96 protein-coding genes and 14 pseudogenes (2 of these 110 only partly in view) are annotated in these 115,343 nt (G+C 55.1%); 64 read left to right on the top strand and 46 right to left on the bottom strand.

Annotated elements, in window-relative coordinates; all coding sequences use genetic code 11:
• The 12 genes from CFBP4996_RS28810 to CFBP4996_RS28755 all read left to right on the top strand — a co-directional run.
• A protein-coding gene (locus CFBP4996_RS28810; protein ID WP_080855321.1) for a MarR family winged helix-turn-helix transcriptional regulator crosses the window boundary here: on the top strand, positions 1-56 show its 3' portion. 424 nt of this gene lie to the left of the window's left edge; 56 of the gene's 480 nt are visible here — the last part of the coding sequence; its start codon lies beyond the left edge, outside the window; it ends in the stop codon at positions 54-56.
• A 492-nt stretch (positions 57-548) separates the two neighbouring features.
• Complete coding sequence (locus CFBP4996_RS28805) at positions 549-1,565, top strand: ABC transporter substrate-binding protein (protein WP_121490370.1); 1,017 nt, start codon at positions 549-551, stop codon at positions 1,563-1,565.
• A 64-nt stretch (positions 1,566-1,629) separates the two neighbouring features.
• Positions 1,630-4,077: an ATP-binding cassette domain-containing protein gene (locus CFBP4996_RS28800; RefSeq protein ID WP_080855319.1), complete on the top strand. Its 2,448-nt coding sequence runs from the start codon at positions 1,630-1,632 to the stop codon at positions 4,075-4,077.
• Positions 4,074-5,018 (top strand): ABC transporter permease, encoded by a 945-nt coding sequence (locus CFBP4996_RS28795; protein WP_080855318.1) that lies wholly within the window; start codon positions 4,074-4,076, stop codon positions 5,016-5,018. The genes CFBP4996_RS28800 and CFBP4996_RS28795 overlap by 4 nt, the downstream gene beginning before the upstream one ends.
• Positions 5,011-5,907 carry an MBL fold metallo-hydrolase gene (locus CFBP4996_RS28790; protein WP_080855317.1) on the top strand — a complete coding sequence of 299 codons (897 nt, stop codon included), beginning with the start codon at positions 5,011-5,013 and terminating at the stop codon, positions 5,905-5,907. The genes CFBP4996_RS28795 and CFBP4996_RS28790 overlap by 8 nt, the downstream gene beginning before the upstream one ends.
• Positions 5,908-6,200: 293 nt before the next feature.
• Positions 6,201-7,175 (top strand): DctP family TRAP transporter solute-binding subunit, encoded by a 975-nt coding sequence (locus CFBP4996_RS28785; RefSeq protein ID WP_080855316.1) that lies wholly within the window; start codon positions 6,201-6,203, stop codon positions 7,173-7,175.
• 69 nt (positions 7,176-7,244) lie between these two features.
• Positions 7,245-7,703 carry a VOC family protein gene (locus CFBP4996_RS28780; protein WP_080855315.1) on the top strand — a complete coding sequence of 153 codons (459 nt, stop codon included), beginning with the start codon at positions 7,245-7,247 and terminating at the stop codon, positions 7,701-7,703.
• A gap of 72 nt (positions 7,704-7,775) precedes the next feature.
• Positions 7,776-8,249: a nuclear transport factor 2 family protein gene (locus tag CFBP4996_RS28775; protein ID WP_080855314.1), complete on the top strand. Its 474-nt coding sequence runs from the start codon at positions 7,776-7,778 to the stop codon at positions 8,247-8,249.
• A gap of 125 nt (positions 8,250-8,374) precedes the next feature.
• The gene (locus tag CFBP4996_RS28770) at positions 8,375-8,965 is read left to right on the top strand and encodes a TRAP transporter small permease (RefSeq protein ID WP_080855428.1); all 591 of its coding nucleotides are present in this window, start codon (positions 8,375-8,377) and stop codon (positions 8,963-8,965) included.
• Entirely contained in the window at positions 8,962-10,242 is a 1,281-nt protein-coding gene (locus tag CFBP4996_RS28765) for a TRAP transporter large permease (RefSeq protein ID WP_080855313.1), read from the top strand. Before CFBP4996_RS28770 ends, CFBP4996_RS28765 begins: the two co-directional genes overlap by 4 nt.
• A gap of 44 nt (positions 10,243-10,286) precedes the next feature.
• The gene (locus tag CFBP4996_RS28760) at positions 10,287-11,180 is read left to right on the top strand and encodes an NAD-dependent epimerase/dehydratase family protein (RefSeq protein WP_080855312.1); all 894 of its coding nucleotides are present in this window, start codon (positions 10,287-10,289) and stop codon (positions 11,178-11,180) included.
• Positions 11,181-11,220: 40 nt separating this feature from the next.
• On the top strand, positions 11,221-12,183 hold the full coding sequence (locus tag CFBP4996_RS28755) for a PHP domain-containing protein (protein ID WP_080855311.1): 963 nt from the start codon (positions 11,221-11,223) through the stop codon (positions 12,181-12,183).
• 57 nt (positions 12,184-12,240) lie between these two features.
• Here CFBP4996_RS28755 and CFBP4996_RS28750 read toward each other — a convergent pair whose 3' ends face one another.
• The 4 genes and pseudogenes from CFBP4996_RS28750 to CFBP4996_RS29605 form a co-directional block, all read right to left on the bottom strand.
• On the bottom strand, positions 12,241-12,723 hold the full coding sequence (locus CFBP4996_RS28750; protein ID WP_121490369.1) for a type II 3-dehydroquinate dehydratase: 483 nt from the start codon (positions 12,721-12,723) through the stop codon (positions 12,241-12,243).
• An 18-nt stretch (positions 12,724-12,741) separates the two neighbouring features.
• Entirely contained in the window at positions 12,742-13,779 is a 1,038-nt protein-coding gene (locus CFBP4996_RS28745; RefSeq protein WP_080855310.1) for a Gfo/Idh/MocA family protein, read from the bottom strand.
• A complete protein-coding gene (locus CFBP4996_RS28740) occupies positions 13,770-14,486 on the bottom strand; it encodes an MFS transporter (protein ID WP_137396189.1) in 717 nt (238 codons plus the stop codon). Before CFBP4996_RS28740 ends, CFBP4996_RS28745 begins: the two co-directional genes overlap by 10 nt.
• A 727-nt stretch (positions 14,487-15,213) precedes the next feature.
• Positions 15,214-15,540: pseudogene (locus CFBP4996_RS29605) on the bottom strand (Tn3 family transposase); the annotation flags it as partial.
• Positions 15,541-15,784: 244 nt separating this feature from the next.
• Between CFBP4996_RS29605 and CFBP4996_RS28730 the strand changes: the two are divergent.
• On the top strand, positions 15,785-15,958 hold the full coding sequence (locus CFBP4996_RS28730) for a hypothetical protein (RefSeq protein ID WP_162936163.1): 174 nt from the start codon (positions 15,785-15,787) through the stop codon (positions 15,956-15,958).
• Between the two features lie 60 nt (positions 15,959-16,018).
• Here the strand turns inward: CFBP4996_RS28730 and CFBP4996_RS28725 are convergent.
• The 5 genes and pseudogenes from CFBP4996_RS28725 to CFBP4996_RS28705 form a co-directional block, all read right to left on the bottom strand.
• A pseudogene (locus tag CFBP4996_RS28725) lies at positions 16,019-16,162 on the bottom strand (HU family DNA-binding protein); the annotation flags it as partial.
• 70 nt (positions 16,163-16,232) lie between these two features.
• Entirely contained in the window at positions 16,233-16,772 is a 540-nt protein-coding gene (locus CFBP4996_RS29515; RefSeq protein ID WP_341715521.1) for an HNH endonuclease, read from the bottom strand.
• A gap of 335 nt (positions 16,773-17,107) precedes the next feature.
• Positions 17,108-18,103 carry a reverse transcriptase domain-containing protein gene (locus CFBP4996_RS28715; protein WP_080855305.1) on the bottom strand — a complete coding sequence of 332 codons (996 nt, stop codon included), beginning with the start codon at positions 18,101-18,103 and terminating at the stop codon, positions 17,108-17,110.
• Between the two features lie 608 nt (positions 18,104-18,711).
• A pseudogene (locus CFBP4996_RS28710) lies at positions 18,712-18,867 on the bottom strand (HU family DNA-binding protein); the annotation flags it as partial.
• A 13-nt stretch (positions 18,868-18,880) separates the two neighbouring features.
• Positions 18,881-19,156 carry a WGR domain-containing protein gene (locus CFBP4996_RS28705; RefSeq protein WP_245311010.1) on the bottom strand — a complete coding sequence of 92 codons (276 nt, stop codon included), beginning with the start codon at positions 19,154-19,156 and terminating at the stop codon, positions 18,881-18,883.
• A 41-nt stretch (positions 19,157-19,197) separates the two neighbouring features.
• On the opposite strand from CFBP4996_RS28705, the gene CFBP4996_RS28700 reads away from it, so the two are divergent.
• Together CFBP4996_RS28700 and CFBP4996_RS28695 are read left to right on the top strand one after the other, a co-directional pair.
• Positions 19,198-19,665, top strand: coding sequence for a hypothetical protein (locus CFBP4996_RS28700; protein ID WP_162936136.1), 468 nt, complete (start codon positions 19,198-19,200; stop codon positions 19,663-19,665).
• Positions 19,666-19,720: 55 nt separating this feature from the next.
• Complete coding sequence (locus tag CFBP4996_RS28695) at positions 19,721-20,122, top strand: hypothetical protein (protein WP_080855303.1); 402 nt, start codon at positions 19,721-19,723, stop codon at positions 20,120-20,122.
• 734 nt (positions 20,123-20,856) lie between these two features.
• Here the strand turns inward: CFBP4996_RS28695 and CFBP4996_RS28690 are convergent.
• The 18 genes and pseudogenes from CFBP4996_RS28690 to CFBP4996_RS28605 form a co-directional block, all read right to left on the bottom strand.
• Positions 20,857-21,252 (bottom strand): hypothetical protein, encoded by a 396-nt coding sequence (locus CFBP4996_RS28690; protein WP_080855302.1) that lies wholly within the window; start codon positions 21,250-21,252, stop codon positions 20,857-20,859.
• 71 nt (positions 21,253-21,323) lie between these two features.
• Positions 21,324-21,776: pseudogene (locus CFBP4996_RS28685) on the bottom strand (type IV secretory system conjugative DNA transfer family protein); the annotation flags it as partial.
• Positions 21,777-21,790: 14 nt separating this feature from the next.
• Positions 21,791-22,171, bottom strand: coding sequence for an ATP-binding cassette domain-containing protein (locus tag CFBP4996_RS28680; protein ID WP_080855301.1), 381 nt, complete (start codon positions 22,169-22,171; stop codon positions 21,791-21,793).
• Positions 22,119-23,354 (bottom strand): ABC transporter ATP-binding protein, encoded by a 1,236-nt coding sequence (locus CFBP4996_RS28675; protein WP_080855300.1) that lies wholly within the window; start codon positions 23,352-23,354, stop codon positions 22,119-22,121. Before CFBP4996_RS28675 ends, CFBP4996_RS28680 begins: the two co-directional genes overlap by 53 nt.
• A complete protein-coding gene (locus tag CFBP4996_RS28670; RefSeq protein WP_080855426.1) occupies positions 23,351-24,100 on the bottom strand; it encodes an ABC transporter permease in 750 nt (249 codons plus the stop codon). The genes CFBP4996_RS28675 and CFBP4996_RS28670 overlap by 4 nt, the downstream gene beginning before the upstream one ends.
• Positions 24,101-24,162: 62 nt before the next feature.
• A complete protein-coding gene (locus CFBP4996_RS28665; protein ID WP_080855299.1) occupies positions 24,163-25,173 on the bottom strand; it encodes an ABC transporter permease in 1,011 nt (336 codons plus the stop codon).
• A gap of 57 nt (positions 25,174-25,230) precedes the next feature.
• Entirely contained in the window at positions 25,231-26,787 is a 1,557-nt protein-coding gene (locus tag CFBP4996_RS28660; RefSeq protein ID WP_080855298.1) for an ABC transporter substrate-binding protein, read from the bottom strand.
• Positions 26,788-26,813: 26 nt separating this feature from the next.
• A complete protein-coding gene (locus CFBP4996_RS28655; protein WP_233283490.1) occupies positions 26,814-27,746 on the bottom strand; it encodes a homocysteine S-methyltransferase family protein in 933 nt (310 codons plus the stop codon).
• Positions 27,747-28,079: 333 nt separating this feature from the next.
• On the bottom strand, positions 28,080-29,147 hold the full coding sequence (locus tag CFBP4996_RS28650) for an ornithine cyclodeaminase (RefSeq protein WP_080855296.1): 1,068 nt from the start codon (positions 29,145-29,147) through the stop codon (positions 28,080-28,082).
• A gap of 28 nt (positions 29,148-29,175) precedes the next feature.
• Positions 29,176-30,098 (bottom strand): annotated as a pseudogene (gene rocF / locus CFBP4996_RS28645) (arginase).
• A gap of 55 nt (positions 30,099-30,153) precedes the next feature.
• On the bottom strand, positions 30,154-30,498 hold the full coding sequence (locus tag CFBP4996_RS28640; protein WP_080855295.1) for a RidA family protein: 345 nt from the start codon (positions 30,496-30,498) through the stop codon (positions 30,154-30,156).
• Positions 30,495-32,003 carry an opine oxidase subunit OoxA gene (gene ooxA / locus CFBP4996_RS28635; RefSeq protein WP_080855294.1) on the bottom strand — a complete coding sequence of 503 codons (1,509 nt, stop codon included), beginning with the start codon at positions 32,001-32,003 and terminating at the stop codon, positions 30,495-30,497. Before ooxA ends, CFBP4996_RS28640 begins: the two co-directional genes overlap by 4 nt.
• Positions 32,000-32,323 carry a (2Fe-2S)-binding protein gene (locus tag CFBP4996_RS28630; protein WP_080855293.1) on the bottom strand — a complete coding sequence of 108 codons (324 nt, stop codon included), beginning with the start codon at positions 32,321-32,323 and terminating at the stop codon, positions 32,000-32,002. The genes ooxA and CFBP4996_RS28630 overlap by 4 nt, the downstream gene beginning before the upstream one ends.
• Positions 32,304-33,419 (bottom strand): opine oxidase subunit OoxB, encoded by a 1,116-nt coding sequence (gene ooxB, locus CFBP4996_RS28625; RefSeq protein WP_080855292.1) that lies wholly within the window; start codon positions 33,417-33,419, stop codon positions 32,304-32,306. The genes CFBP4996_RS28630 and ooxB overlap by 20 nt, the downstream gene beginning before the upstream one ends.
• 73 nt (positions 33,420-33,492) lie before the next feature.
• On the bottom strand, positions 33,493-34,323 hold the full coding sequence (gene occT, locus CFBP4996_RS28620; RefSeq protein WP_080855425.1) for an octopine ABC transporter substrate-binding protein OccT: 831 nt from the start codon (positions 34,321-34,323) through the stop codon (positions 33,493-33,495).
• Between the two features lie 55 nt (positions 34,324-34,378).
• Positions 34,379-35,167 carry an octopine ABC transporter ATP-binding protein OccP gene (gene occP, locus CFBP4996_RS28615; protein WP_080855291.1) on the bottom strand — a complete coding sequence of 263 codons (789 nt, stop codon included), beginning with the start codon at positions 35,165-35,167 and terminating at the stop codon, positions 34,379-34,381.
• Positions 35,160-35,897, bottom strand: a complete 738-nt coding sequence (locus CFBP4996_RS28610; RefSeq protein WP_080855290.1) for an ABC transporter permease — start codon at positions 35,895-35,897, stop codon at positions 35,160-35,162. Before CFBP4996_RS28610 ends, occP begins: the two co-directional genes overlap by 8 nt.
• The gene (locus CFBP4996_RS28605; protein ID WP_080855289.1) at positions 35,897-36,610 is read right to left on the bottom strand and encodes an ABC transporter permease; all 714 of its coding nucleotides are present in this window, start codon (positions 36,608-36,610) and stop codon (positions 35,897-35,899) included. Before CFBP4996_RS28605 ends, CFBP4996_RS28610 begins: the two co-directional genes overlap by 1 nt.
• Positions 36,611-36,758: 148 nt before the next feature.
• On the opposite strand from CFBP4996_RS28605, the pseudogene CFBP4996_RS28600 reads away from it, so the two are divergent.
• A pseudogene (locus CFBP4996_RS28600) lies at positions 36,759-37,649 on the top strand (LysR family transcriptional regulator); the annotation flags it as partial.
• A 385-nt stretch (positions 37,650-38,034) separates the two neighbouring features.
• Here CFBP4996_RS28600 and CFBP4996_RS28595 read toward each other — a convergent pair.
• A pseudogene (locus tag CFBP4996_RS28595) lies at positions 38,035-38,151 on the bottom strand (transcriptional regulator TraR); the annotation flags it as partial.
• 1,226 nt (positions 38,152-39,377) lie between these two features.
• Complete coding sequence (locus tag CFBP4996_RS28590) at positions 39,378-40,460, bottom strand: NAD/NADP-dependent octopine/nopaline dehydrogenase family protein (protein WP_080855286.1); 1,083 nt, start codon at positions 40,458-40,460, stop codon at positions 39,378-39,380.
• 1,984 nt (positions 40,461-42,444) lie between these two features.
• On the opposite strand from CFBP4996_RS28590, the pseudogene CFBP4996_RS28585 reads away from it, so the two are divergent.
• Positions 42,445-42,649 (top strand): annotated as a pseudogene (locus CFBP4996_RS28585) (transposase); the annotation flags it as partial.
• Positions 42,650-42,832: 183 nt separating this feature from the next.
• Here the strand turns inward: CFBP4996_RS28585 and CFBP4996_RS28580 are convergent.
• Positions 42,833-44,396 (bottom strand): annotated as a pseudogene (locus CFBP4996_RS28580) (Na/Pi cotransporter family protein).
• Between CFBP4996_RS28580 and CFBP4996_RS28575 the strand changes: the two are divergent.
• The 11 genes from CFBP4996_RS28575 (at position 44,377) to CFBP4996_RS28525 (ending at position 54,170) form a co-directional block, all read left to right on the top strand.
• Positions 44,377-44,664 carry a hypothetical protein gene (locus tag CFBP4996_RS28575; RefSeq protein WP_137396190.1) on the top strand — a complete coding sequence of 96 codons (288 nt, stop codon included), beginning with the start codon at positions 44,377-44,379 and terminating at the stop codon, positions 44,662-44,664. The pseudogene CFBP4996_RS28580 and the gene CFBP4996_RS28575 sit on opposite strands and share 20 nt — an antisense overlap.
• A gap of 190 nt (positions 44,665-44,854) precedes the next feature.
• Positions 44,855-45,628 (top strand): DeoR/GlpR family DNA-binding transcription regulator, encoded by a 774-nt coding sequence (locus CFBP4996_RS28570; RefSeq protein WP_080855284.1) that lies wholly within the window; start codon positions 44,855-44,857, stop codon positions 45,626-45,628.
• 60 nt (positions 45,629-45,688) lie between these two features.
• Positions 45,689-47,254, top strand: a complete 1,566-nt coding sequence (locus tag CFBP4996_RS28565) for an ABC transporter substrate-binding protein (protein WP_080855283.1) — start codon at positions 45,689-45,691, stop codon at positions 47,252-47,254.
• A 53-nt stretch (positions 47,255-47,307) separates the two neighbouring features.
• On the top strand, positions 47,308-48,255 hold the full coding sequence (locus tag CFBP4996_RS28560) for an ABC transporter ATP-binding protein (RefSeq protein ID WP_162936161.1): 948 nt from the start codon (positions 47,308-47,310) through the stop codon (positions 48,253-48,255).
• Positions 48,252-49,268, top strand: a complete 1,017-nt coding sequence (locus CFBP4996_RS28555) for an oligopeptide/dipeptide ABC transporter ATP-binding protein (RefSeq protein WP_080855282.1) — start codon at positions 48,252-48,254, stop codon at positions 49,266-49,268. The genes CFBP4996_RS28560 and CFBP4996_RS28555 overlap by 4 nt, the downstream gene beginning before the upstream one ends.
• The gene (locus CFBP4996_RS28550) at positions 49,268-50,185 is read left to right on the top strand and encodes an ABC transporter permease (RefSeq protein ID WP_080855281.1); all 918 of its coding nucleotides are present in this window, start codon (positions 49,268-49,270) and stop codon (positions 50,183-50,185) included. The genes CFBP4996_RS28555 and CFBP4996_RS28550 overlap by 1 nt, the downstream gene beginning before the upstream one ends.
• Position 50,186: 1 nt before the next feature.
• Positions 50,187-51,053: an ABC transporter permease gene (locus CFBP4996_RS28545; protein ID WP_080855280.1), complete on the top strand. Its 867-nt coding sequence runs from the start codon at positions 50,187-50,189 to the stop codon at positions 51,051-51,053.
• A gap of 14 nt (positions 51,054-51,067) precedes the next feature.
• On the top strand, positions 51,068-51,871 hold the full coding sequence (locus CFBP4996_RS28540) for a glycerophosphodiester phosphodiesterase (RefSeq protein WP_080855279.1): 804 nt from the start codon (positions 51,068-51,070) through the stop codon (positions 51,869-51,871).
• Positions 51,864-52,670, top strand: a complete 807-nt coding sequence (locus CFBP4996_RS28535; RefSeq protein ID WP_080855278.1) for an inositol monophosphatase family protein — start codon at positions 51,864-51,866, stop codon at positions 52,668-52,670. The genes CFBP4996_RS28540 and CFBP4996_RS28535 overlap by 8 nt, the downstream gene beginning before the upstream one ends.
• Positions 52,670-53,140: an NUDIX hydrolase gene (locus tag CFBP4996_RS28530; RefSeq protein ID WP_121490363.1), complete on the top strand. Its 471-nt coding sequence runs from the start codon at positions 52,670-52,672 to the stop codon at positions 53,138-53,140. The genes CFBP4996_RS28535 and CFBP4996_RS28530 overlap by 1 nt, the downstream gene beginning before the upstream one ends.
• A gap of 58 nt (positions 53,141-53,198) precedes the next feature.
• Complete coding sequence (locus CFBP4996_RS28525; protein WP_080855277.1) at positions 53,199-54,170, top strand: DUF4432 family protein; 972 nt, start codon at positions 53,199-53,201, stop codon at positions 54,168-54,170.
• An 886-nt stretch (positions 54,171-55,056) separates the two neighbouring features.
• On the opposite strand, the gene CFBP4996_RS28520 is transcribed toward CFBP4996_RS28525, so the two are convergent.
• Positions 55,057-56,265 carry a glycerophosphodiester phosphodiesterase family protein gene (locus tag CFBP4996_RS28520; protein WP_162936160.1) on the bottom strand — a complete coding sequence of 403 codons (1,209 nt, stop codon included), beginning with the start codon at positions 56,263-56,265 and terminating at the stop codon, positions 55,057-55,059.
• A gap of 818 nt (positions 56,266-57,083) precedes the next feature.
• Here CFBP4996_RS28520 and CFBP4996_RS28515 point away from each other — a divergent pair.
• Positions 57,084-57,449: a hypothetical protein gene (locus CFBP4996_RS28515; RefSeq protein ID WP_080855275.1), complete on the top strand. Its 366-nt coding sequence runs from the start codon at positions 57,084-57,086 to the stop codon at positions 57,447-57,449.
• A 993-nt stretch (positions 57,450-58,442) separates the two neighbouring features.
• On the opposite strand, the gene CFBP4996_RS28510 is transcribed toward CFBP4996_RS28515, so the two are convergent.
• Positions 58,443-59,492: an NAD/NADP octopine/nopaline dehydrogenase family protein gene (locus tag CFBP4996_RS28510; protein ID WP_080855422.1), complete on the bottom strand. Its 1,050-nt coding sequence runs from the start codon at positions 59,490-59,492 to the stop codon at positions 58,443-58,445.
• Positions 59,493-60,462: 970 nt separating this feature from the next.
• On the opposite strand from CFBP4996_RS28510, the gene CFBP4996_RS28500 reads away from it, so the two are divergent.
• From CFBP4996_RS28500 to CFBP4996_RS29510, 5 genes and pseudogenes are all read left to right on the top strand, one after another.
• The gene (locus tag CFBP4996_RS28500; protein ID WP_080855274.1) at positions 60,463-61,095 is read left to right on the top strand and encodes a RolB family protein; all 633 of its coding nucleotides are present in this window, start codon (positions 60,463-60,465) and stop codon (positions 61,093-61,095) included.
• Between the two features lie 1,224 nt (positions 61,096-62,319).
• Complete coding sequence (gene tnpA, locus CFBP4996_RS28495; protein WP_080855273.1) at positions 62,320-62,682, top strand: IS66-like element accessory protein TnpA; 363 nt, start codon at positions 62,320-62,322, stop codon at positions 62,680-62,682.
• Positions 62,683-62,755: 73 nt separating this feature from the next.
• A pseudogene (tnpB, locus tag CFBP4996_RS28490) lies at positions 62,756-63,024 on the top strand (IS66 family insertion sequence element accessory protein TnpB).
• Positions 63,025-63,096: 72 nt separating this feature from the next.
• A pseudogene (gene tnpC, locus CFBP4996_RS28485) lies at positions 63,097-64,655 on the top strand (IS66 family transposase).
• Complete coding sequence (locus CFBP4996_RS29510; RefSeq protein WP_080855421.1) at positions 64,655-64,960, top strand: hypothetical protein; 306 nt, start codon at positions 64,655-64,657, stop codon at positions 64,958-64,960. Before tnpC ends, CFBP4996_RS29510 begins: the two are co-directional and overlap by 1 nt.
• Positions 64,961-65,102: 142 nt before the next feature.
• Here the strand turns inward: CFBP4996_RS29510 and CFBP4996_RS28475 are convergent, their stop codons facing one another.
• The 8 genes from CFBP4996_RS28475 to CFBP4996_RS28440 form a co-directional block, all read right to left on the bottom strand.
• On the bottom strand, positions 65,103-66,197 hold the full coding sequence (locus tag CFBP4996_RS28475) for an NAD/NADP octopine/nopaline dehydrogenase family protein (RefSeq protein WP_080855272.1): 1,095 nt from the start codon (positions 66,195-66,197) through the stop codon (positions 65,103-65,105).
• Between the two features lie 106 nt (positions 66,198-66,303).
• Positions 66,304-68,166, bottom strand: a complete 1,863-nt coding sequence (locus CFBP4996_RS28470; RefSeq protein ID WP_137396191.1) for an ABC transporter ATP-binding protein — start codon at positions 68,164-68,166, stop codon at positions 66,304-66,306.
• The gene (locus CFBP4996_RS28465; RefSeq protein WP_080855271.1) at positions 68,163-69,041 is read right to left on the bottom strand and encodes an ABC transporter permease; all 879 of its coding nucleotides are present in this window, start codon (positions 69,039-69,041) and stop codon (positions 68,163-68,165) included. The genes CFBP4996_RS28470 and CFBP4996_RS28465 overlap by 4 nt, the downstream gene beginning before the upstream one ends.
• Positions 69,038-69,979 (bottom strand): ABC transporter permease, encoded by a 942-nt coding sequence (locus CFBP4996_RS28460; RefSeq protein WP_080855270.1) that lies wholly within the window; start codon positions 69,977-69,979, stop codon positions 69,038-69,040. The genes CFBP4996_RS28465 and CFBP4996_RS28460 overlap by 4 nt, the downstream gene beginning before the upstream one ends.
• Positions 69,976-71,097, bottom strand: a complete 1,122-nt coding sequence (locus CFBP4996_RS28455; RefSeq protein ID WP_080855269.1) for an NAD(P)/FAD-dependent oxidoreductase — start codon at positions 71,095-71,097, stop codon at positions 69,976-69,978. The genes CFBP4996_RS28460 and CFBP4996_RS28455 overlap by 4 nt, the downstream gene beginning before the upstream one ends.
• Entirely contained in the window at positions 71,094-72,473 is a 1,380-nt protein-coding gene (locus CFBP4996_RS28450; RefSeq protein ID WP_080855268.1) for an NAD(P)/FAD-dependent oxidoreductase, read from the bottom strand. The genes CFBP4996_RS28455 and CFBP4996_RS28450 overlap by 4 nt, the downstream gene beginning before the upstream one ends.
• Positions 72,470-72,769 carry a (2Fe-2S)-binding protein gene (locus tag CFBP4996_RS28445; RefSeq protein WP_080855267.1) on the bottom strand — a complete coding sequence of 100 codons (300 nt, stop codon included), beginning with the start codon at positions 72,767-72,769 and terminating at the stop codon, positions 72,470-72,472. Before CFBP4996_RS28445 ends, CFBP4996_RS28450 begins: the two co-directional genes overlap by 4 nt.
• Positions 72,750-73,871, bottom strand: a complete 1,122-nt coding sequence (locus tag CFBP4996_RS28440; protein WP_080855266.1) for an NAD(P)/FAD-dependent oxidoreductase — start codon at positions 73,869-73,871, stop codon at positions 72,750-72,752. The genes CFBP4996_RS28445 and CFBP4996_RS28440 overlap by 20 nt, the downstream gene beginning before the upstream one ends.
• A 118-nt stretch (positions 73,872-73,989) precedes the next feature.
• On the opposite strand from CFBP4996_RS28440, the gene CFBP4996_RS28435 reads away from it, so the two are divergent.
• Positions 73,990-74,856: a LysR substrate-binding domain-containing protein gene (locus tag CFBP4996_RS28435; protein ID WP_233283492.1), complete on the top strand. Its 867-nt coding sequence runs from the start codon at positions 73,990-73,992 to the stop codon at positions 74,854-74,856.
• Between the two features lie 63 nt (positions 74,857-74,919).
• Here the strand turns inward: CFBP4996_RS28435 and CFBP4996_RS28430 are convergent, their stop codons facing one another.
• A complete protein-coding gene (locus CFBP4996_RS28430; RefSeq protein ID WP_080855420.1) occupies positions 74,920-76,479 on the bottom strand; it encodes an ABC transporter substrate-binding protein in 1,560 nt (519 codons plus the stop codon).
• 618 nt (positions 76,480-77,097) lie between these two features.
• On the opposite strand from CFBP4996_RS28430, the gene CFBP4996_RS28425 reads away from it, so the two are divergent.
• The 3 genes from CFBP4996_RS28425 to CFBP4996_RS28415 all read left to right on the top strand — a co-directional run bounded on the left by CFBP4996_RS28425 (position 77,098) and on the right by CFBP4996_RS28415 (position 82,506).
• Entirely contained in the window at positions 77,098-79,215 is a 2,118-nt protein-coding gene (locus tag CFBP4996_RS28425; protein WP_080855264.1) for a hydantoinase/oxoprolinase family protein, read from the top strand.
• Positions 79,216-79,243: 28 nt separating this feature from the next.
• Complete coding sequence (locus tag CFBP4996_RS28420) at positions 79,244-81,205, top strand: hydantoinase B/oxoprolinase family protein (protein WP_233283493.1); 1,962 nt, start codon at positions 79,244-79,246, stop codon at positions 81,203-81,205.
• 296 nt (positions 81,206-81,501) lie between these two features.
• Positions 81,502-82,506, top strand: a complete 1,005-nt coding sequence (locus tag CFBP4996_RS28415) for an asparaginase (protein ID WP_233283494.1) — start codon at positions 81,502-81,504, stop codon at positions 82,504-82,506.
• Between the two features lie 80 nt (positions 82,507-82,586).
• Here the strand turns inward: CFBP4996_RS28415 and CFBP4996_RS28410 are convergent, their stop codons facing one another.
• On the bottom strand, positions 82,587-83,543 hold the full coding sequence (locus CFBP4996_RS28410) for a LysR family transcriptional regulator (protein ID WP_080855419.1): 957 nt from the start codon (positions 83,541-83,543) through the stop codon (positions 82,587-82,589).
• 295 nt (positions 83,544-83,838) lie between these two features.
• On the opposite strand from CFBP4996_RS28410, the gene CFBP4996_RS28405 reads away from it, so the two are divergent.
• The 6 genes from CFBP4996_RS28405 to CFBP4996_RS28380 all read left to right on the top strand — a co-directional run bounded on the left by CFBP4996_RS28405 (position 83,839) and on the right by CFBP4996_RS28380 (position 89,874).
• The gene (locus tag CFBP4996_RS28405) at positions 83,839-84,882 is read left to right on the top strand and encodes an ABC transporter substrate-binding protein (protein WP_080855261.1); all 1,044 of its coding nucleotides are present in this window, start codon (positions 83,839-83,841) and stop codon (positions 84,880-84,882) included.
• An 11-nt stretch (positions 84,883-84,893) separates the two neighbouring features.
• Complete coding sequence (locus CFBP4996_RS28400; protein WP_080855260.1) at positions 84,894-85,778, top strand: ABC transporter permease; 885 nt, start codon at positions 84,894-84,896, stop codon at positions 85,776-85,778.
• A gap of 4 nt (positions 85,779-85,782) precedes the next feature.
• Positions 85,783-86,589: an ABC transporter permease gene (locus tag CFBP4996_RS28395; protein ID WP_080855418.1), complete on the top strand. Its 807-nt coding sequence runs from the start codon at positions 85,783-85,785 to the stop codon at positions 86,587-86,589.
• A complete protein-coding gene (locus CFBP4996_RS28390; protein ID WP_080855259.1) occupies positions 86,586-87,671 on the top strand; it encodes an ABC transporter ATP-binding protein in 1,086 nt (361 codons plus the stop codon). The genes CFBP4996_RS28395 and CFBP4996_RS28390 overlap by 4 nt, the downstream gene beginning before the upstream one ends.
• A gap of 90 nt (positions 87,672-87,761) precedes the next feature.
• Positions 87,762-89,081 carry an MmgE/PrpD family protein gene (locus CFBP4996_RS28385; protein ID WP_080855258.1) on the top strand — a complete coding sequence of 440 codons (1,320 nt, stop codon included), beginning with the start codon at positions 87,762-87,764 and terminating at the stop codon, positions 89,079-89,081.
• Between the two features lie 373 nt (positions 89,082-89,454).
• A complete protein-coding gene (locus CFBP4996_RS28380) occupies positions 89,455-89,874 on the top strand; it encodes a cupin domain-containing protein (protein ID WP_080855257.1) in 420 nt (139 codons plus the stop codon).
• 267 nt (positions 89,875-90,141) lie between these two features.
• Here the strand turns inward: CFBP4996_RS28380 and CFBP4996_RS28375 are convergent.
• Together CFBP4996_RS28375 and CFBP4996_RS28370 are read right to left on the bottom strand one after the other, a co-directional pair.
• Positions 90,142-90,321, bottom strand: a pseudogene (locus tag CFBP4996_RS28375) (helix-turn-helix domain-containing protein); the annotation flags it as partial.
• 413 nt (positions 90,322-90,734) lie between these two features.
• Positions 90,735-91,760: pseudogene (locus tag CFBP4996_RS28370) on the bottom strand (IS110 family RNA-guided transposase).
• 177 nt (positions 91,761-91,937) lie between these two features.
• On the opposite strand from CFBP4996_RS28370, the pseudogene CFBP4996_RS28365 reads away from it, so the two are divergent.
• The 14 genes and pseudogenes from CFBP4996_RS28365 to virG all read left to right on the top strand — a co-directional run bounded on the left by CFBP4996_RS28365 (position 91,938) and on the right by virG (position 105,506).
• Positions 91,938-92,210 (top strand): annotated as a pseudogene (locus CFBP4996_RS28365) (hypothetical protein).
• Positions 92,211-92,516: 306 nt separating this feature from the next.
• Entirely contained in the window at positions 92,517-95,009 is a 2,493-nt protein-coding gene (locus CFBP4996_RS28360; protein ID WP_080855256.1) for a two-component system VirA-like sensor kinase, read from the top strand.
• 202 nt (positions 95,010-95,211) lie between these two features.
• The gene (locus tag CFBP4996_RS28355) at positions 95,212-95,937 is read left to right on the top strand and encodes a type IV secretion system lytic transglycosylase VirB1 (protein ID WP_080855255.1); all 726 of its coding nucleotides are present in this window, start codon (positions 95,212-95,214) and stop codon (positions 95,935-95,937) included.
• On the top strand, positions 95,934-96,305 hold the full coding sequence (gene virB2 / locus CFBP4996_RS28350) for a pilin major subunit VirB2 (protein WP_080855254.1): 372 nt from the start codon (positions 95,934-95,936) through the stop codon (positions 96,303-96,305). The genes CFBP4996_RS28355 and virB2 overlap by 4 nt, the downstream gene beginning before the upstream one ends.
• Entirely contained in the window at positions 96,302-96,628 is a 327-nt protein-coding gene (locus CFBP4996_RS28345; RefSeq protein WP_080855253.1) for a type IV secretion system protein VirB3, read from the top strand. Before virB2 ends, CFBP4996_RS28345 begins: the two co-directional genes overlap by 4 nt.
• Positions 96,628-98,988, top strand: coding sequence for a type IV secretion/conjugal transfer ATPase VirB4 (gene virB4, locus CFBP4996_RS28340; protein ID WP_080855417.1), 2,361 nt, complete (start codon positions 96,628-96,630; stop codon positions 98,986-98,988). The genes CFBP4996_RS28345 and virB4 overlap by 1 nt, the downstream gene beginning before the upstream one ends.
• Positions 98,989-99,004: 16 nt before the next feature.
• Entirely contained in the window at positions 99,005-99,664 is a 660-nt protein-coding gene (virB5, locus tag CFBP4996_RS28335; protein WP_080855252.1) for a pilin minor subunit VirB5, read from the top strand.
• Positions 99,665-99,718: 54 nt separating this feature from the next.
• Positions 99,719-100,606, top strand: coding sequence for a type IV secretion system protein (locus tag CFBP4996_RS28330; RefSeq protein ID WP_080855251.1), 888 nt, complete (start codon positions 99,719-99,721; stop codon positions 100,604-100,606).
• Positions 100,607-100,623: 17 nt separating this feature from the next.
• On the top strand, positions 100,624-100,791 hold the full coding sequence (locus CFBP4996_RS28325) for a type IV secretion system lipoprotein VirB7 (RefSeq protein WP_080855250.1): 168 nt from the start codon (positions 100,624-100,626) through the stop codon (positions 100,789-100,791).
• Positions 100,778-101,491: a type IV secretion system protein VirB8 gene (locus CFBP4996_RS28320; RefSeq protein WP_080855249.1), complete on the top strand. Its 714-nt coding sequence runs from the start codon at positions 100,778-100,780 to the stop codon at positions 101,489-101,491. The genes CFBP4996_RS28325 and CFBP4996_RS28320 overlap by 14 nt, the downstream gene beginning before the upstream one ends.
• Complete coding sequence (locus CFBP4996_RS28315; protein ID WP_080855248.1) at positions 101,488-102,363, top strand: P-type conjugative transfer protein VirB9; 876 nt, start codon at positions 101,488-101,490, stop codon at positions 102,361-102,363. Before CFBP4996_RS28320 ends, CFBP4996_RS28315 begins: the two co-directional genes overlap by 4 nt.
• Positions 102,360-103,478, top strand: coding sequence for a type IV secretion system protein VirB10 (gene virB10, locus CFBP4996_RS28310; RefSeq protein ID WP_080855247.1), 1,119 nt, complete (start codon positions 102,360-102,362; stop codon positions 103,476-103,478). The genes CFBP4996_RS28315 and virB10 overlap by 4 nt, the downstream gene beginning before the upstream one ends.
• Before the next feature lie 42 nt (positions 103,479-103,520).
• A complete protein-coding gene (gene virB11, locus CFBP4996_RS28305; protein ID WP_080855246.1) occupies positions 103,521-104,561 on the top strand; it encodes a P-type DNA transfer ATPase VirB11 in 1,041 nt (346 codons plus the stop codon).
• Positions 104,562-104,780: 219 nt separating this feature from the next.
• Positions 104,781-105,506, top strand: coding sequence for a two-component system response regulator VirG (gene virG / locus CFBP4996_RS28300; protein WP_080855245.1), 726 nt, complete (start codon positions 104,781-104,783; stop codon positions 105,504-105,506).
• A 79-nt stretch (positions 105,507-105,585) separates the two neighbouring features.
• Here the strand turns inward: virG and CFBP4996_RS28295 are convergent, their stop codons facing one another.
• Complete coding sequence (locus CFBP4996_RS28295; RefSeq protein WP_080855244.1) at positions 105,586-106,191, bottom strand: conjugal transfer protein VirC2; 606 nt, start codon at positions 106,189-106,191, stop codon at positions 105,586-105,588.
• Positions 106,192-106,193: 2 nt separating this feature from the next.
• The gene (locus tag CFBP4996_RS28290; protein ID WP_080855243.1) at positions 106,194-106,889 is read right to left on the bottom strand and encodes a conjugal transfer ATPase VirC1; all 696 of its coding nucleotides are present in this window, start codon (positions 106,887-106,889) and stop codon (positions 106,194-106,196) included.
• A gap of 252 nt (positions 106,890-107,141) precedes the next feature.
• Here CFBP4996_RS28290 and virD1 point away from each other — a divergent pair, with 252 nt between their 5' ends.
• From virD1 to CFBP4996_RS28260, 6 genes are all read left to right on the top strand, one after another.
• A complete protein-coding gene (virD1, locus tag CFBP4996_RS28285) occupies positions 107,142-107,585 on the top strand; it encodes a T-DNA border endonuclease subunit VirD1 (RefSeq protein WP_080855242.1) in 444 nt (147 codons plus the stop codon).
• Positions 107,586-107,610: 25 nt separating this feature from the next.
• Positions 107,611-108,813, top strand: a complete 1,203-nt coding sequence (locus tag CFBP4996_RS28280) for a relaxase/mobilization nuclease domain-containing protein (protein WP_080855241.1) — start codon at positions 107,611-107,613, stop codon at positions 108,811-108,813.
• Positions 108,814-109,227: 414 nt separating this feature from the next.
• Positions 109,228-111,228: a type IV secretion system ATPase VirD4 gene (gene virD4, locus CFBP4996_RS28275; RefSeq protein ID WP_080855240.1), complete on the top strand. Its 2,001-nt coding sequence runs from the start codon at positions 109,228-109,230 to the stop codon at positions 111,226-111,228.
• A 439-nt stretch (positions 111,229-111,667) separates the two neighbouring features.
• Positions 111,668-111,859 (top strand): hypothetical protein, encoded by a 192-nt coding sequence (locus tag CFBP4996_RS28270; protein ID WP_080855239.1) that lies wholly within the window; start codon positions 111,668-111,670, stop codon positions 111,857-111,859.
• An 11-nt stretch (positions 111,860-111,870) separates the two neighbouring features.
• Positions 111,871-113,478, top strand: a complete 1,608-nt coding sequence (locus tag CFBP4996_RS28265; RefSeq protein WP_080855238.1) for a VirE2 family protein — start codon at positions 111,871-111,873, stop codon at positions 113,476-113,478.
• Positions 113,479-113,533: 55 nt separating this feature from the next.
• Positions 113,534-115,343: the 5' portion of a hypothetical protein gene (locus CFBP4996_RS28260; protein WP_080855237.1), read on the top strand. 182 nt of this gene lie beyond the right edge of the window; the window shows 1,810 of its 1,992 coding nt (coding positions 1-1,810); the start codon lies at positions 113,534-113,536; the stop codon falls past the right edge of the window.

Below are 115,343 nucleotides of genomic sequence, written 5' to 3'. Positions count from 1 at the left end.
AAGTTACGGAAGGAGTGAACGACCGAAGCCGCGCGCCACTTCGAACTGCCGACTAGAAAAGTTGCACAAGCTGCGATGACCGAGTGGCCACGACGGCCAGCCTCTTCAACGAGCTCATGGCCGATACAACCTATTGCCCCGAGTCGGAGCCAACCCGCCAGCGAACTCAGACGAGGCCATACTCAGAGACTATGGACGGCGGTTATTCCCAAGTGAACCGCCAGCCTCCAAGAATCAGTTTCCCGAAGACTGACAAAATCTGTCCATTTGGGGCGGCACCGACCTCAGGTTATTGTCTGCCGAAGCAAGTCGCGTCGGGCGCGAAATAGCTCAATGAGGCAGCTAGTTTACTTCACTTGCTTGCATCGCTATTCGCTCGCGCCGAGCAGGCTCTATTTTCCCGGTATTCGCAAAAGTAATTCCCGTCAAAGCGCCTTGTTTGATTAACCGTGAAGTTAGACCTTCGACGAAGGCAGTCACTCGTTGGGAGGCGAGGGCACCTGTTAGCCGCGGAGGCGGCGCTGATGCACAATGGAGGAGGATGCGTCATGAAAATTATCATGCTTCAACGATCGATCGTCGGCCTTGCCGCGGTGTTAAGCGCCGGTACGGCAGCGCTCGCTGCGGACAAGCCGGTCATTGCCTTTGCCAACTCCTACTACGGTAACACCAATCGTCATCAGCAGGTGGACGCTTTCACGGCGGCCGCCGAAGAGGCGAAAAAAGCCGGTCGCATCTCGGACTATGTGGTTCTGAACGGCGATGGGAGCGTCAACACCCAGGTGACCCACTTTAACGATCTCACTCTTCGCCACGTCGACGCGATCGTGACGATCTTGGCGTCGGAAGCCGCCTTGAATGGTTCGATCAACAAGGCCTGCAAGGCGGGCATCAAGGTGGTCACGGTCGAAGTTCCGCCAACGACCGATTGCCCGTATAAGCTCAACATCGACTTCGTCGGCAATAGCGAGAAGACGGTAGAGCAGGCGATGCAGGCCGCAGGCGGTAAAGGTAACGTGCTTGTCGTCCGCGGCGTCAAGGGCAATGGCAACGACAAGAAGGCCTACGATGGCCAGATGGCAGGATTGAAGAAGTTCCCAGATGGAAAGGTCGTGGGCGAGGTCTATGGCAACTGGTCCGGGCCCGAGGCGCAGGCCGCTGTGACTGCCGCTCTTCCCAATCTTCCCCACGTTGACGTTGTTCTCGCCCAAGGTGGCGGTGACGGCTACGGCGTTCTTCAGGCCTTCCAGCAGACGCCGGCCTACAAGGACAAGATGCCCGTCATCATTGGCGGCAACGAGACTGACTTCGTCACCTGGTGGCAGGCCGAGAAGGCCAAGAACGGGTACAATACGGTTTCCGTTTCCACCAACCCTAGTCAGGCGGGCGCCGCCTTCTGGTTCGCGCTCAACGTAGTTGAAGGCGCTTCGCCTAAGAAAGAGATCACCGTTCCTGAGACCATCATCACGAATGACAACGTGGACTCGTTCAAGGACTTGGAGCCGAACAAGATCGTCAGCGCCCACTGGGACGAAGCTTGGACGAAGGACAACCTCCTGAAGTGACCTCGCGCCGAGTGGGTGAACACGCTCGCTCGGCTCCTCAATTCGCCGGAGGCCCCAGAACCGAATGAGAGAAGCAGCGAATACAATCGTGTCGCTAACGCGTGGCGCGGCAAAAGCAATTGAAGAGGCGCCGATGCTTTCACTGCAGCATGTTTCAAAAGCCTATGGGCCTACCAAGGCGACTCGAGACGTGTCTGTCGAGATTCCGAGCGGTGAGATCGTCGGCCTCTTAGGCGCTAACGGCGCTGGAAAGAGCACGCTGATCAAGATCTTGTCCGGCATCGTTCGTCCTGACGAGGGTGCCATCCAGTTCGAGGGCAACGAGGTCGCAGGCCCGCATTGGGGGCCGTCGGCGGCGCGAAATGCGGGGATACGGGTCGTTCATCAAGAGCTCTCTCTTTGCACTAATCTCACCGTGTATGAGAACTTCTTCCTGGAATCTCCGCAGCTCGGATCAAATCCTCTGTTGCTGGCCAAGCGCTACGTACCGATGGCGAAAGAGGCTCTCGACAAGATTTTTCCCGGTCATGGAATAGATTGCCGCAGCTCGGTTCAGAAGCTCACCATCGCCGAACGCCAAATGGTCGAGATAGCTCGTGCCGCCAGCGATCCCAACCTTCGCCTGCTTATTCTCGACGAGCCATCCTCGTCGCTGGACCGAGACCGCTCCGCGCAGCTTTCGGCCTACCTGCAAAGTTTGGCGCAGCAGGGCATTCTCAGCTTTTACATCAGTCACAAGCTGGCCGAAGTCGTCGCCCTTGTGACCCACGTGCTGGTTCTGCGCAATGGGGAGCTCGTCTGGAACGGACCGGCTTCGGAGATCACGACGCAGTCCATCATCGCTCACATGGGCGGCAAGGACTCCGTCACAGCTCCTTCTACACCGAGTAAAGTGGGGGCCGCACGGGACAGGGCCGTGCTCCTGACGATCGGTCGGGACGATCCCCTCAATGCGACAGGATCGGAGATAACGTTTCGCGACTCGGAAGTCATCGGGTTCGCGGGCCTTGAAGGAAATGGGCAGCGCGAGGCGCTCTGGCGTGTCAAGAAGATGCACGGCAAGGCGTCTTACGTCTCGGGAGACAGGCGGACCGACGGCGTGTTTCCAATTTCGTCTGTCCTGGACAACGCTACAATCTCCGCAACGGCCGTCAGGGGCATGTTCCGAACCGTGAGCCGCTCGCAAGATGAAAGCGCGGTACTTGAATATTTCGACCGTCTCAGACTGCCCAGGGATCGGGCGGACAATAACATCCTCACCCTGAGCGGTGGGAACCAACAGAAGGCGCTCATGGTTCGAGCGCTCGCGACGGGTAATCCCGTTACGCTGCTCGACGATCCAACCCGTGGCGTGGATATTGGCGTGAAGCAGGAGTTTTATGCAATTATTCGCCAGTCCGCCGATCAAGGCTGCCGGCTGATCATCTGGAACAGTTCGGAGGACACCGAATTCGCGATGTGCGACCGGGTGTGTGTGTTCAGTGGCGGCCGGATCCAAAAGGTCATTTCCGGCGCCGACGCCACCAAAAGCGAACTGGTGGCGGCCGCGTTCGAAAGCAATTCCGGCCAACAAGCAGCGGGGCTGCACGGGAAAGATCGATCCTACCTGCTTTCCTATCTCGCACCGGCTTCCATGATGGCTCTGCTTGTCTGGGCCGCATCGTTGAACCCAAATATCGCCAGCTACAACGGGATAGATCTCGTTCTCGGGGGAGCAATTCCGCTGGTCCTTGCGGCACTCGCTCAGATGTTCATGGTCGGGGGGAGCCAGATCGATCTCGGCGTCGGCAATTTTGTCTCGCTCGCAAGCGTGCTGGTGGCCGTGTACTTCGCGGAGATGCCACTGTGCGGCGCCATCGGGATGCTGCTGCTGATCCTGTCCTACGGTCTGACAGCATTCGTGGTGGAACTGGGCCGTGTTCCTTCGATTATTGCGACGTTGGGACTTTCGTTCATATGGCTCGGGATCGGATACGTGGTCCAGGATACTCCTGGTGGCATGAGCCCGGACTGGCTGACGAACCTGGTGGGCTGGCAGCCGCCTCTTGTGCCGGTTTCTGTGATCATTCTGGTAGCGGCCGCGGCGGGCGCGTATGTGATCAACATGTCTGGGTTGGGCGTCGTCATGCGCGGGTTTGGAAACAACCCACATGCCATGAAAGATGTCGGCTGGTCTCCGCCTAGGTATCAATTCTATCGCTTCCTTGTGGCAGCGTGCTTCGCAGCCATCGGCGGCCTGTTCCTGACCGGCATCTATACGGCGTCGGATATCAACGCCGGTGCGCCACTCACTCTTCTCAGCGTAGCCGCGCTTGTCATGGGCGGCTGCTCGTTAACCGGAGGCATCATCAGTCCTGTGGGGACGGTCTGTGGCGCGATCACCTTGACCCTCGTGGCCATGCTGCTCGGCCAACTGCGGCTGCCGCCGGATTATACCCCGATGGTTCAAGGCGGAATGTTGTTGCTGGTGCTCTTCATCCGTTCGATCGCCACGGGAGGGAAACGCGCATGAACCTCTATCTTCGAGTGCCCTGGATCTGGTCCCTGCTGGGGATTGCGCTTCTGTGGGCTATCATGGCCGCGACCAGGGGCAACTTTGGTCCGCAACTGATCACCGCGGCTTTGATGCCAGCCTCCTTCCTTGTACTCGTCGCGGTAGGGCAGAGCTTCGCCATGATGACGGGCGCCGGCAACGTGGACCTCTCCATATCCAGCACGATTACCCTCAGCGCATTCATCACCATCAACCTCATCGGTGGCTCCGACGGCATGGTGGCGGTGGGAATACTCGTCGGCGTGCTTATCGGCGCCTGTGTGGGCATATCGAACGCGATGTTGATACTCTGGCTCAAAATTCCAGCGATCATCGCAACACTTGCCTCAGGCTATGTCGTATACTCGCTGTCGCTGCTGCAAAACCACGGATTGGCGACAAACCTTGTTGCACCGTCATTGCTCGCATTGACAAAGGGCTGGACTGCATTCCTGCCGAACATCGTCATCTTCGCAATGGTCATCGCAGGCTTTGCCGCGTTCATCTACCAGCGAACAGGCTACGGAAGGATGCTGCTTGCGACCGGCCAGAATCGGCTTGCCGCGATGCGGGCCTCCATTCCAACAACATTTATCATCGCAGGGGCCTTCATGGTCAGCGGTGTCCTGGCCGGAGTGACCGGAGTATTGCTCGCGGCAAACGCCGGTGGCGCGTTTCTCGACATGGGGAGCTCCTACTTGCTCCTGTCTGTGGGCGCGGTCGTAGTCGGCGGAACTCCGATTTTCGGGGGGCGGGTCACCATTGTGGGCACCGTCCTGGGCGCACTGTTCCTGACGATCCTCGGGACGGCAATCAGGTTGATTGGTGTCCCCGGCGGAGGGCAGGAAATCCTCCAAGGCGCGATCATCATCGGAGTTCTGCTAATGGCGGGCATCAGCGAGAGGCGTGCGCATGCGTGAGCAGGTTACAACACTCGCCGACCGCGAAGCGGGTGTCTACAGGTTCGCCCTTGGCGACTGGAGGTGCGCGGTCATCCTGGACGGCTGGCTCAATCATCCACTACACGGGTTCATTGGCGGACCCGAGGCGGATATCGAGTCTCTTCATCTTCGGGATTTCGCGAGAGTCGACCATTGGCCGATGGACGAGAACGTCGTCTTTGTAGATACCGGAACCAACAAGGTGCTGGTCGACGCCGGTCTTGGTCCGCTCGATTGGTACGGGGAGGAGACAGGCCGACTTCCAGGCCGGCTCCTTAGCGCAGGTATCGAGCTGAGTTCGATAGACACGATCATATTGACCCATGCCGACCCAGATCACTGCTTCGGGCTCGTCAACAGTCGCGGCGAGAAGGTGTTTCCAAACGCCGACGTGTTCGTCTCCTCGGTCGAGTACACGTGGGCGCGAGGCGGCGCGGTGGGCGGAAAGGTACTGAAGGAAAACTGGCCTGAAACGGCCCGAAAGGTTTTCGCGCGATACGAGGATCGATTGAAGTTCTTCGACGGCGACGCAGAAATCCTTCCGGGGATCTCCGTTCTGCTCTGCGCGGGGCACACTCCAGGACATCACGTCGTATCTCTGACGTCGAACGGCGATCGAATGATAGTCGGAGGAGACGCCGCACATCATCATCTCATCGAGCTTAAGCATTCAAAGTGGAAATTCCTGGGCGACTTTGATCCAGCAGCGGCTGTCGACAGCAAGCGGCGGCTGCTGAATTCGATCGCGGACGATGGCAGCCGCTACGTCGGCTACCATTTCCCATGGCCTGGCATCGGCCGAGTCGTCCGGATCGGTGATGATTTCCAGTTTGATCCTGAAGCGGTCGCATCTCGTCTCGACCGGTAGCCCGAACGCGAACCGCGGGCTGAAATATCCAAAGGCGGAGAAAAGGTTTCGTCTTCGAAAACCACTCGGTCGCGACGGCCATCCGGGAATACTTTCGCACGTCCGTTCGAAGCCCTCAGATACTTGCAGCAGGCGGGAAACTATTTTCCGAAAGTAGCCATTTATCCATTTGGCAATAGGGACTTAAGTTGTCGTCGTGCCGTTGGAGAAGCCCTGGGGAGGGGGCATCCGCGGACATCAGATTTGGAGAGGCGTCGTGCAAATCCACGACTGCCAGAAACGGGGAGGTTCTGATGAAGTTGAAGGTATCCGTCGCGCTCGCGCTCTTGCTTGGATTGTCGGGCGCAGCTCACGCACAGTCTGTCACGCTGCGATATGGTCATGTCTTCGCACCTGACAACACGAACCATCAGCTTGCTTTGAAGTTCGCTGAGATCGTGAAGGAGAAGTCGAATGGTGACATCGCCGTAAAGGTATTCCCTTCGAGCTCGCTCGGGACCGACCAGCAGCTTATCAATCTGGCCCAAGCGGGCAGCATCGACTTTGCCGCGGCCGGCGCCGCAAGCTTTTCCGGTCTGGTACCTGATCTGAACGCTCTGGAAGTTCCCTTCAGCTTCCAGAACTCGGAGCATGCGCACCATGTCCTCGACGGTGAGATCGGCAAGGGGCTGCTGGCTCAATTTGACGGCCACCAGCTACGTGGCATGACTTTCAGCGACATCGGCTGGCGCGCGCTCTCGAACAGCGTGAAGCCGATCAATACTCCCGAGGACGTAAAGGGCCTGAAGGTTCGAACCAATAACAGCCCCTACGTCATCAAGACCTTCGAAGTGCTCGGCGCGAACCCCACTCCGATGGCCATCGCGGAAGTTTATACCGCACTCGAATCCAGGGCGATCGACGCCCAGGAAAACCCGCTCCCGATCTACGTATCGCTGAAGTTCGAGGAGGTGCAGAAGTATCTGACACTGACGAACCATGCCTTCACGGCCGGTGTCGTGGTGATGAGCAAGAAGAGTTTTGAAAAGCTTTCGCCCGAACAGCAGAAGATCGTATCCGACTCTATGGCCGAGGCGGCCACTTATCAGCGGCAGGCATTTGCGGAGCAGGAAAAGTCGATACTCGAGGCGGTCCGGAACGCAGGCGTCGAGGTGAACGAGAAACCCGACATGGAGGCGTTCCGGAAACTCGTGAAGCCCGCCGTGGATGAAGCTTTTGCCGCAAAGAACGGCAAAGAACTCCTGGAGGCGATCGAAGCTGCGAAGTAGCTCGCCCAGGAGACGTCAGCGCCCAAAAACTGGGGCGCTTAAACATCGACTACCAACAAGGACACGACGATGAGTGATATTGTAGAGGCTGTAAACCATACGAGCTTTACGGCCAGTGGCCCGGACTTCGAGCGACTGATTTCGTTTTTCACCAACGGACTGGCGTTTCGCCTTCTTTCGCGCGGCCCTCGGGACGCCGACGGCGTTCAGAAGACGACCGGCGTCGAAGGGGCTGACATCGAGATCGCCTTCATTCAGGCACCGGGTCACAAGATCGAACTCATCAACTATCTGAGCCCGGACGATCGCAAGCGCCACAATGTCCGCCCGTGCGACCATGGCTTCGCACACTTGGCTTTTGATGTGTTCGACATCGATGCTGCTCTTGGCGTGAACGAGACCTATGAATTCAAGCGCGTCTACGATCCGATCGAGGTCAGTGGCGGTCCCAACAAAGGGAAGTTCTGCGCGTACACTCGGGATCCGAACGGCATCACCATCGAGCTCATCGGTCCGCGCAAGAAGTAAACTTCGAATGCTTGGCCGGCGAATGCCGGCCAAGCGCGATCGGCGCTTGGCGCCTAGAAGGAGTTCCTCGAAATGCAGGAAGACAGACTTCAATATCTCGCGGATCGGCTGGCTATTTCCGATGTTCTCGCCGCATGCGCGCGTTACCTCGACGAGTACGACATCGATGCGGTCGGTGAAAGGTTCACCGATGACTGCATGATGGACCAGGGGCCGGGCAGAGGCGGGCCAATTCGCGGACGAGAAGCTGTCGTCGCCGGTATGAAGACGAGACAGGCGAGGTTTCGCCGGACCAACCATCACCTTGGTCAATCGATCGTGGAGATCTCCGGCGATACAGCCGACGCCACGACATACGTCCATGCCTGGCACGAAACCTGGGATGGTCTCAAGCAAGAGGCCAAGCTGCGATATCGAGACAAGCTCAAGCGTTCCGCGGACGGTCGGTGGCGCATTTCCGAGCGAACGTCCCAAGCGATGGGCGTCGACGGCTTCGAGGAAGCTATGTGGCACTGGGTAGAGCGGCTTCCGCCTGTGACGGAATAGACGGGAGCGTTGCTGCTGCTGCTTGAATAGGTCGCACAGACCGCGGGGCCGCAGCGTTGTTCCGGAATAATGCATACGGCAAGGTCGACTTGGATCGACTTTGCTTCAAGCGCGGGGAGGCGTGTTTGAAGAAAGTATTCGAAGCCTACCTGAAACTGCTGAAGCTCATCATGGCGTTGTTCATGATCGCAATGGTCGCCATGGTGTTTGGCAACGTTGTGCTTCGCTACGGTTTTAATAGCGGAATTGCGGTTTCTGAGGAACTGTCTCGGTGGCTTTTTGTCTGGATCGTGTTCCTGGGCGCGATCGTGGCTCTCTACGAGCACGGCCACCTCGGCGTGAACATGCTCGTGAAGAGATTGCCAACCAGTGGCAAGCGAGCCTGCGTCATCGCGAGCCACGTCCTGATGATCTATGCAACTTGGCTGATTTTAAGAGGGAGCTGGGATCAGACCATGCTCTCCCTCGACGTGCCTGCGCCGGTGTCCGGCCTTTCAACCGCATGGTTCTACAGCGTCGGCGTGGTGTTCGGTGCCTCAGCGGGGGTGATCCTTCTCAGCGATCTCTTCAAAGTCCTGACCGGGCGCATAACCGACGGCGACCTCGTGCTCGTGAAGGAGTCGGAGGAGGAAGAGGAGTGGGATGCGCTTCAAGCCGAGATCGCCGCCAGAGATCGGGGCGACGTACTGAAGACGGCTGAAGGAAGCAGGACATGACAATCGCAGTCTTCACTTTTTCGCTCCTTGGAGCGATGGCAATCGGCATGCCGATCGCATTCGCGCTCCTGATATGCGGTATCGCGCTTATGTTCACGATGGGCATGCTTGATCCGCAGATCGTCGCCCAGAACGTTATCAACGGAGCTGACAGCTTCCCGTTGCTCGCAGTTCCTTTCTTCATGCTTGCCGGCGAGGTGATGAACACGGGCGGGCTGTCCAAGCGTATCGTCGACTTCGCACTCGCACTGGTGGGCCATGTCAAGGGCGGTCTCGGCTACGTGGCGATCCTTGCTGGATGCATTCTTTCTGCTCTGTCGGGATCGGCCGTTGCCGATGCTGCCGCTCTGTCGGCGCTCTTGGTGCCGCTGATGGTAAAGGCAGGGCACAACAAGGCGACCTCCGGCGGACTCGTGGCCGCAGCGGGCGTCATCGGGCCGATCATCCCGCCAAGCATCGGTTTCGTAATTTTTGGGGTGGTGGGCGGCGTCTCCATCACGAAGCTGTTTCTGGCCGGTATCGTGCCTGGCATTTTGATCGGTTTGGGAATGGCTGTCGCCTGGTGGCTGCATGTTCGCAAGGAAACGATTGCAAGCCCACCGAAGAAATCGATGCGCGAGATCCTTCATGCTCTCCGAGAGGGCATCTGGGCGCTGGTGCTTCCGCTGATCATCATCTTTGGCCTCAAACTCGGCATCTTCACGCCGACCGAGGCTGCAGTTGTCGCTGCCGTCTACTCCCTGGTCGTGGCGCTCTTCGTCTATCGCGAACTCAAGTTCGCGGACGTCTTCGGCGTCCTTGTCACCTCTGCGAAGACGACGGCAGTCGTGATGTTCCTTGTCGCCGCGGCACTCGTGTCCTCCTGGCTGATCACCGTCTCAGAGATATCGACCTCTGTCGTCGAACTTCTCGAGCCGTTCCATGATAATCCCACCCTGCTGCTGTTTGCCATCATGATGCTCGTGGTCATCGTCGGAACCGCCATGGACATGACGCCAACGATCCTGATCCTGACGCCAATCCTGATGCCAATCATCAAAGCCGCCGGCATCGATCCGGTTTACTTCGGCGTCCTGTTCATCGTGAACAACTCCATCGGCCTCATCACGCCGCCGGTGGGGACGGTCTTGAATGTCGTGGCCGGCGTCTCCCGGATCAGTATGGAAGATCTGATGAAGGGAGTGTGGCCATTCCTCATCGCCCAGCTTGTCGTGCTCTTCCTGATGGTTCTCTTTCCGCAATTGGTGCTTTGGCCGGCAAAAATGATCGGCGGCTAACGGCCGCACCGAAATCCCAAGAGTGCAAATTTGTAGAGGTTGAAATGAAAGTTCTTCTAACGGGTGGCGGCGGGTTTCTCGGTGCCTGGATCATCAAGCGCCTCCTCAACAAGGGCATTTCCGTTCGCGTCTTTGACGCCAGCGACAGCCGACGCTTTTTAGATGCGATCGTCGGAAGCGATGGGAAGCGGGTCGAGTGGCTGGTTGGCGACATCGTGAATACGGAACAGGTCATCTCGGCAGCCGAAGGATGCGATACCATCCTCCATCTGGCCGGCGTGCAGACGCCGTTCTGCATGGAATATCCTATTCAGGGCGCCCGGATCAACGTCCTCGGGACGTTGAACGTTTTCGAGGCCGCCAAGCTGCATGGCATCAAGCGTGTCGTCTATACGAGCAGCGGGGGCGTCTTCGGTCTTGTCGACGACGTGGTTCCCGAACCGAACACCCACTACGGTGCCTTTAAATTGGCGAACGAGGGCTCAGCCCGCGCCTACTGGTACGAGAATGGGATATCCAGCATCGGAATGCGTCCCTTCGTTCTTTACGGTCCGGGTCGCGACGCCGGTCTCACAGCCACCATCACGCAGGCCTGCAGGGCGGTCGCAAAAAGCGAACGCTTCACGATCAAGCTCGTTGGAACGGTGCCGCTCGTCTACGTCGAGGATGTGGCTGCGGCATACGAGGCCGCAGTGGAAGTCGACTACTCCGGCGTCCATGTGCTGAACCTGAGCGGGATCCCCGTCACCATCGAGCATATCATCGAGGTCATCAGACGAATCGTCCCGGATGCACAGATCGTATCGGACGGTCCCTCGCTTCCGAGCATCTCGACTGTCAAAAACCAGCACGAGAACGAGCTTCTTCGCCTTCCGCCGGAAACGACGCTAGAGGAAGGACTACTGCGCACGATCGATTTCTATCGGACAAATCCGTAGGGCCGACGCTGATGATGACTATCTCGCCGGAGCTGCGCACATGACGGCCAAGTACTATAATCCCTACAACAATGTGGGAGACGATGGGAGATGGCTGAAAGCCCAGTTCCATTGCCACAACTGGCGACTGCCGTCGACCGAGGAAAAGGAAGAGGGGTTCGCTGACATCCTGATCGAATACAAGGCGGCGGGCTACGATCTCGTGATGCATTCCGGTCAGCAGGGCTGGTATGACACCTCGACGGCTTCCGCCGAGGTGGGCGTCGCGACCGTCAACGGCCAGGAATACATCGATTACGACGGGATTTTACTGGTCGGCTCGACAAGCTTCTTCTCCGGCGAGCCACAAACTGCAGTAGACGCTTGCCGGGCGCAGGGGGGCTTTGCTATTCACTGTCATCCGAACCAGGCTCCCAGGTACGACGCGACGGGTCGTCAGCTGCACCTGTCGCAAGACCAGGCACGAGCGCTTCGTGGGCTCGCCGGCGTCGAGGTCTTCAACGGGTTTTTCGAGCGCCGGCCATCTTCCGCGGTGAGCTACGGCGGTGGGCTTGCGACCGACTACTGGGACGAAATGCTTTCCAAAGGCCATAAGCTCTGGGGCTTTGGTGGTGACGACTCGCATTTCCGATCGGAGATCAATGTCGGCTGGACATATATCTTTGCCAGGGACACCGGGCTGGCTGCAGTGAAATCGGCTGTATCCGAGGGCGCGCTTTATGCGTCCACTGGACTGACTCTCTACGATTTCTTCTTTGACGGGAAGATGTTACGCGTTGAAGCGGACCTAGCTCACCGCAGGACAGGCGACGTCCGATATCAGGTCATCGGCCCGAATGGCAGACTTTTGCACGAGCAGCGGGGAGCGATGCTCGAATACCCGTTGCCGGCTTCGGATCCGGATTATGTTCGGGTGGAAGCCTGCAGTGCCGATGGTGCGATGCTGTGGTCCCAGCCGCTTCTGCGCGAGGACATCTTCGGCCCGGAATCGTTAGAGCTTTAAACGAGTCCGACCGCTCTGCGAGAAGCGGTCGGCTTTACTTGCTGGTTGGGAAGCGGCCTACCTTTCGACCGCGCCAAGCGAGAACGTATTCATCTTCCCGGTGATGAGCTCGACCAGTCGAAGCAGGGTCGCATTGTAGCCGTGAATGCCCAGGCCGCACACGTAGATATCCGCCATAGCCTTCCAATAATCGTGGGTTTCTGGCCCATAGATATCACCGATCTTGTACAACTGAGCGATATGCACCACGCCGATCGGCTTTTTCAGGTCGCCGATGGCATCGAGCAGCGGCCGACCGTAGAGGGTCAGGCCGGCTGGGTTGACCAGGACGCCATCGGCATCCATGTTGGCGTGCATGAAGTCGATGAGGTCTCCCTCGTGGTTCGACTGCTTGTGAACTATCTCGACCTCGAGCTCTCGTCCAAGCTTCGTCAATCCGTCGATGACGTCCTGCAAGGTCGCCGTTCCGTAGCGCTCCGGGCGACGCTGTCCAAGCCGATTTAGGTTAGGACCGTTGATCACGACTATCTTCATTGCCATTTTGTCTTCCTTCGTTCTTCAGAGATTTCCGCGCACGGTTTCGATCAGCTCGTCGATCGCTATTCTCACCCCATCGGCGCCTGAGAGCAGGACAGCTTCCAGGCCGGCCTGGGTGTACATGGCTTCCCGAATGCCGACGATCGGTCGAGCCTTGCCCTCCATGATCTCTTTGAAGTGGGTGAGCTGGTTCACGTAGGCGCTTTCACCGGTGATATTGAGCTTCGAATGGATCAGAGGCTGATGCCAGGACTCGCCATCGCCATGATGATAGAAATGGAGATCAGGTATCGAAATCGATCCCTTTGTGCCGAGCAGCGAATATGTTGTCCCGCGTTCGTCGTAAGGAATGGACGGCAGCTCATGGGTCGACTGGTCCCATCCCCACGGAGAAGGAGCGCTGTCGGTTGCGACCATAGTTCCGACGGCGCCACCCTCGAATTCCATCGTCGCGGCGATGGTGTCTTCTTCGACAGCCCCGCGGCCTTCGTGCGATACCGCGGCCGTAACTGCCTTCAGACGGCCGCAGTAGAACTGCAGCAGATCGAAATCATGGACGAGGTTGGTGAGCACCACGCCTCGTGGCCGCTCGACAAAATAGTTGTCATCCTTACGGAGAGCGAAAACTCCGCCGACGCCGATGATCTTGCCAAGTTCGCCCTTCGAGATGATGTCCATGACCAACTTGCTCACCGGGTGGTGACGCCGCTGATGGGCGACAAGAAGTCGGGACTCGATATCGGTTGTGGCCTGGGAGAGTTCGATCACTTCTGCCAAGCTTCGGGCAGCCGGCTTTTCCAGCATCACCGCAAGACCGCGCATGAGGCAATCTGATGCGACGGGAACGTGGAACTCGTCCGGTACCGAAACGACGACCCCGTCGATCCCTTCCTTCATCAGGGCGTCGACGTCGTCGAAGCTCCGCAGACCGCTAAGGTCTGGATGCTCCTTCTTTGCCAGCGGATCGACGTAGCCCACAACGTCCAGGCCGGGAACGGAACGAGCAGCTTTGATGTGGGTTCGGCCGATAAAGCCGGCGCCGATGACGCCTATTCGCATCTTTCATACTCCAATGATTGTGTTTGATCTGGTCGCGGTCTGGAAGACCCACGCCGTCGAAGCTGGTGCGACAAACCGTGCTTGATTTCCTGGTGAATGGTTTGCGGGCTGGCGATAATGGCGATCAACGCGCACGCGACCACGAACGTGGCGAAGCAGGTCACGACGAAGGTGCCGCCTTCCGAATTCTGGGCCAGCCAGGCCATGACCAGAGACGGGGACCGCCGATCAATACGCCACACAATATAGGAGGTTGCCGAACCCGAATAACGCTCCTTCGTGGGGACCGGCTCGCCTAGCGCAATCCCTTGGAACAAACGAAGGAGCACAAGGCCAAGGGGTGCCGCAAAACCTATGGAGTTGCGTTTGGGAAGACAGGGTTGGTGGCAAGACCCATCAGTCCGAGGGTAAATGAGGAGGACGTTCTTGCGACCGACCCTGTCTTCAAACGTACGGAAGATAAGGCTGCCAAGTGGCCGGGTGGAGAACGCCACGCCGAATGTCCCGAAAGTTGCGAGGATTGCCGTGTTGGAATTCATCGCCGAGAAGAATATCGTGGTAAAGACTGTAGCCGCCGCTGCGCCAGACGCTTTGACGTCCTCAGTTTTCAAAATTGAGCCGATGTCGCTTGCAATTGTGGCGCGCTTAGGCACGGAATCCCTCGGAGCGACGAAGTCCTCGTTAGCCAAAAGGTTGACCATGCTCAATGGCTTCTCCACTGAGACCCCCCTAATATTGTTTCGGTCCAGGCCTCACGAAGTGGAGATAATAAGAGACCTCGGATTAGGAGTGCTGGGGCACGCTGCTGCAGCCTCCCGGTTGCGTCCACATCCAATCTGAACTTACCTTGTTGATACTGACGGAAAAGCTTTCATATCGGAAAAGCATTTCCCGTAAGATGGGAAAATCACGCCAGAACTACCACCGTCATCAGCGTGGTCTGCGTCGTCCAGCGCCCTCACACGATTTCCCGTTGGCCACCTTCCGCTCGGTATATGAGTGAGCACGTGAAATCGGGATCTGACAGGTTCGCCATCAGCCTCCAGTTCCTAAAATGACATCTCTATGAAGAAGTCAGCGGTTTCGACGCTGTCGGTGGTAAAAAAAGATGCGGGCTCGGGACCAGCAGGTTCAAGGGTCCTGTCGAGACGAAAAGCCGTAGTTGAAGCGTGACCCGTGTCAACTACTAGCGGTCCGGCCCGGTGCTTCAGAGGGCGCTTTTGTCTCATGCCTGATGGTCGCAGTGACGAGCGTGTCGCGAAACTTTGAGGAGGAGATCACGGCGCTACGGACCGATGTGATACCACCTCGAACTCGGAGCCGATGATCTCCCTAAAGAGGAAAAACCGGCACCGGCATGAAAGACCGTGGTCACGACGCGATTGATCCTTTGAAGGATGCGGGCCTTATGAGCTGCGGTGAAGGAGAACTACAAAAGGGGAGCGCATCGATGATTGTTGCAAGGGCGGCCGCATAGGTATCGTCCCGAATGTAGGCGTCCTTGGTTCATATTAATTGATCTCGGGTGATGCCTTCGCTTGCGCGGGCCATGCGGGAAAGGCCAAGATTGGTGGCGTCGGCGAGGATTGCGGCCAGCAACTCGGTGATCCGTATGCGCGGCATCATTGCCTCGATCTGGCTGACTAGATTTTCCGCGCTCGCGAGAGGGGCGGCCTTGACTGGGGTAATAGCCAGGCGGTTTCCATCGAAGTTGACGCCTTCGACCTGATCTTTCTGGATACGTCTGGAGAACCGCTTCAGCCCCCCGCATGATGGCGGGACGTTTCATCCCCCTTGTCGAGGACGGTCATCGACTATCGGGCATCCCGCGCGGTTATGCCGCAACCTTTCGCCACCGGAATGTTCCCCGCCGCAAGCGGCTCCTCGTGGTGCAAAATTCCGGTGTCGAAAAGGTCCTCCACTCTCGTTCGGGCCAGCCGGTGCGGCCTGCCTTTCCGGTCTGCATCCTCTCCCCGGGATAACCGCATCGACAAGGAGAAACCGTATGAAACGCCTCGCTCAATTCCTCAGCGCCACCGGCCGCCGGCTCCGCATTCTCAGCGAGGTGATCTGTCACTTCTTCCGGGAGGGCAAGTTCGCCACGAAGTTCGCAATCAAAATCCCGTTCTTCGTCGAGATCGAGATCAGTTTCGAGAGTGACGGTAAGCGGCGCCAATGACGCTCGGCAGGGAGCCGCTCCGGCGGCTCTTCGTCGCTATTCCGCCCACCCTGGCGCGGATCACTTGTTCAGTGCATCCTTCAGGGCTTTCGCAGGCTGGAAGGTCAACTTCTTCGCAGTGGCCACGTTGATGGTGGCGCCTGTCGCCGGATTGCGAGCCTCGCGCTCCGGCGTGTCCTTGATTTTGAAGTCGGGTAGGGAGGAGGTCAGTCGTTGACGCGGCCCTCTCTCCCTCCCACGGAACCGGACTTGATAGTTTCCCATCATCCGGCTCCTATGCTGACAATACCCCAATTCTGTCGAGCCGTTGCTGAAGACGACCGGCATGGATCGCGTGATGGTAAGGTTCGCATGCAATGGTACGTTTGCGCATGCGAGCTGCTCTGGTTCGAGCAAGCCATGAGACGCCATTCATGTCCGCCATCCGTCGAACGTGATGAATATCGACGGGCACATCGGATATCCCGCAATACTCGCAGGAGCGAGCGCGCAGCCGATCAACAAGATCAGTCTGCCCCCAGAACCAGAACGAAGGCTGGTCCTGATCTATGCGTGAATCTTCCGTGACTTTCTTCGATGCAACGTGCCTGAGTTGGAATACCGCGACGAACCTGCGCCCGTCTTTGGTTTCCACCCATAGCCCATGATCCCCTTGGTGCCGCTGCAAATGGATGCTGAAGATCTTCGCGATACTGCATTTGTGCTTTCTCGCCAAAGTCTTCATGAAACTGAACCACCACACCCGTTGGAGTGGGGCCATCTCACTCTTCCAGTTATTGCCTAACTGGTAGTACCCGACCAAACCTCGCAGCATTGCATTATAGGCGACGATGATGGCGACATCCGAACTCAGTGTCATTTCGGGCCGCATCTCTCCCCATATCGCATGGTAGCTGCCAAGACGATTGCGCTTTGCGAATGCAGCCAGCTTCTCCCGCGGAATATGCAGGCGGATTCCACGCATCGTCGTGCGCCTGACGAATACCCTTCGCCCTTTGCTCTGGACGCGTTTTTCACGTCCGGCGCGCCGGGGGGATCGAACGGTATAGCCAAGGAAGGTTACCCCACCGTCGTCTGCCTTTGTGATGCCGCTCTTTTCAGGAGCGACATCAAGCTGAAGCTTGTACTTGAGGAACGACGTGACAGCGTTCAGAATATTGACAGCTTCCTTTTTGGTGCCAATGACAGAAATAAGAAAGTCATCGGCATACCGGATATATTGGAGCCGTCGAAAGAACGTATCCGTGCAGTCCTTGCTGGGCAGCTTCCGAGCAGCCACGGCCAAAGGTTGCAGTTGTTTTCGAAGTTGCTCGGCTTCAACCGGCCGGCAGAGCTTCGCAACGTCGCGATATGCTGACGATAATGGGCGACTTTGCTCTGAAGTTTCTGGTATTCTCGTTTGACGGGCCTGTCTTTTCCTCGGTCGAAACCAACTTTGAGACTTTCCATGAACTCATCGAGCTCATGGAGGTACACGTTCGCGAGAAGGGGCGAGATCACTCCACCCTGAGGCGTGCCGCTATAGGAGGCATGCCACTTCCAGTCTTCCAGATAGCCTGCCTTCAACATCCTTTTGATAAGCTTGAGGAAACGTTCATCATCGATCCGCTTCCGCAGCAAGGCCATCAGGGTGTTGTGGTCAATATTGTCGAAAAAGCCGGCAATATCAGCCTCGACCAGCCATACTGTTCCGCCCCACGTTTTCTGAATCGAAGCCAGAGCCGTGTGACAGGAGCGCCGGGGTCGGAACCCGTGCGAGCGGCTAGAGAAGACCGGTTCGTAGATTTGTTCGAGAACCAGCTTCACGGCTGCTTGCACGAGTTTGTCGTCAGCATCGGGAATGCCCAGAGGGCGTAGCTTCCCTTTTGCCTTGGGGATGTAGTGCCTGCGGACAGGCTTGAAGCGGTACGTGCCCTCCTTGACCCGGCTCATAATCTCGCTCAGCCTGTCAAGCGAGAAGCCATCGAGCGTATTGCGAGGATCGATGCCGGGGGTAAGCGCACCGGCGTTTTGGGCGATCGCCTCATAGGTTTGTGCCCGAATCCTCGGGCAGTCCAAGAGACGATAAAGACCGTTAATCCGCTTTCCCTGCTGTAACAGGGCAGGTAGTGAGAGCAGTCGTCTTTCCACGGCATCGACGTGCATCAGCTTGTCTCAATTGTCGTCATAAGAAGCCTACTCTCGTGTCAACATGCCACCCTTCACCCGGTCAGCGGGGATTCCCGTCCGGCCACCCGGCTCGTTTCACCCATAACCGTCCGCCGTTGAACGGCTGTCTCGGGCGTTACCCCGAGCGTTTGGCTAGTATGGTGGCTCCGTCGCCATGCGGGTCTGGACTAGCAGTTACGCGATGAAAGAGATGCGGCGCGGACAGGTGTCCCGTTTGACCGTTCGGTCCCCGGCAGGGGATGGAGAGCGTGACTGGGGCAGAGCCAACGGGAAAATTTCGTCGCTCCCGGGAATGATATTCTCATCCACTACGCTCGATGACGCATCGGCTATCGTTGCGCGTCACCGCTTCGCCTCTAGTTCCTCGGTCTAGGATTCAGGCAGTCTAGCTTTCACCATACGCGCTTTGCCCTGACCGATCAGGTCGCGATAGCTGCGACGGCTTCGGCCTTTTCCTGACATGCTATTGTCCCCTGCCGGGTTTCCCCCGTTGCAGTCGTTACCGGCCAAGGTAAGTCGGTGGGCATGGGTATTTCCCAGTTAACCCAGCAGCAACAGCTGCACTCTTACATCGCGCCGACGCGGCGCACCTTTCCGAAGCCGGGGATCGACGTTTCCGCGCCAGAGGTGGCTGCCGCCGTGATGGATGCGAAGACGGTCTCGACGATCGTCTTGGCCTGTGCCTTGGTCAGGCCCTGCTCGGTTGCGATCTTGTCGGCGATTTCATTGGTTGTGATCATGATGGTTTCCTCGTTAAAGACGGAAAACCTTCTCAGCCGATTTGGATATTTTCATGGGGCGATGTCCGCGGAATGGCGCTGCTGTTGGGGTTCCACAGCTTCTTGCTGGTCTGTACCCCCTTTTTCGCTTCTGCAGCACCAGTTCGAGAAAGCGCAAGACAGCATCCTTCTCCGCACTGAAGACCTCGGTCATCTCCCCGCCCACCTTGCCGATATGTCCCGATGCCCGCACCACGGCTGTTTCCCCGAAGAGAGTGGGCTGGATCGCAAGCATGTAGTAGCGCGCCATGTTCCTGTTGGCGTCAATCCTCTGGCAATAGAACTGGTAGTGTGATTTCCCAAGCCGCATCGTCGCCGATGTTCATTATATGGTCCAACGACACTTATGAATCGAAGGGCCACTTCCGATTCATTTCTGTGATGGGTATCAGTGACTGGCCGAGGGATGTGCGGGCGAGACGGCTTCCCCGCACGGCTCTATGCGCAAGCGCATCGAACCCGCTGATCGCGGTTTCGTTCCAGTCGGATGACGATCCTCTCGCTGGTGTTGGGCAGACCCCGCACGCGAGCGCACGAAGCGCGGGGGACGGAAAGGGCGACAGGGCCGGCTGGTCGCTGGTCACGGTGCCTGGCGGCACCGTGGTTTCCTTCTCTCTCTACCTCTTATTTTGCCCCCGCCACTCCGTCGCCAAGGACAGCGCGGCCTCCCCCAATTTTTCCGCCGTCGCGCTGCGCTCCACGTCGAAAAATCGGTTCCTCCGCTTGCCGCCTCTGGCGGTCGCGTTCCGCGATCCCTGACCCCTCGCGGCTACGGCGCAGCCTCCTTTCGTCAGAGAGCGAAAGGAGACATCTTATGACACAGCGCAAGATCAAGTACATCGACGGTGGCAGCCCCGAATACTGGCGGCAGCGGACAGAAGGGTTTCGTCTCATCCGTGAAGCCGAGCGCGCCCATGAGTGCGTCATGAAAGCACCGATGTACATCTCTGGCGGTTATGACGAGGATGGCGATATCATCCCCGTCGAGAACCTTGGCGCATGGGATGCGATGGACGAGGCCATCCGCGCCATCGAGGCCCACGAGACCGCCATCGACATTCTGGTCGCGCAACGCCGCACGGAAATCGGCGCATGGCGTCTCAACGCCGTGATCCGCGAGCTCAACCGGGGCGATGATGACCATGACTTCGGTTACGGCTTCATCGATGGACCCGAGGATGACGATCAGCAGTCCGCCGGTGCCGACGCCGGTTAATGCCCGAGACGAGAGGCGGCGTCGGTCGCCTCTCGTCTTCGTCTCGATGTCCGAGCCATGCCAGCCGGATCGACCGGCCGGCATGGCTGATGAAAGAGGGCGAGCCCCTCTCAACGCTCACCCCATGAGGAGTCAGGGCAAAAGCCCCGCCCCCTCAAACACCCCCACCCATGAGGAAAGGGGACGGTTCCCTCCTCCCTTTCCCCAAACCCCTATCCCTCTCCCGGCTGAGATATTGACCGGTGTTGCTTAATCGAGTGAACACCAGTCGCGCTCTGGTCCATACTAGCGTCAGGCAAGGCCGTCTTCAACGAGCATTTCACCGAGAGAGCGATGATTGCGCTCGACGATGTGCAGCTTGCGGCCATAACAGTCCTCGTCGCGTGTGCCTCTCTGCAAAGAAAGCGTGCCTCCGTTGAGGAGTGTGAGCAAACGTTGCCTTGCAATATCCCCTGTACGGTGTTCGGCGCACAGGCCGGCTACAGATTTCCGGGGCGTCGACAGCGGCGTCCCGGATATTGATGCCTTCGAGTCAGAACGTGTACCCATCGACAACACAATTTATCCCCACAGCCCTGGTGTGGATGTCGAAAGTTGCCGACTGGTGATCTTGCGCTTTCGCCATATTGAAGAATATGGCGGTGACGCCATGATCCTAGTTTGTGTTGTCAGTGCGTAGAAGAATGTCACTACAAGGACACGGGCGAGGCCAGCAGCAATCTGATACCCGTGGTTCACGTACTGACCGTCGCGCTGGCAGGAGAAGCATCGTTCCCTTCTTCCCGTCGCCTGCGCTTGCCGGTCGTCGAGCGAATCCGGTTCAGGACCGGCGGTAGAAACGGGACATCCTCCCACACGACGTCTCCTTCGAAGAGCATTTCGGCATTGCGGTTGCGCCAGCGCACTTCCTCTCTGGTCACGAATGGTGGTGCGATTTCAGCAAGGGTCGCTAAGGGTACAAACGCGGCTGTACAGATCAAAGCAACGATCCTCAGTATCAAATCCGCATGCTGCGGGAATACCTCGAGGCTGATGATTGCTTCGACAACGATGATCGGCGTAAGGGCCATGAACGCTGCCCAAATGATCAGCGGTCCCATCAGGGAATACCAGTCTTTTTTCCAATGCATTCGTATTGTTCCTTCCGACTTTGTGAGTGGCGGGAGAGGTTTGAAGCGTTCCCAATGCCACGTTACGTCTATTATTCTTTCCGATAAAACCTGTTTTGGCCCACACAGGCCTTCATGTCATCACGCCGGCACCAGATGGCGCGCCCGCATCTGAGTGGCGGGTTGCCAGAGGTGAAGACGATTTGCTCGTCGGCGCGCATGCGCAGCACTTCGTGCGGCATGATCAGCGGCCGGCCGCTGAGCTGCTTCGATCGCGATCGAGACGATCCCTTCATTCCGGTCGAACGGTTGGTCTGATCCACCTCGACCGTCGTGTCGCCGCAGCGCTTCGAGATATAGTTGGCGGTATCGGGATCGTTGATGGCCGCGAAGGAAATCCAGCTAGCACTTTCGAACCATTTGCTGATCGCGTCGCGGCCGCCATAGGCCTCACGCATCTGTCCAAGCGACTGGAAGATCATCGTCAGCGTGATGCCGTACTTGCGGCCCGCGTCGCGCGCGGTTTCGAGAATGCGCAGGTATCCTCACAGTCTTCGGCTCAAGAGAACCAAGGTATGGGCTCGACGAGAGCCGTTGGATGTGGATCAGAGAGCTGCCGCAGCACTTCTTCTGTCACCCCTGACCGCACGATTTGGCCGTTGTGAAGGACGGCTGTACGACCGGCAATGGAGCTGACAATATTCAAGTCATGGGTGATAAAGAGGCACGCGATGCCCTCGGCCGCCTGCAAGCGCATGAGAAGTCCGAGTACCTCGCGGGCCACCAGCGCATCCAGCGACGAGGTGGGCTCGTCGCAGACAAGCATCAGAGGGCGGGTGGCAAGCGCACGCGCGATGACGATGCGCTGTTTCTGCCCGCCGGATAGCTCAGCTGGGAAGCGCCGCGCCAGATCGCGGCCAAGCTCTACCTGATCGAGCATTTCCTCGACGCGACGTTCCCGCTCCCGGCCACGCAGGCCCTCGTAGAGCGCAAACGGTCGGCCGATGATATCTCCCTATGCGGTGCCTCGGATTAAGTGCGGTGTCGGGCGTCTGGTGAATGGTCTGGATGGCCCTGCGGTGGGCGAGGGGGCGGTCGTGAATAGAGGCGGCGAGGGGTTTTCCTTCGAACAATATCTGGCCGGAGGTTGGAAGGAGCAGCCCGTTTACGATCCGGCCGAGCGTCGACTTTCCTGATCCCGATTTCCCGACGAGCGCAAGCGTTTCTCCCCGGCGAACACTGAGTGAAACGTCGTTTACGACCGGCCGCGTTCTCTCGTAGCCGGCGGTCACGCCCAGCACTGCCAGAACCAGCTCGCTTTTTTTGGCTGGCGCGGTGAACTTGGGATTTCCTGCCGAAAGCAAAGCCCTGGTGTAAGGGTCAACCGGGTTGCGGATGAGGGTCGTAACCTTGCCTGCCTCAACAGTTCGTCCCCGGCGTAGGACATGCACGCTGTCGGCAATTTGTGCGACGAGTGGTAGGTCGTGGCTGATATAGATGGCCGATGTCGATTCCAGCGCGATCGCTTTGCTGATCGCACCCAGCACCTCACGTTGCGTCGTGACATCGAGGGCGGTGGTGGGTTCATCGAACACGATGAGATCCGGCCCGGCGCAAAGTGCCATTGCCGTCATGGCACGCTGCAACTGGCCTCCTGAGACTTCATGAGGAAACCTCACCGCAATTGTCTTTGCATCGAGGCCGAGCACATCGAGCAGAGCAAGGGCGCGTTCGGTCGCCGCCGCCTTGCTGAACCGGCCGCTACGCAGGCTTGATTCTATGATCTGGTCGATGAGCCTGAAGGCTGGGTTGAACGACGCCGCGGCCGATTGCGCGACATAGGCGATCCGCTGGCCGCGCAGCGCCTGGCGCTGCGGCTCGGGCAGGCTAAACAGGTCGATTCCATCGAATTGCACCGATCCACCGATGCGTTCGGTTCCGGGCCTCACATATCCGAGGGCGGCAAGGCCTATGGTGGACTTTCCCGCACCGGATTCACCTATCAGGCCGAGAACGCTACCGCGGTCGATGCTGAGCGAGACATCGTCCACGGTCAACGCCGATGCTCTGCTGCCGTTGGGCCGAATGCTGAGGTTGCGAATGTCGAGAAGGGTGGGGTTCATGTTTTCGGCCCACCACCGCGCCCGGCCGAGACCCAATCGACCAATGAGGTGACGGCAATGGCAAGCACTGCGATTGCCGCTCCCGGTACCAGGGCTGCCGTGATCCCGAACAGCAGCCCGTCCTTGTTCTCTTTGATCAGGCTTCCCCAGTCGGTCACCGGCGGTTGCACGCCCAGCCCCAAAAAGGACAGGGTGGACAGGAAGAGAACCGAGAAGACGAAGCGCAGGCCAAGCTCGGCGAGAAGCGGCGCCATGCCGTTGGGAAGGATCTCGCGCAGGATAATCCAGCTCGTTGTCTCGCCACGGAGATACGCTGCCTCGACATAGTCGAGAGCCGCTGTATCAGCCGCAATCAACCGTGCCAGGCGAAAGAAACGGGTCGCCTCCACAAGTGCTATGATCGCCACGATGAAGAAAACCGAGCGCGGCAGGATGGTGAGAAGCACCATTGCCAGAATGAGCGTCGGCATCGCCATGACGAGGTCGACGAAACGCGACAGAACCATGTCGAGCCAACCCTTGCGCAGCCCCGCGAGAACACCGAGGCCGGCGCCCGCCGCGAAGGCGATGAGGACGGCGGCAGCAGCCGTCAGTATGGTGACGCGAGCGCCCCAGACGAAACGTGACAAGAGGTCTCGGCCGATCATGTCGGTGCCGAGCAGATGGGATGCGGACGGCGGTTCCCAGCCGGGTCCGACGATCTCGTTCACGCCATGAGGCGCGATGATGGGCGCGGCGAGGGTCATGAGCAGGCAAACCCCGATCACTAGCAGCGACAGTATGACGGAAAATGGAAGCTTGACGGCGCTCACGATTGAAACCCCAGACGGGGATTGGCGAGCACGGAGAGCACATCGGCGCAGATATTGAGCCCGATATAGACACTGGCGAACAAAAGTGCGGTGGCTTGGACAACAGGCACGTCGCGATTGACGACGCTGTCGACCATGAACTGGCCCATGCCCGGATAGACGAATACGATTTCCACCACGACGACGCCGGCGATGAGATAGGCGAGATTGACCAGCACGACGTTGATGATTGGCGAAAGGGCGTTCGGTAACGCATGGCGCCAGACTACTGTGCCGTGCGGCACCCCCTTCAGCGCCGCCATTTCGATGAATGGCTTTCGAAGGACATCCAGCACTGATGCGCGCACCATTGTGGCGATGTGGCCCGTGACCACGAGGACGAGCGTCAGGCTGGGCAGCGTAATCGCGGCGATGCGGTTGCCAATGCTCATGTTCGCGAACACTGTGCTGCTGCTTGCGAACCATCCGAGCGAGATCGAAAGCACATAAATCAGCAGGTATCCGACAAAAAATTCCGGGAGCGCCACGAATGCGCGCGTCAGGAGCAGGATCGTCCTGTCGATGATGCTGCCACGATAACGAACAGACAGAAGCCCGAGAAGCACGGCAAGGGGCAGGGCCACGAGAGCTGCGGCCCCGGCAAGGAACAGCGTGTTACCCAGCCTTGCCGCGATGCTTGCAGCGACGCTCCTCCCATTCAGGAGGCTTGTGCCGAGATTGCCGTGAAGGAACGCGTGGAGCCAGGAGAGATAGCGGATGGGAAGAGGCTGATCGAGGCCAAGCCTTTGGCGCAGTTCTGCGAGCGCTGCAGGCGTGGCCGAGCGTCCGAGAAGTGCGGTTGCCGCGTCGCCAGGCAGAAGTTGGCTGCCGACGAACACCATGCTCGACAGCGCGAGCAACAGGCCGATCCCCGCGGCGAGGCGTCGCAAGATATAGCCGGCCAGCCCGCGTCGCCTTCCGTTTGTCTGCTCGGTCGTCAAGCCGTCGTTGGGCTCGGCAATGGTCATCAATACGTCTCCATGAGGCGAGCCGGCCGGAAAACCAGCCGGCCCGGAAGCCTTTGCTTATTCGTCGAACCACACCTTTTCGGCGGTGCGCGGGCCGATCTGGCCCGGGATTGCCTTGAAGCCCTGGAGGTTGGAGACGGAGGCGCTGATCTGTGCGGCATAGGCCGGGATGACCGAGCTATTTTCCTCAACGATCAGCACCTGGGCGTCGTGGTAGAGCTTCTTGCGCTTGTCCTCATCAAGTTCGCCGCGGGCCGCAAGAACCAACTCGTCGAAAGCCTTGCTCTTCCAGCCGGACTCGTTCCATGGGGCGTCGGAGAGATAGATCAGTGACAGCATGGCGTCCGCGGTCGGCCGCGCGGCCCAGCCGGTAGCGACGAAGGGATGCTTCAGCCACACGTCATTCCAGTAGCCGCCGGCTGGTACGCGGTTGACCTCGAAGGGGATGCCGGCCTTCTCTGCCGACTGCTGATAGAGCTGGGCTGCATCGACTGCGCCGGAGAAAGCCGCACCGTCGGCGGACGACAAGACGATCTTTCCGTCAAAACCCGCTTTCTTCCAGTGGAAAGCTGCCTGTTCCGGATCGTAGGCGTGCTTTGGCACGTCATTCGTAAAATAGCGATTGGAGGGGAAGATCGGATTGTCGTTTGAGACAGTCCCGGCTCCATTGAGAATGGAAGATACGATCTGCTCGCGGTCGATGGCATATTTCAGAGCCAGTCTGACGTCGACATTCTTGAAGGGGTCGGCGTCGGCACGGCCGACAAACAGGATGATCGAAGAATCCGCTTCCGTATGGAGTGTTATTCCCTGCTGTCCCTTCAGGCGCTGGGCGACGCGGGACTCGACATTGTTCACCACGTGCACCGATTTGCTGAGCAGTGCGGTGACGCGTGCGGATTTGTCGTTGTAGGCGACTGTCTCAACCGAATCGACGTGTCCGCGTTCCGGATCCCAGTAGTTCGGATTGCGCTTGGCGAGCGTGCGCACTCCGGGCTGGAAGTCCTCCAGAATGAAGGCGCCAGTCCCAATGCCTTTGTCGAAATTCTCACCATCCGGAGTGATGCCGAAATGGACGTCTCCCAACAGATAGGGGAAGTCGGCGTTCGCGCCGTTGAGCTTGAAGGTGACTTCATTCGGCACCGATTTCACGATGTCGGTCACGCTCAAAAGATAGCCTTTGCCAGCCGATTCCGATTTCTCGCCGCGGTGATGATTGAGCGAGTAGATGACGTCTTCTGGCGTCAGTCCCTTGCCGTTGTGGAACTGCACCCCCTTGCGGAGCCGGAAGATCCATTCGCTACCACCCTTCGCGGGCTCCCAGCTTTCGGCAAGACCAGCGCGCAGGCTGCCATCGTCGTTGAGGTCGGTTAGCGTGTTGAAGAGCTGGAGACCCACGTTGTAGGTGTAGGCTTCGAAATAATAGGCCGGGTCGAGGCGGTCGGAGGTCGAGGCGTTGTCGATCCCCAGAATCAGGTGTCCGCCTTTCTTCGGCCCGGCAGCGCGCGCCATGCTGGGAAGGAGCAATGTGCTTGCAGCGACGGCGGCGCTTGCCTTGAGAAAACGGCGGCGGTCCAGGTCGAGGGAGGTAGTGAGATGCGGATGTCGTATCATGGTAGACTTCCGAAGAGGGGGGAAGATCAGGCGGCGACCGGCCGCGGATCGAAGGTTTGACGGAGTTCTGCGATATGTTCCGGGCCGATGCCGCAGCACCCGCCGACGATCGTTGCGCCGGCATCGACCCAGCGACGAGCAAAGAGCAGGTAGCCGGGAGGATCGAGATCGTCGCGGAGGCCGCTCAGGCCAGCATTGGCAGGCAACGCCGCGTCTGGTTCCGGTTTCGGGACGAAGGCGTTGGCATAGACGCCGATCGGCGTTGAGAAGCCGCGTTTATCGAGCGCCTGGCGCGCGGTTCTGACTGCCGACTCCATGATTTCCGCCTGGCTGCAGTTGAACAGCAACGCGCCGGCGCCAAGTTCGGCTGCCTTTACCGCCGCATCGGCGACGGCTTCGCCAGATCGAAGCGTCGGTAGACTGCGCCCGGAAACTATATCCTCAACCCCCTTGCCATCTTCGAGGGTGAACGACAGCCAGAACGGACGGGTGTCGCTGCCCAGAACCGCGCGGATCGTTTCGACCTCACGGAGTGAACCCTGGGTCTCCGCCAGCCAGAAATCCACGTGCGGGCCTAGCCCCTGGAAGAGGACGCTGAGAATCTCTGGAGCCTTGCCCAGGTCGAACAGATCGGGACGATAGGAGCCAAAGACCGGGGGCAGCGATCCGGCGACACGAACATGGCCACCAGCCTTGGCGGAAGCGGCGCGCGCCAGCTCTCCAGAGAGTTTCGCAAGCGCGAGGCCATCTTCGGTGAAGCGTTTGTCACCGATGTGCAAGGGCCCCACGGCATAGCTGTTCGTGGTGATGACATCCGCGCCCGCGGCGACGAATGCGTCATGGGCTTTTTCGACGAAGCCCGGGGCTTCAATCAGCGCAAGTGCGGACCATTCGGGCTGTCGAAACGGCGCACCGCTTCTAAGCAATTCGCGGCCGATGCCGCCGTCGAGTATCGTCACTTTCTTCGGTATACTTATCCGTCCCAGATATTGAGCGCCAGAATTTTGAGCGCTGTCGAGTGTACGTGGGGATTTTGATAACTGAACACACCGCCCCGAATAAGTATATTTATTCCACATATTTTGGCATTTATAGAATAAATGCCTGTTTGATCTACTAAATAGACTGGTCGTTATGAGGGTATACTCATAAAAATGGACAAGCGGCGGCGACCGTCAAATTGACAGTGCCGCCGCCGTCCATGCTGCGAGAAGCTTTCCCTCGTTCTTCTGCGCAACATGACCGTTATATTTCTAATTGCCCGGACGTCGGTGCTCTTTCGACTGCGCCAACTACACGCCGGACAGCTGCAGCTTCTTTTCGCAGCGCAGCAACATTCCGTAGAGATCCCTGGGCTCGTCAGGATCTGCCAGCAAATCCAGTTCGGTAAACATCGCGAATTCAGCAATCTTGCCGCGGGCATAGCGCAAGGCCGAAAAGTCCTCGATTGCGAAGCCGACGCTATCGAACAGGGTGATCTGCTTGTCATTACTTCGGCCGATCGCATCGCCGGTCATAACCTGCCAAAGCTCAGTAACGGGATGCGACGCAGGAAGCTGCTGAATGTCGCCTTCGATCCAGGTCTGCGGTGGATACTCGACGAAGATGTCGGAGCGCAGCAGGACCTCTTTGCTGATCTCCGTCTTGCCCGGGCAATCGCCGCCTACCGCGTTGATATGAATACCCGGTCCGACATGATTGTCGGACACGATCGTGGCGTACTGTTTGTCGGCGGTGACAGTGGTGATGATGTCGGCGCCCTCAACGGCGTCGGCGACCGATTTGCATTCAACGATATTGAAGCCAAGCCCGGTTAGATTTCGTGTGCATTTCCGCGTCGCCGCTGGGTCAATGTCGTAGAGACGCAGTTCCTTGATTCCGAGGAGTGCTCTGAAGGCACGAGCCTGGAATTCACTCTGGGCGCCATTACCGATGATGGCCATCGTTCGTGAATTCGGTCGCGCCAGATATTTCGCGGCAAGAGCGGATGTCGCGGCGGTGCGGAGTGCCGTCAGGATCGTCATCTCCGAGAAAAGCAACGGATAGCCGTTTCCGACATCGGCAAGGACACCGAAAGCAGTGACCGTTTGACGGCCATCCCGGGTGTTCATCGGGTGGCCATTCACATATTTGAAGCCGTAGAGTGTGCCATCGCTGGTCGGCATCAGCTCGATGACGCCGTCGTTGGAGTGGGAGCCAACCCTGGGTGTCTTGTCAAAAATGGGCCAACGGCGAAAGTCCTCCTCGATCGCCACCGCGAGTTCTTTGAGGAATGTATCGATACCCACTTTGAGCACCAGTTTCATCATATGATCCACGCTTACGAACGGAACCACGTTTAGCTTGCGATCGACGGTCATTATTCCTCCGGTCATTCGACGGCAGATTTCAGGCAGCGCGGGTTGGCCGGTCCATGACCCGCTTTCCCATCAGACTTGCAACAAGATCGACTATGAGAGCCTTGCGGTTTTCCCGCGCTCATCGAGAAAGGGATTCAATTCGACCAGATCCAGGCTGGTGATGAGGCCGCTGTCGTGAAGCATTTCCATGATCAGGTGCGCTTCGCGAAACGTCGCGCCGCCGGGGACAGTCGTTCCAACGGCGGGTACGATTTCAGGATCGAGAAAGTCGACGTCGAAGCTGACATGCAACATCCCGTTCGCGGCGCGGACGCGCTCGAGGAACGTCTGGGTCACACTGGCGACCCCGTGTTCATCGATGGCACGCATGTCATGGACGGTTATCGATGAAGACCGCAGTGCATCCCGCTCCGCAGGGTCAACGCTCCTGATCCCAATCATGCAGAGGTTTTCCGGCGGGACAGCGTGATTCAGCGCTGGATAGAAGCCCTCGAATCCGCTCCGGCCAGTGTAATAGGCTACGGGAGTACCATGCAGATTTCCGCTGACGGTGGTTTCCAGCGTATGGAAATCGGTGTGCGCATCAAGCCAGAGAACAAATAGCGGGCGACCGTTCTCCGAGGCGCGCCGCGCTATTCCCGGGACCGTTCCTGCCGAGATCGTATGATCGCCGCCAAGGAAGATTGGCACGCTGTTGTTGCTGTGCTCATAAGCTGCCGCCGAAAGCAGCTTGATCCATGCCACCGTTTCACCGAGATGATGGACTGAAGCGTTCGGATGGGCGATCGCCGGAACAGACTTGGGACCGAGATTGCCGACGTCCCGAACTCTGTGCCCTAATTCTTCAAGTGCGGAGGCAAGACCCGCGATCCTGAGCGCGCTTGGACCCATCTCGCATCCGAGATGTCCTGCCCCAATTTGCAGCGGTGCTCCGACCAGTATGCATTCCATAACAATCTCCGGCAATGACCGCGATCTTGCAGCCGTCTCCAAGGCTTCGCCAGGTTCAGTAGTGAGCGGTGGCGATGAGCTCGATGAGCGTCGTGTCGCCGAGATCAGCGACGCCGATGGTCGCGCGCGCGGGCAACTCCTCTGGCGCGAACCACTCCTTCCACACCGCATCCATTTGCGGCTTCACGTTCATGTCGGTGATAAAGATCGTGGCGGAGAGCAGGTTTGAGCGCTTTGAGCCTGCTTCTTTGAGATATGCATCGAGCTTGATCAGGACCTGACGGGTCTGCCCTTCCATGTCGAGGCTTTCATCGTCAGCGACGATCCCGCCGACATAGGCGATGCCGTTGTGCTTCACGATGCGATGCAATGTCGGCATCCGGATAAGTCGCTCTGTCATGAGAAATTCCCTGCTTCGTTGGTGTCGTGATCGACAGGATCCCTGCCGGTTACCGCTTTCAGCGCGCGGGGCGTGTGCGGGAGATGTGCAAGTTCGGCAAGCCGAACGGGCTTGACTGGCGAACGAAGGCGATAGGTTCCCACGTCGCCGGGGCTGACCTTTCTTTCCTCCGCCATGATTTCTGTGACGGTCGCTGCACAAAGACGGCCCTGGCATTGCCCCATTCCGCAGCGAACAAATGTCTTCAACTGGTTTGGACCGGGCGGCCCAAGCGCAATCGCCTCCCGCAGCTTGCGGGCTGTGATTTCTTCACAGCGGCAGACGATCGTTTCGGGATCCGCCGGTGCGAGGAAGCCCGAACGGGGTGCGTAGAGAGCATCCAGAAACGCTCGTCCGCGCAGAAAGCGGCGGGCTTGCTTGTGCAGGGATTTGATCGACGTAGGCATTGCCGTCCTAGTGCCAAGACCCAAGTCAGAAAGCGCCGCCAGTGCGGCTATACGCCCGCTGACCTCGGCGGCTTGAGCCCCTGCGATCCCGGCTCCGTCGCCGGCGATATAAATGCCGGCGCTGGTGGTCCGACCTTCATGGTCTGCGACAGGCTCGAATGCACGCTGTTCGTCATTCCATTTCAACTCGCAGCCCGCCGCATTGGTCAGGCTCGTCGACGGAATTACCCCCTGGTGCAAGAGCACGGAGCTGGCCGGAACGACTTGTTCGTTACCGGTCGTGATGAAGCGCACGCCTTCGGCGCGCCCGGTGCCGGTAATTGCGATGGATCTGACGCCGGAAACCACCCGCACATGACGTTTTACCTTCGCCAGCAGGCCGATGCCTTTCAGCACGTAAGGTGAAGCCAAGAATTCGGGCATGTGTCGGAGCACGCCGACCCGGAAGGGAGATTGAGCAGTGTCGAGGACGGTGAGATCGGATACGCCTGCATCAACGAGCTGACTTGCCAGCAGATAGAGAAGTGGACCGCAACCCGCCATGACAACAGGTCCCGATGGCATCGCGCCGGCTGCCTTGAGGGCGATCTGAGCAGCGCCCGCGGTCATCACGCCTGGCAAGGTCCAGCCGGGCACCGGCATGGGTCGCTCCTGCGCGCCGGTGGCAAGAACAACAGCCTTAGCCTCAATCAGGCGGGCCGAGCCGGCCGCGGCCACGCCGACGACATTGCTGGTCTGACCCGCCGTCTCGTCCCGGCTCTCCAGGCTCCAGACCGTGGCGCGTGGCGCATAATCGATGTCGCTGAGACCAAACGCTTCTGCGAGCGGCTTTCCCTTCCAATAGTCGGGGCCGAGATAGGCTCTTCTGTCAGGACTGTTTCGTGTGATCTCGCGATAGATCTGCCCGCCCGGACGAGGGTTCTCGTCCAGTACCGCAACGCGGGCGCGAGCCGCAGACGCTTCGACGGCGGCCGCCATACCAGCAGGTCCCGCGCCGATGACGAGAAGGTCGTAGAAATCCAGAAGGTCCGATGCTGTTGAAACTTCGCGAAGGCTCATGGGACTATCCCCTCTTCGCTTGTGGCGACCTTCGGGAATGTGGGCGCGCCGATCTGGCTCAAAACCGTCATCCCATCTTCGACCTCGGTCAGACAAGCTTGACGATTCTGCACGCCATCCACGGTGACCAGGCACTCAAAGCAAACGCCCATCAGGCAGTAGGGCGCGCGCGGGCTTTTGCTGACGACGGATTGCCGAACATGGTCGATCCCCGCGGCCAGCAAAGCGGTGGCGAGCATATCTCCCCGCTCAGCCTGGATGACCTCGCCATCGAAGGTGAACTGGACGGGTTGCTCTATTCTATGCAGCCTGTTGAGCATGGAACCTCCGGGCGGAAAAGGCTGACAGATCGTCCTCAAGCTTTCCCGCAGCAATCTGCGGTGCCACGATGAATGCATGATTAGCAGCCAGGGTTACGCCGGAATGGCAGGCGACCAGGAAAGCACCCGGATAACGCTCGGAATGATCGTAAATCGGTACTCCATCGGCCGTCTTGACCCTGAAACCTGTCCAACTGCGCAGGACGTTCAGATCAGAAAGGGCGGGGAAAATTCTTAAGGCCCGGCTGGCAAGGACTGCGCTGATATCGGATGAGGATGAGATTTTGGTGCTGTCGATCTCTTCGCTGTCGCCGATCATGATCCCGCCTTCGTCGGCTTGCCGCATCCCGGCCGAGAGGCACGGTAGGGCGGTCTGGCTCTTTTCCGTGACGAGAATCTGACCCTTGCTACGCTTGAGCGGGCAAGACAGCCCCACCATTGGCGCAAGCCTTTCGTTTTCGAGGCCGGCGGCAAGAACGACACGGCGTGAGAATACCGAAAACCCATTACCCTTGAGAATGTAGCCTTCAGTCTTAGGCTCTATGGTTTGAACATGATGGTGTGGACGATAAGTCGCCCCTTGCTTTTCCATCGCGGCATGAAGCGCGTGGAAGAGGCGAAGTGCGTTCACGTGCCCGTCCGCGGCACAATAAATCGAGCCTACAACCTCAGCGCCGATACCCGGCACGCGGTCTAGCGTCTGCTGGCGATTCAAAACTTTAAATCGCGGAGCTCGACCATTTGTTTCGAGCGCAATGCTATCCATATCCGCGCGATTGGCTTCGAGTTCCTCATCGGAGAGTGCGAAGGTATATGCCCCATCCTGTTGAAGACCCACGTCGATGCCGCTGTCGTCGAACAGGGCTTTTGCCAGCGTCGGCCATCTCTTCGCGGACGCGTCCGACCAAAGAGCGTAATGGGGCGCATGCAGTCCCTTACCCTGCACCCAGACCAGCGCGAAATTGGCGCGCGAAGCACGCAGATCCAGATCCGCGCCGTCGAGGACGAGTGCCTTCGTTCCTGAGCGTGCCAAGCCCCAGGCAATGGACGCGCCAACCAGGCCGCCCCCGATAATGGTCATATCAACTTCGTACATCGCATCTCGGGCTTGTTTCGTATTTGCAGGTTCGGGATACGGCGCGAACGCCGTATCCCCTGGAAGCGACCGATCAATGGGGGGTGACGTCCACCTTGAACCACTTCAACGAGAGCGTCTTGATGGTGCCGTCTTCGCTCGCCGCCTTGATGGCTGCGTCAAAATCAGCCTTGAGTGCGGTGTCTTCCTTGCGAAGGCCAACAGCGACCACGCCGAACTCGCCACCGGAGAAAAGCGGCCCGACGATCTTCGCGCCCTTCATTTCCGGCTTCTCGATTGCCGCGGCGAGCACGGTTGCGTTTGCCAGAACAGCATCCAGGCGACCGCTGGTCAGGTCGAGGTTATGCTCCTCGACGGACTTGTATTCCTTGATATCCACGGAACCCTTGAAATACCTGTCCAGGAAGGTCGATGCCGTGGTCGATCCCTGCACACCGACCGAGGTGCCGTTCAGGAAGCTCGAGATGTCGGCAATAGCCTTCTTGGCGGCATCCGCCTGGGTGTCGAGCGAATAGGTCTCACCGGTACCCGGCATGTCCGCCAGCTTGCTGTCACCCATCACGGCAAAACCGTTGATGCCTGCTGCGTAGGGGATCGAGAAGCCGATCACTTCCTGTCGCTTCGGCGTGATGCTCATGGCGGCCATGATCGCATCGTACTTTTTGCCGGTCAGAGACGGGATGATGCCATCCCAGTTCTGCGCGACGATCTGGCATTTCGCCTTCATCTTCTCGCAAAGGGCATTCGCGAGATCGATCTCGAAGCCGTCGAGCTTGCCGCCCGGTCCGGAAAAATTCCAGGGCGCATATCCGCCCTCGGTTGCGATTGTAATCGACTTTTCCTGAGCCATCGCCTGGCCGGCGACCATCAGGAGCGCTGCACACAGGATAGATTTGAGTTTCATCAGTTCACCTCTGTTCATTTGTTTCCTGGACAAGCGAGCCGTGACGACTGGATCGTCAGTGGGATGCACCGCCGTCGCGCCGCAGGAATTGCCGAAAGCGATCCGTGCGGGGATGGGCGAACATTTCGGAGGATAGGCCTTCTTCAGCGATGACACCTTGGTGCAAGAAGACCGTTCGGGATGAGACATCCCGGGCAAAGTCCATTTCGTGCGTGACGATCAGCATGGTTCGGCCCTCGGCCGCCAGATCGCGCATGACCTTGAGAACTTCGCCGACCAGTTCCGGATCAAGAGCCGACGTCGGCTCGTCAAAGAGCATGACATCCGGTCGCATCGCCAGCGCACGGGCAATCGCCGCACGTTGCTGTTGGCCGCCGGACAGCTCGGATGGGTAGGCATCGCGCTTGGAGCCAATACCAACGCGCTCAAGCAATGCCTCGGCTTCATCGCGGCATGATTTTCGGTCACGGCCCTGAACGTGCAAAGGCGCTTCCATGACATTCTGGAGTATCGTCAGATGTGACCAGAGATTGAAGCTCTGAAAGACCATGGCGGCCCGCTCGCGCAGCCTGTTGACCTGCTTGATATCCTTCGGACGAGCAGGCCGGCCGACCCGGTGCTCCAGAGCAATGTCTTCGCCCATGATCGCGACGCTGCCGGCATTCGGGACTTCGAGCATGTTGACGCATCGCAGAAGCGTTGACTTCCCAGACCCGGACGAGCCGAGGATCGAGATCACCTCGCCCTCGTTGGCCGTTAGCGATACGCCATGGAGAACCTCCAGGTTACCGAAGTTTTTCCTGATATCTGTCAGCTGAACAGCTGGGCGAGCGGGATTAGGCATGGAGTTCGCCTTTTCGTTCGACGGGAGTGGACGTGCGTCTTCCCTTGCGTCGCTCGGGCCATAAAGCCCATTCGAGCAACGTGAAGAGGCGCGCGACGATGAAGTTGAGGATGAGGTAGATTGCGCCGGCACAGGCAAAAACCTCGACGGTGCGATAGCTTTCCGAGATCAGTTTCGCGGCAATTCCGGTGATTTCCATGATGGTGATGGTGGAGGCGAGAGAGGTCGACTTGACCATCAGGATCACTTCATTGCTGTAGCCTGGCAGCATCTGGCGTATCGCCTGCGGGATGACGATGCGGCGAAACAGTTTAACTTTGGCCATGCCGCACGCTTTCGCGGCCTCAATCTGACCCGCCGGCACGGAGAGCAGTCCGCCACGCATGATTTCAGCGGTGTAAGCAGCCGTATTCAATGCTAATGCCGCCATCGCGCACCAATAGGCATCGCGCAGGAATGGCCAGATGAAACTATGCCGAAGATCGGGAAACTGGCTGAGGCCATAATAGATGATGTAGATCTGGACGAGGAGCGGAGTGCCTCGAAACGCGAATATGTAGAAGCGTGCCGGGAGGTCGAGCCACCAGAGCCGTGACACGCGCATCAGCGCCAATCCGAAAGCGAGAATTGTTCCAGCTGCAACGGAGAACATAGCGAGTTTGAGCGCGAGCGGTATTCCGCCAAGCAATGTCACGAAGGTTTGCCAGAGAAACGCGGGATCGAACGGCATTACACGCCCCTCCGCAGTCCGCGCATGGAGCGCGCCTCAGCCAGGCGGAAAGCCTGTCCTGAAATGAAGGTTATAAGCAGATAGAGCGCCGCGGCGGTGAGGTAGAAACTGAACGGCTGGCGCGTCGAACCCGAACCGACCTGCGCCTGGCGCATCAGCTCGACGAGGCCGATCACTGAGATAAGGGCGGATTCCTTCAGGACGAGTTGCCAGACATTGCCAACGCCGGGCAGGGCATACCGCGCTGCCTGCGGAAGAACGATGCGCCTGAACAACAGCAGGGACCCCATGCCGTAAGCCCGGCCGGCTTCGACCTCGCCTTTGTTGAGAGCCAGAACCGCCCCGCGCAGGACCTGTGTTTGGTAGGCACCTGAAACCACGCCGATGGCAAGCGCGCCTGTCAGAAACGCCGGAGCGCCGACGAAGCCGCTACTCCCGAAGAGCGAAGCGACGCCTGATATCACCGAGCTCGATCCGAAGTAGAACAGATAGATAACCAGTAGGTCGGGTATGCCACGAAGGGCTGTGGTGTATCCTGATGCCGCTGCCTGCAGCGCTCGAGAGCCGGAAAAACTGGCAGCAGCCCCAAGACAGCCGAAAACGAGACCTAATGCGAAGCCGCTGAATGCCACAGCCACCGTCATCGCGGTCGCTCGGAGCATATCGCCGCCCCACCCGTCGGGGCCGAAACCCATGAGTTGAGAGTAATCCATAGCGTTCCCTGCGCGCGAGCGTTTCGCCGCACGTCCGATCCCGGTTGGTCCGGAAGAGTTGTCATTTATGAGGCCAGGTTTACATTCGGCCCCCATTAGGTCAAATTCATAATTGCGGGTTGAGAATAAGCAGATATTATGGTGGGCTATGAACCTGAGACAGGTCGAGGCATTTCGTGCCGTCATGTTGACCGGGCAGATGACCGCGGCGGCAGAGCTGATGTTGGTCACCCAGCCAGCCGTCAGCCGCCTTATCAAGGACTTCGAGCATGCTGTTGGGCTTCACCTGTTCGAAAGACGCGGAAACCACATTATTCCCACACAGGAGGCAAAGACCCTCTGGAAAGAGGTCGACAGGGCATTCGTCGGGCTCCATCACATCGCCAACCTTGCCGCCGATATTGGCAGACAGGCGGCCGGCACCCTTCGCATCGCGGCGATGCCTGCTCTGGCGAACGGCCTTCTGCCACGGTTTCTCGCTGAGTTCCTGCACGACAAACCCAACCTGCAAGCGTCGTTGACAGGGCTTCCTTCCACCATGGTCATGGAAGCTGTCGCTTCCGGCCGTGCCGACATTGGCTATGCCGATGGCCCTTCAGATCGGCCCGGTTTTCTTCTGGAAACCCGTTCGCTTGCTGCAATCGTCGCTATTCCGATGGGACACAGGCTGGCTGCTCTCGAGCGGATAACCCCTCAGGACCTGGCTGGAGAACGGATTATAAAACAGGAAACAGGCACACTCTTCGCCATGCGGGTCGAGGTGGCCATTGGCGGTATCCAGCGGCGGCCCTCTCTTGAAGTCAGCCTGTCGCATACAGCACTCAGTCTCGTTCGTGCGGGCGCGGGGATCGCCATCATCGATCCCGCCGCAGCCATTGAATTCAAAGACAGGATTGTGCTGAGGCCATTTTCGACTTTCATTGACGCCGGCTTTCTTGAAGTCCGCTCAGCGAATGGGGTTCCCTCTACGGTAGTGGATCGGTTCGCCTCGGAGTTCTGGAGCTTTCATGATGATCTTATGATCCGGAACGGATTGATGGGATCAGATGATGCTGGCGTCGAGGGAGACGCGATCGTCAAACCGACGGACGCAAATGATGGAAAATAGCGCCAACCGTTGCCGAGATCGATCTTCTTATGGCTAACGCGACCGCCATTTCGCGAGCTGCCTATGCCCTGGCGCTCAAAATCCAGCCCAATTTTCGGTTTTAGCTCTTGAGGCCCGTAGCTATGACACTGTCCAATAACGAGAATTCGCACCTTTCGAAAACAGGCCGAACTGGCGATTTCGCGGACGTCCACATCGGCATAATCGGGACAGGTACAATCGCTGGAATGCTGGTGCACTGTTTCGATCGTGCCGTGCCTGACACCCGCGTCCTGGTTGCGGGACGCAATGACCTTGCGGTCTCCGAACTGGTGACCACCGCCAGCAAATGAGCCTTGCTGAGGACGTCGAAACGCTTCATGGCTTCGCAAAGCTTGACGCGGACGCTGTTGTATTTGCCCCCTTCGTCGTCAGCGATCTCCTCCATCGTCTTTGTCCGGAAGAGTTGCCACTTATCAGGTCACGTTTTTATCGGACCCGCATTAGGAGGTCGCTTTTACATTTCGTCCGATATAAACAACATAAAGTAGTCCAACCGTTGCCGAGATCGATCTTGTCATGGTAACGCGACCGCCAATATGTGAGTTGGCCTCGACTCGGGCGCTCAAGTTCACCACAAATCCCACCTGGGATGTTCGAAGCTTGTCACCGGGGCAACGTAGCTAGGCGGGGCGGCGGGCAGGATATATTGAGGTGTAAACCTCAACAGGAACACATTCTACAGCCAAAAGACATGTCCCCTGTTGTTGCTTGCAAAAGCGCATTTTGGTGGTCACCATACAGCATCAGGATGGCGTCTACGCGTGGGTCCAGTGGAAAGGATCACTGCATATTCTTCCTAGATTCCTTAAAAATTCAGGGCGCGCCTCCGTCAACGATGGGCCATTTATGGGACCGGTAAAGACGGATCTGTAGTGGAAAACGCGAGAAGTTCACGCCGGATTGGGACCAAAAGTTGGACCGCCGAAAAACTCCGGCGATCCAACGTGGTCGATCAAGTTTTAGGGGTGAGAGCAGTCGATCAAATACTATTCCTCTCAAAACTGATGCGCTCTACAATCTGAAATAAAGTCGGACATTATGCAGATTAATCAATGATCTAAATACTTGTGCATTGCGAAGCCTAGTCTCAAACTGCTGAAGCGAGCTTTGACCGCCAGACTTGGTTAAGGGCTTACAGTGTTAAAGGGAGTGCACTCGGTTCCACCCATCTCGCGTCAATGCATCGGCTTGGTGCAGACTGTTAGAATTTCGAGTAAGTATTATTATGCCTCCTCCCGACTTGGCGATGCAGAATAGCGAGTCTAGTGTGGGACGAATTTTTTAATTCATCACCTCGCGATCTTCATAAATTCGGTAAGGATATGGCATCTCATGCATAGGATACTGGTGCAATTTTTAACTTTTACGGAACAACAATTTTATATATTTTGCTGCGATAAAAATTCCGAAGTTTCTTAAAATAATCATAATAACATAAAATGAGTTTAATAACAGTAATATATTGCAGATGTTCGTGACATAAGAGGGCCGCAGCCATGATATTTTACACGCACGGATTTATTCAATAAACATCACACAACAGAAAAAGAAAGCACACGGATCGCCTTCAGGCGTCATAATATGTTACATTACATCCAACTCACTAGGAGCCGAAATTCAGTTTCCATTGAGGGCTTTCACGATACGATATGGGTTCGCATCATGTAAGTTTAGAGAAGCAAGAGTCCTGCCAGTTGCAAAAAGATCCTCGTTGAGGACGTCACTGGCCTCTTTGATAACCGAACTCATTGCCGGAGCCTCCACGCCGGCCACCTGTGCTATCTGAACCCACAGCACCATGATGTGCTTGACATCTTCGGTTAGGTAGCGGTGATGCATAGTTGTAGGTGTTTCGATTTCAGCATACCCATCGTACGTCTCATAAAATTCCTTCGAGTGAGTGGCCTGCCCGCCATACCATTTTTTCGAATATGCGAAATCTGTTTCAGATTCTAAGCCGAGCGCATCAACAATCTCAAGGCGTTCTCGGTCTATTGCGAGAACGCGCTCGATGGCCTGCGGCACAAACTCCCTGTAGAACTTGGGAAGCGGGCTTATGCCTTGTTCTATTGCCTCTCTTGCCACTAGGATCCCAGGAGGATGTGCAACTGGGTTGCAATTTGACAAAAATATCGAGGCCGTATCACGGTACCACTGCAATGGGTTTGGAAACAGTGCCTCAAGGCGACTTTTGACATCAATGCTGAGAGGTCGTGTTGATGCAACCTCGAAGGTGGTTTTCAAACCGAGCATGTGAACGTGTTTGCCGATACGGCGGCAGGCATAGGGGGATGTGGTCGATTCAATGACTGCGACAGGTGAATGACTAGGGAATAAGACAATTCTGCAAGTGAGGGAGGTTGCACTACCCGGCAACGCGACGAGCACAGATTTGCTCAGATCGAACTTCACCAACTGGCGGAGAATTCCCTCCTGCCCAAGGGTTGGAACCGTCAGAAAAATGAATTCCGCATTCGAAATCGCGGTTTCAAGGTCATCCTCCAGCTCTGGAGTAAAGCTGCCTCCATAGTTTGGTCCGACCAGTTCCAGAGTGCCAAGCCCCCTCACTTCATTGAAATTTCTCCTATTAGAAGTTGGTGCCCAGACAACTGCGTTAAATTTGTTGTTGAGCCTCGTCGCGACATCGCCAGCAAAGGTAAGGGCGAGGTTTCCCGCACCGAGAATTGCTATTTTAGCCATTATGAATTGGTTATAGGAAGGGTTCGATTGGTGTGAACTTTCCTCGCTCGTTGGCCTTTAAATAGCGAAAGTGGTTGGTTGGGCTATCCTGCCTGCCAGCGTGGTTGTGACGACTTTTGAGTGCAGGTAGATCACTGCCTACGTCAGCTCCCTGACTTTCTTGCCCACAATTGTTTTTTCAATGTGCGTGGTTGTTGAAACGGAGAAAAATGTCCCCACCACAGCGATGTATCACGCACCACTGCACACTCCCAACCGTCGGTCTTCGAGCAAGAAATTCGTCGTCCTACGTAAGCGCTCACGTCTGTTAGACACTCAAAGTCCGTCCTCAATTTATAAGCCGAGCATGGCTACTGTTCGACGTTGCAAAGTCAGAGATAGCGGCCTAAGTCCGCAGGAAGTTGCGGCGTGTGGGGCATACCCTTAGAAAATCGGGCGAGCTTATCTGCAAATGTCCTATGCTGACGAGCGCGTTGTTTTCGTGAAGGGTCGTAATATTGTTGTCGCTGCTAGAACTTTTCTTTCGATGGTCCGCATATCTTTATCGCATGCAGAAATTTAAATCGCAGAGCGACTTTAGTGACAACAGCGGAAGGATGGATTGGAGCCCATTGCATTTCAACACTATTGATGTAAAAAATCCTCGACATGACGTCTTCCGGAGGTAAGCGCTTACGTGCAGCGGAAGACTGCTACTCGAGTGCAAAGCGATGCAGATGTATCGGTTACCTCAACAGGACGGTTGCCAATAAAATCTACCTTAATTGGCTGGTCATGGGATGCGGACACTACAGTCAAAATTTGCAATTATAATCGTCGTTCAAAGTCAATAATGCCAACCGAAATGGCGTCATTGCTTGCGTTGGTCTAAGCCTCCTATTTCTCTATTTAAGTCATGCAATACAGAGTCAATAATGCTTATCTTTGAACCACAATCTCGAAATATGTTAGACTGTCGCGCCCATCCATTGGAACACCCTCAACTTGTCCTGGCCAGAGAGATGCTCAAAGCGACGCATGGAAATGTATTTTGTCCTGGCAATGAGATGGTAGCAACAGAAACTGCCTTACCAGTTTTCCTGTATGGAACGGCTGCCCTTAACCTTCATGAGCTTATAAATCATGCTGATGGAACGTTTCCGCTGCAAGAGGCGCTCCCATACGAATTCTGGGCATTGAATCCCAGCGTGGTCGGACCTTCAGGTATAGCCGCTTCTCGCGGGTGGACACACTATGTCGCGCTCTTGGCTAGCGACAAATTCCACTACAAACCTTATGGAGATGGAGCCACCATGTTAGTCAGAAGGGGCGCAGGTGACGCCAACTATCCAGTGCTCGTGTTTGGTAACCTCTCTTACTAGAGGCGCGCCTACATCTCGTGTGCTTACTATGCGCCTCTTAATATCTAAAATAAAGGCGCCAGTCAGCTCTTGCTATCATATGTGTAATTTTCTGTTTTGTCTCCTGTTTAGGAGATTATATTGTAATGTGTGATAGATGAATAATACTATGTTCTTCTCTATTTTCATAAATATGAATTTTAAAATTTTCTACTTAAAGCAAATCGTTAGACTTAATCAGTGTTAATAATCTTTTTACCACTCGCACTCTTTCATGAAACAATATCAGGAAACGCTATGTAATATCTATCTGATTCCTTACGATCACCGACGGCCTACAACAAAAACAAAATATTCTAAAACCGCTTAATAATGATATAGGGCATGTTTGATAAAGTGGATCGATCCTGTCGCTGGACCCGTGTTATGTTGGTGGTGGAGTCTTTCTTGATGGGATAGATCACTACATACGTCAGCCGCGCAACTTCGTTGCCTAAAAATTAATACCCCTAGGTATGAGGGTGAGGTGAGGAAAAATAGGCATGCTCATGTTCAATAAGCGACAAAAGTCAGATCGGTCATCTGTCGTATGGGGTTGTAAATAGAGAGCGGGCAAAATCCAATAACCGTACAAAATTGTCTGAGGCGAAGTGTTAGTCATGGTGGGTTGCAGTTGTTCCTGCCCGAGAGCGGGACTTCCAATCCCGCCCGGCTCAACCGTGACGCTGTGCCCGATGGCCATCATGTCTACAGGACCAAGCCGGAGAGGGCAAGATCCACCGGGTTCGTACGGCTGGCGCGTGCTTTGCTCGTGTGCTTGCCGATACCGCATATGGCTTGAGTGCGCCGTGACCATCCCAGGTGAAGGTAACGGAAACGGCAACGGCAACGGCAACGATTGACAACGATTGACAGGATGTATTGCAATGTCATCTTCGTGCATTCACGGGTTAGTTTGTGCACTCGTGGATTAGTTCGTTCATTATTATAGTCGATCGTTTGTCTGCACTGCATTAGACGTCCTATTTGCTCTCATGCTGCCCGCAAAGCAGCAACCAAGCTGGGATTTTGCCCTTCGCCGAGCAGTCCCTGATCGTCCATGATCGGATGGGCGACGGATACGATGTGGGCGTTGATCCGTTTGAGATCGCGCAGGATGTCGAGATGAAGCGAACTGGTTTGCAGGCTGTCGGCGTGTCCGTGACGCAACCGCTCAAGGTGACGCTGGGAAGATCGTTTCTCCATCTGGCGCACCTCGATCTTGCGTTCCATGAGTTGGCGGGCAAGGCTAATGTCACGGGTGACCAGGATCGTCTGTGCGATCCTGAGATTGTCTATGGTCAACTGGAAAAGCTGCTGAAGCTCGGCAAAGCCGTCGTCGGAGAACTTGAGGCCGTGCCCGATCTTCTTGGTCACGGCCTGCAAGAGGCCTTTCTCGATGATGTCACCGATATGTTCGAGGTTTATGGCGTAGTCGATGATGACGATCGAACGGCGCCCTTCGTCTTCTGACAATCCGGTCTGGCCAAGTTTGGAAAGGTAGACCTTGACGTCTTGTTGCAACCGGTCGACCTGACGTTCGACCTGGGAAATGTCCTTCAGGCGTGCCGCGTTGTTTCGTTCAAAAGCGTCCGAGACCTTTAAAAGCATTCTCTCGATCAGATCTCCGACACCAAGCACCTCGCGTGTAGCGCTGGTGAGGGCCACGATGGTGTCGAGAGCTCATCGACGTCGAGAAATTTCGGGCCGTTTTCCGCCTGGGATAGATCAGGGATTAGTATGGTCATCCAGCGTGCGATGAGCCGCGAAAAGGGCCATGCGGCCAGCGCGAGAGCGATGTTGAAGGCCAGATGCGCATCGACAGGAAGCTTGGATTGGGGCAGGGGTAAACATAGCCAGCCAGTCGGCAAGAAACCCGGCTCCGGGAAGGGCGACGACGCAGCCGATGGCGCGAACGAGCAAGTTACCGAGCGTCACACGCCGGGCGGCTGCTGATCCCGACAAGGCGGCAATCACCGGCGGTACCGCGCCGCCCAGATTGGCGCCGAGAACCAATGCGACGACGAGGCCGCCAGATAGAATTCCGGTGGAGGCCATCGACAGGATAAGAACGACCGCTGCGAGGCTTGAGGACGATGCAAAGGCAATCGCCGCCGAGAAGATCATGGCGACCGGCCATGCATTATCAAGGAGCCCGATAAAAGCTGCAAGTGCTGGTGAATGGCGCAACGGCTCGGTCGCTGCACTGAGAAGATGAAGAGAGAGCAACATCAGCGCGATACCGATCAGCGCGGTTCCGGCGCCCTGACGCGACGTTGTCCCGCTTCGATAAAGGATGATTCCCAAAGCAAGCAGGACGGGCGAGACCCATTCGATTCCGGTTGCAACGATCCAGGCTGTTACCGCGGTGCCGACATTAGCCCCCAGCAGCACGACCTGCGCCATGCGCGGCTTGATCAGTTCTCGCTCAACAAATGAAGAGACCATCAGCGCTGTGGCCGTGGAACTCTGCAGCGCTACGGTCGCCCTGCGAAAGGCCGAACAAGAGCAAAGCAACTGCCCCGAACAGGTTGATCATGACGGTTGTCGATTCCAACGCCGCCCTCCTCAGTCTAAGCCGGTTTGGTCTGGAATCTCGAAAAGAATCCGTGAGAGTGGAGGCAATGAACCGGTGGGCGAGCCGGGAGGAAAGCTGCCCACCGGCCTCCCGCCTGCGCCGCCTTGCAGACAGGAAGAATTTCCTGGAGGTCCAGAAGTTCGAGGCCATTCAGCTTCAATTGATCGTGCACGTGGCACAGAAACTCTCCCAAAGTTCATCTCAGGCAAAACAGGTGCTTTCCCCATTTGGCCTGAGAAACGAATGAGCGTTTTCGCTCACTCTACCAATCGCTTACAGGGCGGACGCGGCCGTATCGATGCTCAGTAACGAGGCGTTCTGCGCCGTAGTACGTTGTTGCAATGCAACAAAACTGTCATCAAACTTTCATTTGACGAAGAACGATAACGCTCATAATGTGAGCGATATAGATCATTCTTGGGTGAAAGGGAAGTGGTGTGTTCAACTCGACACAGGACCGTCAGGCTAAAATCGTCGAGCTGTTGCGAGGCGAACAGTTTCTGTCCATCGGGAAACTAACCGACCACTTCCAGATTTCAGTGGCGACTGCCCGGAGGGACCTGAGCGAACTCCATGAGGCCGGTCTTCTGCGCCGGACACACGGCGGAGCGGTCAGCGTTTCCCAGGTCGCTCAGGATAAACCGAACGCGGCTCGAGCGGTTTCGCACCAGGCCGAGAAAGCGGTTATAGCTGCGGCGGCCGCAGCAATGATAAATGATGGCGACGCTGTTCTGTTAGATGCTGGCACCACTGCCCTAGAAGTCGCAAAGCAAATTTCAGGGCGCGCCGGCCTGACGCTGATTTCGAACGGCGCAGACATCATTGCCGAACTGATCCGAGGCGAAACGCAAAACGTCTATTCAGTCGGCGGTGAGTATACCGAAACCAACCGGTCCTTCAGAGGTCCGCTCGCCGAGCAGTTCATTCGACAGTTCAATGTCGACAAGCTGATCCTCAATGCCAGCTCGATCGATCTGGATCGGGGACTGATCTGCACGGCGTCGCCACTGAACGCGAGCGTCCAGAAGGCGATGGTCGAGGTCGCAAGCCGCGTCATTGTCGTTGCGGATCATTCAAAGTTCACGAAATCGAGCCTCTCGGTGACCGCCAGGATAGAGGACGTCGGGGTGATCGTCACCGATGCCGGCGCCCGAAGCATCATCGAGACAGTACCGGAAAAGCTGCGGAAGAAGTTCGTAATCGCGAACTAGGTTCGAAGTCCGCGCAATCGCACAAACACTCTTTAGAAAGAGCAGGGAGAGGACAACCAGATGCTTAAGACCAATCGCAGAAGTTTTATGATGGGCGCCGGGGCGATAGCTCTTGCGTCAACCGCAGGCGGAAATCTTGCATTTGCCGCGGATCGTCGCGCATTGCGCATCGGTGTAAATGGGCTGCCCCCGTCGCTGGAGCCGATCAACGGGATCAGCAACACCGGCCCGCGTATCATCAACCAGATTTTTGATACCTTGATCCGACGCGACTATTTTGCGGATGGCGCTAAAGGCAACAATATCAAGCTTGTGCCGGCACTCGCTGAAAGCTTCGAACGGATTGACGACAAGTCTATCCGGTTCAAGCTTCGGCAAGGCGTCAAATTCCACAACGGCACCGAGATGACGGCGGAAGATGTTGCGTTCACCTTCTCTTCCGAGCGGCTGTGGGGCGACGAAGCGATCAAGACTGTTCCGAATGGCCGAAATTTTTCTCCCAACTGGGACGAGCCGGTCGTGGAAGACAACTACACCGTCGTTCTGCGTACCAAGACGCCTTCCTATCTTATCGAGAAATATCTCGGCTCCTGGCTCGGCCCGATCGTCCCGAAGGAGTATTACAAGAGCCTCGGTGCAGTTGCTTTCGGTAACAACCCGATCGGTACCGGCCCATACAAGTTCAAGGAGCTTGTCGCGAACGATCATGTGACGCTGGAAGCGAATGACGGTTACTGGGGCGACAAGCCTACGGCCTCGACAATCACTTACCAGGTCGTGGCGGAGCCAGCTACGCGCGTGGCCGGTCTAATCAGTGGTGAGTACGACATCATCACCACCCTGACACCGGACGACATGGCGCTGGTTGACGGCTACTCTGACCTCGAAACGCGTGGCACGCTGATCGAGAACGTGCATATGTTCACGTTCAACATGAACCAGCCAATCTTCCAGAACAAGACTTTGCGTCGTGCTCTGGCGCTTGCCGTCAATCGGCCGCTGATGGTCGAGGCTTTATGGAAGAACAAGGCTTCCATACCGAACGGCTTCAATTTCCCGCACTACGGTGCGAGCTATGATCCGGAGCGAAAGCCGATGGAATATAATCTCGAAGAGGCCAAGCGTCTCGTCAAGGAAAGCGGTTACGACGGCACCCCGATCACCTATCATACGATGGGCAACTACTACGCAAACGCCGTCCCCGCATTGATGATGATGATTGAGATGTGGAAAGCCGCCGGCATCAACGTCGTGCCGAAGATCTTCGCGCCGGGGACGACACCCAAGGACTCCGACATTCTTATCCGCAACTGGTCGAATGGCCAGTGGCTGACGGACGGCCTCACAACGATGGTATCGGAATTTGGTCCTGGCCGAGGTATCCAGAAGCGCTGGGGTTGGAAGGCACCCGCAGAGTTCAACGACCTCTGCGACAAGGTGGCCCAGCTGAAGGATGGCGAGGAGCGTTCCGCAGCCTTCAACCGCCTTCGTGATATCTTTGAGGACGAAGCTCCTGCTGTCCTGATGTATCAGCCTTACGATGTCTACGCTGCCCGCAAGGACGTCCAGTGGAGTCCCGTTTCATTCGAAACCATGGAATTCCGCGGAAACCTCAATTTCAAATAACAATCCAACAAGATGGCGGTGCGCATCCGTGCGCACCGCTCAGGGAGGATGAAATGTCTACTTTGTTGAATGTTCGTGATCTCGTGGTCGAGGTGCCGGCCCGCAATATCAGGATTATCGACGGCGTCAGTTTCTCTTTGGAAGCTGGCCAGACGCTGGGGCTTGTTGGCGAGTCTGGTTGTGGAAAGAGCATGACGTGCTATGCGGTGGGCAACATGCTTCCGCGGGGAATTGCGAAAGCCGGCGGATCGATCGAGTTCGGAGCCGGCCGGACGGCGTCCGACAAAAACGGCAAGCCGACCATCGCGATGATCTTTCAGGATCCGACAAGCAGCCTGAACCCGGTCCATACGATCGGCTACTACTTGGAATCAGCTCTTTATCGCCACCAGGGCCTGAAAGGCAATGATGCTCGGCTGGAAGCGATGCGCCTTCTTGAGCGCGTCGGTATCGATCGCGCCAAGAGTCGGCTGCGATCCTATCCACATCAATTCTCCGGCGGCATGAACCAGCGCGTTATGATCGCTCATGCTCTGGCAGCCAGGCCCCAGCTTTTGATCGCCGACGAGCCGACGACTGCGCTCGACGTGACGATGCAGGCACAGATCCTTCATCTGCTCGAAGAATTGAAAGCCGAGACTGGCATGGCGCTGATTATAGTATCTCACGATCTTGGCGTGATCGCTCGTCTCGCCGACAGGGCGGCAGTGATGTATTGCGGAAAAATCGTTGAGACGGCGCCCGTTGCGGAATTGCTGGAAAGGCCGGCTCATCCGTATGCTCGCGCGCTGATCGAATGCATGCCGAGTATCGAGGCGAAGGATATCGAACCGCCAGTCCCGATCCCTGGTTCAGTACCGCTCCTCGATAACCTTCCCCAGGGCTGTTATTTCCACCCGCGCTGTTCGCGTGCGACGGCAGAATGTTCGGCGCGCTTTCCTGCGCCTGCGAATGTCGGCCTCGCCCATGAGGCGGCCTGTTATCATCCGGTGGCTGCATGAGCCCGCCCCTCCTCAAGACACGTGACCTGTCGAAGGCCTTCGGGCAGAAGACCGGCTTTTTCTCGAAATCCACCAGCCTGTTTGCTTCCAGGGAGATCAACCTGGAACTGGCGCCCCGCGAGAGGCTCGGCATTGTTGGGGAATCCGGAAGTGGCAAATCGACACTCGGAAGACTTCTCCTCGGCCTGACACCACCGACCAGCGGTGACATCTGGTTCGAAGGCGTGAACCATAAGGAGCGAACTGCTCAGGACTGGAAGAACTTCCGCATACGCACCTCGCTCGTCCAACAGAATCCTTTATCGGCTTTGAACCCGCAGATGACGATCGGCGAGCAGATTGCCGAGGGCCTTGTTGTCCATCATGTGACGAACCGTGCGGTTGCCTATGAGCGGGCTGCGGCCATGCTTGAGCGGGTCGGCCTCTCGAGTGTGATGATGGACCGTTATCCGCACCAAATGTCTGGCGGCCAAAGACAGCGCGTCGTTATCGCTCGGGCTCTCATCCTTGATCCGAAGCTGGTCGTCTTCGATGAAGCCGTGTCCGCTCTCGATGTGTCCGTTCAGGCGCAGGTTGTGGCGCTGCTGCGGGAACTCTGGCGGGACTTAGATCTTGCCTACGTCTTCATTACCCACGACCTTCGCATTGTCCGCCATGTCGTTGATCGCATTGCGGTGATGTATCTGGGGCGCCTCGTCGAAACCGGTGATATTAGGTCGGTCTACCACTGGCCGCGTCATCCTTATACACGTGCGCTTCTCGCATCTGTCCCCACCATGGATCCGACTGTCCGTAACGTCGAACCGCCGATCAAAGGCGAGCTGGACATAACGAAAGCTGGTCACGGGTGTGCTTTTCGATCGCGCTGTCCGTTTGCGATCGACAGATGCGCCAATGAGACGCCAACACTTCGATCCGTCGGGGACCAGCAGGTGGCATGCCATAGGGCTGAAGAGTTCCCGCAATCAATCGCTTCGTTGCCGGCAGACTCGCAGCAGAAGGAGATTGCCTGATGGTGGCATTTATTTTCGCTCGGCTGGCTAGAGCGCTCACAGTACTGGTCTCTACCGTCACGGTCGTTTTTGTGGTACTACGTCTCAGCGGCGATTCCGCTCAGCAAATGCTGACGGACAGCGCTTCGCCGGAAGCACTAGCCGCGTTCCGGGCCAAATGGGGCCTTGATCGATCGATTTTTGAGCAGTACCTGCTTTATGTTGGGAATGCGTTGAAAGGCGACTTCGGAACCTCGTACGCTGACGGACGCGAAGTTTTTGATGTTGTCAGCGAGCGTATTCCCAAGACACTTCTTCTAACAGTCTCGGCATTCTTCCTAAGCATGCTGATCGGGATCCCAACAGGCATCCTCGCTGCTGTCAGGCGCGAATCTGCCATTGATAAAGGGGTCATGGCTGGTGCCGTTCTCGGGTACAGCATTCCCAATTTCTTGCTGGGTTTGATTTTCGTCTTCGTGTTCGCGGTCTGGCTTCGCGTCTTGCCGAGTTCAGGAAGTTCGTCGTGGAATCACGTAATCCTGCCGGTGGCTACTTTTGCTCTGTTCAACGCAGCCGCTATCGCACGATTTATGCGTTCGACATTGATCGATGTCCTTGGCCAGCCTTACATTGCCGCGGCGCGCGCTGATGGCATTCCCAACTGGGAGATTATCACAAAGCATGCACTGCCAAACGCGGCGATCCCCATGGTCACGACACTTGGCTTTACGGCTGGCGGCCTGCTTGGCGGTGCTGTTCTCGTTGAACCAGTGTTTGCTTGGCCTGGGCTTGGCAGCGGTTTCGTAGCCGCGACCAGCAGCGGTGACCTGTCGGTCGTTCAAGCGATGATCATTCTGTTCACGACCTTTATGGTCACAATCAACCTCACGGTCGACGTGCTTTACGCCGTCCTCAATCCCAAAATCAGGAAGCAATGATATGTCGACAGCGACAACTTCACGCTCCTTTAAGAGCACCGCGTGGGGCCCTTTCAAAGGGATGCCGATCAGCATCGGGTTCTGCTGCACTTGGGTCTTAATCGCCGTGTTTGTCGGCATTACAGCCCGCTGGATGGCGCCCTATGACTATCTGTCGCAAGACCCGCTGGCACGGTTTGCCAAGCCTTTCCTCTCTGTCCGCCATTTTCTTGGCACCGATTATCTAGGTCGGGACGTGTTTAGTAATCTGATCGTCGCGGCACAGACGACACTGATGATCGCTATCGTCGGATCGCTAATCTGCTGCGTGGTTGGTACAAGTCTGGGCGCAATTGCGGCTCATTTCGGAGGTTGGGTCGACAATATCGTCATGGGCCTCGCGGATGCGATGGCATCAGTGCCATTCATCATTACAGCGCTTGGCGTGCTGGCGCTTTTTGGTTCCAGCCCACTGTTGTTTGTTTTCCTCATGGGCATTTTTAACTGGTGGCGCTACGCCCGTCTGACTCGAGGTCTGGTGCTGAGTGCGAAAGAGGAGGGGTATGCGGAGGCGGCGCGGATCGTTGGCGTCCCGCCGATGCGTATCTACCTGCGCCACATGCTGCCAAATATAGCGGGGCCGCTCATCGTACAGTTCACTGTCAATTTCCCGGAAATAATTCTTCTCGAAAGTGGTTTGAGCTTTCTCGGTCTCGGCATCCAGCCGCCAGCCACTAGTCTCGGACTGATGGTCGCTGACGGCCGTAACTATCTCGCCATCGCCTGGTGGCTGGCTGCGTTTCCGGGCGCGGTAATCGTGTTGACAACCCTGTCGATCAGCCTGCTCGGCGACTATCTGCGTGACCGCTTCGATGCGCGGCTCCGTTAATGAAAGGAAACAAAATGAACCCGCTGAGAATGACGCCAAAGACAATGCGCGTCGCTGGCCATCGCGGCCATAGCGAAGGCGCACCGGAAAATACGTATGCTGCGTTTCGCGCGGCCCGCGAATTTGCCGGACCCGGCGTGACCTGCGAAACGGACCTGCGCATTACCAGTGACGGTGAACTGGTCCTGATACATGATGAAACTGTCGATCGGACCACCGACGGCAATGGCCTGATTCGCAACATGGTCTATTCCGAGATCGCCGCCTTGAGTGCCGGCCGATGGTTCGGCGAGGAATTCCAGGACGAGCGAATTCCACGCTTAAGGGACGCGCTGCACTTCGCCCGTGAGCACCATATTATTTATCAGCTTGAGCTGAAGACCTATGGCCAGGATGACGTGTTCTTCCCCAAGCTGCGGGCGATTATCGATGAACTCGACTGCGCTGACCTGATGCAGTTCTCCTCTTTCGACTTCGTCCAGCTCCGGGCTCTGAAGAAGGCTATTCCAGAAGTGCCTACTGTCGGCTTGTCGCATTCGCGCCTTATCGATCCGGCCGCCATCGCACGCGAAGCCAACGTTGATGCCATCAACCTTGAGATCCATCATTTCCCAAGCGGAGAAGCAATCCAGCTCCATGACGGCGGGATTGCGACTTTCCTCCACGTTCCACCCCCGAGCAAACTGAAGGGTCTCAAAACGTACGGCGTCGATATCGAAGCCGACGTCGTTCGCTGGATTCGCGAAGGTCAGCTTGATCAGCTCATTAGCAATGATGTGTCGCAGGTCGTGCGGCTCAAGGACGAAGCCAATGGCTGATTTGCATACGGAGCACACGACAGAGGCCGTCGTAGAAGACATTGCGAGGAAAGCGGGTGAGTTGGCCCTTCAGTATTTCCGCAAGCTCGCTGACTTGCCTGTCGAGAAAAAGGGCCATCTCGATCTCGTGACGGAGGCTGACAGGCAGGTCGAAGAATTTTTAATCGCCAATCTCAAGAGAGCTTTTCCGGAAGACGGCGTCTATGGCGAGGAAGGTGGCGAGATCGATGGAACATCCGGACGGACCTGGGTCATCGACCCTATAGACGGGACGTTCAATTTCGTTCGTGGCGGCCAGAACTGGGCGATTTCCATCGGACTCTATGAAAACCGTCGGCCGGTCTTCGGCGTGATCTACGCCCCCGTGCGAGATTTGATGCTGACTGGCGGCAGGGACGTCGAGACTCAATTGAACGACAAGCCCTTGCAACCAATTCCTCCGCTCGATCTTTCACGGGCTTCAATGGGAGTTGGTCTTCATCCGTCGGTCGCGACCGAAGACCGGCTCGAAGTCGTTCGTTTCATCTCCGATGATCTTCGCATCAGCTTCCGATGCTGCGGTTCGGCAACGCTGTCTCTCATCGAGGTGGCGATGGGCGAAACCGATGGCTATGTGTCATTGGGCGATTCGACCTGGGATGTGATGGCGGCGTTGCCGATACTCGGCAATCTTGGCGTCTCGCATACGATTGACTGGGACAGAACCGAACTACCGCAGAAGCTCCGTTTTGCTTGTGGAAGCGACGCTTTTCTGGAGAAAGTAAGACCACTGCTCCAGAAAGTGGCGGTTGCTGCTTGATGCGGCGTGATGCCACCACAATAGGTCAAACACCACCACGCGCGAAGGTCGACCAATATGCGGCACTTTGTACGCGATCGGTTGACCTCGCCCCCGGTAACGTTGAGGTTCTCCTCATCACCAGCCGAGATACCGGCCGTTGGGTAATCCCCAAAGGTTGGCCGATGAGTAAGAAGAAGCCGCATCAGGTTGCTAAACAGGAAGCGTGGGAGGAGGCAGGGGTCAGAGGGCGCATAAGCAAGTTTCCTCTTGGCCACTACGCCTACGATAAAAAGATCTCTCGAGATGAGGTTCTTCCTTGCCTCGTTCAGGTTCATCTGCTGATGGTTTCGGAGGTCGAAGACGAGTTCCCTGAGAAGGGCCAACGCCGCAAAATGTGGTGTTCACCAGCGGATGCCGCTATGGCAGTCAATGAACCCGGACTCCAGCAGCTTCTCTTCAATTTGGGCGAGCTGAACGACGACGCATAGCGTCGCCGGCCAGTCGGACCTTCTGACAACCTCAGCGACTGACGTGATCGAGGATATTATGGATATCAATCTGTTGAAAAAGACCCCGGATTTGAGAGGGGTTGCTGACATCCGACTGGTGACGCTTGAGGACGGTCCCGCGCGAGGTCAAAGAATACTCATTGCCCGGAACGCGGAGGGGATTTCATTCGAGATTGCTGTCGACAGAGGGTTTGATATCTCCAGTCTTTCCTTCAAGGGCGTGAACATCGGCTGGAATTCGCCGGCACAAATGCGGTTCCCTCCTTCTGATCCCGGCTCGGAGGACGGGTGGGGGTTCCTACGCAACTTCGATGGCTTCATGGTGACCTGCGGCCTTGACCACGTCAGCCGCCCGCGCGAAACGGATATTTCCCACTACGAGCATCCCCATCTTAAAACGAGGAAAATGCCGCAGCATGGGAGGATCTCAACCGAGAAAGCGCGATTGCTGGGATATGGTGTCGACCAGGAAAGCGAGGAAATTTTTTGTGAGGGCATCGTCAGGCAAGCAAGTGTCTTTGGTGAGACACTCGAATTACGGCGGCGCGTAACACTTGGGATATTTAGCTCTGAAATAGCGATCAATGATACAATTACGAACCGGGGCTTTGTCCCGTCGCATCATGCTGTAATTTACCATCTGAATTTTGGCTACCCCTTTCTGGATAACGAACTCAAGATACGAGGAATTCCTGTCGCGATCGCGTCAAACATAAATGAGGATCGTCCTTTTCCTCGTGAGACGTATGGTGAGAATGTTGACCTGATCGATGCCCACGAGATTTCGGACCGCCGCCCTGTTGTACTTTCCAACCCCATCTTACCTTTATCTGTCGCGTTGACATTCGATCGCGCTCACCTGACCAAGCTCGGCATCTGGCGCGCCTACCAGTCCGGCGTTTTTGCACTAGGCATTGAACCGAGAACCGAGTCTGCATCCGAATGTCCTCTCCTGGATTCTGGACATTTCTGCATGTATTCTTTGCGCTTACAGATCGGGACTCCGTAAAAATTGCATCTTTACTCTGTCCATTGTCTATTTGAGATTGGGGAGAAATCTGCGCACATTTTTGGCAGGATATATCGGGATGTAAACTCCATTGTGTGTAGATCAAATAGATGACGCCAATATCTTCCGTTGTTATTGAACGGAGCAGTGGGGTAGTTATGATAGCCCTATCATAAATATAGAAGGTCGCGTCCCGTCCGAAGTGTCGATGCCTCGTGGTCCAGCCGTCGAACAACTGACTATCCTTCGGCATATGTCTGAATGAGACAGATAGGGCAAGTAGTTGTCCGACGTCACAGCATCTAGCCAAACTATTTGTTCGGTGGGTAAAGCGGGTTAATAGCCGCAGGCAGGAGTTGTTTCGTCTTGCTTGGATGAGGCCTGCGACCGCACCCTGCCAGTTAATTTGATTGATTATATCTCGCGGACGGTGATAGTGACCCGTGAAGCCCGCATACTAGGCCGCGGCTTGAACAGATCGAGCTGCGAAAAGCCTGTGGCGAACGCCAGCGGCGGACGAGGTTATTTTCAGAGCTGTTTGCGCCAAAGTAATTTATTATATCGTTCTCACGTGAGCATCCTTAAATATCGAATTTTAAGTAATTTTGAATTGCAGCATTGGTACGAATAAAAGTAAATATTATCGCAATATAAAAGGAAAATAATTGGGTTATTAATCTAGTATTTTATAATAACACAAAATATTTTACAAAAATAAAATACAAAATTTACATACAATGGCGCTGCTGCCACAAGGGAGCATGATCCTCTAACGCTATGCCATGTTTTATTGCGCAATCATACACATCTATTATACATAATTAGCGCATCAGACGCTATACTTAGCATAGATGCTTCACGATTCACCTTGGCAGGTTTCAGTTTCTTAATCGTCGTCCGAACTATAGACATCAAGATGAGGAGTACGCCAGTCTACTTCTCGTACTATACCAGCTCTTTTCCAAGCAAGGAGAGCCATGTCATCCTCAGATCGATCCGAAATCACAAGATCAGGCAGATCACGCAGCAATGGTACGCCAGGAGTTCCGTAGCGGTGGCGGATATATCGTCGAAGATCGGTTTCCCGTGGGCTCTCCATGCCGGTAAAGAAGTCGTTGTGGAACTCCAACCGTCTTCCGTCGCGAACCGCGGTGAAATCGTAGCAACGGGTTCCTGTCGAGAGCTTCAGGTGAGGGCGAGCTTCACGAACGTTAGGGTCACGTTTGATATAGAACGCGAGGCGGGTGCTTGCTTCGCTAGCCCGGTATGCAAGTAGTTCTTCCTCGGTAGCGTCGTCATCCAGCTCGTCCTCAGACACATGAGATAACATGGTTTGAACTGCGAAGATATTCATGTCCTGAGTAAGAACCGTGTCGATCCAGTATTTTCCGGCCTCGAAGATTTCGTCTGTGGTAAGCTGTGTGTAGCCTAGGTCCTTTGCAATTCGAACCATCTCCTGGGGGAAAATCATCGGCATTAGATAGACATTTTTCCTCCACCCCGAATTTGGCTCTGCACCCTCCACCGATGCCACAAATTGATCTCCATCGTGATACTTGAAAGTGTAGAAAAGGAGTGCCACCTTGCCAAAGTACTCCTCCTTGTAGCTTAACCAAGCTACTATTAGATGGGCTTCGTATTCGCGTCCGTCGAGGATAAAGGTTGAGTGTGGATTAACCGCAAGCGCTGTGTCCAGAATATCCTCAAGGGTGCTGATGGCGTCATCCGTGACCCTGTAGTTTGACTCAGAAATCCTTCCATTTTCAACCTCGCGAATGATCACGTCTTTTCCCACAACTTCATGAGAATGAAATTCGCGGACAGGCTTGTCTTCCCCGAGAGCAGCTACGCGAAAGAGATTGAACTCGTGAGCAACAATTGGAACGCCGTCTGCGGTGAGTGCGACATCAATTTCACAAAGATTTCTGCCCCCAGAACCGATCGCGGCTAGGATCGCCGACTTTGTACACTCTTGAACTCCTTCACCCAGATTGTACATTCCTCGGTGCTCTACGACTTGCACATCGAGTTTCTCATCAATTTTTTGAAGCAGGTTTGGGCTTGAGTAGGTAGCCAGCACCTGAGCGGCACTCACGCTGCTGGGAAGATCCCATTCGAGGTCATATGATGGCCAGTTTGTGCTTTGAACGCGCCTCGGCTTCCTTTGGCAGACTAACTGCATATTTGCTTATTGGGTCTGGGACTGGGTATTTGGTCGCTGCGTTATCGATGGGGAGATCCTGCATTTTAAAGGGGCAGGAATTTTTCAACGAGATGAGATAGCAAGCCGAATTGCGTAAGCGCTTACGTCGACGTATCAATTGCTCTTCCTTATTTTGAGATCAGTGGCCCACAACTTTGCTATGCCGCAATTCCGTCTTGGCTGCTGGTTTTGATTTTGCGCCAGTGGCGCGAAAGTCGTAGTGGACCGATGTCAACCATTGAATAATACAGACTTTGACTAGGACGTCTGTGGAGACGCGAGTTGTATGGAGCGACCCACTGGAGCCATCCTTATGGCGTAAGCGCTTACGTATCAGTGGCTTGATCTAAATCTAGAGACTTTCACTGCGCCTGAATTGTTGAATTTACTCGCCTAATTGATTGCTGTCGCTATCGGGTGGTCCAGGTGAGACGTCGTTAGGCGACTTTTTCATAAAATGAATAGTCAGGCCTTCGTTATAAATACGCGCGGCATTAGTGGGATCATTAGTTGACAACTCACCAAACGTCATGAGGACGAGTTTTAGCGACGAAGTCTCCAAGGAACTGATTGATGGTTGGATAGGCAATCTTGCAGATGAGATTTGCAATGCGCCCCAGAAGGTATAATGTTTTGGTACATTTTCTCTTTTAGACCGTATTTGACTGGTAATCATGTAGGTAAGATTCGTCATCCCTGACTGGGAGGATGTGAAGAAGACGCTGAAAGCTGCTAGTCCGGGAGCTGTCAAAGCGCTTAAAAAAATCAAGCACCAAATCTATAATTGTGCCAGTGGCGAAGAGATCGTCGATCAATTCAAAGCAGGCTGCGAAAGCGCGTATGGGATCCGCATGTTTTGGATACCCATTATATTTGATGTAAACAGAGACAAGAAGCTGCTCGCCTACAAGAAGGGGATCACAGTCGGCACCAAAGTGGAGAACGCAGGATACCTCGATAATCCTGACGCTTTAGAAACCTTTGCAAAATGGAAGTGGCAAGTTGATCAAGTAAATGCAGAAAATGACTTTGCTGACAAATTAGTTCCTTGTTGCGGATTCAAGTCACTGGTCTAGGTTTTGGCGTCAATTCTTCTGGTTGAGCGCCACAGTATCGCGTTTGCATAATATTAATAAGCAAAGGTTTATTTATTAATATATTAATATCATATCATATCATTATTTTCGGGCGCGCATTTTTGCTCGGAAATCATTATTTTTAGATGTATTCTAATGTTAATATTTATAATACTATGTCATTTGCATCGAAATGACTGGTGTATGCTTTTGGGGCATATATTTGCAGGAATGATTGATTGACTGTTGTAATTTAATGAAACGTACTTTGTGATAGATTCGAAAAGGTGGAAGAGGTGGCCAAGATGGCTTTAGGCTCCTGCAACACAAAAATAATATGTACAACTATTTGATTCCTCTGCTGCCTTAATAAGCATCTGAAATGTCAACAAGATCAACAAATAAATGTGTATAGTCGTTCACGCGTGTCCCACGCGCGCGGTAATGGCCTCGTTCCGATGCTAAGCTATAAATATATTAACATCACACGCGTAATATAGAATATATTAATTTGTTCGTATCGGCGTTTTATTACTTTGCTATACACAGGATTCACTGATCATAAGCAACACAATACGAATAAACCTTGGATGCAAAAGCTCTTGTAAACGGGCATATTTCAGTATATTTTATGAGCCTCTGAAGTTCCTGAACTTTTCAATAAATTTATAGATAAAATGGATAATAACTTCAGCGTACTGTGATGATAGTGGGATGTAAGAAATCGCGAAAGTTTCCAAATTATTTTTATCATTCTACCTATATCAGGATCAGAATTGTTTATTCTTGTGAACATTATTTATTGATAAAACGTATAAAAATACAGACAAACATAGACACAGGTGCCATTGTAGCTGCGGGCATGGAGATTTTAACCCATAGAAGCGGGAACTTAGTCACAAACACACAGACAAACTTAGAAAATACACGACTATCTACAGGTTCCCTTTATTCTCACACGCGATAGCTATGGGTTTAATACACCTTCAGGTATCAGACTCCCCATTTTGCGATAAGATGCTCTGGAGAAATTTCACCCATGCCCAATTTCTCCAGAGTTATGCCTGTCTCGTTGAAGTCTTCATTCGCGAGCTCAGAGGCATTGTCGAGGACCCACTCAATTATACCGGTGTCGATGTCGAACATCAGGGCGAGTTCCTTGAAAAGAGGCAGGATGCGACAGTCTTCCGTGAGGTATCGGTGCTTCATGTCCTTCGGCATCCCTTTTGTGGCATTGTGCGACGGGGATTTGCGAGCAAATGATTCAAGATCCGGCTCGCTCATCCCGTACCAGCGGTTATCGAGATCAATGGTGCGCAGAACCTGAAAACCGAAACGTTCCACGATTTTGATTCTGACCTCATCTAGTAATTCCATTTTATCGCAAACCTCCTTTGTCATTCCATCCTTGTAGAAATAGAAATCCTCCTGATTTCTGATCCTGTCGGCGTTCATGATGACGGTGGCAGGGTGGAATATGACGTTGGTGTTCAGAAGGGCCACATCAAGAATATTGGCACGCCACTCAACATCCCTGGGAAACAAGGAGCTAACCTCGCTACGAGTTTCTTCAGAGAGGGGATTGAGCGACGCTATTTCGATTATATTTTTTATCGCCTTTACATAGATGGCCCCGTCCTCCCATCTGCAGCCATATGGTGCTGTGGAGACCTCAATGGTTGCATCAGTTGCAATAGTGTTTCCTAACAGGCTCGACATGTGCCCGGGAACCCAGAAGAGGAGTTTCTCAGTCAGGTCATAGTGATTCAGATAAGAGCTTAGTTCTTCACGAGCTCCCGCTTTTGAAGGGATGGTTACGAAGACAGATCGAGCGCTTTTGAGCGCATCACCAAGGTCGCTGTGTACTGTAGGCCAGAAATGCCCAGAAACAGCGCCCTTGGCTTTCAGCCCTTGATCGCGGAGGATGGCGCTGTTGCCGTAGTGATGAGGATGGGTCCACAAAGAGACTTGATGGTTTCGATAGCAAAGGTCGGCGGCTAGAGCACATCCCAAGTTGCCGGCACCGATGATGAGGACAGCCATTTGGAAAAAAGTTGGCAATTATTGTGTTTAATCGTTTTTGATATGGGATACTTTGACAACCAAAGCTCAATCCTTATTTATAAGCGTGAAATGCAACTACTGTTCGATCTGCAGAGTCAGGAATGGCTGCCAACTGGCGCTAAAAGTCTAGGAGCATGAGCCTCAAGCTTTGAAAATTGAGGCGAGCTTATCTGGTAATCCCCCGTTCTTAGCGGGGCTCGATCGTAGAATTCACGCGGCCATTTTCAGTTACTGTGCGGGTGTAATGCCGCCGATGCCCATGTTGGGCCGTTCATTATTGTAGGTCCATAGCCACTGCGTGGCAAACTCTTGTGAGTCCTCAATGCTTGTGCCTGCCAGCGTGGTTGTGACGACTTTTGGGTACAGGTAGGTCACTGCCTACGTCAGCCCCCCGACTTTCTCGCCCACAATTGTTTTTCAATGTACGTGGTTGTTGAAACGGAGAAAATTTCCCTTCCACAGTGATGTATCACGCACAGCAGGCTCCCAACGGTCCGTCTTCGCGTAAGAAATTCGTCGTCCTACGTAAGCGCTTACGTTTGGGTAGGTGAAAATCCGATACCTTAAAATGTATCCCCAAGACTTTGTTGCAGAGACTTTAGCTTTCCTGAGGGTGACGTAAGCGCTTCCGTTAGCACTCTGAGTGTGTCGTCGCCATCAGAGGTGGTAAGACAGCATTAATCTAACTTATCCACCATTATGGAAATTTCAACAAAATGCCATCATTCATGCAAAATTCTAACTTTTGTCATAGAATATAAAACATAGTGAAATATTTATATTTCAAAAGTGGGCTTAGAAGTCTTAGTCAATTTAATCGCTGCAAAAGGTCAAAAAAGTATGCGTCATCCATGACGCAACAACATCCGCATACGAATATAAGAGTTCACGATCTCACTCCGATATAAACATATGTACTATAACAAACTTGCTAAAAGATTTTCTAGCTATGGCAGTGTCAAGTTGGGCGGTTCGCGATTTTACTCGTATCTCGATCGAGTCCGAACTGAGGGTTCGCCTAGAGCAGGCCCGCACAGATTTCAGGGCCATGCTCACTGATATTGTGTATTTCAATCGTTCCAGTGAAAACCCAAATGAGTTCGATGATGAATACATTTTGACCGATCAAGCCATCACTTTTGTTTATGTCGATCAAGCTACTGCCCGGGCCTGTGCATTGAATCGCCGCCTCCCTTCCAGTTCCTCTAATTGCGGCGCTGTGGCTACCGAAATTCCGCCGTGGCTTTTGAGCTCTCAACAGTTAAACCACATACTGCGGGAGCGTTGCGATCAGGGAGGACTAGTCAATTACTATAATAGCCCGGAGGCAAATACTTCTTTCCTAGCCATTTTTACAAGCTCAGTCTTTGTGCGATTCGGAACAGAACTCATCAATGGTGAAAACTACGGCTTCTACTCTAGGCAGGGGAACTACACGGAGGAAGGCGAGGATGATGAAGACGAGGATACGCGGGTAGGTGAGGAGAATGAAGATCACGAAGTGCAGGCAAGAGAGGTCCAAATCGGTGATCTGATCCATTATCCAATTGTTGCTTTTGGAACGTGTCACCCTTCGCCATAGTTTCTTCAAATGACGATGCTTTATCGAGCAGTATCAGCCCGCCAAAACCGTTATCTAAATTCCCATGTAATAAATAAATTCCGCCATATTACATCCGGCGTGAGTATAAATTATAATTATAACTAATAGTCGTCATGCGTATATGTGTTGACCGCGTATTGGTCATTTCACATGAAATAAATAAAGTTTTGTTTTTATTATATTGGAATGCAAACAAATTTATGTCGGTTCGGGCGAACATAATAAATAAAACTAGTTAAATAAAGTTTAAAAATGTTGTTGAAATACTCTGTAATTCATGACCTCAATGTGTTTTTAAAGAGTGAATAAATTTATCGTGGTAAGCAGAGGAAGGAATAATTTGCTGTGAAGCACGTGAATATTCAAAGTTTGGTGGAAGATGATGGTATTTAAGGCTCAAATGTAGTGCTGCTTTGTGAAGCGAAGCATTCAGTTATTGTATATTTTAGGCTTCTCGCTAAAAGTCAATTAGAGGTCAGGTTCGCTCTTCCCTGTTGAAGTCAGTTATCAGTTATAGTGAAATTGTGTACATTCTTTATTTCTGAATACCAACCACCGCTTGGGTGACTATTTGGTCGCATAGGTTACTGTACACGTGAGCCTACTGACTGTGTTGCCTCGGTTAAATTTTTGATATCCATGTAGGATGGGAAAAGGCGTAGCGAAACCGAAATCCGACGTACGGGCTTCCGTTGGAACCGGATGAATTTGTATCCCGGATCGCCGCAATATGGTTTGAGAAACGACACTCGGCATTTCCCATCATTACCGCCGCGTTCGGAAACAAAGCTTAACGAAAGCCACTCCTCCCCGGAGGGATACGATTGGAGCCATTATATTTTAATGCTGCCACCACTTGTGATGTGACAGGATATATCGAACTGTAATGTAAAGTTCTGAATTTATTCGTCCGTTTGTTCGTTAAAGCGTCACTGACGAAGTTCATCAAAGCGAAAGAAAACCCGACGACAATCTCGTTGCGGGAGGCTGCCTTGGCAGTGGCAGTACAAATGTCTTCAAGTCGATCGGCCCATACTGTTGCGCGATATCCGGCTTGTCATCGCTTTTGATGTCACTGAGCCCGGCTGTCGGATGTTTCGTGAGCGTCCGGTGAGCTGTTTTGGCTGATTGGGCAAATCAGGCGATGTTCTGGCATTAGAACCAGCATTATTGCTGACATTAATACCAGAACAAAGAGGTTTCATGGCTCGCATAGAGATCATGTCCGGTACCGAGCGCAGACGGCGTTGGTCGGATGAGGCGAAGCTGAGAATACTTGCGGAAGCTGATGAGCCCGGTGCTCGCATTGGCGATGTGGCGCGCCGGCACGACATTCATCCGGGCCAGATCCGCTTGTGGCGGCAATCATTCAGCTATGCCGATCGGCCAACGGTGTTCCTCCCGGTGGAAATCACCGAGGAGGTTGGCGTAAGCCAGCCGTCTACCACAGCAACGAGGCCGGCCATCATCGAGATCTTGCTTCGAAACGGTCGGAGCTTGAAGGTTCCGGTTGACGTTGAGTTGAGACTGCTTGGCCCGCTCGTCGCTTGCGTGGAGGCGGCATGATCGGGCCATCGGGGAATGTGGGGGTCAACCAGGCCTGCGGAGTGACCGATATGCGGCGTGACATCGATGGGCTATCGGCGCCGGTCGAAACGGTCGTGAAGGAGGCGCCGGCTCGGGCGCGATCTTCGGCTTCCGCGGAAAGCGCGCTGACCGGATCAAACTCCTTTGGTGGGACGGCCAGGGGTTCTGCCTGTTCTACAAGATTTGGAGCGCGGGTATTTTCCCTGGCCGACGGCAAAAGAGGGCGTCGCGCACCTGACGCAGGCGCAGCTTTCCATGCTCGTTGAGGGGATAGATTGGCGACGCCCGGCATGGACGTCCGCCCCCGGTCGAACGGGATAAAAGTCATATTTTGCAGGGACGTCAGAGGCATACTTCTGGCATGTCGGAGGCAAATCGACTAGATTTGCGGGTATGGAAACAGTGCCGCTGGACAGTCAGGACGAGCTCACTGCTTTGCGCGCACTTGTCGCCGAGCAGGCGGCAAAGCTTGAGAGCCAGGAAGCCGAGCTCATCAAGCGAGACTCCATAATCGGGCTTCTTCGCGCGCAACTGGAGCTTCTCCGACATCGGCAGCATGGCGCGTCTTCGGAAAAGATCGACCGGAAGATCGAGCAATTCGAGCTGATGCTGGAGGAGATCGAGGCCTCCCGGGCCGAGGTTGAACTGCGCTCCGGGAAAACTCCTCTGCCAGAGTTGGACGATGCATCCGAGAAGCCGAAGCGCAAGCCTCTACCCCATGATCTCGCCACCGAAGAACAGGTCTATGCGGCTCCCTGCAATTGCCCGACCTGCGGTGGCAGTTCGTTCCTAAAGGCGGCCGACAGAGTGGTCCAGGTGCTGGAGCACGTGCCGGCGGCGGTCAAGATTGTCCGGCATGTCGAGAAGCGCATGATCTGCAGGGAATGCGATACGACAGTGGCTGGCGAGATGCCGACCTTGCCGATCGAGCGCGGCAAACCCGGGCCGGGACTGCTCGCCTATCTCATGATCGCCAAATTCGACGATCACATTCCCCTCTACCGCCTGTCAGAGATGTACGACCGGTTGGGGATAGACATCTCTCGATCCGTAATGGCCGACTGGGTCGGCCGCGTATCCGCTTTGCTGACACCACTCGTCTTGTTGATCAGGGCCCACATCGCCGCGCTCGACCGAATACATACGGACGATACCCCGGTCGATGCTCTCGACCCTGGCCGGGGCAAGACAAAAACCGGCAGGTCTGGGTCTACGTCTTCGACGGCAGTGGCTATCAATCCGCCACTGCCGCAGCCATCGCCTATTACTACAGCCCTGACCGCAAGGGCGCGCATCCGGCTGACCACCTGGCCACCTTCAGCGGCGTCATGCATGCCGACGGCTATGGGGGTTAAAAGAAACTCTACGGCAACCAGATCATTGAAGCCGCCTGCATGGCGCATGTGCGACGCAAGTTCCATGACGTGATCAAGCTGAAGTCTTCTCCGATCGCTGAGGAAGCACTATCGCGTATCGGCGCTCTCTACGATATCGAGAACCGTATCCGAGGCATGTCGGCTGACGAGCGGCGCACACTGCGACAACAACACGCCAGACCCATTCTGGACGACTTGAAAGTCTGGATCGAAGCCACGCTTTCGACGCTGCCAAAGAAGCAGAGGCTCGCCGAGGCAATGCGATATGCGCTGTCGCGATGGGCAGCCCTAAGCGTCGACGATGGCCGGGTCGAAATCGACAACAACATAGCCGAGCGCGCCATGCGTCCGCTTGGAATCGGAAGAAAAAACTGGCTCTTCGCCGGCTCCGATAATGGCGGCAAGCGCATTGCCAACATCCTGACGATCATCGAAACGGTCAAATTGCACGGCCAAAATCCGGAGGTGTATCTGACAGATGTCCTCGCCCGGATCCAGGATCATCCCAAGGATCGAATTGAAGACCTGCTGCCCTGGAACTGGACGCCAGCAAACGCTCGATGCGAGGCCGCCTGATGGCGCGCTCGAGGTTCATCTACACACTCAGCCAAGTCGCTGGCATGATCGGCGAGAACCTCGAATTGATCGAAGAAGTGACCGCAAACTCGGACAACATCTCCGAGGGCGAACTGGTTTACGTAAGCGATGGCAGTGAGGATGGCACGAAGGGGCTGACCGAGAATGGCATCGAAGAACTTCAAAGCCTGCTTGCCGACATCAGGACGTGGGACGGCGGTATCCGCGAGTTCCTCATCGACACACAGTGCGATCCTGAAATAATCGAACGCATCATGGCCGATGAGATGAAACGCGGCCTATAACTTCCCTCCCTCGACACTCGAAAATGTCTTCACCGGACGCTCACGATGTTTCTTCATTGATACTCCCTGCAAATACGCTGGTTCGATCCCCAGTAGCATATCGCCGCTGGTGACAACCGTTGCCTTGGTACTAGACTAGCGCTCAGCGTGTTTCACCATTATTAATGTTCACCGGCTTATGGCCCGCCGACATTAGATCCTGCATTGCCTGTATGTCGCCGAAATCAAGCTCGCCGAGCAGGTCATTGTCGTCAGCAAATGCCCGACCGTAGCAAGCGCTCAGGATTTCGACACCGCTTTTGTGCAGAGGCGCTTCGACTTGTGCGATCTCTGCAAGCCTCAGCGCGGGAATCAGGCCGAACGGAACGTCTTCCAGCACATAGCGAGTGTCGATATTCTTCGGTCCCATCGGGTCCTTGCCGCGCTCGACGAGGATCTCGGATACTTCGGCAACACTTGCCGCGGTGACACCAAAGGATTTCGAATAATGATCCATGATGGACGGTACGTTCTTTCCGAGAGCTTCCGCGATCATCAGACGCTCTCGATCAAGCGCTTCGACAAGCCGGCCGACTGTGGGGGTAACATTCGCGCGTTGCCCCCAAGCTTCGCCTCGCTCGATGCGCGTGAGGTTGCATAGAGCCGTTGCGAGATGGCTGGCAGGATTGATGTTGCTGAGAACGATCGTGAGAATATCGTCCTTGACGACAAAGCGTTCGCCGAAGAGTTCCACGCATATGTTCTGAGATTGCGCAGCGAGCGATGCGGGTAAAACTGCAATGTCGACTTTGCTGCGTATCGCTCCCACCTTAATTTCGGTCGGAGACGGGGCTTTCGATGTCAAAACGGTGGTGTTCCAGACAACGATCGGGATCGCAATTCCACGCTCCGCCATTTTCTTAGAGAGATAAAGGGCTGAGAACGAAAGGTGCGCACTGATTATGACGGTGTGTCGTTGCTCCAGGTGAGGGACCAGGCTGTCGAGAACGAAGCGATGGCCGTAAGCGGGAAGGGCCAGAACAATGACGTCGCTCTTCGCCAACTCCTTTGCATCCCTACAAACGTCTGGGCGAAATTCTCCGGTAATAGCGCCGCTAACCGTTAATGGAGCGCCCTCGACAAGAACTTTCGTTCTTTGGCCGGAGGGAGACCAGACGCGGACTTCATGCCCATGCTGCAGCAGAAAGGCTGCATATCCCATAGCGATCGCGCCTGCCCCGGCGATTGATACCTTCATCGGCGAAATGACCTTTCAGTTTAGCTGCAGACCACGAGATATCGTGGTCAGAATCTGTCTCAGATTCTCATAGTGTTGACGCACCCTGCTGCCATGGACAAGGCTATCAGTTTGTCTCGTCCATCCTGACCAAATGTCCTTCGGACACTTCCCGGTACTGCCGTGGAGGTGGCTCGTAGCCAATCTGTCGGACGGGGCTTTTCAGTTCGTCGCTTGCGATGCCCCGCCGGATCCTGCGCCGCGCAGGATCCGGCACAGGTACCGCCGCCATGAGTTTCTTGGTGTAAGGATGCTGCGGATTTTCGAACACGGCGGCGCGGGGTCCGATTTCGACGATCTCGCCGAGATACATGACCGCCACGCGATGGCTCACCCGCTCCACGACCGCCATGTCGTGGGAGATAAAAAGGAAGGCGAGGTCGAGGCTCTGCTGCAGATCAAGCAACAGATTACAAACCTGCGCTTTGATCGATACATCAAGCGCCGAGACCGCTTCGTCGGCAACGATGATTTTCGGATCCAGCATGAGTGCTCGGGCGATGGCAACGCGCTGCCGCTGGCCGCCGGAAAACTCATGGGGAAAGCGCCTCATCATCTCGGGCGACAGGCCAACCTTTTCCATTAGTGCGGCAGCCTTGTCGCGCGCCTGCGCCGCCGTTCCCAGCCGATGTTGGATGAATGGCTCGACGAGAGCGCTACCGATGCTCAGCCGCGGGTTTAGTGAAGCGTAGGGATCCTGAAACACCATCTGGATCGAGCGCCGCATTTTACGAAGCGAAGAATGATCGAGCTTCATGACGTCTTGACCATCAATGACGACATTGCCGCTGGTCGGGTTCACGAGACGCGTGATCGACCGGCCGGTCGTCGATTTGCCGCAACCCGATTCTCCGACCAGCGAAAGGGTTTCGCCCTGGAAGAGGTTGAAGGAGACCTTCTCGACAGCGTGCACTGCGCCGGCCTTTCGGCTGAATAGGCCGGAGCGTATGTTGAACCGCATCGTCAGATCATTGACGTCTAGGATCGGTGCCTTGTGCCTGGCGACGGTATCGATCACCTCGGCTAGCGGCTGCTCTTCTCCGGTCTTGCTGTCGACGATCGGGAACCGCAAGGGTAGCTTCCGGTTCGCCATGGAGCCGAGGCGCGGAACGGCAGACAGGAGCGCCCGCGTATATGGGTGCTTTCCCCGATGGAAGATGTCGTCAGTCGCTCCAGTTTCCACGGCGTCTCCGCGGAACATGACGATCGTTCTGTCCGCCACTTCCGCGACGACGCCCATATCGTGGGTGATGAAGAGGACCGAAGTGCCTTCCTCTTCCTGGAGTGTCTTGATGAGATCAAGAATCTGACCCTGGATCGTTACATCCAACGCTGTGGTAGGCTCGTCGGCAATTAGCAGCTTCGGTTTCGAGGCGAGCGCCATGGCGATCATAACGCGCTGGCGCATACCCCCTGAAAACTGGTGGGGGTATTCGTCGTACCGGCCCTTGGCATTCGGTATGCGAACCTTTTCGAGTAGCCTGAGGACTTCGGCTTTTGCTTCAGCTTTGGAAATGTCCTTGTGGACGGTAAGCGCCTCCGCGATCTGTCTGCCGATCGGGATGATCGGGTTGAGCGAGGTCATCGGCTCCTGAAAAATCATAGAAATTTCGTTGCCGCGGATTTGACGCATCTCCTCTTCCGGGAGCGAAAGGAGATCTCTTCCGGAAAGCAAAACCTTTCCTTCCACCCGGCTCGATCGTTCCGCCAGAAGCCGCATGATGGAAAGCGATGTGACGGATTTGCCCGAGCCGGACTCTCCAACAATTGCGACGGTCTCGCGCGGTGCGATATCGAACGAGATATTGCGAATAACATCTTTCCATCCATTTTCGACTTTGAACGAGGTCGTCAAATCCTGGACGGAGAGGACCGGGGCCAACGACCCCTGTGTTGAGCCGGGGACGGTTTGTTGAATTGGCAACGTCATTGCGCGCTCCTTGTTTTCGGATCGATCGCGTCACGGAGCGCGTCACCAAGGATGTTGAGGGCGAGTACGGTTAGGAGAATTGCAAGCGAAGGAAACACGACGAGCCACCATCCGCTCAGAATGTTTTCGAAACCCTCGCGGATCATGCCGCCCCATGTAGCGGTCGGCGGAAGGACACCGAGGCCGATAAAGGCCAGCGAGGCCTCCGTTCGAATGGCGGAGGCCATCCAGAGCGACGCGACGACGACGACGTCGGACAGAATGTTCGGGAGGATATGAACGCCCATAATTCGGATTGGCGAGAAACCAAGCGACCGGCCGGCCTCGACGAAATCACGCCGTTTCATAGCGATCGTCGGCGCTCGTGCGACACGAGCGAAGGGTGCTGTTTCCGTGATTGCAATGGCGATGATCAGATTCTCGAAGCTGGCCCCTAGCATAGCGGCGACCATCAAGCCCAACAGAAGGGTAGGAAATGACAGCATCACATCGACGATACCCATTACAATCTGATCGAATATTCCGCCGATGTAGCCCGCCAGAATCCCGAGCGCAGACCCGACCACCATGGCAATCATGACGGATAGAAATCCGATGGATAGCGAGATACGCGCTCCGTAAAGGAGGCGGGAAAGGACATCTCGGCCATAACTATCGGTTCCCAGCCAGAACTGTGCGGAGGGCGGGGTAAGCCGATGAAGAATGTTCTGCTTGAGAGGGTCGTAGGGCGCGATGAGCGGTGCGAACACCGCGAGCAAAATAATCAACGCCAGAAGGCCAATGCCAACCCAGGAAAAGCGGTTCTGACGAAATGCTTTCAGGACCGGGTTTGGTTGCCGTAGGGGTACGGCTTGAGAAACAGTGATATCGGTCATTGGGCAAGGCTCACTCTGGGATCGACAAGGGCGTAAATGAGATCGGTGATCGTATTCACGATGATGACGAAGGTTGCGAAAACGACCATCAGCCCCTGGAGCATCGTGTAGTCACGAGACTGCAGCGCCCCGAGGATGAGCTTGCCAAGGCCAGGGCGGGTGAAGACGATCTCGGTCAAAACCGAGTTGCCGATCAGGGTGCCGAAATACAGACCTACGACAGTCACGATCGGAATGAGCGCGTTGCCAAGGGCGTGCCGAAGAATGAGGTTTCGTGGGCGGACACCCTTCGCGCGCGCGGTGCGGATATAGTCCTCGCCCATGACGTCCAACATTGAGGAGCGAGTGACGCGTGCGATGTAAGCCGTCATGATCAGCCCGAGGTTCAGTGCCGGGAGCAGGAGATTGCGGAGATGATCCACCGGGTCGCTGGTGGCGCGGCTCATCACCGGCAGCCACTGTAGCCAGACTGCGAATGCCAGGAGCATAAGGATAGCGGAGACAAATCCCGGAAAGGACAGGCCGACGAGCGACAGGATGCGGCTGAAGTAATCCGGCCATTGATCCCGGCGAACGGCAGCTATGACGCCGAGCGGAACCCCGAGCAATGTCCCGATCAGCATAGCGGCTGCGGCAAGCTCAAGCGTATAAGGTAGGACCAGCGCCACCTCTTCGAGCACCGTGCGGCCGGTTACCATCGATGTGCCAAAATTTCCTGTCAGCATATCCGAAAGGAAACGGAGATATTGGACGCCGATTGGTTGATCGATACCAAGCTGAGTGCGAAGCGCTTGAAGCGCCGCATCGCTGGCTCGGTCACCAAGCATGGCGACCGCGGCATCACCGGGTACAAGTCGCACCAGAACAAAAACCATGGTGAGCATGGCGATCAATGTGGGGATCGCCAGTAGAAGTCTTCGGATCGCATAACCTATCATGCGGCAACCCTTTCGATAGAGACGCGACCCGGGCAGAAGGCGTCCAGAGTGTGGTTTGTCTGACCATGACAGATCAGATCGGCGATAACTCTTCCGACCGATGGCACAAGTTGAAACCCATGCCCGGAGAAGCCGAAGACATGGATCAGGCCTTCGACTTTTTGCGAAAATCCAATGACCGGACGGTGGTCTGACGTCATGGCTTCCATGCCAGCCCAGGTTCTGACGATCCGGATATTCTGCAGTTCGGGAAAAACCCGCACCGCTGCCTGCACCGATGCCGCGAGCGCCATGACATCGACCGCCGCCGACTGCCTGTCGGCGGCAAGTCTACCTTGCGACCCACCACCGATCAGAAGCGTGCCTTGGGATGTCTGCTTCAATGAAAGTTTCTTGCCGAAGGAACTGACGACCGGGCCGATTTTCGGGTTGCTACGTTCCGTCACGACCATCATTGAGGTGCGGATCGCATGCTGTAACGGGTCTCCGGCGAGGGCCGAAACTTGATCCGCCCAAGCGCCTGCCGCATTGACGACAATTTCGGCCTCGACTGCGCCGCGCGTCGTCTCAACGCGCCAATCGGTTTCCGATCGGATTATGGATCTTACGAAGCATCCTTCGGTGATCTTCACGCCAGCTTCGACGGCTGCATCCCGAAATGCACGGATCGCGCGATGGGGATCGGCTGAGCCGTCGCTCGACACCCAGGCGCCGCCCGGACAATGGGCAGACAGACCGGGCAGAAGGCGTTGCATTTCTTCGGGGCCGACAAGCTGCTCGTGGTGATGGCCCATGGCGTTAAGGCGCTTGATGCGCGCCTCGATCTTGCTCAGAGACTGTTCGTCTTCGGCAACCTGCAACTGGCCGCAGGCGACGAAACCACAGTCGTCACCGACAAGAGCCTCCATGTCATGCCAGGTTTTGGCAGCCTCGATGCTGAGAGGCAGTTCCGCGACATCCCGACCGAGTGTGCGTACGCCTGCTGCAGTTGCGCCGGAAGCGTGGCTTCCTAGGAAATGGCGCTCGACGAGGTGCACAGAGACACCTCGACGCGCGGCTTGAAGTGCGGCTGAAAGACCATGAAGGCCGCCCCCTACGATTAGAACGTCCGCGTTCATGTCGCACCCGCCGCATCTTCCAGAGACGCGATTTCGCCAAGAGTAATCGGCTTGAGCGGCGGACGGATATGGAAGAAGTTAACGTCCTTGGTCGGGAGATCATGAACCTCTGCCAGGAGTGCCTGCACCGTATAGCCGCATTGGCGACCCTGACAGGGACCCATTCCACAGCGAGTAGCAGCTTTGATTGCGCTCGGATCGGCGGGGCTGTTACGGGCCGCAACCCGGATGGCCCCCGCGGTGACTTCTTCGCATCGACATACGATGACATCGTCCTCGAGCCGGTTCCGCGGAGGCGGGTACATGGCATCGAGGAACGGGCGCAATGCAAGGGCTCTCTCACGGCGCTGATCAAGCTTGTATGCCTGGCGAAGCTTCTCTGTTTCTGAAGAAATACCAAGTCTGCCGGCAATTCCGAGCGCAGCTATTTCTCCAGAGATAGTTGCAGCAAGCCAACCCCCAATCCCGCCCGCGTCACCTGCAACGAAAAGTCCTTCGCGACTGGTTTCTCCCCATCGATCCAGCTTCGCCGCCAGATATCCCTGGGCTTCGTTCCAATGGTGGGCACAGTTCAACGCCAGAGTCTCGTGGATGCGCGGTACGACACCTTCGTGGACCAAAAGCACATCAGCTTCCACGCGATGACGCTTACCCTTCGCTTCCCATGTCAGATACTTCATACTCTGGTCACCCTCGGCTCGCAGGTCTGTGAAACCCCGAACCATCATGCCGCTACGTTTTATTTCGCGTAGCCAGCGCAGTCCTTTGAGCAGACCGCCAAAGTCACGCCAGGCTCGGGGCAACCGGCTCAGGGCCGACAAACTCGGGGATGCCGCGGTATCGAGATAGCCGGCAATACGACCACCCAGGTTGAGGAGCTGGGTCGCATAAAGGAGTGGCAACGGTCCCGCACCGGCAATCCAGACTTTGCCTTCCGGTAACATTCCACCGGATTTCAGAAGGATCTGGGCGGCTCCCACCGTCATCACTCCCGGCAGCGTCCAGCCTGCAAATGGCACGGGTCGCTCCTGTGCGCCGTTTGAAAGCAATACTGCGCGAGCCGTAATACGCCGTGCCTTGCCCTCCGATGTCAGGAACAGGCTCCAGGCGTCCTCAATCTGCCAGACCTGGGTCGACGGGAGATATTCGGCTCCTGACACGCGGAATGCGGCGGCCAGCGCCTGTCCTTTCTGATAGTCTGCGCCAAGCGCCTCAAAGACCGGGCTTTTGACGTTGCGTTCGATACCCCGGAATATCTGTCCTCCAGGCGATGGTTGTTCGTCAATGACAACCACCGAGGCGCCTAGTTTACGCAGACGTATTGCGGCGCTCATTCCAGCGGGTCCAGCACCAACGATTGCGACATCATAGTTCATCGTGAGATCTCCCGGGGTCCGCGCTGACTTTCAATTCGCATCCCTTGGCGAACCGGGACAAGGCACCCCTGCGTTGACGCGATGCCGTCAACGATGGCCAGACACTCGAAGCATACTCCCATCTGACAGTAAGGAAGCCTCGGTTGCCCGCTGACGGCAGAGCGACGTCCCGCGTCCGGAACGCGCAACAGCACGCTGGCAACGGTCTCGCCTTCCCAGGCGATGGTCTCAACGCCGTTGACAAGGATGGTCATGTCAGGCGGCGTTTCCGGCCGCTCAAGCACACTTTTGAACATCGAATCTTCCATTTGAAAAAGCAGATAAGTCGGTCGATAACCGGCCCTCGATCATTGCAGGTGCCACGATCGAGGCGTGCGCAGCAGCCAAAGTCACTCCCGAATGGCAAGCAGCTGCAAAGAGACCGGGATATTCCTCGGATTCAGCATATATCGGGGTCCCGTCGGGTGGCAGAACACGGAAGCCGCTCCACTGGCGGACAAGACGCGCTGACGCCAAAGCAGGAATGATCCGCGTCGCGCGCAAGGCCAGCTTGGTGGCCGAAGCAACAGTAACGCCTCGATCGGAGACATTTTCCTTCGTCGCGCCGATCATGACAGTGCCGTCAGACGTCTGTCTCAGTCCGCTTCCGGGATAAGGAAGGAGTGGTTCAATGCGTTCCGTGACAAGCAACTGACCACGATCAGCTTTAAGCGGAATTTTGAAGCCAAGCGGGTCTGTGAGCGAAGGTGTGGCGTGTCCGGCAGCAACGATAACAAGTGGTGCCCTATAGCTTCCAAGCGCCGCGGTTACGGTAAATCCGTCGGCTCCAGGAGTGATGGATTGCACCGTGTTGCGGAACAGAATTTTTCCACCGTGAGCAATCACACCGCGTTGCAGGGCAGCAAGAAGCTGCAATGGATTCACGTGACCATCAGCTTTACAGTAACTGGCGCCAACGACTTCCGGACCGAATCCGACAGCTGGCATCATTCGCTCGAGTTCAGAGCGATCGATCATTCTCAAATCGCTTGCAGATAGGTAATTGTGGGTGCGCTTATTCAGCGTTTCGCGATTTTCGTACTCGGCGTCGCTAAGACAGTAAACGAGGCCACCCGGTCGAGAGTAGTCAACGCCGACGTCTGCAGATTCAGTCAACTCTTTAACAAAATCCGGCCATAGATCGGAACTTTCACCCGTTAACTGCTGGTAAGCTGGCGCGTTTGCGCCCTTCCCTTGAGTCCAGACGAGCCCGAAATTGGCACGCGCGGCGCGCATGTCCTGATCCTGTCCATCCAGGACGAGTACGCGCATTCCAAGTTTGGCTATCCCATACGCCAGCGCTGATCCAACAACAGCGCCGCCCACTACAATTACTTCTGCGTCCACCTTGATCTCCATCAAATTGTTGCCGAGCTTAGGAAAGCGAGGTAGAAAGTCAAAGTCGTTTATTTCTGCATGGTATTCGTGAGGGTTATAGTGGATGAGATATCCAAGTGTGCGGCAACTCGAGGCGCTGATGGCCGTTGTAGAGGCAGGCACGGTCAGTCGCGCCGCCGATGTCCTGCGGATTTCACAACCTGCCGCGAGCAAGCTTATCCAGGACCTGGAAGCAGATACGGGGTTGCAGCTTTTCGAGCGTGAAAGCGGTCGCTTGGTGCCCACAGGCCGCGGTATGCGTTTGTATGAGGAGGTCGAACGGATATTCGGTGGGGTCCACCAACTCGCTCGCGCTGTGGATGCAATCCGCCGGGAGGAGCATGGGCATCTCCTGATCGGCACTATGCCTGCATTGTCTGGGCCGTTCATTACTCGGGCGCTTGTTGGGTTCAAGGCTCGCCATCCTGATGTTTTCATTTCGATCGAAGCCCGCAGCTCCCAATTCTTGACAGAGGCGGTAATGCTTCGGCGACTTGATTTGGCGCTTGTGGTCAGCGGTCTGGAGCATTCGTCTGTTCAGGTCGATCGAGTGAAATGCCCGCCATACGTCGTAGCTATGCCGAAAGGGCACAGGTTATCCGGCAAGTCGGAACTAACTCCAATCGATCTCCAGGATGAACCGTTCATCGCGTTTGCACCGAGAGGGATGACGCGAAGCAACCTCGATGTTGTCTTTGAACGGTGCGGAGTGACACTAGATATTTCTATCGAGGCCACTACTGCACCAAACGTAGCGGAGATGGTTGCAGCCGGATTGGGTGTGACTGTCGCCGATCCACTAGCCCTGGAGCATGTCGCCGGTCGGATCGAAGTCAGACCGTTTACGCCCGTCGTCGAGTCAGATTACGTGCTTATTCGCCCAGTTCGTGCAAGAAACAGCGTTCTGGTTGCTGACTTCGTGGAGGAAATTCACGTCGCGGCTCGAACGCCAAAAGTCTCGGTTTAAAAAGCTCCCCCACGTGGGCAACTATGCCGTTGCCCACGTGGGGGTCTAGTCGGGGAATCGAGATCAGCGGCTAATCGTTGTTTGTTCGGTGATGGGCGGAGAGAGGTTCAAGGAACCCTTGAGGTCGTAACCATAGTTCAAAGCCTTGCTGCGAACCCAGACCTGCATCAGGCTGAAAAGCGGCACGCTGCAGACCTGTTCGCTAATTTTCTTCTGGGCCGCAGACCAGAACTTTAGCCGTTCTTCGTCCGTTGCGGCCTTTCGCGCTGCCGTGATATCGGCATCGCCGGCATCACAGTGGGCGAAATTCGTCACCGCGGTCGGCTTCCCGACCGATGCGTCGGAATGATAGAATTGGCTCAGGTAGCTGTCGGCCACCGGATATCGAGCGGCGCCGTAGAAAACGATGTCACTCAGGTCCTTTCGGATCTGCTCATGGTAGGTAGGATGATCAACGACTTTGAGCTCGAGAGTAACGCCAACTTCGGCTAGTTGCGCCTGAATAACTTCCATGATCGGTAGTTGCGTCGTGTTCGATGAGACGATCGCTGACAGCTTCAAGCTATCGCCAACGCCCGCTTCCTTAAGAAGCTTTTTCGATAGATCCGGATCGAAGTTGTACGTCCAGGCGCAATCTTCGCCAAGATAGCCGGACGGAACAACGGAGCAGCCCTTGACTGCCACCGAGGCACCAACAAACTGGATGATCTGGTCGACATTCACCGCATGGGCGATTGCCTGACGGATTTTCACGTTGTCCAGCGGCTTATGCTGCAGGTTCAAGAAAACCGTACGGTATTCACCCGGAGCAAAAACATCGACAACCGCGCCGTCCCACGTTTTTGCCTGATCGACCCAACGCTGTTCGCGTTTGCCGTAGATCAGGTCGAGTTCGCCAGACCGGAACGCCAGCTCCCGGCTTGAGTCCGATGGAATCAAATCGACCCGAATGTCATCGATCTTGGGTTTCCCGCGGAAATACTGAGGAAATGCTTTTAGATGAACCGCCTGCTGCGTCACGGCTTTGTCAAACGTGAACGGGCCAGTTCCAATGGGACTGCTCTTGAAATTAGCCCCTAGTTTTTCGACGGCTTTTTTGCTCACAATGTTGCCGCCGTGATAGTTAGCAACTAGGCCGAGAAAACCGGGAACGGGTTCGCTGAGAACGATGCGAACGGTTGTGGGATCGACAGCTTCGATTGTTTTGAACGCCGCATAGTCACTCGCGTAAGCGGACGTTTCCGGATTTTTAGCGCGCTCCAGTGAAAAGACGACGTCTTCAGCGGTCAGCGTACCGTAGTCGCCGTGGAATTTTACATCCTTGCGAAGATTGAATGTCCAGGTAAGACCGTCGGCAGAACTGGTCCAGCTCTCGGCGAGATCAGGTTCGATTTTCGATGGATCTGCAGTGCCTGGTGTAAACCGGACGAGGCCGTTGAACATCCATGAAACCACGGTCAAATCCTGTGTCGTGGTGGCACGCGCGGGATCCATGTTGGTGATATCCGGCGCTTGTACGCCAACTCGCAACGTTTCTGCGTGTGCGCTTGATGAAATCGATGTGCCAGCCATCAAGACCGACGCCATCGCGATGACAGCTCCCGCTGTTGCAATTTTGATCATGTTCCACTCCATTTTTTTGATTTCGCACCGAATTATTTGAAAAATCACAATAAGTGTCAAAGTCGATATTTTAGCGGGTGTATCTGAAAAAGTTATAGTTGGAGGGTCAATCGCAGCGCCAGAGTGGTCTCGTTGATAAGACATTACCTTTGCACAGCGCTGGAAATTCCTCGCTTTGCATGGGCGCACAATCAGCCCCCTACGACATGGAAGGGACGTTTTCTCACCACACTACGCCGCGGAGTTTGAAACGGAATTATTCGTAGACCGTGATTAATGGCAGAAAATTAGCTGGACAGGTTCGGTGAGCGACAAATCGATCGTGACGGTGCGGCCCCTATCAGTCACCTAATATACCCTAATCTAGAACTGCGCGCATTTACAGCATTGAGACCGTAACCGTTTGTACACCTCCGTGCGGAGGGACAGCCAGTCCTCAGTAAAAGCCGGCTTCAGTCTGATTGATTATAGAAACCACTAAATGCCAGCGATTCTCACCTTTACGTTCGAAGGTAAGTGTCGAAACTTCCCGACAACTCCCGCCAAACTGACGAGGCCACCCATGACATCGGCCCGTCTGCAGCAATGGCGGATGCGTTAACTTTGTAGGGAAGCAAGATGCTCATTGAAACAACTCCAAAAGTACCAAACAGCGCTCCGTTACGTTCCTCTGAACCAACGAGCTCATCCAAGTATCTTCGTATCGGTGTGGATATCGGTGGCACATTCACCGATTTTTGTGGTTGGCGAGACGAGGCTGGAAGCGAGGTTGTCTCATTCAAAGTTCCTTCTACACCCCCCAATTTCGAAGAGGGTTTTCGGGCTGGATTTGAGCGGATTCTCGAATTGCTCGAACCGAAAGACGACGAAATCGCTTTAGTGATGCACGGAACGACGGTCAGCACGAACGCGGTGATCGAACGCGCGGGGCCGAAAATCGCGCTCTTCGTTACCAAGGGTTACCGCGACATTCTGGAATTGCAGCGTATCAGAGTTCCCAATGCGCTCAATCTGTTCGAGCGCCGGACCGTGCCATTGATTGAACGAAACTTTGTCATCGAAGTGGATGAGCGCTTGCTGCGCGAAGGTGAGCTCGACAAGCCGCTGGACAAGAACGAAGTTTCGGAACTCGCGAAAAAGGCCGCAGCCGCCGGGGCAACCGGGTTTGCCGTGGCATTTCTCCACAGCTATACCAACCCCCAGCACGAAATTCTCGCCCGTGAAGCGATCCGTGAGGCTCTTGGAAAAGAGACCCGTGTCAGCCTGTCCAGTGAGATTTGGCCGCGGATGGGGGAATATGAACGCGCCATCGCCGCTGTACTGAACGCCTTTGTTAAGCAGCGGATGGATGAATATCTGGGCGCAGTTGAAAACTATGTCGCGAAACGGTTGCCGGGCTCTCATTTGTTCATCACCCGCTCCAACGGCGGTGCAATGTCGGCAGCCGAAGCCCGCGCCTTCCCCATTCATACATTGCTATCCGGACCAGCGTCGGGCGTAACTGCTGCAGAGTTCCTTGGTCGTTCGATTAAGGAAGACAACCTTCTGACTTTGGATATGGGTGGAACGAGCACCGATATTTCGCTCATCCGTGAAGGTCGAGGCCAGACATCGAACGCCGCCGAAGTCGGAAATTTCCCCGTTATTTTGCCGGTCTCTGAGATCGAGGCAATCGGAGCAGGCGGTGGTTCGATTATTGCTATGGACGGATCCGCACTGCGCGTTGGTCCCCGTAGCGCCGGTTCATATCCGGGTCCAGCATGCTTCGGCCGTGGAGGAACCGAGCCGGCGCTCACCGACGCGTATCTTCTTTCGGGCTATCTGCCGGAAGCGCTCCTGGGCGGTGAGATGAAACTCGAACGGGCTGCTTCGGCACTTGCGCTCAAACCAATTGCCGAGGATCTGGGCATCAGTGTCGAAGCCGTAGCGGATATGGCCGTTACCATTGCAACCTCAAACATGGTAGCGGGCGTCCTGCCTTATCTGGCCCGCAAGGGCGTCGACGCAGAAGACTTGACCTTGCTTGTTTATGGCGGTGGTGGCGCTATCCATGGACCACTCGTTGCCAGCGAAATCGGCATCAATCGCGTTCTTGTTCCTGCATCACCTTCCGTCTTCTGCGCGCTCGGCGGGTTGGTTTCAGAATTGAGTGAGGATGTGTTGGCGAGCGTACAAGGTCGCGTTCTGGGAGCACAGGACGTGTCGTCGACATTCGTTGACCTGGCTACGCAAGCGCAGGACTGGCTCTCGCGTCAGATCGAACCGGAAAAGTTGACGGGCACTTCCATCGAGTACTGGGCCGAGATGCGTTATGCAGGCCAGTCTTTCCAGATTGATGTCGAATTGCCTGATGATGCCATCCAAAACGCAGATTTTCCGGGCATGATGGAAGCGTTTCATGCAGAACATCAGCGGACCTTTAGCTACGCTAACAGGGCGGGATCCGTCGAATTCGTCGCCCTGCGAGTTCGGATTCGGGGACGACTTGCCGTTCCACAAATGTCGCCATCCACGAGAGAGGCAATTGCAGGTGCGGGTCATCTTGAGCCCCGCGACATGCGGTTTAACGGCACTGTCTATCCGGCAACAAAAATCTATGACCGTGATGCCTTAGGCCGCGAAAGTCTCATCACCGGGCCGGCTGTCATCCAGCAGGTTACCGCGACGGTTGTGATACCGCCCGACTATTCCGCGCGCATCGATGCGTATGACAACATCATCATTTCCAAGGACTAAAGATATGCGCGCTATACGCACTATGGTTATGAATAACCGCTTCAAGGCAATTGTCGAAGAAGCCTCGGCTTGTGTTTACCGCACTGCCCACACGACCTTCGTCAAGATGGTGCAGGACTATCAATGCGCGGTCGCGACCGTGGACGGCGATATGTTCGCGTTTCCCGATCAGTCAGGCGTGAAGCAGTTTATCGGCGTACCAATGGCCGCCACGATCAACAAGATCGGAAAGGAGAACTTCAAGCCTGGCGATATCTTCATCACCAATGACCCGTTCTCTACTGAAGGTCTGCTGACCCACCTGATGGACCTCACGATGATACGGCCCATTTTCTACCAGGGTGAACTGATTGCCTTCGGTTGGGCCTTCATCCACGCCACCGATATTGGTGGCGCTGTACCCGGCAGTATTTCGCCTGCCTTCACTGAAGTTTTTCAGGAGGGCCTTCGTGTCCGTCCAATGCGGCTCTTCATCGACGATAAGGTGAATGAAGATGTGATGGGCCTCTTTATGGACAACAGTCGCACGCCGAAGGAGATCGCGGGTGATCTCGAGGCGATGGTCTCGGCGATGCGGAGCATCGACCGCAGGCTTACGGGTCTGTGCGACAGATATGGTGTCGAGGAAGTCAAGGCTGGTATGCAGGATGTAATTGCCTACTCGGAGGAGAAAGCAAGATCAGTCCTCGCGACTATTCCCAATGGCGAATACACATTTAGCGACTATCTTGAAATGGCGGGAGAGGGAAACCTCGTCCATGTGAGCGTCAAGCTGGTCGTCAAAGACGGCAACATTGAGGTCGACTACACGGGAACCGATCCACAGGTTCCGGCGGCTCATAATATTGTCACCGGTTCCAAGACACACCCCTATATCGTGCAGGCTCTGATCTCATTCGTCTTGACACATGAGCCGCTGACGCCCTGGAACGCTGGTCTTATCCGCTCCATAACAGGGAATGCACCGCTTGGAAGCCTCATCAACGCTGTCCATCCGGCTTCAGGTGGCTCGCGTGCGGCGTCGGGTTGCCGAGTTTACGACTCGGTGATCGGGTGCCTTAATCAAGCGCTCAACGGAGGTTTGGCTTCGTCGGGGTCTGGATCGGGTATCATCGTGTTCTCCGGCCCAGATCCGCGCACGGGAGCCAACCGTGTTACCGTCGTCAATCCTATCCCGGGAGGAAGTGGCGGTCGCAATGGCGCTGATGGGGTTGATGCGCTCGAACCGCGTAATGCTGCTTTGCTTAACGTCCCGGTGGAGATTACCGAAGCGGAAACCATGTTGGTGGTGCGTGCCTATCGCTCGCTTCCCGATAGCCGTGCGGCCGGTCAATGGAATGGCGGCGCTTCCCAGGTCATTGAACTGGAAAACCGAGGCGAGGCGGGATCGATCAGTTGCCGAAACCTGAATCGCTTCCACTTCCAGCCATGGGGAGTATTCGGTGGCGAGGCCGGACGGCTTGGCTTCACGAAGGTCAATCCTGGGAAAGATACCGAACGTTCGGATGGGAAGATCACGGTTCTGCAACTGGGCAAGGGCGAGCTGTTGCAAATCACCAGCCCGTCGGGCGGCGGATTCGGCAATCCGCTGAAGCGCAGCCTCGACCTGCTCGAGGCCGATGTGCGAACGGAAATGGTGAGCCGCGAACGCGCAGAAGCCTTATACGGGGCCGTGTTCAAACCTGACGGCTCTCTGGACAGGGATGCCACTGAGGCCAATCGGCGTGAACTCATGCAGAAAGAAGTTCCTGATATCACATACGGCAAAAACCGTGACGACCACGACCGGGTTTGGCCATACAATATCCGCCGTGAGCTCGCCACGAAGGCAATGAAACTTGACATGAGATTGCGGTGGCCGATTGTCGATCGTGTACAACGGAAAATGTTGGCGATTGGCGAAGAAGTCACACTGTCAACTCTCGAAGATGCGATTGAAGCAGAAGTGGCTGCGCTCGGTGGCTCGTCTTACAAGTCAGCACGACCTTGAATGCTGCTCGTGGGGTTCGTTGAATTTGGTCCGGACCTAATTGCAACGAAAGGGAGCTCCTGGACGATTTGCACTCGCGCGGACGGTGCTCGGTAACATTTGCTTGGGCGATCTCTCTTTCGTTCAAGCAAACTCGATATTTGCCATCAGGCCAATACAAGGGCATCGTGCCGAATATGAGAGAATTAACGCTACGAAACTCCGGCTTTGGCCGGAGTTTTTTTGGCGGCTGTACATATCGATTATACACGCAAAGCGATTGAAAAATCTCTGGAATCAGGGCGGGTCTGCACAAGATGAAAAACGACGATATCCTGCCTCACATTGCAGTGGTTGCTACCGGGGGCACAATAGCGGGAAGCGGCGCCACGCGGACGCAGATGACTGGGTACAAGGCTGGCTCCGTGATGGTGGAAAACTTGATAGCCTCGGTTCCTGAGATCGGGCAAATCGCCAACATCCATGGTGAACAGTTTTTGCAAATTGGTAGCAATGAGATCACCGCCGCGGACTGGATTGCATTAGCCCGGCGCGTCAACGAGTTGGTCAGCAAAACAGAGCTGGCCGGTGTTGTGATCACGCATGGAACAGGAACGCTGGAGGAGACGGCGTTCTTTTTAAACCTGGTTATAAAGTCTGAAAAGCCTGTCGTGCTCGTGGGGTCTATGAGGCCAGCGACGGCGTTAAGCGCAGATGGCCCGCTGAACCTCCTTAATGCTGTTCAGGTCGCTGCAGACAGGAAAGCTTCAGGCAGAGGTGTTCTCGTCGTGATGAACAACGAAATCAACGGTGCCAGAGACGTCACGAAATCGAGCACGATGAACGTTGCGGCATTTCGATCGCCTGATATGGGATGCCTGGGTTACATCGTTGATGGAAAAGTAGCCTTTTATCGAGACACCACTAGGAGGCACACCGGGCTGTCAGAATTCAGCCTATCTGAAGTTTCGACACTGCCTTATGTGAAGATTATCTATGGTCATGCTGGCGACGACCGTCTCTTTATAGACGCTGCCATTGCTGACGGTGTAGAGGGGCTGATTTATGCGGGATCAGGAAATGCGGCCATTCCAATACATGCAGAAGCTGGCCTCATTGATGCGCGAAAGGCCGGTTTGGTCGTTGTAAGAAGTTCTCGCGCCGGCTCTGGACCGGCCTTCAAATCGATACCGCGCTGGGATGAGGGGGGCTTTCTTAAGTCTGACACGCTAAGTCCGCACAAAGCCCGTATCTTGCTGATGTTGGCGTTGAGCAAGACCAAAGATCCAGAAGAGATCCAACGCATCTTTGATGAATACTGAGCATCTTCATTTGAAGGTGCCCATTCCATCAGATCGTTTCGACTATGAAAGATGCTCTGCCTTGGTTCCAGTCCGGCACCTTATACCAATGCGTCGAGTGGCCGACAGACCAGTTCTGCGTATTCGATAAATGGAGCAATTCCTGGAGCCGGACTATCGGCACGCCAGCCTACTCCAAGGATCAACTCGGTCGTCAAATCCTCGATCTGCCGGAGCACCACGTTTTCATCAGAAATGTTTCTCACCCATGATGGGAGAAATGTGATGCCAACTCCCGCTGATACGAGCGCTAGCGCGGCTGACGTCGTGGAGGCAGATATTCTGTTATCAATCTCGACGCCGGCATGCGAGACCATCTGATGAACTTCTTCAAAGCCCGAAATCTCGAATCGCTTCAATGTGAAACATCGATGCCCAACAAAATGCTCCAAATTTAAGCTGGTAGCGTCGGCGAGATCTGATTGCTTTGGAATGACGGCCAAAAAACGTTCGGATATCAGTGGCTTGAAGCGCAAAAAATTGACGTTGGAGGGAGGACGCATCAGCCCGACGTGATAATCACCGTGCTCTAGCAGTCGTAAAAGTTCTGTAGAGTCGCAGATTTTGACGTCCAGACCCGTCTTGGGTCGGCCGGCACAGAATCTCCTCAAGATGAGAGGAAGCAAGCGATATGCTGCCGGACCGATCGTTGCAATGTTGAGCTGTTCATCGCCAGGCGATACCCCACCTGCAGCTATTCGCGAAAGAAGCGTTGCTTCGTCCAGTTTGATCAAGATGTCGCGCGCAAGAGGCAAGAATGTTCTACCGGCTTCGGTGAGTTCCACATTCCTTGTTGATCGAACGAACAGTGGCACACCTACTTCTGCTTCAAGCCGCCTGATACGTTGGCTCAAGGTTGACTGAGTCAGCCTTAACCGCAATGCGGCTCTCCCGAAATGTAATTCTTCGGCTACCGCGACAAATCCCTTTACACTCCAAAGATCGAGTGGATGGTTGCGGTCGATGGAAAAGCCGGAGGCATTCTTGTCATTTACCATCGTGACGGCTTCCTTCACCGTATACCGTTTTTGCGCGCGGTCCCGTAGATGCGCGCGGTTTTTGTATTTGAGAGGCTGAGTTCGACGAACGGCATTTCTATGATCACGCACATTTCTGGCACTCGCTTCTCTCGATATCTGCAGGTTCCCCTGATGGCACCATAAGCGGCTGGCTCCAATTGGACGAGCATCGTATTATGCTATATTTCCACTCAATCAGTGCTTTTTCAACTTAGACCGACTTTCGCACGCGTACTAAGCTGCCTTGGCAACAAAAAAAGGGGAATGTGTTCAAATGAAAGTAGCGAAGTATAAACCATATTTGGTCGGGCTCTTCATCGGGATGAGCAGTACGGCTGTGATGTCCCAGGATCTCATCGTGAATGGCCAGGGTGGTCCTTACGAGGACCTCATCCAGGAGGCAATCATCAAGCCATTTATGGCGGAGACCGGCCTGAAAGTGTTGTATGATCCGGTTGGATCGGCCTCGCAAGACTACGCCAAAATCAAGGCTTCCAGAGGTAATCCCGGTTGGGACGTCAACGTGATGACGGCGGCTCAGTCCCTTGACGGGTGCAAGGATGGGCTACTGGAGCGGATTACACCGGAGAAAGTGCCAAATCTTGCGTCTATCGACCCCGGTGTCCGGGAGCTGACCGGGGAATGCGGGGCAGTGCACGAACTGCAATATGTCGCTCTGTTGTATCGCACCGACAAGCTCAATCCGGCGCCGACGTCCTGGAACGTTTTGGCTGACCCCAAGCTTGAGGGCAAGATTGTATTGCCGGTATTCAGCAATGCGATGGCCGCTCAAATGCTGCAGGTTTTCTCTGCGGCCGCCGGGAATGACCCCAACGATGTCGATCCTGGTTTCAAGAAAATGGTCGAGTTGGCGCCGCATGCGTTGGCTTTCGGCGAGACCTCGGCCTTGATGGACCCGTATATCCGTCAGGGAGAAGCTTGGGCTATGCCTTTTTACAGCGGCCGTTCTGCGCTGATGAAGGCTGAAGGGGTGCCTGTCGATTTTATCATCCCGAAGGAAGGTACCGTCCCGCTCGTTGCAACTCTCAATGTCCCGGCTAATGCCGAGCACAAGGAGGCTGCATACAAGTTCATCAACTACTGGCTCAGCAAGACCGGTCAGGAAAACTGGGCGCAGGCTTATCAGGTGGGTACGGCGCGCGCTGATGTTGAGCTGCCGGCGGAATTTCGCAAGAACCAGATCACCACTCGAGAAGACATACAGAAGCTGATACTACCCAACATGGCAGTGATGGCCACCCGTATACCACAGTGGGGCGATCGCTGGGAACGTGAAGTCGTTCCCGCTGCAAGGTAAGGTGGTTCTACATGGTGGCAAACCAATCAATTTCTGCGGCAACAAAGGGCCGCAGATCCTTTCGCCTTGGCGGCTATTTGCCGCTGATCCCGCCAGTTACAATACTGCTTCTTTTCTTCGCGCTGCCTGTGGGCATGATGATTGGACTGAGCCTCCACACATCAGTACCAGGCACTTTTGGTCTCCAACAGTATCACGATTTTTTTACTGACGATTTGGCTCTGGACGGCTTGAGGCGCACGCTCGTGTTGTCGGGGATTGTGGCACTCTGTGTCACCACGATGGCCTATCCAATTGCCTACTACCTGGCGCGCTCTACCTCTCGATGGAGAGCCGTTGTTTTCGGCATTGCCATCGCTCCGGAGCTTGCGGGCGTGGTTCTACGTACATACGGCTGGTTGGTAATTCTTGAGAAGAATGGATTTATCAACAATACGTTGATGTGGATGGGGCTGATTCAGAGCCCTCTTCCTCTGATGAACAATATGTTCGGCGCGGTCGTTGGTCTGACCCACGTGCTCCTGCCTTTCGGTATCCTGTCGCTCTTGACCAGTTTACAGGGCGTTGATCGAAACCTGGAAAAAGCCGCGCAAATTCTCGGTGCTTCCCGGCTGTCAGTTTTGCGTTATGTTGTTTTCCCTCTCTCCTTGCCTGGCATCATCAGCTCTTTCTTGATCGCCTTCACGCTGTCCGCCAGCGCTTACGCGACGCCGGCGCTGTTGGGTGGAATGAAGTTCAGGGTGCTTGCTACGATGATTTACCATGAGGTGATGGTCGTGGTGGATTGGCCCGCCGCTGCCGCGATGGCCATTGTGCTCCTGATCATTGTGCTTTGCATCGCCTTTATCAGCGCACGTGCCGAAAATCGTATCGTCAGCAAATTGCATGTGAGGTGAGGTGATGAGCAGATACGTTTTACCTGGCCTCTATTGGCTGTTTTTTTCGCTGATTGTTCTATTCATCGCGCTGCCGCTTGTAGTGGTCGTTGCCGCTTCGTTCAGCCCGACGAGCAAGGTCACTTTCGAGTTCTGGACGTGGACTTTTGACTGGTTCCGGAAACTGTGGACGCCAAGATGGATCGATCCTTTTATCCTTAGCGTAAAAGTAGCTGCGCTTGTAGCGGTGATTACTGGAACGTTGGCCTCGCTTGGCGCCTACGCATTGGCATATCGCAGGGTGCCGGGTCATACCGCAATCATGTCGTTCCTGTTGTCGCCGCTTGCGGTGCCACAGATTGTCAAAGGCGTGGCGATCGTCTTGTTTTTCTCCTCTGCTGGTTTGTATCGATATCTGGGCTTCCCGGGTCTGGTGCTCGCCCACGTGATTTTGACGATACCTTTCGCGGTACGGATGATCGTCACGTCGATCTATAATTTCGACAAAAACCTCGACCGGGCTGCGCAAATTCTGGGTGCGAATAGGTTTCAGCGCATTTTCTACGTACTGTTACCCCTGATCAAACCAGGCATTTTTTCGGGCATGACTTTTGCCTTCATCCTTTCGTTCAATGATGTGCCTCTGTCCCTTTTTCTCGCTCGACCGGGTGAAGTTCCGCTGCCCATCAAGGTGATCGAATACTTCCAATATGGCCTTGATCCCGTTTTGGCCGCAGTCAATGTCGCCTCCCTTCTTTTCCTTCTCGTAGTGATCTTTCTGTTCGAGCGGATTGGCGGGTTCTCGGCGCAAATCCATGGAGGCAGCAAATGAGCTCGATCGATAATGCAGATATCCAACTGGTGGATGTCTCGAAAACCTATGGCAAACATCTGGTCGTCGATCGGATCAACCTTGTCATCCCAAAAGGTGAGTTCGTCAGCATTCTGGGGCCATCCGGTTGTGGAAAGACAACCACTCTGAATATGGTGGCGGGCTTTCATGAGCCGAGTTCGGGGGAAATCCGCATCCGTGGCAAGAACCAGGTTGGTGTTTCGCCCGAGAAGCGGAACATCGGATTGGTCTTCCAAAACTACGCGCTCTTCCCGCACATGACTGTCGCCGAAAACGTAGCCTTTGGGCTGAAGATGAAGCGAAAATCCAAGTCGGAAATCGAGGAAGGGGTTCGCCGTGCACTCAAGAGCGTACATCTCGAAGGCTATGAGGCGCGTTACCCCAAGGAGCTTTCGGGCGGTCAGCAGCAGAGAACGGCTCTGGCGCGCGCTATCGCGCCACAACCCTCTGTGTTGCTGCTTGACGAGCCCCTGTCAAATCTCGATCTGAAGCTTCGTGAAGCCATGCGCCTGGAATTGAAAGAAATCCAGCAGCAGCTCGGAATGACGTTTGTCTACGTTACTCACGATCAGGAAGAAGCCATGGCAATGTCCGACCGAGTCGTCGTCATGTCAGGTGGTTTGATTGCGCAGGAGGGTCGACCAACGGATATCTATCAGAATCCGGTCTCCGCCTTCGTTGCGGACTTTATCGGTAAATCAAACCTCCTGGCTGTGACAAGCGTCGAGAAAAGGGGTGGTGAGCTGATGCTAACCCTCAAAGGCGGCCCGACGCTGGTGGCAGAGGAAACGCTTGCAACTCCAACCGGCAAGATAGAGCTTTGCTGTATCCGGCCGGAAAATGTGCAGTTGGCTGCGCCGGAAGAGACAAGTGAAAACCTGTTACCGGGCCGGGTAGACAAAATGGTCAACTTGGGAGCCCACGTTGATGTTTGGGTCGACGTTTCCAAGGATTGTACGATTAAGGCACAAATCCCCGTTCGCCGTCTGCAAGGTATTGATATCGGCAGCATGGTCAAACTGCGAATTGAACCCAAAGCTGTCCAGCCGCTGGCTGGATGACCAGTATTTTTTGGTTCGCTTGTTACGGCGGCAGGTTTTTGATCTGCCGCTGTTTTTCTTTCAGCAACCCATACAGGGAGCGGGCATGCTATGGCACAGGACGAAACGGCCGCATCGCGGCTGATCGCGCATCTTCACCAATTTCGAGACGGGGATTGGCAACCGAACGTTTTGCAACGGACCAAACTTTGCCTTGTCGACAATCTGGGCTGTTTTTCTGGCGGGTTGTCTCTGACGCATTTCAAGCAGTCGGCAGCAAGCTTTAAACGTACTCTTTTTCCTACTGGCGCCGAAATTCGATCCTCGCCGCTTCTCCGAGCTTATCTCTACGGACAGGCGGTGATTGCGATGGATTATGACGATACGTTGTATGGTCATCCCGGCGGTCCCATTATCGGTGCGATACTGGCGATTGCCAGCGAAAGCAATTTGACGCTCGACCGAATACTGAGAGGTATTGCTGCAGGGTATGAAACACATGCCATCCTATGTGAAGCGACTAAACCGTCACCCGAACACGGGGCCAAAATTCGCTCAGTCGGTAATCTTGATACGATCGCTGCGGCGTTGGGGATCTCTGTAGCGCTCAATCTCGATGACGCAATGATCGAGCGTATAATTGGGGTGTCTGTCGCGCACTCCATCGTACCCTATACGGCGAAATGGTACGAGCGGCCCGTGCCTGGAATGAAGAATAACATTGGCTGGATCGCGGCCGGGGCGGTGTTGGCTGTCAACCTTGCACTGGAGGGCCAGACGGGCATTACCCAGCCGCTTGAAGGCGAGAAGGGATTCTGGAGAATGGCGGGCTCGGACCGCTGGGTCTTCAATGAAGATGTGCTTGGTAAGCCGCCCGCGGTCCTACGCACGGGTTTCAAGCATTACCCTGCGTGCTGGCACACACAGGAGTATCTCAAAACTTTCGCTACGCTTCTTGCCCAGGTCGATGCGGAGGACGATGTACTTGATATCGTCATTTTTGCGACCCCCGATATCGAGAAATTCTGCGACAGAAATCTTATCGGGACGGCCGATGTCGCATTCAGCCTGCCTGCGATGCTTGAGCTGCTGATTGCGGGCATTGAGCCCGGTCCTCTTTGGGCTTCACATAAGCCGCAGCACGTGGAACGCGGCTTTCAGTATGTGCGCTCCGACGAAAGACAAATTCTGATCAAAACACGTAAGGGGCGGGAACTAACCGCGCCGGTTGAGTTGAACAGTTTGTCGGACGAAGCAGGAAACGGTCTCGATTATGATGGTGTTTTGGCCAAATTTCGGAGGCTGGCACAAACCGATTTGCAGCTTATTTTGCTTCCGCTTCTCCAACTCGAAAGTTCTGAGAATGTTGAAGTCGTGGTCGATGAGTTGGGACGACTTTACGCGAGCATCACCAAATTGATGATGCAATAGGGCCTGTTAGCTGCAGGGGGAGAAATGCTCGCCGTGAAATTCAGGCCTGATGGGTAAATCCTCAAACATGGTTAGGTGGAGGTTAGGTTCCATATGGCCGCAGCATGCCCGTATGTTGGTTTCCACGCAGAACTGAGCCGGTGCGCCTAACCGGCTCAGTTCTGCGTGGAAACCAACAGCCGGCTTTCATGGGTTTCTTAGCAGGGAAATTCATCGAGTAGGCAGAGGTCGATCAACTCTCAATTTGTATGGTTTCATTTGTAACCAAATTCTGTTGAGCCTACGCGTTCTGCGTCAATTTTTAGATTGCACTTTGAATACAGCGGCACATATTGCCACGATCCTGCAGGTATTATCCGATGGAGGTACAAAAATGGGAACCTCACGTGTCAGAGCTTGTCGCATCGTGCGACCGACTGACTCCTATGTGGGAAAGCAAGGTCTCAACTATTTTGAGGGTATCGCCGCCGAAACCGTGGGCTCAGTGAGCATTTGCATGCATGTCCTTAAGATACCACCCGGCGAACGCGCCAAGGCCCATCTCCATGTCTCGCATGAAACAGCGATTTACGCTTTAAGTGGCGAGACAAATTGCTGGTTCGGTGAGCGCTTGGAAACGCACGTTGTCGTTCGCGAAGGCGACATGTTTTATATTCCCGCCGGTGTTCCTCACCTCCCAGCCAATCTTAGTACCAGACCAGCAATGGTAATCATCGCCCGCACCGACCCGAATGAGCAGGAGAGCGTAATGTTGTTGCCGGACCTAGATCAGCTCGTGCCACAGTCTGGCTAGTCCATTCTGATTTACCTACACCGCAAACCCTTCGTGTTTGATTCAGCTCAGATGGTCAGGGGCGCCTTCCGCGTCGGCTTCCACGTGTTAATTAATCCAGACAACGCGGCATTTCGAAGCCGCCGAAGAACAAGTTTCCGGCTGTGGCCGGGTTGTCGGGAGAGCTGACCTATTCAAGGCCTTCATCGACAAGTCGATAAACACTCCGTTTGTCTCCTCCCATTGCATGGTCGTGGTATACACATCAGCTTTCCGCAATTAGGCAGCAAACGGATCGATCACCGAACTACGCGGCTTTCGTGGGCCATAGGCTGGAGCCTCAAGACCTCGTTCGATGTATTTGCGCACCGTTTTGCGGTCGATGCCCGTTTGTCTGGAAATGGCAGACACTGTCAGGCCCTGCTGATGCAGTTCCAGGATCATGATCGTCTCCCTCAGCTTGATCACCAACATCCCCCTTCCGACTATCAAGGAGTATCGGCGGCGCAGCACCTGGGGAAGATTCAAACCGCACTATTGGGGAGTTGTCTCATCGCACCCCACCCGTCAAGGCAGTTCTTGCAATGCGTTATCCCAATCGGGTTGCGGCTAGGCAACCCAATACGGAGCTGATCTTTGGTTCGAGCCCTCAACGGCTAAGTCATTTTCCTGAGCTATCCAGTGCCGGGAGCAGGGTTGTCTCCGCGGTCGACAAAGGTCGCCGCATAATGGGTCTTCGCAGGTTGCGATCTTCCTATGTATTGCGCGCAATCTCAATGAGCTGCAACTCCCCAACCGGAACGATCGAACCCACGTCCGCAGCAGGGACGCTCAGTGCATCAAATCAGACTTGACGCGCCGAGAACTAAGCCAGTGCTCACTTATGAGCTAGCGCCAGCCGATGCGTTGAAGACTTCTCCCGTCGTGAGCATGCTGTGCATGATGACGGCAAGCTTCCTGGCGACCGCCACCGCAGCACGCTTGAAGCCCAACCGCTCACGCAGCCTCGTTCCCAAGTCTTTGAGACTGCTTTCCGTCCTGGCGCTGGTTCTCGTGAGGATCACCACCGCTGCTTCATAAAGCAGGCCCATGATTGTCACCTCGTCGGGAGATATGACCGTCCTAGTCGGTCTCTCCCGACTGGTAGCGCCGCGTTGTCAGTCCAAGCCAGGCGCCAACCGAGCGCGACGTTTTAAAGTTGCCAGGATCTTCAATCGCTGCAACGTAGGAAATTGCCGTAACGGCACCGATACCCGGGATCGTCATTAGAAGCTTCGTAGCCTTGCTCTTCCTTGCCGCTGCCAATAGCCGGCGGTCCAGATCTGCTGCCTGCATACGGATACCACGCCACGCCTCAAGCAGCGGCATTATAATCCGTGCAAGGTCATCATTGCCGCTCAAAAGCTCTCTCACATGACCATCAAATGCCCGGCCTTTACTTTTGGGAACGATCAGACCAAACGTCTTCAATACCCCCGGATCTGGTTGCTGAGCTGAGTTGAGATGCTCAGGAGTTGATTGCGTGCCCCGACCAGCGTGCGCGTCAACATGCTGTCGAATGACTTGACCCGAACCTCCTTGTAGAAACCGGCTTCGGCTAGCTGGGCCAGGCCATCCGCATCATTGGCATCTGTCTTGTTGAGCGTCTCATCCAGAACCTTCTGCACGTGCCGAGCTTCGATGCAAATCGCCGGCAGTCCCTCCGCAGCCAGTGCATGATAGAACCACCTCGAGAGCGGCCCGGTCTCGAAGACGACGCGTTTGACGTTCGGGGCATGCTTGCGGATCATCTGCGCCAGAACATGCGGATCGGACGGCCCTTTTCCTTGCCAGATCCGCTTGCCATCTTCACGAATGGCGATCGCAGTATCTTTCAACGAAACGTCGAGTCCCATATATTGGTCCATGGTTGCCTCCCATTTGGTGCCTGGGCCCGGTTCGAATCGTGAGCCCGTATTTCCATCTTATTGGGGGCAACAAGCCGAATCCGCCATCATCCAGGAGCATGGCCGGAGGGGATCACGCCGCGATTACCCCATGTATTGCTCAGGTACTGACAGGCGCGCGCGACGCATGTCCACACGATCGAATATGTCGCCACGCTGATCGTTGAGAACCTCGAGTTGCTTGAAGAAATCGCGAGTAATTCCGACAACATCGACTACGGCGAGATGATCCATGTCTAAGACGGCACGGACAAGGGCATCACAACCTTCACCGATCGTGGCATCGAGAGCCTGCAGGAGTTCCTTGCCAACGTGCGCTCCTGGGAAGGCGGCGTTCGCCAATTCCTTCTCGACGAGCAATGTGATCCGGAAAAGATCAAAAGCATCATGGCAAACGCGCCGAAATCATAAGCCCCGCGGCCTTGGCCGGATGGTTACAGCTGCGCAGCTTCGGGGAGCACTTCAACCCGGTACGGGCAAACAGGTTTGCATGGCAGTGACCGCCGACTGCAGGTCTGATACCTTGTGTCGGCGATTGCCCTATTTGTCGCGTATTCAAAGGTTAATCTTCGCGAAACGAAGGCACGCTCGTACCAAGGCCTTTTTCGCATAGAAACTTGCCTTGCGCGCTTTCTAACACTGCAGCGAATGGACCTGCGCTTGAAACGATTGGAGATTAACCGATCCCACCGCTAGCAATCGAAGAAGGGCACAAAGGTGCATAAGAGCCGTACGTTACTTGTCCCAGTTTTTTCTTTCGAGACCAAACCTTGGTTTATTTGGCTAATATTAATCGCCGCGTTCTGGTTTGGCGTTCCAGCTATCTTGGGATGGCCGGATAGCAGGGGCAATGAGTTAGTTCTGAACGAATTACAAACAATCAAAACCGATTCAACATTCCTGCAGAGAGACGTGCTGCGCGCTCGCGATGGTATGCTCCGAAATTACCATCCATTAACCGATACACTTGCCGCGTTACGAAACAGTTTGATCAAACTGCTTCAGCTACACAACGACACGGATGTCGAAGCGGCCGATTTTTCGGAACAACTAATCGGTGTGTGGAAATCGGTGAAAGTTACTGACGCGGCGATAGCCACCTTCGGTGCGCAAAACGTTTTCCTGCAGGATGCTGAGGCGAATTTTAACGCTTCGCTACGTGCGCTTGAGATGTCCACCTTGAGACTGCGGATTCTTGAGTTGGACAACCTGATGATGCGGTACCGAACCCGGCCGACCAAGGAACTTTCGACGCGTATTACCCAGACTCTGGACGAGTTCGCTGACACCGTGACCGGAAGGCCCAGTGAAGAGGCTCGCATCAGCGAGATTGTTCGAAACGGGAAGATCATACTCGACATGCTGCCGCAGGTAAATGAGAGCATAACGTTAATATTAAGCTCGGACGTCGCGGATAGAGAAGAAAATCTCCTAAATTACTATTCGGGCGCATATGATCTATATCGAGTATATGGCCGGCGGGTTCGAGTAGGTTTAGGCGCCGCAGCTATGCTGCTTTGCTTCTATGTTATATTATTGGTCCATAAGATGCGCATGCAAGCTCGTCGCTTAGAACAGCGTGCGACGTTTGAGGACGCCATTGTTGAGATTGGCCTTTGCTTTGAAGATGGTACGGTAACAAAACCGTCACTCAAATCCTCCACACGAGAAGCGCTGGCAATCATCGAAAAATTTTTCGAAGCTCAGCGGTGTGTCTTGGGGCTAGTTGCGCTCCCCCGCAAGGAGATCGTCGAAACATTTGCCACCCATGCTTCGGCCCCTCAATGGGACGAGGAGAAAGTGCGTCGGATTGTTACTTTAGCACAAGAAGGAGACCGGAGGTTTCTCTTCCGCAAGGATTTCGCGCCAAATGCTGGCTGCTTCAATGGAGATACTACCAACGTCTGCATGCTGCTTGCCTTCCAAGTGTCGGATCGGCTATTTGCCGTCTTTAGCCTAGGTTTTGATCAAGCGCGGCCGGACACTGACATCCGACACCTAGAACTCGCGGCTGAGTGTGTCTGCCATTACGTGATTATTCGGCGCAAGCAAAGGCAGCGCAATGTTTTGGAACGGCGCCTGAAGCATGCGGAACGACTTGAATCTGTTGGCACACTGGCTGGTGGAATAGCGCATGAATTCAACAATATTCTGGGAGCAATCATAGGTTACGCTGAAATGGCGCGCAACCTTATGGTTGCGCACGCCCACTGCTCGCGTCACATTGATTATATCATCTCGGAAGGCAGCAGGGCGACGCAAATTGTTGATCAGATCCTGGCACTCAGCCGAAAACGAGAACGCATCATAACTCCCTTCAATCTGGACGAATTGGTCTTGCAGATAGTGCCAACGTTGGGCGCTGCTTTGCCGCAAACCATACAGCTGGACTATAAGGTTGAACGCTCGCAGATGGTGATCGAAGGAAGCCCTTTGGAGATTGAGCAGATTTTGATGAACCTTTGCAAAAATGCTGCCGAGGCATGCTCAGACGTAGGGCTCATCGAAATTGGCCTTTCTCGTTCTACCTTGTGGATACAGAAGACATTGCCGCACAGTACGATCCCGCCAGATGACTATGTCGTCATCTCCGTTGAAGACAATGGGTCTGGCATACCCGAAAACGTGTTGCCGCGTATTTTCGAGCCCTTTTTCACCACACGGCCCCGCGATGGCGGCACCGGCCTGGGTCTTTCAACAGTTCACGGCCACGTCAGTGCGCTGGGAGGATATATTGATATAATTTCTACTGTGGGGAAAGGAACACGTTTCGATATCTATCTACCGTTCTCCGCGAAAGATCCAATGAACCTGGACATTATTTTTGGTCCAGGCAAAATTCCCCGAGGCAGGGGAGAGATCGTCGCTATAGTTGAGTCTGGCGACGCCCTGCGGGAAATGTTTGAGGATAAGATCGCCGCATTGGGGTATGAGGCAGTTGGCTTCAAGACGGTCAAAGGCCTCTGCGATTGGGTCACTAAGGGCAAGGAGGCTGATCTAATCCTTGCTGACCGATTATCGTTTTCTGCAGGACAAAATGGGGATTTTATGCCGGCGGCTTTGAAGGCGATGCCCGTTATCTTTCTGATTGGCGAGGACGAGTCTACCTTGCAATCTGCAGGCAACGACGAAGCCTCTCTTCACTTTTTACGGAAGCCCGTGTCCTCCAAAACTCTTGCGTACGCTGTTCGGACTAAAATCAGAACGTAGTCGAACAGGGCGTGAGAGGGTGTGCAAAGCATTAGTTTCCGGCATGAGCCCGAAGCTAGTCGCACAAATTGCTTTTACTTCAGATGAAATCAGAATGAGGAATATTAAAATACGAAAGTAACACGCATTTCCGATAGTCGCGGCTGCAGAAGATGTGGCCTCCCGAAGGGGAGCCCATATCGCGATTTTGAGGAGATGGAACATGCAAAAGGCAACAGGGACTCTTGCGATCATCCTACTATCGCCAATCGCTCAGCCGGCTGAAGCCGCGCCGCTTTCGTTGCCAGAGTTTGATCAACTTGCTCGAGAATGCGCGCCTTCCGTAGCTCCTTCTACGCTCGCTGCGATTGCCAAGGTTGAAAGCCAGTTCGATCCACTTTCCGTTCACGATAATACGACGGGCGAAACGCTTCATTGGAGAGATCAGATGGGGGCGGCCGAAGGCGTGAAGCATCGACTTCAAGCCGGCCATTCAGTCGACGTCGGGCTCATGCAAGTGAATTCGAAGAATTTCACCATGTTAGGTCTGACCCCGTACGGCGCAATCCGGCCATGCGCTTCGTTATCGGCGGCATCGCGTCTGCTTGAGAACGGTTATAAGGACGGTCCCACAGCTCGCGAAGATCAGTTAGCTTTACGCCGCGCGATTTCGGTCTACAACACTGGCAATTTCGGGCGCGGTTTTACGAACGGCTACGTGCGAAAGGTCGAGTTGGCGGCCCAGCAACTTGTACCAGCGTTGACCGACAATTCAAAAGACCCAGATCGCGCCACATCAGTTCCGCAAACCTCGTGGGATATCTGGGGAACATATGACCGTCGCCGCTCAGCGGGTGGGGTGGGTGGTTCGTCAGGGCCGCCTGAACCGCGAGAGCCGGTGGAGCAGAACAATCAACACGAATGGAATGGTGAAGGGACACCGCGATGACCCGCCTTGCAAAGCATTTTAGACGTTTGACCTGCTTTTCTTTCGGCGACGCGACGACACGTGTCATAACCAGTCGCGTGCCGAAGGTGTGCGGCACCATCGGCGTAAGCCTGTTTCCTGCCGAAGCCGCCTTGGCGCAGTCGGCAGGAGGTGGAACTGACCCCGCGACCATGGTCAATAACATATGCACGTTCATCCTTGGCCCGTTCGGTCAGTCACTCGCCGTTCTCGGAATCGTAGCGATCGGCGTATCATGGATGTTTGGTCGAGCTTCTCTCGGACTAGTCGCCGGTGTTGTTGGCGGGATCGTAATCATGTTCGGCGCGAGTTTCCTCGGTCAGACACTTACCGGAGGTAGTGGCGGATGACCGGTCGTCTCGAAGAATCCACGTTGTACCTTGCAGCTACGCGGCCTGCTCTTTTTCTCGGCGTGCCGTTGACCTTAGCCGGACTGTTCATGATGCTCGCGGGCTTCATAGTCGTCATCGTTAAGAACCCTCTTTATGAGATCGCCATACTGCCCCTTTGGTTTGGAGCGCGACTTCTCGTAGAGCGCGATTATAACGCCGCAAGTGTCACCTTGCTATTTTTGCAGACGGCAGGGCGAAGCATCGACAGCCAGTTCTGGGGGGGAGCGAGCGTAAGCAGCAACCCAATCAAGGTGCCACGCCGGGGAAGAGGAATGGTATGATGCTCTCGACGAGAAAAACAGCCGAGAGATCGGGAGAAGTGTACCTGCCCTATATCGGGCATATCAGTGACCAGGTTGTACTCTTGGAGGACGGGTCGATACTGGCCATGGCACATATTGATGGCCTAGCCTTCGAGCTTGAAGAAGTTGAAATCCGAAATGCTCGTTGTCGGGCGTTCAACACCTTGTTTCGCAATATCGCCGATGACAACGTGTCCATATATGCACATCTTGTCCGACACAACGACGTCACAGCTCCGCCCGCCAGGCAATTCCGTAGCGCTTTTGCTTCCGGGCTTAATGAAACTTTTGACAAGCGTGTCCTGTCCGGAAAGCTTTTCCGTAACGATCATTTCTTGTCGCTGATCGTTTCTCCCCGTTCCGTGCTCGGAAAAACAAAGAGCAGATTTTATGGAAAAAAGAAAACCGACCTCGCAATTCAAATCAGACACTTGGAAGACGTGTGGAACGTCATTGCCGGGGCTCTTGAGGCGTATGGTCTGCGGCGTCTCGGTATTAGAGAGAGCCGCGATGTTCTGTTCACGGAAATTGGTGAAGCCCTTCGACTCATAATGACCTGCCGCTTTTCACCAGTTCCAGTCGTCAGCGGCTCACTAGGTGCTTCAATTTACACTGATCAGGTAATTTGTGGCAAACGCGCAATAGAAATTCGGACACCCAGCAATAACTATGTGGGATCCATCTTCTCATTTCGCGAATACCCGGCAAAGACCCGGCCTGGCATGCTAAACACACTGCTGTCCCCGGATTTTCCTCTCGTTTTGACTCAAAGCTTTTCCTTCCTCACGCGCGCACAGGCTCACGCTAAACTGACCCTCAAAGCCAATCAAATGACGAGTTCTGGTGACAAAGCCCTATCCCAAATCGGTTTACTTGCAGAGGCGGAGGATGCGTTGGCGAGTAACGAATTTGTCATGGGATCGCATCACTTGAGCCTTTGCATCTATGCAGAGACTCTTAATGGGCTTGCTGATCAGGGTGCACGAGCTCGCACCAACTTGGCGGACGCGGGAGCCGTTGTCGTCCAAGAAACCATAGGAATGGAGGCTGCCTATTGGTCCCAGCTTCCAGGAAACTACAGGTGGCGTACGCGCCCCGGTGCGATCACCTCGCGCAATTTTGCGGGCCTCGTCTCCTTCGAGAATTTCCCTTCTGGCGCCTTGTCCGGGCATTGGGGCGACGCCATTGCGCGCTTCCGTACGAACGGGGGGACGCCGTTCGACTATGTGCCGCATGAGAATGACGTTGGTATGACCGCAATATTCGGACCAATCGGTCGCGGGAAGACGACCCTTATGACCTTCGTTCTTGCGATGCTCGAGCAAAGCATGGTCAACCGCAGTGGTACCATTGTTTTTTTCGATAAGGATCGCGGTGGGGAGTTGCTGGTGCGTGCGACGGGAGGCACCTACCTGACGCTACGTAGAGGGAAACAGAGCGGGTTGGCGCCTCTGCGCGGTCTCGACAATTCAGCGGTATCACGCGATTTCCTCAGAGAGTGGATCGTGGCACTCATTGAGAGCGATGGACGCGGAACCATCTCACCGGAGGAAAATCGCCGGTTAGTGCGCGGAATACAACGCCAACTATCTTTTGAGCCGAATATGCGCTCTCTGGCTGGCTTGAGAGAGTTTTTACTGCATGGGCCGTCAGAAGGGGCAGGTGCACGCCTCCAGCGCTGGTGCCGAGGCGGCGCTCTAGGTTGGGCGTTCGACGGCGACATGGACGAAGTCCGAATGGATCCTACGATAACCGGCTTCGACATGACGCATATTCTTGAATACGAGGAAGTGTGCGCACCGGCTGCAGCTTATCTCCTGCACCGGATAGGGGCCATAGTCGACGGTCGCCGCTTCGTCATGAGCTGCGATGAGTTCCGAGCGTATTTGCTCAACCCAAAATTCTCAGCGGTGGTCGACAAGTTTCTGCTCACCGTTCGCAAAAATAACGGCATGCTGATACTCGCGACACAGCAGCCTGAGCACGTCCTTGATTCTCCTCTGGGAGCGAGCTTGGTTGCGCAATGCATGACAAAGATATTCTATCCCTCGCCCACGGCGGACAGATCGACGTACATCGACGGGATGAAATGTACGGAACGAGAATTTCAGGCGATCCGCGAAGACATGGCAGTCGGCAGCCGTAAATTCCTGCTGAAGCGGGAAAGCGGAAGCGTCATCTGCGAGTTCGACCTTCGAGACATGCACGAATATGTCGCCGTGCTGTCGGGACGTGCCAACACGGTGCGATTTGCCGATCACTTGCGGCAAACTTACGGAGAGGATCCCGCTGCTTGGCTCGATGCATTCATGACCCGTTATCATGAAGCACACGACTAAATTGGAGAAAGCAACCATGAAATTCGGCGCTACCACAATCGCATTTATCATTTTTTTGACTCTGTCCCGAACGGCCGATGCGCAGTTCGTTGTCAGCGACCCCGCGACGGAAGCTGAGACCCTCGCCACCGCCCTGGATACCGCCGCAAATTTGGAACAAGTGATCACGATGGTGACGATGCTGACTTCCGCGTTTGGCGTCACCGGTCTCTTGACCGCTCTTGATCAGAAGAACCAATACCCGTCGACCGGCAAACTTGACGAACAATTGTTCTCCTCAAAGGCGAAGACTTCGATGACCGCGCGTGGGATAGTATCCGATCCCGATCGCAAGGTGATTGGCAATGACGCCGAGGGCAAGTTGTTACGGGACCAGATTACAACATCGGCGAACGCTGCCGGCCTTGCCGCCGACAATCTGGACGCACTGGACAAACGACTCACGGCGAACCGCGATACATCCGCCCAACTCTCGCGTTCACGCAACATAATGCAGGCGACCGTGACGAATGGGTTGCTTCTCAAGCAAATTCACGACGCTGTTATTCAGAATACCCAGGCGACGAGCCTATCGACGATGACGACCGCGCAAGCCGGTTTGCATGAAGCTGAGGAAGCGGCAATTCAACGAAAAGAACACCAAGCAACGGCGCTGATCTTCGGCGCTGTACCGTAGCACTGTTTTGTCATGGACTACAAGAAGATGGCGTACCCCAGTTGAGGTAGGGCAATGAACTTCAGTATTCCTGCACCATTCACGGCGATACACGCGATCTTCGACCTCGCCTTCACGTCCGGCTTAGACACGATCCTTGCAGATATCCAAAGCGCGGTCAGTGCTCCGCTCGTGGCTTGTGTGACCATGTGGATCATCGTTCAGGGCATCTTGGTCATGCGAGGAGAGGTTGACACCCGCAGCGGGATCACGCGCGTCATCTTAGTGTCGATTGTCGTGACACTGGTCGTTAAACAGGCAGACTATCACGATTACGTCGTTTCCGTCTTCGAAGATACAGTGCCAAACTTCGTCCAAAAGTTCAGCATTAGTGATCTTCCTCTGCAGTCCATCCCGGCGCAACTCGATACGATGTTTGCGCTGACGCAAGTGACATTTCAGCGGATTGCTTCAGAGATAGGGCCGATGAACGACCAGGATATCCTCGCCTTTCAGGGGGCGCAATGGGTGTTTTACGGGACCTTGTGGACAGCGTTCGGGATCTACGATGCAGTCGGAATTCTCACCAAAGTCCTGCTGGCGATCGGCCCTTTGGTGCTAGTGGGTTATCTCTTTGATCGCACTCGCGATATTGCTGCAAAATGGATCGGACAACTGGTAACCTATGCCATACTTTTGCTCCTCTTGAACATCGTGGCAACAGTTGTCCTCATGACTGAGGCAACTGTACTTGTAGTCGTGCTCGGGGTGGTAACTGCCGCAGGTACGACTGCCGCTAAGATCATCGGACTTTATGAAATCGATATGTTCTTCTTGACGGGTGACGCTCTGATCGTTGCGCTTCCCGCAATCGCTGGAAATCTCGGCGGTAGCTACTGGAGCGGCGGCACACAAGTTGCCGGAAGCCTCAATCGACATTTTGCTCAAGTATTTCGTCGGTAACCCGGTAGGAGGAATGCATGAGATATTTTCTGATACTTGTAACCTTGGGCTTGGCGTCTTGTCAGGGAGATGCAGGATTGGCGAGTGCCAAAGGTCCAGTATTTCCGCTGAACGTTGGACGGTGGAAGCCTGCTCAAACCGATCTCCAACCAAGACCCGAGGGAGGCATCCATGGACAACCCTGATCATGCGTTGCTGGTGCAGAGGGATACCCTAGCGAAACACTACAAGGACGTTGAAGCATTTCAGGCTAAAAGGACGAAGTCTGCCCGGAGGCTGTCTAAGGTGTTGGTAGTTATTGCAGCCGTCGCCGTGCTCGGGAACGTTGCGCAGGCTTTCACAATCGCGTCAATGCTTCCGCTATCAAAACTGGTTCCTGTCTTTTTGTGGGTTCGTCCGGATGGAACCTTGGACAGCGAAGTTTCCGTCTCACAGCTCCCAGCGACGCAGGAGCAGGCAGTCGTGAATGCCTCCTTATGGGAGTACGTCCGTCTCCGGGAAAGTTATACAGCTGATACCGCTCAGTATGCTTACGATCTAGTGTCGGATTTTAGCGCTCCTGATGTACGGCGCGACTATCAGCAGTTCTTCAATTACCCTAGTCCAAGCTCGCCGCAGACCATAATTGGCAAGCGTGGAAAGGTTCAAGTCGAGCACATCGGTTCGAATGACATCATTCCTGGAATGCAACAGATCCGCTACAAGCGTAGTGTTTTGATGGATGGCCAACCTCCAATAGTAACTACCTGGACCGCAACGGTTCGCTACGAAAAAGTGACCAAGATGCCCGGCCGACTTAGGCTCGACAATCCGGGAGGCTTGGTTGTTACTTCCTACCAAAATTCTGAGGATACCGTTTCGAATTCAGGAAGGAGCCAGCCATGAAAAAAAAGGTGCTGGTCTTTATGTGTATCTGTTTCGCCGCTCATGGCGTCAGGTCGGAGGACACGCCAACGGCGGGGAAGTTCGATCCGCGTATGCGCAGCTTGGCCTACAATCCTGATGAGGTCGTACGTCTTTCCACAGCCGTCGGAGCGACATTGGTTGTAACGTTCGGCGCCAATGAGACTGTAACCGCCGTTGCAGTTTCGAACAGTACAGACCTCGCCGCCCTTCCGCGCGGTAACAACTTGTTCTTCAAAGCAAGCAAGGTCCTCTCCCCGCAACCTGTTGTGGTTCTAACAGCAAGCGATGCGGGAGTTAGACGTTATGTTTTCAGTGTTTCTGCTAGAACCATGGCCAGTCTCGATAAAGAGCAATCTGACCTCTACTACAGCGTTCAATTCTCCTATCCCGCAGATGCGTATGCTGCCCGACAGAAAGAGGCAGAACAAAAGCTCATAGCTGATCGAACAAGGGCGCAAATGCAGTCCCAACAAAAGGCACAGGACCTACTGGATCGGCCTCCCGCATCCGGGAGCCGCAGGAACAATTGGCATTATGTCGCGCAAGGTGACCGGTCACTTTCACCGGTAGATGTGTACGACAATGGCTTTTCGACGATTTTTCGGTTTCCGGGAAATGTGCGTCTTCCGTCGATTTATGTGATCAATCCCGACGGAAAGGAAGCGAGCGCCGATTACACAGTCAAAGGAGACTATGTCGAGGTGTCATCGGTTTCTCGCGAGTGGCGCCTGAGGGATGGTCATACAGTGCTTCGGATCTTGAATACAGCTTACAATCCCGTCGGAACGAAGCCTGGAACAGGTACGACTAGAGCCGATGTTCGGCGGGTGCTGAAGGAGGTCAAGCAATGACAGACGGAGATCCACATTCGGTTAATGACGTGCATTCGTCGGGATCCTTGCTTCCTGAACCAAGGCGTGGCCGCGTCTCGGGGCCCTCGAAGTTGATTTTGGTGGGGCTTGTTCTGGCGCTGTCACTGAGTTTCATTTGGCTTGGCGCACGTCCAAAGAAAAGCAGCGAACAATCCACCCCTGACAAGATGATCGATGCTAACACAAAGCCGTTTCGTCCGGCACCGATCGACATCTCTCCTAAACCGATGTCAAGCCCGCCGGCGATTGCCACGGCATTGCCGGAGCGGCATGATCGGGAACGACGCGGACCGCGCCCCGAAGAATCGCCGATCTTCGCTTATAGTGGCGGTGGTCAAGGCAGTGTGAAACCTCCAAGTCGACCCAACACTGATGGAGAAGGACCAATCAATAACAACTCCGATGGTTCGTCACATCCCAATGCGCCGAGCGAGAATGAGCTCTCAGTTCGCATGAAGCCAACAGTGCTGGAGCCCAGCCGTGCGGTCCTCTTGCCGCACCCGGATTTTATTATTCCGCAAGGGACTATTATTCCGTGCACCCTGCAAACCGCGATCGATACAAACTTGGCCGGATATGCAAAGTGCATCTTGCCTCAAGACGTCCGGGGAGCAACCGGCAATGTTGTCCTCCTCGACCGAGGGACGACTGTTGTGGGCGAAATTCAACATGGTCTCCATCAGGGAGATGCGCGTGTTTTCGTACTCTGGAGCCGCGCGCAAACACCTAGTCACGCTGTCATCTCGCTCACATCTCCGGGCACGGACGAACTCGGTCGCTCCGGTCTAACGGGTACGATCGACAATCACTTCTGGAAGCGCTTCGGGGGTACCATCCTCTTAAGCGTCGTTCAAGGTGCCGTGCAAGCCGTCGGGAGTTATGCTGGAAGTGAAGGCGGGGGCACCAGTTTCAACAGTGTGCAGAACAACGGCGAACAAGCCGCCGATACAGCGTTGAAATCAACCATCAACATTCCGCCGACACTGAGTAAAAACCAGGGAGATACTGCTTCGATATTCGTATCGCGCGATCTCGATTTCTCCGACATCTACAAGCTACAACTCGTCGGTCAGGTCGGTCACATTCGACGGTGATATGTTGCAACAACAATCACAATTCTAAAATTGGAGGCTGCAATGCAAACTGAAGCAGACCCTCAACTACGACTTCTTCTTGACCCGGTTTTGGACTGGCTCGAAGACCCTGGAACAGAAGAAGTCGCGATCAATCGGCCAGGCGAGGTCTTTGTTCGGCAGGCCGGTATGTATACCAAATATGAGTCGCGTCTCAACTACGACGACCTTGAGGATATCGCCATCCTGGCCGGCGCGCTCAGAAAACAAGATGTTGGACCACACAGTCCACTGTGTGCGACTGAGTTGCCGAACGGTGAGCGGCTGCAAATTTGCTTACCGCCAACCGTCCCCTCTGGAACCATCAGCCTGACGATCCGTCGTCCAAGTTCTCAGGTTTCTCAGCTTAAGGAAGTTTCCAGTCGCTACGACGCATCGCGATGGAATCAATGGCATTCGCGCAGGACACGTCAGAACCAAAGGGATGACGAAATTCTTACATATTATCAGCAGGGGGACCTTGAAACTTTCCTTCGGGCGTGCGTCACTGGGCGGTTGACCGTGCTGCTCTGCGGTCCGACCGGTAGTGGAAAAACAACCATGAGCAAGACACTGATCAGCGCTATCCCGCTGCATGAAAGACTGGTCACGATTGAAGATACGCTCGAACTCGTGATACCGCATGAGAACCACGTACGTTTACTTTATTCTAAGAATGGTGGGGGATTAAGCGCCGTCACCGCGGAGCATCTCCTTCAAGCCAGTCTGCGGATGCGACCAGATCGCATACTGCTCGGTGAGATGCGTGATGAGGCTGCTTGGGCATACCTGAGCGAGGTGGTTTCGGGACATCCAGGGTCAATTTCGACAATCCACGGAGCCGACCCAGTGCAAGGCTTGAAGAAACTCTTTTCGCTGATCAAGGCGACTAAGCAGGGCGCTGGTCTCGAGGACAAAACGCTGATTGACATGTTGTCGGCGGCGATCGATGTCATTGTGCCGTTCCGGTCTCGCGGTGATGTATACGAAATTGGTGAAGTTTGGCTGGCGGCCGATGCTCGGCAACGAGGGGAGACAATAGCCAACCTTCTAGATCATCATTGAAATTGCGGTGGTATGAAAGACCGGTTGATCGTTGCAATGACGTTGTTATCTGCATATTCAATTTTGCACTCGCACGTCGTTGACAATGCGGCAAATATCGCCGGTTATGCGGAATTAGAAAAAGAATCACGGTTGGAAACTGCCCAGCATCCTTGCAGAAATAGTCCCATAGCCTATTCCTAAAGAGCGATGGAAACTAAGATTGAAAGGTGAGAGCCGGTGAAACATATCCTCCTTATTGATGATGATCCCGCGATGCGGCACCTGATTACTGACTATCTAACGATACATGCCCTCAGGGTCACTGCAGTGAGCGAGAGTAGCCACTTCAATCGCGTGCTTGCAGGCGAGGTAGTCGACGTTGTGGTTGTCGACTTGAATTTGGGGCGCGAAGACGGACTGGAAATCGTCCGGAATCTAGCTTCAAAATCAGACGTTCCAATTGTCATCATTAGTGGAGACCGTGTGGAAGAAGCTGATAAGGTTGTCGCATTAGAGCTTGGAGCATGCGATTTCATTGCAAAACCCTTTGGAACGCGCGAGTTTCTCGCTCGCGTTCGTGTCGCATTGCGAAGCCGTCCTACCGGCGCCCGGGCTAAGGATCGGCGCTCGTTCTATTTCAATGGCTGGACCCTTAACCTCAGGCAGCGCCGACTCGTTTCTGACCTAAACGATGAAGTGAAGCTGACGGCAGGGGAGTTCAATCTCTTGGTGGCCTTTCTCGAGAGGCCCCGCGATGTCTTGTCCAGAGAGCATCTTCTCCTCGCCAGCCGCGTGCGTGATGAGGAGGTCTATGACAGAAGTGTGGACGTGCTCATTTTGCGGCTTCGCCGAAAGCTTGAGCCCGATCCCGCTAATCCCATCCTTATCAAGACATCCCGGGGCGCCGGTTATTTCTTTGACGCAGATGTGGACGTTTCTTACGGCGGAGTATTGGCAGCCTGAACGCGCTCGCCTTACACTTACAATATAAGATCTTCAAGAGGTCAGGCGCCAGCACTCGTCACCGGCACCGATGCCAGGGTCAGCGGCTCAGCCTTTTCTCTTCTACGAAAAAGCAGGCGAGAGCCGCAGTGGCAAGCATTAGGCCAAACGAGCGTTTGGTCTCGAGGCCTAGGGGATCGAAATGGCTGCGAGCCACGTTCACCAGCGAGACCGGGAACATACGGGATGTACAAGCGATGATGCCATTGTCCAAAGGCATCTGTGGTACCGGATAGCTTTTCGGTGCCTTGCGGAATGATCCATCCTCCAACAATGCTTCGTAGTCCTTCAGGGCGCGACGGAGTATCATCTGCAATGATTTGATCGGCGTGTATTGTAGGCTGAGGCGGTCGTAAGTCAACGATACCTCGCGTGCAGGGGGGCGCGCGGAAAGAAAAACCTGGATCTTTTGCTGCGTAGCAACTGAACTCAGGGCATCAATCGTCGGCACGCATAATTGAGGATCCAGTTGATGCCGATGTTTGACCTCGGTCAAGAACCTCGATTGATCTTCGATCTCGCTGTGCAAATCGGGGAGTGTGGCCCCCTTTATACTTGCAGGCGGCCCGACTTTCGATTTCTCGATCCTTGCGGCGGCAAGTCGCTTGGCTTCTGTTGCGGACAAGGCGGGTTTGCGAAGGCCCATCGTCAACTCTCCATGGCTTGCTCGACCAATCGGCAAAGACTAACAAGTTCCTCCATTGCGATTCGCAGATTGTGCTCAACAAGTCGCATCATTGGATCGGCGCTGAGTTTGCGCAGGGTCTGGTGCAGCATGCCGCGCTCCTTCATGGCGGCGAATGCGTCACGCTCATGCATGGGGGAGGCGAGAACGGGAAGGCTCGCGAGCATCTCAGACATTGACCTTTGCGATGTGGTAAGGCGGCCGACCGGCATGCGTTGTAGCAACACCGCCGTCGGAGTTGCCAGTTTCTCGCTCATAAGCAACTCGATTACATAACGATAGGTTGAAAGCGCTTCATCGATGTCCAAAGGGGTCAGCATGGTGGGGATTAACAAGAAATTGGAATTCGCGATAATCGTATTATTCAGTTCACTCGAACCACCATGGGTGTCGGCCAAGGCGTAGTCGAAACCCTGTCGTTCGGCGCCCTCGTACGCTGATTCCAAATGCGGCATTTCATCTGCGATAAAAATTTCGCACAAGGAATCCCAAGTATTGCTACGCAGTGAATTCTCCTTCCACCGCGTCAGTGGCCGATTCTCATCGGCCTCAAATAACGCGATGCTTCTTCCGCCGCTTGCGAAGGCTGCACATAATCCCATGAGCGCGGTCGTTTTGCCAGCGCCGCCTTTGAATGAACAGCATGTAATAAGTTTCATTCTCTGCTCCAGTCATCACCTACATCCAGGATAGAAAATAACTATGTTCGATTTTGGGTATTGTAGCACGGCTAAAAGTAGTAGTGTGAAATATTCAGTTTCGCATTAATTCGATTTATATTGCATCTGTAACTGTTAAAATATGACTTTCATCATAAAGTTATTGCTATCCGAGCTCGACGGTTTGTAATATCGGGCGATACGGACTGAATAATCATTCCGGTTATTGGTTGAGTTTGCAGGAGACGTGTCATGCCACGAGCGCCAGGAGGTGACACAGGTGCTTCCGTTATTCCACAACGCGAAACCAAGGAAGCCCCAGAGTATAAAGTGGTCAGCATTCGACTCCGGTTTGCCGAATACGAGAGCTTTTCTAAGGCCGCCCGTTCATTTGGATTGACTGACAGCATGGCTCTGCGTGTGGCCGCTCGCCGTATAGGTGGCTTTCTGGAGATCGACGTAGCGACCCGCGAGAAGCTAGAGATCATCACTGAGACCATCGGTATGCTCTCAAATAACGTCGCGGCGGTCCTTGCTTCCTCCGGCATGGATGGCAAAGCTGATCTTGCGGCGTTGAAATGCGAAAGGATCGCGTTCGGCGAGGCGTTCGCGGAACTCGATGGCTTGCTACGCCTAATCTTATCGGTCTCTCGACGCCGGATTGATGGACGTGCAAGGCTGCAAAGGCTTTGCTGAACGCGCGGATCCACGGAGGCATGGTATGGCCGAACGACCCCAGGCTTTTATTCGCATCGTCCCAAGGGGCGGGACCAAGACACCCCAACAGATCGTCAATCAGTGGGAATATTTGTGCCGAAAGGGAGAGTTGGAACTCCAGCTCTCCGCCCGGCATCTCGGCATTCCGCTGAAGCATGGTTCCATTCCGACAAAGGCCCGGAGTTGGGCTTGGGAAACGGGTAACTATATCGAGAGTGAAGATGACCAAGATAATCAAGAAAGAGATCAGGATCTAACCACCCACATCATCGTGAGTTTCCCACCAGGCACTGATCAAGACGCCGCTTTTGCCGCGGGGCGGGAATGGGCCCACGAGATGTTCGGTTCAGGTAACGGTGGAGGACGATACGATTACCTTACGGCATTCCATACGGATCGCGAGCATCCGCATTTGCATGTCGTCGTTAATCGCCGAGAGCTTTTAGGGCGTGAGTGGCTGAAAATATCCCGCCGCCATCCGCATTTGAATTACAAAGCACTCCGCACGAAAATGGTCGCAATTTCGCGCCGCTTTGGTATCGAGTTCGAAGCGACCTCGCGAGCCGATCGCGGCATCTCCGAGCCACCAATGACTTACGCCCGGTATCGACGCCTGGAACGGGAAAAGAGGATCACCTCCGAGCTACTGTCGCAAGAGCTGCATGCACCCAAGGCAAACCTAGAGCCGAGCCGTTCCGGCGAAGAGGCTGGTCTATCGCCTCCTCACCCGCAGCCGGCGAGGATATCCAAAGATCAAGACAGCCTCCCTGTGGCGGATGCACCAAGGCCATTGTCTTCATCGGGCAGTGGCTCCTTGCAACCCGCCACAACTGAACGCAATCCAACACGTGAAAGCGACGACAGGCTTTCGGTGCGGACGGAAACTCGGAGGCGCTCCCTTCGGAGCGGCCGAACCAGATATGGGGACGCCCAAGCTAGCCGTTTCAGCGACCCTGATGGAGGAACATTCGATGCTGAGCGTCGAAAACATGATGGCAAGAGGATCGGCGCGCCCGGTGAAAGTCGCGATGTTGGACACGATCGCGCAACATCTCAAACCAAGGGCAATCAGGAGGGTTCTGCGGCACTTCACGCTGACACTATGAGGCAGACTCCGCCAGAGCAACGACACCCGCGAGATCGACGTCCAAAGGGCCAGTCTGATCGCGACACGAAATCCAAACGTTCGCGAAGAGAACGAGATTAGCCACCGGGCGGAATGCAATGAAAAAGGGACATCATTGCAACCGATGGAATTTGCCGGAGAATTTAACAGCACTGACTGTCGGACGAACTCCCCAACTCTTATGTCAGCCAGACCCTGCGTAGTTTACGCACTGGGGCTGCATTTTAGGCGAACATTGACGACAATGCATTGTTTCAAGTGCATGTGCGACAAAGCATGTTCAGCTCGTGATTTAATTCGATTTTTTGCGGATCCGAGCGATTGAAAATCCCATGACGCGGCTTCCAACGACGGCAGCCCACAATCGGGTCAAACGCAACTTAACAACAAGGAGTGGACCGTGACCGCGAGAAGAGCCTGGGCGATCCCCGTACAACGCTCCAAGCCCGTCTGGTTTACGGGATCGCGCGAGGGGACCGCTCAAGAGGTGAAGCGATGAAACCAAATGGATTCACCCCCTTCAGGATTGCCCTCAGCATTTCGTGTTCGCTGGCTGCTGGTCTGTGTGCAGCAAGCTTGTACCTAACGTTTGACGGGGGTTTTAGCAGCGAGGGGATGATGACGTTTGACGTCTTCGCCTTTTGGTACCAGACACCGTTCTATCTGGGTTACGCGACTTCCGACTTCTATCGCTGTCTTGCGATTATAGCGTCAGTCAGCGTGTTTGTGTTGGGGATGCAACTTGTCTTGACTCAACGGAATAAAGAGCATCACGGAACGGCTCGTTGGGCGAGGACTGGCGAGTTGCGGCATGCGGGCTATCTTCAGCGGTTTGATTGCATTGAAGGCCCGGTGTTTGGGAAGACCTGCGGTCCTTATCTTTTCGGTCAGTATCTCACCAGCGGCGGGCAGCCGCATAGCCTTGTTGTTGCCCCAACGCGAGCCGGCAAGGGCGTCGGCGTTGTTATACCGACACTGCTCACCTTCAAAGGCTCTGTGATAGCCCTTGACGTGAAGGGCGAACTTTTCGAGCTAACCTCAAGAGCACGCTGCGCAGGCGGCGACTCAGTCTATAAATTTGCTCCGCTTGATCCGGAGCGGCGGACGCATTGCTATAATCCAGTCCTTGACATCGCGACCTTGCCGCCCGAGCGGCAATTCACAGAAACTCGACGTCTAGCTGCGAATCTGATCACCGCCAAGGGAAAAAGCGCCGAGGGGTTTATCGATGGAGCAAGAGACCTTTTCGTCGCCGGCATTCTCGCCTGCATTGAGCGAGGCACACCCACGATCGGAGCAGTATATGACCTATTTGCTCAGCCCGGAGAGAAATACCGGCTATTTGCTCAACTTGCAGAAGAAACCAACAACAGGGAAGCGCAACGCATCTTCGACAACATGGCAGGCAACGATACGAAGATTCTCACGTCATACACGTCGGTGCTCGGGGACGGCGGACTCAATCTGTGGGCAGATCCACTTGTCAAGGCAGCGACAAGTCGATCTGATTTCTCCATCTACGATCTCCGCCGCAATAGAACCTGCGTCTATCTGTGCGTAAGCCCGAACGACCTTGAAGTGGTTGCGCCTCTCATGCGCCTGCTCTTCCAGCAGATTGTGTCCATCCTCCAGAGAACGCTTCCAAGCGCCGACGAGCGGCACGAGGTCTTGTTCCTGCTCGACGAATTCAAGCACCTCGGGAAGCTGGAAGCCATCGAGACCGCGATTACGACCATTGCAGGCTACAAGGGCAGATTCATGTTTATCATCCAAAGTCTTGCGGCCTTAACCGGAACCTATGATGAGGCGGGAAAACAGAACTTCCTCAGCAATACCGGGCTGCAGGTATTTATGGCAACGGCAGATGACGAGACACCGACCTATATTTCAAAGGCTATCGGCGAATATACCTTTCAGGCGCGTTCGACGTCACATAATCAAGGGCGAATATTTGATCAAAACATCCAGATCTCCGATCAAGGGGCACCTTTGTTGCGCCCTGAACAAGTTCGACTGCTGGATGACGCGAGCCAGATCGTGCTGATAAAGGGTCAGCCACCGCTCATGCTACGAAAGATTAGATATTATGCCGATCGCAATCTGAAGCGCGTCTTTGAAAGCCAGACTGGTACTCTTCCTGATCCGCTTCCACTTCCATTAACAAACGGGATCGAGTTACCAGAACGTCAAGCAAGGGAGATCGGGACCGCAACTGGAGGCGATCTAATCAAAGTTGGATGGGACGGGGATTTAAGCGCTGCCCACTCCGCGGATGTGGGCCAAGCACCGGACATGGAGGCTTCGGGAACGGTCGACCGTGGCGGGAATGGCTTGCCCGACGGCGAGGCGGATAAATACCCGCAGATAACCGCTACCAAGTCGCATGACGAAGTAGATGCCCTTAATACCGTGGCAATTTCAAAGCAGGAGAGACTGTTGAAGAATATAATAGCTCTGCAACAACGAAATAAAATCACGCCAGCGGCCACAGAATAGTTGATGATGGACCTGAGCTTTGCAAAAGCCTCAAAGTCGGTTCGTAGCAACCTTAAGGACAAAGTCGACTGCGTCCTTCTCGTGTGCCAAGCTAACTAATTTCAGACGTATGGACCTCCGCTGCCGCTGATCCCATCGACGGCCCATCGGCTCGTCCGTAAACTTTTATGATGGCGGCACCTGACTCTGCCGAACGCACCTTTGCATTCAGGAGGGTCGTTACAGATGAAACGCGATATCCGTTCAATGACCTGAAGCGTCATGATAGTCTTCGTCTATCGCCGTATTCGAGTTCGGAACTTCGGCTGGGAGACGGCAAAAACTCCCGAATCTGCGCTGATCGGAACCGGAGATGCGACACTGCACAGACAACTGTGGCTATCGGCAGCAGCCTCCGCCAACCGGTCTCGCGTTTCCAAACCATTTCAGGAGAGAAAAAATGGCGACCATCAAATTCGGTACAGACAAAAGCACCGGCAAGCTCACAGCCGTGGATGAGGAGAGAATCGACGAAGAATGCCAGCTTCGAGATAACAGCGACAGCGCATTCACTGCTCTCGACGTGGAAATGATAGCGCTTGAGGACTTCATCCGGCAGTGCCCGCTCCCTCATAAACAAACTGCTGACTAAGGAGATCCACGATGAATCCCAATGTCGATACGAACGAAGACGCGCATGGTTCCAGTGACGCTGCAGAGGCAGCAATCAGCAAGCGGCCTCGAATTCTTGGTCAGGATCTGCAGGGGCAGCGCGAGATCGATATGGCCGATGCGAGTGTCACGAACTCCAGTCTAACTCTGACTGAACGATTTATTTCAAGCCATTCTCCCGGTGACGGGATAAGTCATGATCAAACGGTTCGACATGACGAGAGCATGGATAGCCTATCTGACCGCTTTGCAAATATGCCTGCTTTGCCGGGAGCAGGCAGACGCGAGGATGAATATATTCTCGTCCGTCAAACTGGACCTCACTCTTTCATCGCAACGGCTAAGGGAAATCTCGAAAGCCTGCCCACCAAGGACGAATTTAACAAATTCTGCCGTCTCTATAGGGACGGCGCAGGCAACTACTATCCGCCGCCTCTTGCCTTCGAGCGGATCGACATTCCCGACAGCGTCAGCGCAGATCTCCATGGGCTTCAGCCTGAAGAACGCAACAGTTCTAGGTTCCGGTACAAACAGGATGTCTGGAACCACGCCCATGCGCAGATGGGAATTACCGGTACAAGCATTTTCTACGAGCAAGCGGAGAACGTAGAACGTGACCGCAACAACAAACCCAAACCTGAATTTAGATACGTCGAGACAATATACGGTCGAAGAGAAATCCAAAAGTGCTACAAACATCCGTTCCAAGCCGGGTCCTTGCTCCCCGACATAATGATCAAGACGCCGCAAAACGATGTTCGTTTTGCTTATAGGCTATCGACTGGTGACGACTTTACCGGCAAGACGTTCAGCGAATTCGAACGCTCTATCAAAAACCTATATGGGCAAGATACCGAGATAAAGCTGAAATCAAAGTCCGGCATCATGCATGACTCCAAGTACCTGGAGGCATGGGAACCTGGTAGCGCGGATATCCGCTTTGCAGAGTTCGCAGGTGAGAACCGCGCTCACAATAGGCAGTTGCCACTTGCCACTGTCAATATGGGCGGACAAGACGGAGGGTTCGACCGCCATGTGAGCGTCAAATTCCTGTTTGAAGGTGCACCAGATTCGCCTTGGGCGAAGGCTTTGAAGAAAGGTGAATTATGGGATCGCGTTCAGGTCCTTACCCGCGATGGAAATCGCTATATGTCGCCGTCTAGGCTGCAGTATTCAGATCCAGAACATTTCGGACAACTGATGGATGCTGCTGGTCTACCCAAATCCATGGGCCAGCAAAGCCATGCCCCCAGCATTAAGTTCGAGCACTTCGCCGCCAATGGGGTGATTTTGGCCGCGATCGGCCCGGAACTGCGGGACATCCGTGATATCCCTGCGACCGAGTTGCGAAACCTTTCTGAAAAAAATGTACTGATCGCCGATCGTAACGAGAAAAACCAGCGAACTGGCACCTACACAATAGCCGCGGAATATGAGCGCAAGATGATGAAATTGCCAGATGACGCCGCGCAAGTTCTTGGTAAACCGGCGAACATATATTCGCGCAACTTCGTCCGGCCAGAGTCGGCCGCACGACCAATACACGATAGTCGCCGAACCTTTGGCAGCAGAGCGCGCCATACGGTTAACGGTCTGTAGCTTTTGATGACGGGCAGAAGCTCCGCTAGGAAATCGTCTAAATGGAGATACTCCGATGGTGAGCACGACAAAGAAAAAGATCAAGATCTCGACTTCGGCTGACATGCGCCGCTCGACCAAACGTATGTTCGAGCATGGGCGACAAGCATGGCTTACAGAACGGGCCGCGACCAACTTACGAACTCGTAGCGAGACACCCCAAAAAAAGCGGAATCAGGCCGCTGACTTCCAAATGCTCGATAAGTTGGGCGTCGGATTTCGCGGAGAGATACGCTATAAATTCCTGGGAAACAGGCGGCTTCGGACTGATCACTCGAACACGTTAACGAGTGAGCAGGGTTTCTTCAAAAATACCCAGAAGATTGTCCAGCGCGACGCGGAGACCGGAGCGATCCATCTTAGTCTTCACAAAACGCAGACTTGGATGCGGGTCAGCCACTATCGTTATGCTAAAGATGGGTCGCTGCGCTCCAAGCAGGTAAGATACAGAGGGGGACATTTCGAGGAAAGATGGGAGAGGGATGAAAATGGTGGACTTATCCGGACGCGATACATCAAACGCAATCCGCTTGGCGCGCGATTGCTTGGAGGTGTATCGGAGGAGTTGGGTGATCCTTACCGGGCTGGTCCAGAAAATAGGCTTTATCGACAGCTAACCCGGCAACGCGGTTCTCGTCGGGAGATATTTGAGCGGGATGACCAGGGAAACCTCCAGCTTATCAGCAGAAAGACGATTGGTTCGTCCAAGAGTGTAACGAGGGCGGCTGATCGGAGGTCATCTCAAACAACGATCCGAAAGTTCGGTGGTGCGTTCAGTAAGTCCTACAAGTCTCTTCTCGACAAGGACGGCTACGAAATTGGACGAGACGTATTGAATCATCGAAGGCTCTTTAACAAACGCTCAGCGCTTTACGACGATGCTACAGGGCGCCTGACCAGTCAAAAGCATACTTTTGGAACGCTCTATAAAAGCGAAACGAAATATCTTACCGACGACGTCAAATCGGTGACAAAAAAAATAATGGGTGTGTCTGTCAGCAGGAAATTGACGCTCCAAGGCGAACGCGAACGCCATGCGCAAGAGGTGCGCGCAAAGGAAGCGGAACAGCATGAAAACCTCTGGCAGCATCAACCGTTTACTCCGAGATCCCGTCCACCGCTGTCGGCGTATCTCCCCGTAGATGAACGGGCAAAAGATAAAGAAACGTCCCTGCCTCGGACTGAAGCAACGGCACGGCGGGCAACCGGCGATTCGCGTGCACAGACAACGGCCGCCGCTTCACCTTCGCTGGGCAGCGGGGATCAGGGACACTCACCAAGTCTGGAACGGCCTAGTCCAGCATCGTCCCACCGCTCCTCAGGCTTTCCCACGGAGGACGGCCGAGAAACAACCGGCGAGAAGCCCCGGGGCGAATCTCAGCATTTCGTTGCATCAAAGCAACCGTTACTAGAACCTCTTACTCCGGCAGAAGAAACAATGGTTGGACGGATGGATGCGGCATCGTCTGATGCAGAAGGTGGACAGCGGACCCCCGTGGACCAACCGGTCCAGGTCATGCGGACGTCTTCCTCAGCGAGAATGCATACTGCGGATTGGAACCAAGGCAAACTCTTAAGACGCCTTGACAGCACGCCACTACCGGATCCTTTGCGGCACACTGCTGAAGGGAGAGGAAGCACTGGAAATGAGGCGGGAGGCACGCTTGGGGGTGCTTCCGATCCAACTGTGACACCTCCAATCAGGACGACGCTGCCGCATCCGCAGCGAGGTCTGATGGGCGGTTTTACTTCCGACACTGCGACAGGTTCGATCGTTGATCCTCAAGCCCTTTTTGGCAGACCGGGTCTCGCACAAAAGTCATCTG

Source organism: Agrobacterium leguminum, from assembly GCF_005144435.2.
Taxonomy (GTDB): Bacteria; Pseudomonadota; Alphaproteobacteria; order Rhizobiales; family Rhizobiaceae; genus Agrobacterium; species Agrobacterium leguminum.
This window is presented reverse-complemented; position numbering and strand designations above follow the sequence as displayed.

Coding starts and splice junctions, on each gene's coding strand:
- CFBP4996_RS28805 (WP_121490370.1), top strand. CDS start 549: ATGAAAATTATCATGCTTCAACGATCGATCGTCGGCCTTGCCGCGGTG.
- CFBP4996_RS28800 (WP_080855319.1), top strand. CDS start 1,630: ATGAGAGAAGCAGCGAATACAATCGTGTCGCTAACGCGTGGCGCGGCA.
- CFBP4996_RS28795 (WP_080855318.1), top strand. CDS start 4,074: ATGAACCTCTATCTTCGAGTGCCCTGGATCTGGTCCCTGCTGGGGATT.
- CFBP4996_RS28790 (WP_080855317.1), top strand. CDS start 5,011: ATGCGTGAGCAGGTTACAACACTCGCCGACCGCGAAGCGGGTGTCTAC.
- CFBP4996_RS28785 (WP_080855316.1), top strand. CDS start 6,201: ATGAAGTTGAAGGTATCCGTCGCGCTCGCGCTCTTGCTTGGATTGTCG.
- CFBP4996_RS28780 (WP_080855315.1), top strand. CDS start 7,245: ATGAGTGATATTGTAGAGGCTGTAAACCATACGAGCTTTACGGCCAGT.
- CFBP4996_RS28775 (WP_080855314.1), top strand. CDS start 7,776: ATGCAGGAAGACAGACTTCAATATCTCGCGGATCGGCTGGCTATTTCC.
- CFBP4996_RS28765 (WP_080855313.1), top strand. CDS start 8,962: ATGACAATCGCAGTCTTCACTTTTTCGCTCCTTGGAGCGATGGCAATC.
- CFBP4996_RS28760 (WP_080855312.1), top strand. CDS start 10,287: ATGAAAGTTCTTCTAACGGGTGGCGGCGGGTTTCTCGGTGCCTGGATC.
- CFBP4996_RS28755 (WP_080855311.1), top strand. CDS start 11,221: ATGACGGCCAAGTACTATAATCCCTACAACAATGTGGGAGACGATGGG.
- CFBP4996_RS28750 (WP_121490369.1), bottom strand. CDS start 12,723: ATGGCAATGAAGATAGTCGTGATCAACGGTCCTAACCTAAATCGGCTT.
- CFBP4996_RS28745 (WP_080855310.1), bottom strand. CDS start 13,779: ATGCGAATAGGCGTCATCGGCGCCGGCTTTATCGGCCGAACCCACATC.
- CFBP4996_RS28730 (WP_162936163.1), top strand. CDS start 15,785: ATGAAACGCCTCGCTCAATTCCTCAGCGCCACCGGCCGCCGGCTCCGC.
- CFBP4996_RS29515 (WP_341715521.1), bottom strand. CDS start 16,772: ATGCTGCGAGGTTTGGTCGGGTACTACCAGTTAGGCAATAACTGGAAG.
- CFBP4996_RS28715 (WP_080855305.1), bottom strand. CDS start 18,103: ATGCACGTCGATGCCGTGGAAAGACGACTGCTCTCACTACCTGCCCTG.
- CFBP4996_RS28705 (WP_245311010.1), bottom strand. CDS start 19,156: ATGGCGCGCTACTACATGCTTGCGATCCAGCCCACTCTCTTCGGGGAA.
- CFBP4996_RS28695 (WP_080855303.1), top strand. CDS start 19,721: ATGACACAGCGCAAGATCAAGTACATCGACGGTGGCAGCCCCGAATAC.
- CFBP4996_RS28690 (WP_080855302.1), bottom strand. CDS start 21,252: ATGCATTGGAAAAAAGACTGGTATTCCCTGATGGGACCGCTGATCATT.
- CFBP4996_RS28680 (WP_080855301.1), bottom strand. CDS start 22,171: ATGCTCGATCAGGTAGAGCTTGGCCGCGATCTGGCGCGGCGCTTCCCA.
- CFBP4996_RS28675 (WP_080855300.1), bottom strand. CDS start 23,354: ATGAACCCCACCCTTCTCGACATTCGCAACCTCAGCATTCGGCCCAAC.
- CFBP4996_RS28670 (WP_080855426.1), bottom strand. CDS start 24,100: ATGACCCTCGCCGCGCCCATCATCGCGCCTCATGGCGTGAACGAGATC.
- CFBP4996_RS28665 (WP_080855299.1), bottom strand. CDS start 25,173: ATGACCATTGCCGAGCCCAACGACGGCTTGACGACCGAGCAGACAAAC.
- CFBP4996_RS28660 (WP_080855298.1), bottom strand. CDS start 26,787: ATGATACGACATCCGCATCTCACTACCTCCCTCGACCTGGACCGCCGC.
- CFBP4996_RS28650 (WP_080855296.1), bottom strand. CDS start 29,147: ATGACCGTCGATCGCAAGCTAAACGTGGTTCCGTTCGTAAGCGTGGAT.
- CFBP4996_RS28640 (WP_080855295.1), bottom strand. CDS start 30,498: ATGACAGAGCGACTTATCCGGATGCCGACATTGCATCGCATCGTGAAG.
- ooxA (WP_080855294.1), bottom strand. CDS start 32,003: ATGAGCCTTCGCGAAGTTTCAACAGCATCGGACCTTCTGGATTTCTAC.
- CFBP4996_RS28630 (WP_080855293.1), bottom strand. CDS start 32,323: ATGCTCAACAGGCTGCATAGAATAGAGCAACCCGTCCAGTTCACCTTC.
- ooxB (WP_080855292.1), bottom strand. CDS start 33,419: ATGTACGAAGTTGATATGACCATTATCGGGGGCGGCCTGGTTGGCGCG.
- occT (WP_080855425.1), bottom strand. CDS start 34,323: ATGAAACTCAAATCTATCCTGTGTGCAGCGCTCCTGATGGTCGCCGGC.
- occP (WP_080855291.1), bottom strand. CDS start 35,167: ATGCCTAATCCCGCTCGCCCAGCTGTTCAGCTGACAGATATCAGGAAA.
- CFBP4996_RS28610 (WP_080855290.1), bottom strand. CDS start 35,897: ATGCCGTTCGATCCCGCGTTTCTCTGGCAAACCTTCGTGACATTGCTT.
- CFBP4996_RS28605 (WP_080855289.1), bottom strand. CDS start 36,610: ATGGATTACTCTCAACTCATGGGTTTCGGCCCCGACGGGTGGGGCGGC.
- CFBP4996_RS28590 (WP_080855286.1), bottom strand. CDS start 40,460: ATGGCTAAAATAGCAATTCTCGGTGCGGGAAACCTCGCCCTTACCTTT.
- CFBP4996_RS28575 (WP_137396190.1), top strand. CDS start 44,377: ATGACGGTTGTCGATTCCAACGCCGCCCTCCTCAGTCTAAGCCGGTTT.
- CFBP4996_RS28565 (WP_080855283.1), top strand. CDS start 45,689: ATGCTTAAGACCAATCGCAGAAGTTTTATGATGGGCGCCGGGGCGATA.
- CFBP4996_RS28560 (WP_162936161.1), top strand. CDS start 47,308: ATGTCTACTTTGTTGAATGTTCGTGATCTCGTGGTCGAGGTGCCGGCC.
- CFBP4996_RS28555 (WP_080855282.1), top strand. CDS start 48,252: ATGAGCCCGCCCCTCCTCAAGACACGTGACCTGTCGAAGGCCTTCGGG.
- CFBP4996_RS28550 (WP_080855281.1), top strand. CDS start 49,268: ATGGTGGCATTTATTTTCGCTCGGCTGGCTAGAGCGCTCACAGTACTG.
- CFBP4996_RS28545 (WP_080855280.1), top strand. CDS start 50,187: ATGTCGACAGCGACAACTTCACGCTCCTTTAAGAGCACCGCGTGGGGC.
- CFBP4996_RS28540 (WP_080855279.1), top strand. CDS start 51,068: ATGAACCCGCTGAGAATGACGCCAAAGACAATGCGCGTCGCTGGCCAT.
- CFBP4996_RS28535 (WP_080855278.1), top strand. CDS start 51,864: ATGGCTGATTTGCATACGGAGCACACGACAGAGGCCGTCGTAGAAGAC.
- CFBP4996_RS28530 (WP_121490363.1), top strand. CDS start 52,670: ATGCGGCGTGATGCCACCACAATAGGTCAAACACCACCACGCGCGAAG.
- CFBP4996_RS28525 (WP_080855277.1), top strand. CDS start 53,199: ATGGATATCAATCTGTTGAAAAAGACCCCGGATTTGAGAGGGGTTGCT.
- CFBP4996_RS28510 (WP_080855422.1), bottom strand. CDS start 59,492: ATGGCTGTCCTCATCATCGGTGCCGGCAACTTGGGATGTGCTCTAGCC.
- CFBP4996_RS28500 (WP_080855274.1), top strand. CDS start 60,463: ATGGCAGTGTCAAGTTGGGCGGTTCGCGATTTTACTCGTATCTCGATC.
- tnpA (WP_080855273.1), top strand. CDS start 62,320: ATGGCTCGCATAGAGATCATGTCCGGTACCGAGCGCAGACGGCGTTGG.
- CFBP4996_RS29510 (WP_080855421.1), top strand. CDS start 64,655: ATGGCGCGCTCGAGGTTCATCTACACACTCAGCCAAGTCGCTGGCATG.
- CFBP4996_RS28475 (WP_080855272.1), bottom strand. CDS start 66,197: ATGAAGGTATCAATCGCCGGGGCAGGCGCGATCGCTATGGGATATGCA.
- CFBP4996_RS28470 (WP_137396191.1), bottom strand. CDS start 68,166: ATGACGTTGCCAATTCAACAAACCGTCCCCGGCTCAACACAGGGGTCG.
- CFBP4996_RS28465 (WP_080855271.1), bottom strand. CDS start 69,041: ATGACCGATATCACTGTTTCTCAAGCCGTACCCCTACGGCAACCAAAC.
- CFBP4996_RS28460 (WP_080855270.1), bottom strand. CDS start 69,979: ATGATAGGTTATGCGATCCGAAGACTTCTACTGGCGATCCCCACATTG.
- CFBP4996_RS28455 (WP_080855269.1), bottom strand. CDS start 71,097: ATGAACGCGGACGTTCTAATCGTAGGGGGCGGCCTTCATGGTCTTTCA.
- CFBP4996_RS28450 (WP_080855268.1), bottom strand. CDS start 72,473: ATGAACTATGATGTCGCAATCGTTGGTGCTGGACCCGCTGGAATGAGC.
- CFBP4996_RS28445 (WP_080855267.1), bottom strand. CDS start 72,769: ATGTTCAAAAGTGTGCTTGAGCGGCCGGAAACGCCGCCTGACATGACC.
- CFBP4996_RS28440 (WP_080855266.1), bottom strand. CDS start 73,871: ATGGAGATCAAGGTGGACGCAGAAGTAATTGTAGTGGGCGGCGCTGTT.
- CFBP4996_RS28435 (WP_233283492.1), top strand. CDS start 73,990: ATGGCCGTTGTAGAGGCAGGCACGGTCAGTCGCGCCGCCGATGTCCTG.
- CFBP4996_RS28430 (WP_080855420.1), bottom strand. CDS start 76,479: ATGATCAAAATTGCAACAGCGGGAGCTGTCATCGCGATGGCGTCGGTC.
- CFBP4996_RS28425 (WP_080855264.1), top strand. CDS start 77,098: ATGCTCATTGAAACAACTCCAAAAGTACCAAACAGCGCTCCGTTACGT.
- CFBP4996_RS28420 (WP_233283493.1), top strand. CDS start 79,244: ATGAATAACCGCTTCAAGGCAATTGTCGAAGAAGCCTCGGCTTGTGTT.
- CFBP4996_RS28415 (WP_233283494.1), top strand. CDS start 81,502: ATGAAAAACGACGATATCCTGCCTCACATTGCAGTGGTTGCTACCGGG.
- CFBP4996_RS28410 (WP_080855419.1), bottom strand. CDS start 83,543: ATGGTAAATGACAAGAATGCCTCCGGCTTTTCCATCGACCGCAACCAT.
- CFBP4996_RS28405 (WP_080855261.1), top strand. CDS start 83,839: ATGAAAGTAGCGAAGTATAAACCATATTTGGTCGGGCTCTTCATCGGG.
- CFBP4996_RS28400 (WP_080855260.1), top strand. CDS start 84,894: ATGGTGGCAAACCAATCAATTTCTGCGGCAACAAAGGGCCGCAGATCC.
- CFBP4996_RS28395 (WP_080855418.1), top strand. CDS start 85,783: ATGAGCAGATACGTTTTACCTGGCCTCTATTGGCTGTTTTTTTCGCTG.
- CFBP4996_RS28390 (WP_080855259.1), top strand. CDS start 86,586: ATGAGCTCGATCGATAATGCAGATATCCAACTGGTGGATGTCTCGAAA.
- CFBP4996_RS28385 (WP_080855258.1), top strand. CDS start 87,762: ATGGCACAGGACGAAACGGCCGCATCGCGGCTGATCGCGCATCTTCAC.
- CFBP4996_RS28380 (WP_080855257.1), top strand. CDS start 89,455: ATGGGAACCTCACGTGTCAGAGCTTGTCGCATCGTGCGACCGACTGAC.
- CFBP4996_RS28355 (WP_080855255.1), top strand. CDS start 95,212: ATGCAAAAGGCAACAGGGACTCTTGCGATCATCCTACTATCGCCAATC.
- virB2 (WP_080855254.1), top strand. CDS start 95,934: ATGACCCGCCTTGCAAAGCATTTTAGACGTTTGACCTGCTTTTCTTTC.
- CFBP4996_RS28345 (WP_080855253.1), top strand. CDS start 96,302: ATGACCGGTCGTCTCGAAGAATCCACGTTGTACCTTGCAGCTACGCGG.
- virB4 (WP_080855417.1), top strand. CDS start 96,628: ATGCTCTCGACGAGAAAAACAGCCGAGAGATCGGGAGAAGTGTACCTG.
- virB5 (WP_080855252.1), top strand. CDS start 99,005: ATGAAATTCGGCGCTACCACAATCGCATTTATCATTTTTTTGACTCTG.
- CFBP4996_RS28330 (WP_080855251.1), top strand. CDS start 99,719: ATGAACTTCAGTATTCCTGCACCATTCACGGCGATACACGCGATCTTC.
- CFBP4996_RS28325 (WP_080855250.1), top strand. CDS start 100,624: ATGAGATATTTTCTGATACTTGTAACCTTGGGCTTGGCGTCTTGTCAG.
- CFBP4996_RS28320 (WP_080855249.1), top strand. CDS start 100,778: ATGGACAACCCTGATCATGCGTTGCTGGTGCAGAGGGATACCCTAGCG.
- CFBP4996_RS28315 (WP_080855248.1), top strand. CDS start 101,488: ATGAAAAAAAAGGTGCTGGTCTTTATGTGTATCTGTTTCGCCGCTCAT.
- virB10 (WP_080855247.1), top strand. CDS start 102,360: ATGACAGACGGAGATCCACATTCGGTTAATGACGTGCATTCGTCGGGA.
- virB11 (WP_080855246.1), top strand. CDS start 103,521: ATGCAAACTGAAGCAGACCCTCAACTACGACTTCTTCTTGACCCGGTT.
- CFBP4996_RS28295 (WP_080855244.1), bottom strand. CDS start 106,191: ATGGGCCTTCGCAAACCCGCCTTGTCCGCAACAGAAGCCAAGCGACTT.
- CFBP4996_RS28290 (WP_080855243.1), bottom strand. CDS start 106,889: ATGAAACTTATTACATGCTGTTCATTCAAAGGCGGCGCTGGCAAAACG.
- virD1 (WP_080855242.1), top strand. CDS start 107,142: ATGCCACGAGCGCCAGGAGGTGACACAGGTGCTTCCGTTATTCCACAA.
- CFBP4996_RS28280 (WP_080855241.1), top strand. CDS start 107,611: ATGGCCGAACGACCCCAGGCTTTTATTCGCATCGTCCCAAGGGGCGGG.
- virD4 (WP_080855240.1), top strand. CDS start 109,228: ATGAAACCAAATGGATTCACCCCCTTCAGGATTGCCCTCAGCATTTCG.
- CFBP4996_RS28270 (WP_080855239.1), top strand. CDS start 111,668: ATGGCGACCATCAAATTCGGTACAGACAAAAGCACCGGCAAGCTCACA.
- CFBP4996_RS28265 (WP_080855238.1), top strand. CDS start 111,871: ATGAATCCCAATGTCGATACGAACGAAGACGCGCATGGTTCCAGTGAC.